The sequence below is a fragment of the Serratia sp. ASV30 genome (assembly GCF_016428815.1).
In the GTDB taxonomy this organism is placed as follows: domain Bacteria; phylum Pseudomonadota; class Gammaproteobacteria; order Enterobacterales; family Enterobacteriaceae; genus Chania; species Chania fonticola_C.
Genome location: NZ_JAELTL010000016.1, coordinates 1 through 100,803, shown reverse-complemented (window position 1 = coordinate 100,803; position 100,803 = coordinate 1). Strand labels below are relative to the sequence as shown.

Sequence of the window (100,803 nt, the reverse complement as noted above, 5' to 3'; positions counted from 1 at the left end):
CCCCCCCCCCCCCCCCCCCCCCCCCCCCCCCCCCCCCCCCCCCCCCCCCCCCTTTTTTAGATGTGTATAAGAGACAGGAGGGGGGACAGGTGGAAGCAACTGCGGTTCTGGCTCTGGCGGCTCATGTTCTTGGTAGTCGGCCAAAATTTACGTTTTAAATAAAATATGTCGGTTATACTCGTTTAGGCCAATTTCATGAAGAAACTTGTAAATATTCTTTCTATTTTGCTAGCCCTGTTTTTGTCAAATGCATTACTAAATGGGGCCGGAGTATGGCCATCATGGTGGTATGCTGCTCCATCAGATATTTCAAAAATTTTGGTTTCACTCGCGTGTACGTTTGTTGTGATCGAATTGGTATCTCGCCTAGTAAACCACTACTATCCAAAATAGTTGGCGGTAATATATTAACCGATTCACCATGCAAGGGCGCAGCATGCTGCGCCCGTTATTGGGTTCGTTAGGGACAGCGAGAATATTGCACGGCAAGTCTATCTTTTGCAAAGACTCCGTTATCTCAATAGGGTTCACTTCTGTGCTATACGGCGTTCGGCTGGTGTTTTCACCATTGAAATAACCTGGATTTGATATGCGATATCGAATGCGCGATATATGGCTGCTGATGCTATCTCCATCTTTTTAAGGAAGAAAACGGTGTTTCGCCAGGAAGCGATTGATAATCATAAAATAAAATGGTGCGGCCGGGCATTGCTGTTGCCCGGTATTTCCTTTTGGCTCATGTTGGGAATGTGCCTATTTTTTCTCATTGCGTTTCTCTCATTCATTATCGCCGGCACCTATATCCGGCGGGTCAATGTGACCGGCGAGATCAGCACCTATCCGCGCGCCGCCAACGTCTATTCCACCGTCCAGGGAGTGGTGGTCAAACAATTCGTCACAGAGGGACAGGTGATCACCGCTGGTGCGCCCATTTACCAGATCGATGTCAGCAAGAGTACCCACAGCGGTGTGGTCAGCGACAACCAGCGCCGGGATATCGATGGCCAGTTGGCGCGTATTGCGCAAATTGTCAGCCGACTGGAAAGCAGCAAGCAGGTCACACTCGCAATGCTGGAAAAACAAAAGACGCAGTATATCACCGCGTTCGCGCGCTCTACGGAGATACTCCGACTGGCTCAGGAAGGGATTCGCATCATGAAAGATAACATGGAGAACTACCGGCACTATCAGACCAAAGGATTGATTAACAAGGATCAACTTACCAACCAGGTGGCGCTGTATTATCAGCATCAGAACAACCTGCTGGGCTTGTCCGGCCAAAACGAGCAAAACGCCTTGCAGATCACCGCGCTGGAAAGTCAGAGCTACACCCAGGCCGCCGAATTCGACAACAAGATTTACCAGATGCAACTGCAGCGTTACGAGCTGCAAAAGGAACGGCTAAACATCGATGCTGGCGGGGCAATCATCGTCCGTGCCTTGGCCGAAGGTCGCATCGACTCGCTAAGCGTCACGGTCGGCCAAATGGTTAACGTCGGTGACAGTCTGCTGCAGGTGGTCCCGCACGAAATCGATCACTATGTTCTGGTGCTTTGGGTGCCCAACGACGCCATTCCCTATATTGACGCCGGTGATCAGGTCAATCTGCGCTATGACGCCTTTCCTGCGGAGAAATTTGGCCAGTTCGCAGGCACTGTGTCCGTCATCTCTAAAGCCCCGGCTTCGCCGCAGGAAATGCTGACTTACCAGGGTGCTCCAAAAGCCGCGTTGACCGCCTCCGAGCCGTATTACAAGGTTATCGTCAGACCGGAGAAACAGGCCATTGACTATGACGGCAAGCATCTTAGCCTGGAAAACGGCATGAAAGCACAAAGCACCCTATTTCTCGAGAAAAGGAAAATTTATCAATGGATGTTGTCACCGTTCTACGACATGACACACAGCGCGACGGGGCCGGTCAATGAGTAAGCTTGCTTTCAAACAGCTAGTCAGCCAGTTGGACCTGCGGTGGCGTCATCGGGTTCCGATGGTTCACCAAACAGAGTCCTCGGAGTGCGGACTCGCCAGCCTGGCGATGATTTGTGGCCATTACGGCAAAAACATCGACCTGATAGCGCTGCGCCGGGAGTTCAACCTATCGAGTCGTGGCGCCACGCTGGCCGGGCTGACCAGTATCGCCGAACAGTTGGGGCTGGCCACCCGCCCCCTGTCACTGGATCTGAACGAGCTTGGCGCCCTAAAAATACCCTGCATATTGCATTGGGAATTCAACCACTTCGTGGTGCTGGTTAGCGTCAAACGCAACCATGTGGTGCTGCATGATCCAGCGCGCGGCCACCGGACCGTCAGTCTTACGGAGCTGTCGCACAGTTTCACTGGCGTGGCGCTCGAAGCGTGGCCCGGCAGCGAATTCATCGCAGACAGTGTCAGCCACCGAATTCGCCTCCGCACACTGATTGGCAGCGTGCATGGCCTCAATAGGACGCTTGGCAAGATCTTTTGTTTGTCTCTAGTGTTCGAAACTATCAATCTGGTGATGCCGGTCGGCACACAACTGGTTATGGATCACGCCATTCCCGCCGGGGATCGCGGATTGTTGGCACTCATTTGCGTCGGACTGATGATATTCATTCTGTTGCGGGCTGCCATCGGTATGGTACGCGCCTGGTCCGGACTGGTGATGGCGACGCTCATCCATGTGCAGTGGCTGTCTGGCCTGTTTACGCATCTATTGCACTTGCCTCTGGGCTACTTTGAGCGGCGTAAGTTGGGTGATATTCAGTCACGCTTCGGCTCACTGGATGAGCTGCGCAGCACCTTCACCAGCAGTATTGTCGGCGCCATCATGGATTCCATCATGGTCATTGGCGTTCTGGTGATGATAGTGCTGTATGGCGGCTGGCTAACTTGGGTAGTGATCGCTTTCACCGCATTCTACGTACTGATGCGCATGCTGACCTACGGGTATTACCGACAACTGTCCGAGGAGGTTCTGGTGAGAAATGCCCGGGCCGGTTCGTATTTTATGGAGACGCTCTACGGCATCGCCACCGTCAAGATGCAGGGCATGGCGAAACGCCGCATTGCCCACTGGCTCAACCTCGAAATCGACACTATCAATACGGGTATCCGGGTTACCAAAATGGACATGCTGTTTGGCGGCATCAAAACTCTGGTTGCCGCCTGTGATCAGGTTGCCGTCCTGTGGCTGGGAACCAGCCTTGTGATCGATAACCAGATGACCATCGGGATGTTCGTAGCGTTCGGTGCCTTCCGGGGGCAGTTCTCTGACCGCATTGGATCGCTGACGGAGTTTTTACTGCAGTTGCGCATGATGAGCCTGCATAACGAACGCATTGCCGATATTGCTCTGCATCCGCGAGAAAATCGCAAACCCGATCTCCCTTACGAGCCGGGACTACAATCGGTGAGCTTGACAACCCATGATCTGAGCTATCGCTACGACAGCCAGTCACCGGTCATCTTTGATGCCCTAGAGATGACTGTTGCGCCGGGCGAGAGTGTGGCCATCGTAGGCCCATCTGGATCAGGCAAAACCACGTTGATGAAAGTGCTGTGCGGGCTGTTCCCCTCTGATTCTGGTCGTGTTGAGGTGAACGGTATCGATATTCAGCAGCTTGGTATCAACAACTACCATAAGATGATCGCCTGCGTGATGCAGGACGACAAGTTGTTCTCTGGTTCGATCCGGGAAAATATCTGTGGGTTTGCGGACGAGGTGGATGATGCGTGGATGCAGGAGTGTGCCCGTGCCAGCTATCTACATGACGTGATCATGCGCATGCCTATGGGATACGAAACCCTGATAGGGGAACTGGGTGAAGGATTGTCCGGCGGGCAAAAGCAACGGCTGTTTATTGCCCGTGCAATCTACAAGAAACCGGCAATTTTGTTCCTGGATGAGGCCACTAGTGCTCTGGACAAGGACAGTGAAGCGGTGGTAAATCAGGCAATAAAGGCGCTCAGCATTACGCGGGTGATCATTGCCCACCGTGAAACCACAATAGCGTCGGTCGATCGGGTCATTGAACTGACAAACAAAGTTGAGTAATGATCACACTAAGTCTCAAGTTCACTATTGCTTGGTGTATTTCAATCATGAAGGTAATGCGACGATAAAAATAAATTATTAATTATCAATGAGTTTTGATGGTGTCTGTTTTACATTCAGGTTGTACTGAGCTTTTTGGCTAATTGTTTGATTTTCTGACATTTAAATCGTGCTCGTTCTCATTTGGGTGCGCTACGGCGGTATGACACTTTTAGCGGGCAAGTTTAGCATTCTCTGGGAGGATTTGGTCATTATTCGTTTGAGCTGTGGTAATGTCAGTTCAAGGTTCATAGCCATTCAAGGACAGATTGTGGTTGGCAACTCAACAGATTTAAAGGATCTCCTTGCAAAGACGCGTCCTGATTTTACCATTCAAAACTTACGTGACTTCACTGACTGGGCTGAACAGAGGGTATTAGCTGGAGAATACTCTGATAATCTGCTGATATTGGCTTCACTAGGGCTAGACAAAGATTTAGTCAGGGAAGAGGTGCAAACTTACTTTGCAGCATATCTCAAAGATATCGGTAAGCCCTATCCGGATAGTTTGGAGGCCACGGTCTACTATTTTCGACGGTGCTTTAAGATTTTGGCCTGGTCTGAGGATGAAAACGTCGTTTGGGGCACGTTAATCGACACGTTCGATCGCTGGTATGAATTTGACAGTCCAATGTTAAGTCGAGTTGTTAACTATTGGAATGGGGTCCGAAGCGATTTCGTTGATTGCTTTGATGAGGAGTATGGTTATTTACATGTTATGTTCCCAAGACACTTCGACATTCCACGTCAAAAACAGTGTGATTACATAAGGGAAACCGCAAAGCGCTTTTTCTGGCTCTTAGAGTGCGAATACACTTGCTCGCTGATATTAAAAAACAGCTCGTAAGTGTTCAGGTGGCCACGATCATTTGGATGGGCGCAGCCTCAACATAGTGAACCAGAGCAAAAAAGGGCGCGAAACCGCGCCCTCAACATACCTACTCCGAACCTGCCTTCTCAGACTTTCCAGCCAGCAAGCTAAGGAAATCGTATTTATCCTTCAGTTCTTTTTCTGCTGCTTCATACAACGCAGCGGCAACCTCAGGCTGCTGCGTATTGAGGCGGCGGAAACGCTGTTCCTTGTTCAAGGTCGCCGTCAGCTCACTGTTCGGTGGCCGGGAGTCCAGCGCCAACGCAGCTTTGCCTTCCGCAGTACGACGTGGATCGAAGCGATACAGCGGCCAGAAGCCGGTCGCGGTTAGCTGCCGCATCTGGTCGTGGCTCAGTGCCAGATCGTAACCGTGTTCCTCGCAAGGGCTGTAGGCGATGATCAGGGAAGGGCCAGGGTAGGCTTCTGCCTCCTGAATCGCTTTCACCGTCTGGTTAAGCTGCGCACCCAATGAGATCTGCGCAACATACACATGGCCGTACATCATCATGCTGACGCCAAGATCCTTACGGGCCTTGCGCTTGCCGAGCTCACCAAACTTGGTCACGGCCCCCAGCGGAGTGGCCTTGGATTGCTGCCCGCCGGTATTGGAGTAGCACTGCGTATCCAGCACCAGCACGTTGACGTTTTCCGTCAGGCTCAGCACATGATCCAGACCGCCAAAGCCGATATCGTAAGCCCAGCCGTCACCGCCAATCAGCCAGATAGACTTATCCACCAGATAATCGGCATCGGTGGCTAGTTGACGAGCGTCGTTGCCTGTCACGTTAGCCAACAGGCTACGTAATTCGGCGATCTGCTGGCGGCGCGGGCCGGTGGCAATCTCGTCTGCTTGCAGTGAGGCCACCAACTGAGCGGGTAATTGCGGTGCCAACGTGTCGAGCAGGCGCAATACGCGGCGGCGGTGCTGATCCACTGTCAGGCGGAAGCCCAGACCAAATTCGGCATTATCCTCAAACAGCGAGTTTGCCCAGGCTGGGCCACGGCCGTCGGCGTTGGTGGTGTAAGGTGTGGTGGGCAGGTTACCGCCATAGATAGAAGAACAACCGGTGGCGTTGGCAATCAGCAACCGGTCGCCATACAGCTGAGTCAGCAGCTTGATATATGGTGTTTCGCCACAGCCGGAACAGGCACCCGAATATTCAAACAGCGGAGAAATCAGCTGCGAGGTGCGGATATCGATACGTTCCAACTGCGATGCGTCGATCTCTGGCAGTTGCAGGAAGAAGTCATAATGAGCCTTTTCCTCTGCCAGGTGATCGAGGCGAGATGCCATATTGATCGCCTTGATTTCCGGATTCTGGCGATCTTTCGCCGGGCAAACCTCTACGCACAGGTTACAGCCGGTGCAATCTTCAGGGGCGACCTGCAATACATATTTCTGACCGCGCATATCACGGGATTTTACATCCAGCGATTGCAGCGTGGCAGGGGCGTACTCCATGGCTTCTGGCGGAACCACCTTGGCACGAATGGCTGAATGCGGACAGGCCGCGACGCAGTGGTTGCACTGGGTACACAGGTCCGGCTGCCAGATCGGCACTTCTTCGGCGATATTGCGTTTTTCCCACTGCGTGGTGCCCACAGGCCAGGTGCCGTCTGGGGGGAAAGCCGAAACCGGCAGGGTATCGCCCAGCCCGGCCAGCATCACGGCGGTAACGGTTTTGACAAAATACGGTGCGGCGTCGGAAACCACCGGTGGACGTATTGGACTGTTGCTGTCGAGTGGGCGCAGTGGGATTTCCGTCAGCTCACTCAGCGTGGCACCCAAGGCTTGCCAGTTACGTTCGACCACCTCTTGGCCCTTGTTGCTGTAGCTGCGGGCAATCGCTCCCTGTAGTTCCTGCAACGCCACTTCACCCGGCAGGATCTTTGTCAGATGGAAGAAGGCCATCTGCATCACGGTATTGATGCGGGCACCCAAATGACATTCGCGCGCCAGCTTGGCCGCGTTGATGATATACAGTTTTGCCTGGCGCTGATGCAGGATCGCCTGGACCTCTTGCGGCAGGCGCGACCAGACTTCATCCGCGCTATAAGGGGTATTGAGCAGGAAAATGCCGCCAGGTTTTAGCCGCTCCACCATTTGATACTTGTCGATAAACTGCCACTGGTGGCAACCGACAAAGTCGGCGCGGTCGATAAGGTACGCCGAATTGATTGGCTTATCGCTAACCCGCAGGTGTGACACGGTCAGGCCGCCGGCCTTTTTCGAGTCGTAGACAAAGTAGCCTTGGGCAAACATCGGCGTGCTGTTGCCGATGATTTTGATGTTGTTCTTGGTGGCAGAGACCGAACCATCGCTACCCAAACCGTAGAACAGGGCTTCCAGTGAGGCCCGCTGAGGGAGAGTTTCTTCGTGAAGCGGTAGTGAAAGACCGGTAATATCGTCGAAAATGCCCACGGTAAAGCGTGGGCGAGGCTTATCCAGCATCAGCTCACGGAAAATGGCCAACGCGCAGTCTGGGCCAAACTCCTTGGAAGACAACCCATAGCGCCCGCCAATCACCCTCGGCATGCTGGCGCGTTCGCCATGGCTAAAGGCTTCTGCCAGCGCAGTCATCACATCCAGGTATAAAGGCTCGGCTAGAGCACCCGGCTCTTTGGTACGGTCAAGCACCGCAATTTTTTGTGCGCTTTCCGGCAGAACGGAGAGCAGATGTTTGGCGGAGAAGGGACGATAAAGCCGGACTTTAAGAACGCCCACTTTTTCACCGCGCGTCAGCAGGTGGTCGATAGCTTCTTCACAGGTGCCGATGGCGGACCCCATCAGGATCACCACGCGTTCGGCCTGCGGGTGGCCGTAATACTCAAACGGCTGATAGCTGCGGCCGGTGATGGCAGCAAACTTGTCCATCGCCTGCTGCACATGTTGGTAGGTATTGTCGTACCACGGATTGGTCGCTTCCCGCGATTGGAAATAGGTATCCGGGTTGGCTGACGTACCGCGTATGACGGGATGATCCGGTGAGAGAGCCCGGCTACGGTGGGCGTCGATGGCGTCCTGCGGCATCATCTGCTGTAGCGTTTCGTCGCTCAGCGGGGCGATCTTGTTGATTTCATGCGAGGTGCGGAATCCATCGAAGAAATGGATGAACGGCAAGCGGCTGTTTAGCGTGGCCGTCTGGGCGATCAGCGCAAAATCCTGCGCTTCCTGCACGTTGCTGGCGCACAGCATGGCACAACCGGTCTGGCGTACGGCCATCACGTCGGAGTGATCGCCAAAGATGGATAATGCATGAGTTGCGACGGTGCGAGCGGCAACGTGGAGGACAAATGGCGTCAGTTCCCCGGCCAGCTTATACAGCGAAGGGATCATCAACAGCAATCCCTGGGACGAGGTGAAGGAGGTGGAAAGCGCGCCGGTTTGCAACGCGCCGTGCACGGTAGCAATGGCTCCGCCTTCGGACTGCATCTCCACCACGTGGGGCACGTCGCCCCAAATGTTCTTCCTGCCGTCACTGGACCAGGCAGCGGTTTGTTCCGCCATGGTCGAACTTGGGGTGATTGGGTAAATGGCAATCACTTCACTGGTGCGATAAGCCACGGAAGCGACAGCGTTATTACCATCTGTAGTTATCATCTGCAGTACCTTTCTGTGCTCACAAAGCTGCAAAAGTCAGCTTCTTATAATCATCAGCAAAGTCTAACAGAGGGGGTTATTTGTGCTTTATCGCATTTGTGTGGCGCACAAAATCTGGATGTAAGGTGATATTTCGTTAAAAAATAATTACTATTTACAGCGTAATGGTAAAGCGTTGCGGCGATGTAACGCTAATTTAATCTCCGCGTATCATATTGATGTAACGCGAAACAGAAAGAAGAAGTTGAAAATGACCGCATTTATCTATTTAGCTATGGCGATTATCGCCGAAGTGATAGCCACCACCTTGTTGAAAGCCTCTGAAGGGTTTACCCGCTTGTGGCCATCGGTGTTTGTAGTGTTGGGTTACGCGGTAGCATTTTGGGGGCTTTCGATGGTGGTAAAAACCATGCCGCTGGGGATTGTCTATGCCATCTGGTCCGGGTTGGGGATCGTGCTGGTGTCGATTGCCGCGGTGTTTATTTACCAGCAGAAGCTGGATTTGCCTGCGGTGGTTGGTATGGGGCTGATTATTGCCGGGGTGTTGGTAATTAATCTGCTGTCCAAGTCGGCAGGGCACTGATCGGGAGCAAAATGCTTTCAGGTCAAAAAAAAGCCAAATTAATGGCTAATCATATTTCTATTATTAAGCTAACAAGCTAGATTACTAAAGTTGTCTTTCCGGTTGCCGCTTGTTGAAGAAATGAATAGGCGGCAACTTGAAGCTCAACGGGTGGACATCAAAGATAACCAAACGGGCCCATCGTTCCAGTGGCTCGGGTTATCAGCAATGGCAAAATTACACAGCATCGTTTCGGTTCAGGGGTACGAATAATGATCACAGCAAAATGGCTGCTTGCCGGCGCCATACTCTCTTTGGCTGCCTGCAGCAGCAATAACAACCAAGAACCACAGCAGATCGCCACCAGTGCCAATATTGGTGCGATACCTACCAGCGAAAGCTGTGCCAGCGTGGGCGGAGTAACCACCATTGCCCATTCGCTCAACGGCGATACGCTCAGAATGTGCCAGATGCCGAACGGCAAACAGTGCGAAGAGTCAGCGCTGGGCCGTGGAGCCTGTGCCCGTTGAGTCTGTACCGGGCTAATGGCTAGCCCGGTAATGCCAACTTAATTGACCCAGTCTTTCAGGGTATACACCAGTTGGTGATCGCTGCCGCTCAGGGTCAGCTGTTGGCCATTGAGCGAGACTTTTGCACCGTTAGCCAACAGCGTGCCGATGGTTTGATCCCATTGGTTACGTTGTGGATCTGCGCACATCATGCGGGTCGTGGCGAGGTTTTTCACCGTCAGCACGCCGTTCTCTAACTGGCCCTGGCCGAAGAAACGGTTGCACATCGATCCGGAAATATTCATTTTCTCGCCGAACTCGATGCTCGGGCCGCTGCCTTGTTTTGCCTCAACCGCCACACCATCCACGCTTTGCAACACAAAGTTATGATGCAGCAGATCGCTTTCTACTACGGTGTGTTGTTTGGTTTGAGCGGAACCACAGCCAGCCAATAGCGCACAAGCCATGGCTAAAGGGATCAGTTTTTTCATTATTACGAACCTGTTTAGGTTTTGTCGGAAGAATTAGGGGCGCTAAGCGCGCCCCAAAGTATCAGGCATTAAGCTGATTAGGGCAGGCTTCACCCCGCGCAAGCTGTTCAATATTTTTCAACGTAGTTTGCGAAATACTGGTCAACGCCTCTTCCGTCAGGAACGCCTGATGGCCGGTAAACAGCACGTTATGGCAGGCGGACAGGCGGCGGAAAACGTCATCCTGGATCACATCGTTGGATTTGTCTTCAAAGAACAGGTCGCGTTCGTTCTCGTATACGTCCATCCCCAGCGCACCAATCTTTTGCTGTTTGAGGGCATCGATAGCGGCGGAAGAGTCGATCAAGGCACCGCGACTGGTGTTAATCACCATCACGCCGTCCTTCATCATGGAGAACGCGTCCGCATTCAGCAGGTGATGGTTTTCCGGCGTTAACGGGCAGTGCAGGGTGATCACATCCGCCTGGGCATACAGCGTTTTAAGATCGACATATTCGGCACCCAGCTCTAACGCTTGCGCGCTTGGGTAGGGGTCGTAGGCCAAGAGCTTCATGCCAAAGCCTTTCAGAATACGCATGGTAGCTACGCCGATCTTACCGGTGCCAATCACCCCGGCAGTGCGGTTATGCATATTGAAGCCGATCAGCCCTTCCAGCGAGAAGTTGGCATCACGGGTGCGTTGATAGGCCCGATGAATGCGGCGGTTCAGGCACATCATCATACCCACGGCGTGTTCGGCTACGGCTTCAGGTGAATAAGCCGGAACGCGCACCACCTTGATACCCAGCTCTTTCGCCGCATCCAGATCGACGTTATTGAACCCGGCACAACGCAGGGCGAGGATTTCAACCCCAAGCGCTGCCAACTCTTCCAGCACTTCCCGGCTGCCGTCGTCATTGACGAAGATGCATACGGCCTTACAGCCGATAGCCGTTTTGGCGGTTTTCTTGCTTAGCAGAAAGTCGAAAAACTCCAGCTCATAACCAAACTGCTGATTTACCAATTCAAGATACTTACGGTCATACTGTTTGGTGCTGTAAATCGCCATTTTCATCGTGGTTTCTCCCGCGTGATTATGTGATCAAATTAACATATTTTGCCAAATACGACAATGGTTTAGCGTCCTATGGCGGCAGCGCTCATTTAGGGTTTTATGCTGATAATCAGTGTATTAGCCGCTTACCGTATTCACCGGATAAATATCAAAAATGAGAAACCTGCTCTATAAATGATGAGATGGGTTCACCTTCACCTGCCAGGGGATCCGTGTCATCATTGCACCTGGCTAATCGATGTTAATCAGGAACTAAACCTGCGCTTAATGACAAAGAGATTAAAAGTATTCGTAGCGATCGTGGCGGGCATCATCCTGTTGATCATCGCGCTGTGGCAAACCCTGCCTCGTTGGTTGCCGCGTGTGATAGCCCCTTGGTTACCGCAGGGTAGCCAGTTGGTCTTGCAAGGGCCCTTGCGTTGGCAGCAGGGGGCGTTGCATCTTGATGGGCTGAAGTTCAGCGCCCAAGGCTGCGCCATCGCCAATGTCAGTGAACTGCAACTCGCCTACCAAATGGGCAGTTGGCATTTAAAGGGTGAACGAGCGGACGTAGATACCGCCTGCCTGTCAAAATTGCCCGCCTCCGAGGGGGACAGCGCGCCGTTAGCGCTAGACCAACTGCAAGCGATGCTGCCGCCATTTGATCTGAACATCAATCTTCTCACGCTCACCCCATGGCAAGCTTATGCCGGTAAATTGCAGCTGTCATCTGTGGCCACTGGCCAACGGTTGCATTATCAAGGCAAGAACGTCATCGCTGAGGCGCAACTGGATGAACATCAACAACTGACGATAAACAAGCTCAGCATTACGCCACCCAACAGCACGGCTCCGGTACAACTGACGGGCAAAGTCACCGTACCGCTGGATATGGACAGTTTGCCAACCCAGGGGGCGTTGCAAGGTGAGATACAAACCGCCTATCTGGAAAAACCCTTGCTGCTGGATTTAAATTGGCAACAGCAGCAGGGGGTGTTGACCCTGACGGAAAAGGGCAGCGACCAACCGTTGGCTACGCTCCCTTGGGCACTAACGCCAAAACAGATCAGCATCGAAAAAGGGGAATGGCGTTGGCCTTACCTGGAGCAACCGCTCAGAGGTGGTTTAAATGTGGCGTTGCATGATTGGAGCCAGGGGTTTGACGAAACCCAAATTACCGCGCGTTTGAACGTGATCACCGCAGGGCACAACGGCAAGGGCAACGCGGTGCTGACGTTGGGGCCAGGTAGCCTGAGCCTGACCAACAGCGATCTGGGATTCCAGCTTACCGGGCAGGCAAACCTGGCCAATCTCTCGTTTACGGCGTCAATCCCCGGCATTATCAGCGGCTCGATCCTTAACCCAACGCTGGTGCTACAGCCGGGATCTTTACTGCGCGCCTGGGGTAGCCCGGCACCGGACATGAAGCTGGAAGAGGCTCGGCTGCCGCTGGCTGGAGTAAAAGTCACCGCGCTTGGGATCACAGGCCGTTTGCAGGCAATTATCAGCGCCAGCGAAAGTTACTGGGGGCGCTTCAAGGTGCATCTGGACGGCCAGGCACAAGATTTCTGGCCAGACCATGGTCAGTGGCAATGGCGCTCTTGGGGGAACGGCAAGTTGCCACCGCTGCAGGCCGCCTGGGATGTTGCAGGTAGTGGGCGTTGGCAGGACACCAGCATCACCCTGGATCGTCTTTCCACCGGTTTTGATCGGTTAAAATACGGCATGGTCACGGTTGCGACGCCACGTATGACGCTCAGCCAACCGATCCAGTGGCAGCGGGATGTCAAAGCGCCGAGCCTTACCGGCGGCGTGCAACTGGTGGCTGACAAAACCAGTTTTGGTGCAGGCAGTTATTTACCGCCTTCGGTGCTGGATTTACAGTTGCAAGGTACGGGGCCAGACAGTTTTCAATGGCAAGGCGCGTTGCAGGCCGAGCAGATTGGACCAATCAAGTTGCGTGGCCGCTGGGATGGTGAGCGTCTGCGTGGTGAAGGCTGGTGGCCAAAACAGTCATTAACGGTATTCCAACCGCTGATTTCACCCGATCTGAACATCAAACTGCGCGCAGGTGAGTTCTATGCACAATCGGCATTCTCGGCGGCGCGAGTGCAGGGATTTGAAGCTGGTGGCCACTGGGTGGTGCGCAATGGCGGCATGTGGCTGCAAGATGGCGAATTGAGCGGGCTGGACTTTGTCTTGCCCTATCGGTTTAACAACCACCTGTGGCAGCTTGGTGCCAAAAGGCCGATCATGCTGCGCATCAAATCCATCAAGACGCTGTTTGAGATGCAGAATATTACCGCCGATCTGCAAGGTACCTATCCCTACAGCGAGGCGTATCCGTTGACGTTGAGCAATATCGGCGTGGATATGCTGAACGGTCATATCAGCCTGTCGGCATTACGTATGCCGCAGCATGATGCGGCGGTGCTCAAACTGGAGAAAATCGACCTCAGTGCACTGTTTACCGCGCTCAAACCGAAGCAGTTCGCCATGTCTGGCCGCATCAACGGAGAGCTACCGCTCTTCCTGAACCACCCAAAATGGCTGGTACAAAACGGCTGGATCGCCAATGCGGGAGTCATGACGCTGCGGCTGGATAAAGATATGGCAGATGCCATTGGCAGCAATAACTTAGCCACCGGTGCTGCTATCGACTGGCTACGCTACATGGAAATCAACCGTTCAAAGGCGCGGGTCGATCTTGATAACCTCGGCGAGCTGACGCTAAAGGCACATATCGATGGCGTAAATCCGCAGAAAAGTGCCAAGCGTGAGGTTATCCTTAACTATAGCCATCAGGAAAACGTGTTTCAGCTGTGGCGCAGCCTGCGCTTTGGCGACAATTTACAAGAGTGGCTGGAGCAGGCGCTCTCTAAACCCGAGGAACAACGATGAAGAACGCGACCATACCATTGCTGGTAGCCGTGTTGGGCGCATCCTTGCTGAGCGGTTGTGTACCGCGCATTGAGGTGGCGACACCTAAAGATCCCATCACCATCAATATGAACGTCAAAATTGAGCATGAGATCCATATCAAAGTAGATAAGGACGTTGAGAACCTGTTGAAAGACCAAAGTGGTCTGTTCTAGGAGCCCGCATGAAAAAACATTATCTGTGGTTGATTGCCGTCGGTTGGTTATTCAGCGGGATGGTTCAGGCGTTGACGCTGGATGAAGCCAAGCAGCAGGGGCGGGTGGGCGAAACGCTCAGTGGATATATCGCTCCGGTGAAGCAGGACGCAGAGACCCAGGCGTTGGTGAAAAAAATCAATGCCGGGCGCGCCGAGAAATACCAACAGGTGGCTGCAAGCAATCATATCGCTATCGATGAAGTCGCGCGAATGGCCGGGCAGAAGCTGGTGACACGAGCGCCTGCGGGGGAGTATGTCCGCGGGATTAACGGCCAGTGGTTGCAGAAATAAAAAAAGCGCGCCCTAGGGCGCGCAACGGAATTTAAACGGCTTATTGTCATGAGGGTAAAACGGATTTTGCAGGTGTGTGACTTACCAGGGCGCAATCTCTACGCCCTGGCATCGCTATTTAAGCGGCGATCACTTCGGCCAGTAACGCTTTGGCATCGGCCTGGGCTTTGGTCGCAACGTCTGGGCCGTAGGCAATCCCTTCGGCAAAGACAAACTCAATGTCGGTAATGCCGATAAAGCCCAGGAACAGACGCAGGTAAGGTTCTACCAGGTCGGTCGGGGTGCCTTTATGGATGCCGCCACGGCTGGTCAGAATGATGGCGCGTTTGTTCTTAACCAGGCCTTCCGGGCCGTTCTCGGTGTAACGGAAGGTGACGCCGGCACGGGCAATCAGGTCAAAATAATTCTTCAACTGAGTTGGGATGTTGAAGTTGTACATCGGAGCGGCGATAACGATAGTATCGTTGGCTTGCAGCTCGGCAATCAGTTCGTCTGACAGGGCCAGCGCTTCTTTCTGGCGTGGAGTCAGTGGGGCATCTGAAGGACGCATCGCGCCAACCAGCTCGCCATCCAGCACCGGGATTGGCTGTGCAGCCAGGTCACGCACGGTGATGGTATCGTTGCTGTGAGCATTGGCCCACTGCTCAACGAAGAAATCAGCCAATTGGTTAGACTGAGAATAAGTTGCCAGGATGCTGGATTTTAGAACCAATACTTTGCTCATCGCTAATTCCTTTCGTGTTGACTGTGACATCAGGGCTGGTTGCCCGTTGCATGAGGTACACTCTATTCATATTGTTCCAACAGGGATAGCGGAATATTTCGAGATCTACGTTCGATTTTATTGAACAAGAAAATCCAGGCTAAGCGGATGGATTATGGGGAGAAATACCATTGTGGTATCCTATGCAGCTAAGTCAAAAATCGATAAACCTAATTTAAAAAACGCAGTTATTGGCACCTACACGTCAGCTATAACATCAAACCCTAGTCCCTGACGTTAACTAGTAGCCGCGAAGAAACAAGGAACACCGAACGTGAAATCTACGCTCGCGGCATTGTCATCCCAACTGGGTGATTTGATGCTCCGTGATCAGCAGCGCCTGCAACGCCGGTTGCAAGGTGCGCGCAAAGTCAAAAGCCCCGAAGCTCAACAGGCGGTTGCCGCAGAAATAGCGGGTGATATTGAGCAAGCCTTGCAGAAGGTGCGCTCCCGTGCGGCCTCGTGCCCGAAAATCACTTACCCGGAAAGCCTGCCCGTCAGCCAGAAGAAGCAGGACATTCTGGCCGCCATCCGCGATCATCAAGTGGTGATCGTGGCGGGTGAAACCGGCTCAGGCAAGACCACTCAGCTACCGAAAATCTGCCTGGAGTTAGGGCGCGGCGTCAAAGGCCTGATTGGCCACACGCAACCGCGCCGCCTGGCTGCACGCACCGTTGCCAACCGCATTGCCGATGAGCTGGAAACCCCGCTGGGTGGCAGCGTAGGCTATAAGGTGCGCTTCAACGATCAGGTGGGTGAAAATACCCTGGTCAAACTGATGACCGACGGGATCTTGCTGGCCGAAATCCAGCAGGATCGCCTGCTGATGCAGTACGACACCTTGATCATCGATGAGGCGCACGAGCGCAGTCTGAACATCGATTTCATCCTGGGTTACCTGCGCGAACTGTTGCCAAAACGCCCGGACCTGAAGGTGATCATCACCTCGGCCACCATTGATCCGCAGCGCTTTTCTCGCCACTTCAACAATGCGCCGATCATTGAGGTTTCTGGCCGGACTTATCCAGTGGAGGTGCGTTATCGGCCGGTGGTAGACGACGCCGACGATACCGAACGCGATCAGCTTCAGGCCATCTTCGATGCGGTGGATGAACTTGGGCGTGAAGGGCCTGGCGATATTCTGATCTTTATGAGCGGTGAACGTGAAATCCGTGACACCGCTGATGCGTTGACCAAGCTCAATCTGCCTCACACCGAGGTGCTGCCGCTGTATGCCCGCCTGTCCAACAGTGAACAGAATCGGGTGTTCCAGTCGCACCACGGCCGCCGCATCGTGTTGGCGACCAACGTCGCGGAAACCTCGCTGACCGTGCCGGGCATTAAATACGTTATCGACCCAGGTACGGCGCGCATCAGCCGCTACAGCTTCCGTACCAAAGTGCAGCGTTTGCCGATCGAGCCGATTTCGCAGGCTTCGGCCAACCAGCGTAAGGGCCGCTGTGGGCGTGTTTCGGACGGTATCTGCATCCGTCTGTTCTCGGAGCAGGATTTCCTGTCGCGCCCGGCGTTTACCGATCCGGAAATTCTGCGAACCAATCTGGCCTCGGTCATTTTGCAGATGACCTCGCTGGGGTTGGGCGATATTGCCGCGTTCCCGTTTGTCGAAGCGCCGGATAATCGCAATATTCAAGACGGCGTGCGCCTGTTGGAAGAGTTGGGGGCGATCAAAACCGCGGAAAACGGTCACTATCAGCTGACACCGCAGGGCCGTCAGTTAGCGCAGTTGCCAATCGACCCACGTTTGGCACGGATGGTGCTGGAGGCCCAGAAGAGTGGTAGCGTACGCGAGATGATGATCATCACCTCGGCGTTGTCGATCCAGGATCCGCGTGAGCGGCCAATGGATAAGCAACAGGCCTCCGATGAAAAACACCGCCGCTTCGCCGACAAAGACTCCGATTTTATGGCGTTCGTCAACCTGTGGGATTACCTGAAAGAGCAGCAGAAGGAAAACTCTTCCAGCCAGTTCCGCCGCCTGTGCCGCAACGATTTCCTCAACTATCTACGGGTGCGTGAATGGCAGGATATCTACACCCAACTGCGCCAGGTGGTGAAAGAGTTGGGCCTGCCGGTCAACAGCGTGCCTTCGGACTACCGCAGCGTACACACCGCGCTACTGAGCGGCCTGCTTTCGCACATTGGCCAGAAGGATGCGGATAAGCAAGAGTTTACCGGTGCGCGCAACGCCCGTTTCTCCATCTTCCCGGGCTCCGGGTTGTTCAAGAAGCCGCCGAAATGGACGATGGTGGCAGAACTGGTGGAAACCAGCCGCCTGTGGGGCCGTATAGCCGCACGGATCGAACCAGAATGGATCGAGCCGATGGCTCAGCACCTGGTCAAACATCATTACAGCGAACCGCACTGGTCCAAATCCCAGGGGGCAGTGATGGCCAGCGAAAAGGTCACGCTGTTTGGGTTGCCGATCGTCGCAGCTCGCCCGGTGAATTACAGCACTATCGATCCGCTGCTGTGCCGTGAACTGTTTATCCGCCATGCGCTGGTAGAAGGTGACTGGCAAACGCGGCACCCGTTCTTCGCTGCCAACCTGAAGCTGCGTGCCGAAGTGGAAGAGCTGGAACACAAATCGCGCCGCCGCGACATTCTGGTGGATGACGAGACCCTGTTCAGTTTCTACGATCAGCGTATTCCCAGCGACGTGGTGTCCGGGCGTCATTTTGACCAATGGTGGAAAACCGCCGGTAAGCAGAATCCTGAGCTGCTCAACTTCGAAAAAGAGATGTTGATCAAGGACGGGGCCAACAAGGTCAGCGCACTGGATTATCCCAACTACTGGTATCAGGGCAACCTCAAGCTGCGCCTGACCTACCAGTTTGAGCCGGGTACCGACGCCGATGGCGTGACTGTGCACATCCCATTGCCGATCCTCAACCAGGTGGAAGAGGCCGGTTTTGAGTGGCAGATCCCCGGTATCCGCCGTGAACTGGTGATCGCGCTGATCAAATCGTTACCTAAGCCGATGCGCCGCAATTTTGTGCCAGCACCGAACTACGCTGAAGCTTTCCTTGCCCGGGCTACGCCGTTGGAAATGCCACTGCTGGATTCGCTGGAGCGTGAGCTACGCCGCATGACGGGTGTGACAGTGTCACGTGAAGATTGGCAGTGGGATCAGGTGCCCGATCATCTGAAAATGACCTTCCGCGTGGTGGGCGAGAAACACAAAACCCTGCGTGAAGGTAAAGATCTGGCCGCGCTGAGGGTCCAGCTCAAAGACAAGGTGCAAGAGACGCTGTCGGCCGTGGCTGATGATGGCCTGGAACAGAGCAATCTGCATATCTGGAGCTTTGGCAAACTGCCCGAATTTTATGAGCAGAAGCGTGGCGGTTACTCGGTCAAGGCTTACCCTGCATTGGTGGACGAAAAAGATAGCGTAGCCATCCGCCTGTTTGACAGCGAGCAGGAGCAGCAACAGGCCATGTGGCAAGGTACGCGCCGTTTGTTGCTGTTAAACATTCCGTCGCCGATCAAATATCTGCATGAGAAGTTGCCGAACAAGGCCAAGCTTGGGCTGTATTTCAACCCGTATGGCAAGGTACTGGATCTGATCGACGACTGTATCTCCTGCGGCATCGACAAGCTGATTGCTGAGCATGGCGGGCCGGTGTGGGCGGAAGAGAACTTTGCCCGGCTGCAAGAGTTGGTACGGGCCGAGCTGAACGAAACCGTGGTGGGCGTGGCCAAGCAGGTGGAACAGATCCTGACGACGGTCTTCAACATCAACAAACGCCTGAAAGGGCGTGTTGATATCTCGTTGGCGCTGGCACTGTCCGATATCAAGGCCCAGCTTAACGGCCTGGTTTACCGTGGCTTTGTCACCAATAATGGTTGGAGCCGCCTGCCGGACACCTTGCGTTATCTGCAAGCGATTGAGCGCCGTCTGGAGAAGCTGGCGATCGATCCGCACCGCGATCGCGCTCAGATGATCCGGGTGGAGCAGGTTCAACAAGCGTGGCAGCAGTGGCTGAACAAGCTGCCGCCAAAACGCCAGCAGGATGAAGAGGTGAAGGCAGTACGCTGGATGATCGAGGAGCTGCGCGTCAGCCTGTTCGCTCAGCAACTGGGCACGCCTTACCCGATTTCTGAGAAGCGTATCTTGCAGACCATCGATCAGCTTTCTGCGTAACCTTTAAGCCTTGCAGAACAGGCGAGGCTTAACAGGCTGCATCCCAACAGCGTTAACGGCAGGTGCTGGCCCATGGCGGCCAGTGCCAGGCCGCCAGCGATCAGCAGATAATAGAGTAACCCCAATACCGCTCCGGCAGCACCCAGCCGGTTGCGGTAATGCTTCAGCGCCTGGCTGAGAATATTGGGAATGGCCAAGCCAAAGGCCACGGTCACCGCCATACAGGGCAGCAAGATCATTAGACTTGCCTGCCAATACCATGCAGCAACAGCGGCCAACAGGGCTAGCAGACTGGCCATTTGGATCTGCCGGTAAGCGCATAATCCTTTTTGCAGAAGGTAACGGTTTGCCGCTGCGCCGCACAGGCTGCCAAAGGCTAAAACAATCCCCGAATAGCCAAACTGCTCGCTGGTCAGCCCCAAGTTCTCAAAAATAAACGGGGCCAGACTGAAGTAGCTGAACGCCATGATGTTAAAGCTCGCAACCAGCAACGCCGAGCACCAGATTTGCTTATCGCGCAGCATCTCCTGCAAACAGGGGAGTAAAGCGATACCGCTGGTGTGTTGGCGGGTTTCTGGCAGCGCTCGCCAACACCAGATCAGCAGCAACAGCGCCAATCCTGCTTGCGCAGAGAAAATGGCCATACGGCCGCCCCAAAACACCAGTATTCCGCCGCTAAACATACCCAACACCGGGCTTATCGACAATGCCATGCCAATTATCGCAAACATCTTTCCTAACGCTTGCCCCTGATAGACATCGCGCAGCATGGTCTGCGTCACCACAGAACCAACGGCGGCACCAAAGGCAATAACGGCGCGCGAGACGATGAGCAACGGGAAAGAAGCGCTCAGCAAAGCCAGCAAGGCCCCGGCCGTATACAACACCAATCCGGCGAGCATGGCGGTTCTACGGCCATATTTGTCGCTGATCGTTCCCCAAAACGCCACGCCAAAAGCGAAGGCGAAAAAATAGACCGATAGCGTGTGGCTGGCCTGCGTGGCATCGATCTGATAATCAAAGCGGATAGCGGTTAACGCCGGGCTATAGAGCGTTTCCAGGATTTGTGGTGCCATGATCATCATGATGATCAGCGGCAGAGGCAGATTTTTGACGGACATAACGTTCTCCCAAATAAGTGTCGCCAGTATAGGGAGATAGCGATTGTTCGATTACAATCATCAGGACAAAAAACAATGAAAATGGGACTGTGGCATGGCGTTGATTTTACAAAATCAGCTTTTTGATCCGGATAGTTACTCCGCTCCGGTGGTGGGGATTAGTGCCGAACTGGCGGATCATGATTCTGGCGAACATCAGCATCAACGAGCCCAGATCCTCTATGCTCCACGTGGTTGTATGACGGTGACGTTAGCCGAACGCTGGCTGATCCTGCCGCCTACGCGCATTATCTGGATACCGAGCGGCGTGAAGCATCGCGTGCAACTGCGCGGGCAGGTGGCTTACCGCTCGCTCTATTTTGCGGATATAACGATGTTGGCAATGCCGCACAGTGCGGTGTTGGCCGCCAACCCGTTACTGGCAGCGGTGATAGAACGCATCGCACATTGGCCGTTTGACTACGCGCAGCGGCACCCCCAGGCGGAAGATCTGTTGCGAGTCTTGCGCAACGAATTGAGCGTGGCGGAGCAGGAAAATACCAGCTTGATGCTGCCGAGCGATCCTCGTATAGCGGCTTGGATTGACGGCTTAAACGGCGTTGACCAGCTACCCGGGCTGGTGGTATTGGCCAAGGCGATCAATCTCCATCCTAAAACATTAACGCGAATTTTCCTGCGGGAAACCGGGTTGAGCTATCAGCAGTGGTGCCAGCAATGGCGTTTGATGCACGCCATTGAGCTACTGGCGCAAATGCCTTCCGTAAGCGCGGTTGCGCAGCGGCTGGCCTTCTCTAGCGACAGCGCGTTTATCGCCTTTTTCCGTCAGTATACCGGCACCACGCCCAAGCGGTTTATGGCGGGAGGGGAACGAGGTATTTAAATACGTCTCTGCATTTAAGGTTGGTTGGACACGCAGTTTTAGAAACGAAAATTTAAACACTAATGAAAAACATGCAGAAATAATAATTTTCAAAAGTAATTATTTCAAAATCACAGTTTATTGCATGGATTTAGGAACTTTTATGAGATAACTCACGATTATTATAATCAATTGAACGTAATATCAGGCCAGGTAGATAACAAAAAAACACAAAAATATGAATTGAAGGTTTTCTCAAGGCAATGGAGTTGTGAAATTGGAAAAGAGAATAAGGAAAATGCAGCATTCTGAATGGGTTATCAGAAATGCCTTGTATTGGGTAACAACCCACTCACGATGGAAAATCGATGAAGGAGAATTTGATTGGGTTATCACGTTCGATACCTTTACTGATGAGTGCCAATTTGAATTCGCACGACTGCTGAACGACTATCAACTTCGTGAAATACTGTATAAACAAACTGGCCACGTCAGAGCTTCTATCATCGATAGGGTATTGATCAACATTGACGCGAGGCTTGCTGAATGAAGCTTATGCCGTTTAACTTTGACAGGTTAAGTAATGGCGATGTTTTCATCAGTAACCTGGCTGGTTTTCACCATATCATCGCTGAAAAAGACTTTCCAGCGTTGATAAAAAGTTCTATTACCGACGATAAATTTGCTAATGAGGTTTTAGAAAGCCAATTATTCCTCACTGAAGAGGATAATCATTCCCTTACGGCCTCCGCCCTGAGTTCTGGCTTTGCTAAACGGCTGATGAGCGACCTGGCCGTAAACCCGATCTTTATGATTGTTCCAACATTAAGATGCGATCACACCTGCAAGTATTGTCAGGTCAGTCGTACTGCGGTAGGGGCTAAAGGGTATGATCTTGACGCAAACTTGATTCCGCTGATCGTCAAACAAATAAAAAGGCTGGCTTCACCCCCTTACAAAATTGAAATACAGGGTGGGGAGCCGTTTCTTCGTTTTGATCTCATACAGTTAATCTATGAGCAGTGTGAACAGACCTTGGGAGACGAAGCTTTTGAAATAGTCATTGCCACGAGCTTGTCTCTACTGGATGCATCGATTATCTCATGGGCTAAGCAGCGCAATATCTCGTTTTCGGTTTCTCTCGATGGTGAGGAAGGTGTTCATAACAAAAGCCGCATTCTTGCCGGAAATGTTTCATATACAAAAGCGTCAGATGGAATTCTCAGAATTAAAACCGAGTTAGGAAAGGAGCGAGTATCTACAGTCACTACCGTGACAAAGGAGTTGATCAAAAATCCTTCGTCAATCATCGATGCTCACTTGTCACTAGATTTGACCGATATTTTTGTAAGACCAGTGAGTCCATATGGATTTGCACATCATGACAACTTTTCGTTTTCAATGAGTGAATATTATACGTTCTACAAGACACTCATCGATCAGATTGTCGAGCATAACAAAAAGGGCATTCCGCTTGTTGAACATTCAGCTGCAATACATCTAAAACGGATTTTTAATCCAGGATTCAGCGGTTATGCCGATCTGAAGTCACCCTGTGGTGTGGTTCTGAATTGCATACTGTTTAACTATGATGGACGTGTCTATGGAAGCGATGAGAGTCGCATGCTGCAGAAAGTTAATCAGGCTGTTGATTTCAGCGCAGGGCGAGTCGCGGACATGTCATTTTCGAAAAGTGATTACTACCGCGCGGTATTAGCATCGTCATTCAACTTTGCACAACCCGGTTGTGACACCTGCGCCTACCAACCTTTTTGTGGTGCGGACCCATGCCAGAACATCAGTGTACAGGGGGAACCCAATGGCGATCGAAGCAGGTCCACGTTTTGTCATTATCATAAAGGCATGTTCCGTTTTTTGATGAACGCCCTAGCGGAAAATGGGGATATCGCACACGTATTGAAGGGATGGGTGTATGCCTGAAGTTATCAGGAACGATATTTTTAGCTATCAAAGTGAAGGGATGGTGACGCCAGGCTTCTACCGATTATGCAAGGCCAAGCCAGAAAACCCTCAATTTTACCTACCTAACTTGTTGGTAACTGCCGAGAGCCTGACAGGCCAACATGAGCCTTTTTACTCAGCTTGTATTACCAGCAAAAACCTTTTTCAATCAATTGAAAACGGTGATATTGCGATCGTTAACAACGGCAATATGCTGCGTGTCATTTTATCGCGAAAAGCCAATCACAATACGGTTTTGGTTACTGAGCGCTGCAATAACCAGTGTTTATTTTGTTCACAGCCCCCTAAGCGGGTAAACGATGACTGGTTACTGACTCAATCTGCATTGGCTATTGCCGCTTTCAATCATGATGGTGTAATCGGGGTCAGTGGAGGGGAGCCTTTATTATATGGTGATCAATTCTTGGCTTTCCTCGATTTTCTTATCGAGAACGTCCCTGAAACGTCATTGCATGTGTTAACTAACGGTCGGAGGCTTTCCGATAGCCACTTCGCCAAACAGATTAAGCAAAGATGTGAAAGTTTAAATATCACTTTTGGTATCCCTTTATATTCATCTCGCCAAAGCGTTCATGATCATCTGGTTGGTAGCAGCGGAGCCTTTGATGAAACCGTTCGCGGATTAATTAATGCTGGGAATTTGGGTGTAAATATCGAATTGCGATTTATACCCACCAAAGCGAATTATCGTGATTTACCTCATCTCGTTGAATATGTTGGACGTGTATTTTCAAATGTCAATCAGTTCTCAATTATGGGGCTGGAGCCAGTGGGATGGGCAAGAAGTAATTGGAATGGATTGTTTACGTCACCTGAGGTTTATTCAAGCTATCTGAAGGAGTCTGTTGAGACGGCATCTCGATCAGGGCTCAATGTAGTGGTTTTTAACTATCCTTTATGTCATTTACCCAGTGAGTTATGGTGTTACGCTGTCCAGTCAATTTCTGATTGGAAAAATTTTTATCCACAAGAGTGCGAGTCATGCAGCAAAAAGTCACTTTGTGCTGGTTATTTTAGCTCGTCAAAAGGGCGTTTCCATCAATTACCGAGACCTATATAATGAAAAAAATCAACTTTGCAGCATTGCTTCCAGGTTTTTTGGCATTAAATAATTCTGTATGGGCAAATGATTCAGCGACTGAGATCGGGAATATTTCAAATATGTCTCTCAGCGAGCATGATTTGATTCTGGCTCCATTGAATACGGGTGTTCCGTTTTATATCGCGGGCCATCGTAGCCATAGTAGTTCGCACCGTTCTTCTTCTGGTGGCGGTTACAGTACGCCTTACTATCCGAAAGCGGTGATCACGCCCGCACCAAGCACGAGTTCGGGTACAAGTTCATCTGTGCGTTCATTCAGTTCCAATAATGAAGCGTCTACAACGAGGTCTGCTACGGTGACCGGCTCAAATTCTGGAATGGGGGCATTAACGGCGGATAAAGAAAAAAGGCGAAGATTGATCATGAGGGTCCAGTTCGCCTTATTTGATAAAGGTTACTACGATGGTGTCATCGACGGTGTTATGGGGCCTTCAACGCGAAGCGCCTTGAGTTCATACCGTATCGATTATCATCTTCCAGCATCCGAGACCTTGGATAGTCAATTACTTAACTCTCTCGGCATTTTAGCGCGTTAGTCTTGATTGAGTTCATCGCAGGCGGCTCGCCTGCGAGATACCAAGATCGTGGCAAGTTGATGGGATCGATCTTGAGGGCTTATAACAATGGACTTGCGTGAGCTCTGTTGCTGGGCACGAAGCCTGGCTGATGGGAATGCGGTATGGTGTGAAATGAGCAGCGATTTGCAATGCCATTAATGTGATTTATATCACGAAATATATATTATTATTAAATAATTTAAATGCAATAACGATCACATTTATTCTATTGACAATGCCATATTTTTAAAATAATCATCATTTTTTTGTGAGCCAGATCTTCAATTGCAATGTATTTCACATTAAAAGTGATTTCAATCACGAAATGGTATCGGATTGCGTTTCCCGTTATTACTCCATAAGCTGCAAAGCAATTCCCAATCCTCTTGGAATAACGATAGGAAAAAACATGAATGGATTGATAGATTACTTCCCGGAAAATGCATTTACCGTTCACCAGCAAGACTGCGACTGGCAGCAGGCTATTGATTTATCGATGCGCTGTCTGCTTGAAAATAATATCGTTGAGCCGCGTTATGTGGCGGCAATAAAACACAGCACGCAAAATAATGGCGCATATTATATTCTTACTCCGGAAGTGGCCATACCCCATGCACGTCCGGAAGAAGGGGCTTTGGGCACGGCATTAACCCTAACGGTATTGCCGCAGGGGGTATATTTCAATGATGACAATCCGCAAGTAAAAGTGTTAATCGGCCTGGCGGCGAAAGATGCTGACAGCCATATCAATGCTATCCAGCTATTGAGTGAAATGTTCTGTGATGACCAGGCAATTAAACAGCTTACTCAGGCAGTTAAGGTATCAGAAATAAAAGAAATCATTCAGCGCTTCTGATTTTACACATTCAAGGATCAATATAATGGCCAATAAAACAATGCGAGCCAGAGTGCAAGCTTTTGGCGGGTTCCTGACGGCTATGGTAATCCCTAATATCGGCGCATTTATTGCGTGGGGATTTATTACGGCACTGTTTATTCCCACCGGCTGGATGCCTAACGCCCACTTTGGGCAACTGGTCGGGCCGATGATCACCTATTTGCTACCGCTGATGATCGGTTCCACCGGTGGCTACCTGATCGCGGAAAAACGTGGCGCGGTGATGGGGGGAATTGGCACCATCGGCGTGATTGTGGGGGCCGATATTCCCATGTTCATCGGCGCGATGGTGATGGGGCCGCTGGGCGGGGTGATCATCAAATATATCGACACCAAGCTGGATAAGCGTATCCCCGCTGGCTTTGAGATGGTGGTTAATAACTTCTCACTGGGGATTATCGGCATGTTCTTGTGCCTGTTTGCCTACGAGGTGATTGGCCCAGCGGTACAGCAGGCTAACCATTTGGTCCGTGCTGGCATTGAATCTCTGGTAGCCACTGGATACCTGCCGCTGCTATCGATTATCAACGAACCGGCGAAGGTGCTATTCCTGAATAACGCCATCGATCAGGGGGTGTATTACCCGCTGGGCATGCAGGATACGGCGGTGAACGGCCGCTCGGTGTTCTTTATGGTGGCCTCTAACCCTGGCCCAGGGCTTGGTATCCTGCTGGCGTTTTCGCTGTTTGGCCAGGGTATGAGCAAAAAGTCGGCACCGGGCGCGATGATTATCCATTTCCTCGGGGGGATTCACGAACTCTACTTCCCGTATGTGCTGATGAAGCCGCTGATGATCATTGCCATGATTGCTGGCGGGATGGCGGGGATCTACGTGTTTGATCTGATGGGTGCCGGTTTGGTTGCCGGGCCCAGCCCGGGTTCAATCTTTGCCTATCTGGCTCTGACGCCGCGGGGTGGCTTTGCTGGCACTTTGGCGGGCGTCGCCGCCGGGACACTGGTTTCGTTCCTGATTGCCGCACTGATCCTGAAAACCGAGAAAAAGCAGGCGACCGAAGACAGTTTTGATGACTCACAGCGGCAGGTGAAAGCCTTGAAAGCTGCGGGCAAGGGGCAGCCACAGCCGATCCGCCACATCGCGTTTGTTTGTGATGCAGGTATGGGCTCTAGCGCGATGGGGGCAACTACCTTCCGTAAACGTTTGGAGAAAGCCGGGGTGCCGATCAGTGTGAAGCACTACGCCATTGAAAATATTCCGCCGGAAGCCGACCTGATCGTGACGCACTCTAGCCTGGAAGGGAGAGCCGACCGGGTGAGCGATAAGCCCAAAGTATTGATCAGCAATTATCTCGGTGACAGCAATCTCGATCGTTTGTTGGAACAACTGGTTGCCACACACTCAGAAAAGGAAGCCGTATGAAAACCCAAGCCGCCGCTATTTATGGCCAAAACGACGTTCGCCTGCGTGAGTTTGAATTACCGCCGCTAGGTGATGATGAACTGTTGGTTAAGGTCATTTCCGACAGTGTGTGCCTGTCTACCTGGAAGGCTGCCAAATTGGGGGCTAACCACAAGCGGGTGCCTGATAATGTTGCCGAACACCCGGCGATCACCGGCCATGAATGTGCCGGGATCATTGAGCAGGTGGGCAAAAATCTGCAGCAACGCTACCGGGCTGGGCAACGTTTTGTGCTGCAACCGGCGATGGGATTGCCGAGTGGTTATTCGGCGGGTTACAGCTACGAGTATTTCGGCGGCAATGCCACCTATATGATTATTCCACAGCAGGCTGTGGAGCTAGGCTGTGTATTACCGTATGAAGGCAGCTATTTTGCGGCGGCCTCTTTGGCAGAACCGATGTGCTGCATCATAGGTGCCTATCATGCCAATTACCATACGACGCAATATGTCTATGAGCACCGCATGGGGATCAAACCCGGCGGCAACGTGGCGTTATTGGCCAGTGCCGGGCCGATGGGCATTGGTGCGATCGATTATGCCATCAACGGCAACATCCGCCCTGCGCGGGTAGTGGTTGTGGATATCGACGAGGCACGTTTGGCGCGGGCCAGATTGCTATTGCCGGAAAGCGTAGCGCGTGAAAAAGGCGTTGAACTGGTGTATTTCAACAGCAGCAAGGCTGCCGACCCGGTAGCTGCCTTACGGGATCTGACACAGGGCCACGGCTTTGACGATGTCTTCGTTTATGCTGCGGTGGCCGATGTGCTGGTGTTGGGGGATGACCTGCTGGCTGAAGACGGTTGCCTGAATTTCTTTGCGGGCCCAACCGACAGTGAATTCAAAGTGCCGTTTAACTTTTACAACGTGCATTACGCATCCACACATGTTGTGGGCACTTCGGGTGGATCGACGGGGGATATGTTGGAGGCGCTGCAACTGACCGCTGAAGGCCGCATTAATCCTTCGGTGATGATCACCCATATTGGTGGGCTGGATGCCGTGCCGGAAACCATCATCAACCTGCCTTCGATCCCCGGCGGGAAAAAGCTGATCTATAACTTTGCTACCATGCCGTTAACTGCAATTACCGACTTCCCAGAGCTCGGGAAAACAGACCCATTCTATGCCCGCCTGGCGGAACTGGTGGCTGAAAGCCACGGCGTGTGGAACGAACAGGCCGAGCGTTTCCTGCTGCAACATTTTGGCGTGGAAACAGGGGTATAACTGCCGATGAAATCGCTGGCTTATGACATTGTACGCACCACTCAACAGGCTGCATTGGCTGCCTGGCCGCTACTGGGCTGTGGTGATAAAAATCAAATTGATGGGGTGGCCGTCGCGGCCATGCGTCAGCAACTGAGCGGCATGGCCATGCAGGGGCAGATTGTGATCGGTGAAGGCGAAATCGATCAGGCCCCCATGCTGTATATCGGTGAACGGCTGGGGAGCGGGCATGGTCCGGCTGTGGACATTGCTGTTGATCCTATCGAAGGCACGCGGATGGTGGCCATGGGCCAATATAATGCGCTGGCCGTGATCGCCTTTGCCCCACACAATGCCTTGTTGCATGCCCCAGACATGTATATGCGCAAGATGGTGGTGGGGCCAGGCGCTAAAGGGGCTATCGATTTACGGTTGCCTCTGGAGCAAAATCTGCGGCAAGTAGCGCAGGCGTTGGGTAAGCCATTGCATCAACTGCGCATGATCACGCTGGATAAACCACGTCATGAACTGATTCGCCAACAGGCGCAGGCGCTGGGGGTGAAGATTTTTGCCATTCCTGATGGTGATGTTGCCGCTAGCCTGATGACCTGCCTACCAGGTGGTGAAGCTGACATCATGTATACCTTGGGGGGCGCGCCAGAAGGGGTCATATCGGCCTGTGCGGTGCGTTTGCTGGGCGGAGATATGCAAGCCGAGCTGATCGATTTCTGCCAGGCGAAAGGTGATACACCAGAGCACAGAATACTGGCGCAGGAAGAACGGCGACGCTGCAGCAACATGGGAATTGAGATTAACACCATTTTGCCGCTCCATGCTCTGATCGCCAGCGATGAGGTGATTTTTTCGGCAACCGGGATAACCAAAGGTGACATTATCGGCGGAATAAAACAAAAAGAGGGGTACTTGAGCACAGAAACCCTTATGATTAATGGTACCGACGGATCGTGTAATAAAATTCATACATTACACTTGCATTGATGGTATCGCAGGACGAATGAAAACGCTGACAGAAGATGAAATAATTGAACAACTGGACGAGCAGGAACAGTTGCTCAATTGGTTACAGAAGGCAAATGAGATTTTATTTTCTGCTGTCAAAACCTATTTGCCACAGGTGTTTGTCAATAACGATCCCGATATACTCGAATATGCGGTAAAGCCATTGCTGGCAAAATCTGGCCCTTTGGACAATATGGATGTCTCCCTGCGCTTATTGTACGCGTTGGGGAAAATCAAAAAAACCGTTTATGCCGATATCATCTGTCTTTCACAATTTAGCCAGCATGTGCAGGCGGAAAATAGCTCACTGAGCTTTCATGATGAAATGACCTTTGATTTTATTGCCAACCTTAATGCCATTACGGAAAACGAACAGCTTTTCAGTGCGATAAGAAAGATGAAGTTTTCCAGCTTTGAGGTTTTTAATACCGAGCGCTACGGCAACATGATTAAAACCGGATTAACGCTGGCGGTGACTTCGCTGTTAAAGGAACTGACCAATGAAAATAGCGCTAACTGTTAATGGGCTGACGATCGATGCCTTTTTTACCGATGAGGAGGTCGAGCAGGTACATTTACCTTTACTGCGCCTGTTGGCCCAAAAGCAGCAGCAAAAGGGGGCGCGCCTGGTGGTATTTCTGGCGGCACCTCCCGGCAGTGGTAAATCGACGCTGACGGCCTTCTGGCAGCATTTATCTGCACAGTGTGATGAATTACCGGCATTGCAAACTCTGCCGATGGACGGCTTTCACCGTCCTAACTCCTGGCTTGATGCGCAAGGGGTGCGCAGCAAGAAGGGAATGCCAGAAACCTTTGATCGTCAGCAGCTCGAGTTGGCGTTGGCTTCACTCGATCAACCACGTCCATTCTGGCCTAACTACGATCGCGTGTTGCACGATCCGGTGCCCAACGCTATTGAGGTGACTGCGTCGGTAACGATCGTAGAAGGTAACTGGTTATTGCTTGATGAACCAGGTTGGCGCGATCTGGCACGCCACAGCGACTTAACGTTATTTATTCAGGCACCAGCACAGCAACTGCGGGCACGGCTGATCGAGCGTAAAATGCGTGGTGGTTCAACACTGGAGCAGGCCAGCACTTTTTACCAGCAAACCGATGGGCCAAACGTTGATAGGGTATTGCAGCACAGTTTGCCTGCCACCATTACCCTCCTGTGGGATAACGGTGGCCTGCGCTGTCCGGAGGGGTTATTTACCGGCGGCTAACAGATCTAAAGCATCGCGAATGCCGGTAACTGACAGCGCGCGGTTATCGGCACGGTAGCGGTCTTGTGCGGCGGGTGCAGAACTCTGGATAGCGATAAGTCGCCAACCTTCGGCGGTCTTCAATATCAATGGAGAACCACTGTCACCGGGTAAGGTATCGCACTGGTGTGATAGCACGCCCTGTTGCGCCCAACCGGTGACTTTACAATTTTGATGGCTGTACAAATCGTCCAGATGATCTTCCGGATAACCGGCCTGGGTGACCAGGCGCTTTGCCAGCTTTAAGGTTTGCGTTAACGCTTTTCCGTCACCTTGCCATAATGGCAACGGTTTAATCGCCAGCGGCTTGTTATCTTTTAACCTGATCAACGCAAAATCATACGCTGCCGCCGCCGGTGGCACGATCCAGCCGTCGCCATCCGCCTTCAGCTTCTTGCCTAATGACTTATCAACCAGCGTTTCGATATTTTCCGTCTGGTATTGCCAACCTTTACTGCCAGAAACAAAGCGCAGCGCAACGGCCTTATCAAGATTGCCGGGAGGGGCCAGTACGCAGTGGCCTGCGGTGAGCGCCAGATGGGGAGAGATCAGCGTAGCGGTACACAGATTACCACTGGCGGTTTCTACCTGACCAATGGCCTGCCACGGCCAACCGCTGGTTTCGGTCACTTTAATACGGTCGTCTTTGCCAAAAAACAGACGGGTTTGATCGGCCGCGGACGCCTCGGAAGGGCTATCAGCATGCGCAGAATGGGATAAAACCAAAGGAAATGAGCACAACAACATTAAAACAGGGATGCGCATAGGTTTGCCTGACAAATTCGGATCATCCATAGTCACACTGAATGCTAACTATAGACTGATTTAGCCGCTGTGTAGATGGTCGGCGATTGATTTTCCGATAATTTCCTGAGAAAAATCGGAGATTACAGATAAAAAAAGCTGGCGATGAGCCCGCAAACGATCAGGGTGCCAAGGATGATTTCGAACCGATAGCGACGCAGCATAGACAACCCCCGATGAAAAAACACCCGGCGAACCGGGTGTCGGACAAATCTTACCAGAACAGGTGAGGGGTGCCTCACACCGGTTGACTATCAGGCAGCTGGGGTTGCTGCTTTCTTGCTGGATTTTTTGTGATGCTTTTTAGCTGCCTGAGCTTTCTGGGCCGGGGCTTTTTTGCCGCTGGCTTTGTGGTGCTTTTTGGCTGCTTGAGCTTTTTGCTCGGTGGTTTTCTTCGCGTGATGTTTTTTCACGTGAGTGGTTTTGGCCGGCGCAGTCTGAGTAGTGGCGGCTGGTGCAGCAGCAGGAGCGGCAGCTTCAGCGGCGAACGCGATAGATGACAAGCCCATTGCAGCGGCAACAACCAGAGCTAATACTTTTTTCATCGGTAGATCCTCAAATGTCTGTTGGTTTGTAACCCCACTGCGAGGCCGTTGAAATAATCTTATGCAAACCGAGGATTACTTTCCGTGAGTGATTGGTTTCGGCGTGTAACCTAATGTACGAGTGCCTGGGGGAGGGAGCGTTGCTGCTTTGCAGGCCGTGATAGCTAGCATATTTGTGCTGCTGTCACGGATGATGCTGAACACCGCCACGCAGTGCGTGTATCAAAATAAACTAAATTAGTTACAACATACATTGACAGTTGTGCAAACTTCTCTCCTGTGGCACCAGTGCTGTAGGAGAGAACGTACACTATGCAACATCCGCAGGCTTAGTAGGTAGAAATAGGGCAGGATACTATTACGGCAGGCATGCCGGGGCGCAATGCCCCGGAAGATTTACGCTAACGTAATCCTATCCCCCGTCGCCGGGCTAATCGTATTAGGCAACCACAATTGCCCCCAAGAACCGGTGCAATGGCAGCCCATTACTTTCTCGGGTTTGATTTGCTTGAGAAAACGCTGTACCTGCAATAAGCGTAGCGGAGAGGCATATCTCAGGTGAAAGCCGCCAATCAGCGCGTGGATCTTATCGATACCGGTGATCTTCTGGCAGTGCCGCACAATATTGATTATTCCCCGGTGGCCGCAGCCAGTGATGATAATCAGACCGCGGTCTGATTTATAAATCAGCACTCCTTCATCAGCGACGTAATCAGGGGACTGTTGGGCATTTTCAATAATGCCGTAGGCTTTGGGGGCAGGCACCTCGATTTCACCGGACCAGAAGAACCGCTCACTGATTTGCACCGGGGTTCGGGTCAGCTCCATGGCGTGGCGCGAATAATCCACTTTCGGCGATAAACGTTTGATTTTCTTTACGCGGCCCAGAAGATTAACGGCGGCATAGCGCACCTCTTGCACGCCGGGGTGGCAAATTATTCTGCTGTTATCGGGCAACCAGGGTACGCCACCGCTGTGATCGTAATGGCCATGAGAGAGCACGGTAGCGGTCAGGTTGTCGAGGTTTATCCCCATTTGGGCAGCATTCTGTAAAAAACTGCCGTCCGGCCCGGTATCAAAAAGCACGCTGTCTGATTCATCCTGAACTAACAGGCTCAACCCGGCTTTGGCGATTAACGCTTTATCCGCCCCGGCAGCTCGACGGTTTTCAAGTAACACATTGATGGTTAAGGCCATGTGGACTCTGTTTTGCAAAACCGTACGTTAAGCTATACCAGCAACGCCTTAACGTACGGAGGGTTCGGAGATTACAGGTAACGGCTTTCCAGATGCCGGCGGAAATAGCTTGGGTCTAACGTCTTACCCGTGGCGTTAGTGATCAACGTATCGGTAGGGTAACGGCTGGCGTGACGCCAGATATTTTGCTGTAACCAATGGAATAGCGCGGTTAAATTACCGGCAGCAATATCTTCGCTCAGCTTGGGCATTGCGCTGCGAGCACTGTCGAACAGTTGGGCCGCATACATGGCACCCAAGGTGTAAGTTGGGAAGTAACCAAAGGCACCGTCCGTCCAGTGGATGTCCTGCATACAGCCGTTGCGATAATCGCCCACGGTATCCAGGCCGAGGTAGCTGTGCATCTTCTCATTCCACAGTGCCGGAATATCTTCTACCTCGATCTCGCCCTCAATCAACGCACGCTCGATTTCATAGCGCAATATCACATGGGCAGGGTAGCTGACCTCGTCGGCATCGACGCGGATCAGGCCAGGTTTCACCCGCTGATTAAGGCGAATAAAGTTGCTCTCTTCCAGGGCCGGTTGTTCTCCAAACTGATTGACGATTAGCGGCCGCAGGACTTTCAGGAAGTCACTACCGCGAGCCAGCTGCATTTCAAAGAACAGGCTTTGTGATTCGTGGATCGCCGTCGACCGAGCTTGTGCCACGGGCTGGCCCAGCCACTCACGTGGCAGGTTCTGTTCGTAGCGGGCGTGGCCGGTTTCATGCACGATGCCAAGCAGCGCGGTAAGGAACTCTTTCTCGTTGTAGCGTGTAGTGATACGCACGTCTTCCGGCACGCCGCCGCAGAACGGATGAGCACTAACGTCAACCCGGCCACCATCAAAGTCAAAGCCGAGCAGCTTCATCACGCTCAGGCTCAGCTTACGCTGGGTGTCGACATCGAACGGACCTTGCGGGATCAGGCAAGGTTCTTGCTGCTGTTTGGCGACCACCTTTTGCAATAAATCGGGCAGCCAGGTTTTCAAATCGCCAAAGATACGGTCGAGATCGCTGCTGCGCATTCCTGGTTCATACAGATTGAGCAACGCATCATAACGGCTGACGCCTGCCGCCTGTGCGCGGATCTGCGCTTCCTCACGGCTCAGTGTAACCACCCGGCGCAGATTATCGCTAAAGCCTTCCCAGTCGTTGGCCGGGCGTTGTACTCGCCAGGCATGTTCGCAGCGCGCACCTGCAAGGGATTTGGCTTCGACCAGCGCTTCTGGCACCAGCACGGCATTATCGTACTGGCGGCGCATTTCGAGCAGGTTGGCACGGTCAAATTCATCTAGCGCTTCTTGTTGCGCGCGGTCGAGCAGTTCACCCGTTTTCTGTGCCGTCAGGATTTGATGCTTCAACACGCTCAACTCCGCCAAGGCTTCGGAACGCGCCTTATTGCCACCCGGTGGCATCATGGTTTGCATATCCCAACCGCTGATGGCCGATAGGTGATCAAAACGTGAAAGGCGGGTGAATAGGGCGCGAAGTTGGCCGTAGGCCGTAGAGGATGATGCAGATGTCATTTGTTCAACTCCATAGTGGATCCGTTGAGCCAACGGGGCCGGATCGTTATGCCGGCTCTATTTTGGTATCAAAAAGGGGTTTAATCGGCCAGCAGAAGCGGAAACTGGCGCCGCCCAGCGAACTGGCCTCCACAAAGACCTGGCCTTGATAGGCCACGGCGATGGAATGCACGATCGCCAATCCAAGCCCGCAGCCGCCGGTAGCACGATCGCGGCTGGGGTCGAGGCGGACGAAGGGTTCGAACACCCGTTCGCGTTCTTCTGGGGGAATGCCTGGGCCGTCGTCTTCCACCTGCAGGCATGCAGCATCGCCGTCAAACCACAGGCCGACGCGCAAACGCCGTTCGCAATAGCGCAGGCCATTGTTGACCAGGTTGTCTAACACGCGCTCCATCAGCCGCAGATCGACACCGCCAAAGTCACCGACATGCGGGATATTTAGCTCAATCTCGCGCTCTGGGTGGATCAACTGGATATCGGCCACCTTATCCTGTAGCCAACTGGGCAAATCGATTGGCTCAATATTCAAGGCTACCTGTGGTCGATCCAGACGCGCATAGGTTAATAGCTCGTCGATCAGGGATTCTAGCTGGCCGATATCCCGATTTAACGCCTGCTGTTCGCCTTCGGTCAGGTTATCGCTCATGGCCAACCGGTAGCGCAGACGTACCAGCGGAGTCCGCAGCTCATGGGCAATACCGTCAATCAGCTGTTTTTTACTGACGATCAGCGTGTTGACGTTATCGGCCATCTGATTAAAGGCGACGCCAAGCCGGTAAAGGCTTGAGGTGGGGACAAAGTGTGTACGTTCATCGAGATGCCCGGCCCCCAGACGTTGGGCGGCATTTTCCAGTTTCAGTAAGTCTTGCCAATGCGGGCGCATCCACAGGAATACCGGTAGGGCCAGCGACATGCCGATAAAAATCAGCAGCACCAAATCCAGGATGCGCATCTGGTGCAGATAAAAAAGATAAGGGATGGGGCCAACGACCAGCACGTAATGGCTGCGTGGGATGCGCTGCATGAAGGTATAGCGATCGTCCAGTGCGATGATCTCTCCAAGGCGCAGCCGCTTGGTGAGGTCCTCACTCAGGTTCTGCTTGCCGAGCGGCTCGATATGCAGTTTGAACGACAGGTTTAAATCCAGGGTGGCGATGGTTTTGTTCCAGTCTTTTAGCGGGATCTCCCGCAGCTCGCTGCGCATCAGATACAACGAACTCTTCATCAGGTCGTCCATCGATTGGCGCCCGGCACGTTCGGCGGTGACTTTGTATACCAGGCCAACCAGCATCGCCATCACCAGAAAGCAGACGAACAGCAGTAAAAAGAACTGCACGAACAGTTTTCTCATTGTTGCACCGATGCCCAGGCGTTAGGAGCAAAAAGATAGCCCTTGTTGCGCACGGTCTTGATGCGAAACGGTTCCAGAGCATTGTCATACAGCTTGCGGCGCAGGCGTGAGATGGCCACATCGATGCTGCGATCCATACCGTCGTAGCTGACGCCGCGCAGGTTTTGCAGCAACGCTTCACGGGCCATGATTTGCCCTGCATGGGTCGCCAGTTCCCATAGCAGATCGAAATCTGAGGTGGAAAGGGTGATGATCTCTTCCCCCAACGTCACCTGGCGGTTGACCGGGTCGATGCACAGCAAGCCAAAATGCACGGCATTATGCTGGGTGATGTTCTGTGTTTGCTCTTCTTTTGGCTGGTTGCCACCGTGTTGGCGCAGGTGTAAACGCAGGCGAGCCAGCAGCACCGCAGGTGGTGTAGTTTTCAGGATGTAGTCATGCGCACCCATTTCCAATGACAGGATGTGATTCATATCGCTGTCCAGTGAGGTAAGCAACACGATCGGGCCGGGATAAACCGGGCGCAGATCGCGGCATAGCGTCATGCCGTCCTTGCCGGGTAGCATGATATCCAGCAGCACCAGGTCTGGCTGTTCCCGCTCAATACAGGCCTGTGCCGTATCGCCGCGGGGTTCGATGATGACGTCGATGTCATGTTTACCTAAATAGGCGGCAATCAGTTTGCCTACTTCAGGATCGTCTTCTACAAACACAATTTTAGTCATAATAGGGTGGTTTTATAGGAAAAACGGCATTCAGCATAGCGCGCTGCTCGGTGTTGCGCCATGCCCATTATTTAACGCAGTGGTCGCCCACCATCTACTCCGTGAGTGCGTCCGGTAACGTAGCGGCTGCCCATCAGATAATCCACCAGGTTGACTACCTCACTTTCCCCTGGGGCGATCTGCATCAGGGATTTGGTCAATGCCTGTTGGCGATAGGCTTCATCGTCACCGGTGTTGAACATAATTAATGCCGGTGCGATAGCATTCACTTTGACGTCGGGGGCCAATTTGCGGGCAAAGGATCGGGTCATATTATCCAGCGCGGCCTTGCTGGCGGCATAGGCAATGTGCTTGTCGCTGCCTTTTTCTACTACATAATCCGTCAGATGGATGATATCGGCACCGGCTTGCCCCTGGCCAAGCAGGCAGGGTTCCAGCAGTTGGTTCAACAGGTAGGGAGTGTAGACGTGGATCTGGAGCATTGAAGCCATCACCTGTTCCGGTGGCGTTTCCGTCGATTCTGCCAACCAGGCGCTTGCATTATGGATCACGGCGCGCAGCTTTGGGGCAACCTGTTTTACCTGATCGGCAAAACGATAGATCCCTTCATGGGCAGAGAAATCGCCCTGCAGGCAGATCGCGCCAAGGTCTTGGAGTTCGGCTAATGCAGGGTATTCACTGCGATAGGCAATAATGACTGGAACGCCACGCTGTAAGAACGACTTGGCCAGAGCCAGCCCAATTCTGCGGGCACCGCCGGTGATCAACACAGGGGCCGAGTTGTGAGAGACCATCGAGTAAAGCTCCTGAGCAAACTGGCAAACATTAAAGGAATTATGCCATTATACGTCAGAAAGCGGATAACGCTTGCCATCGATGACATTTCAGCACTGGCCACCAGAAGGGTAACGAAGATGAACAACGATCATCTTGCATTCGTCGCGCGCAGTGAGAGAGTCTGTTTTGACTATACCCATTTTTTATCGGCCTCCTGCAAGAAGCAGTGGCGCTTTATCGATGCAATTTATGGGGTGATGCCCATCTTTGGCATGGTAGTGAAATCGCGCGTGACAGACTCACGCTCGCGCCAGGATCAGTTGAAAGAGTTGGCGTTACAGGTGGTTTCGACGCAGGTCAGCGATGAGGTCAACATTATTCGCCTGATCGATCTGGCCCGGCAACAGCAGTTGGTGGTGTTTGATATTCAACTGCCGTATCCGCTGGCGGCGGAGCAGTTGGCTGCCATTGAGAAAGAGTGTGGTGAATCGATAGTGGTGATGCAGGTCGGTGAGCGGATCACCATTAACGCCCAACCGATGGGGGGAAATTAACCGGGTGAATCACCCGGTTAATTAGGTCTATCAATGCAACATAAACCATCCGGCAGGGAGGGTTGCGGCCAGCAGTAGCATAACGGTGCTTTTCTCTAGCCGGTTGAGCAATTTCACGTCCTGATGCCCACTGCGGGCATACATAAACACCAGCAAGCCAGGCGCATACAGCAGTACCGACATCAACAGGTGCATCAGGCCTGAAGCATAGAGTAGCCACAGCCCATAAAGGCAGGCACCGCTGGCAGCGAAAATCAGACGCTTGTCCTGCCGCTGACGGGCTACCTTGAACAGGAAGGCCCCCACCAGGAAATACGGCACCAGGATCATCTCGGAAGCTATGGTCAGCAACGAGTTGTAGTTGCTGCCGGTCAGCCAGATAATCACCAGCGCAATTTGCACTGCACCGTTGGTTAACCACAAAGAGGCGGACGGGGCATGGTTGCGGTTTTGCTTGCGGAAAATTTTGGGGAATGCGCCGTGTTGAGCGGCCAGCAAAGGCACTTCAGCCGCCATGATGGTCCAGCTTAGGTAAGCTCCGCAAACCGAAACGATCAGACCGGTGGCGATGATCACATCACCCCAAGGGCCGATCAGATCAACCATCAGCACCGCCATTGACGGGTTACGCATTTCCGCCAGCTCACTACGCGGCACCACGCCGAGCGACAGCAGGGTGATCACCAGATACACCGCCAAAGCGGAAATCACGGCCAACATGGTGGCGCGGCCAACGTCCTTTTTCTGCCGGGCACGGGCGGAAACCACCACAGCACCTTCAACACCGATAAACACCCACAGGGTGATCAGCATGGTGTCTTTAACCTGCTGCCAGACTGGCGTACCAAGGGCAACGCCGTGGAAGTCCAACGTGAAGGTATCCATGCGGAACGCGATAGCGGCCAGCACGGCAAACAGGCCGAGCGGCAGCAACTTGGCGAGGGTGGCCACCAGATTGATGCTGGCCGCCGTTTGCACGCCGCGCAATACCAAGGCATGAACGATCCACAGCAACAAGGATTCGGCGATCAGCGCTTGCCAGGTATTGCCATCGCCCAGGATCACCGTGCCGCTGCGGTCTGTAAACAGGCTCAGTGCAGCAAACACGATCACCAGATAAGAAACGTTGGCGATCACCGCACACAGCCAGTAACCCCACGCAGAGCAGAAGCCCACCAGTTCGCCAAAGCCTTCTTTGGCGTAGGTGAAGATGCCACCATCCAGGTCGGGGCGCAGGCGAGTCAGTAACAACATGGCAAACGCCAAGAACAGAATGCCGACGCCGGTGATGGCCCAACCAATCAGCAAGGCCGCCGGGCTGGCAACCTCGGCCATATTCTGCGGCAGGCTAAAGACGCCTGCGCCCAGCATTGAGCTGAGCACCAAGGCGGTTAACGCGGTAAGACCAAGTTTTCTTTCCAATGATGGATCCCGAGACAGAATAAACAACTATGCGTTCCGTGCAGGCCAGCCATAACATCATGGCAATTACCGCAAGGGCAGGCAATGGAGCTAAAAATTGGCGCAAATTCTAAGGGGAGATGCTTGCGGATGCAATGATTGGTTATGCGCGATGAGTAAAAACTTATTCAGCAGCGGTATAAAAAAGGGCTGCACAGTGGCAGCCCTTCGATCGAGGTGACAGCAGGGATTATTTGAACAGATCGGCGCTGACGGTCAGGTTGCCGCCGCTCTTGTTCTGCCACTGGCGCGTCACATGGTAATACTTGGCGCCTTTCTCAGCGGCACGCTTCGCCACTTCGGTGGAAACGTCGGTCATGCTGTTGAAGTGGCCGGTAAAGGTCACGGAATCAAACGGCACCATCTGCGCGGCGGTGACGTTATTCACTTCCTGGATCTTGGTCCCGTTAGGCAAGGTTACAGTGTAACGCTGACCGGTAGACGTCTGAGTTTCGAAGAAGCGGCCAACGTCGCGGGCTGGCGAGCCGGAAGAGGCGACGCCTGGGATCTCGACCTTGGCGGCTTCTGCACCACCAGCAGCCAGCATGGCTTTACCGGCTTCAGAATCGGCAGGCACGGCATCCGGGCTCTGCACCACACGTTTCGGCGCATCGGCTTTATAGATGAAAGCGGTGATGAACTGGTTGCCGCCCTGGTTGGCATCTACCTGACGCACGATAAAGAACGAGGCAGCGCCTTTCTTCTGTGCGGCTTTGGTGATGGCATCGTTGATGTCTGGCTGACTGCGGTAGAAGCCGCTGACGGTCACGGTATCGTAAGGTTCAAGCAGGAAGGCTTCGTCTTTTGGCAGCTCTTTCACGCCGTTAATCACGCGGTACTTGGTCTCTTTGCTGACTTCTGGCGCATCTTTATGATAAACGTCTGCGGTGACGCGCCAGTTGCCGCCGTTATTACCGTTGTTGATATCCTGGATATAGAAGGCGTCGGCCCCCATTTTATCTGCACGGCGGGATACGGCATCGGCAGCTTCGTTGATAGCGTTGAAACGGCCGGTAATGGTGATGCGATCAAACGGCTTGATGGCCGCTGCTTTCTCAGGAGTTAACTCTTGCGCGGCATGCACAGACAGCGCAGTAAGTGATAACAAGGCTGATGCGATGATCGTGGTCTTCAGCTTCATAAAAAATCCTTTCGCCAAGCGCAGTAACGTTTATAACGTGCTGAACAGTTTAGGTGTAATTCAGCCGCAGATTATGCCATGTAACCTTGGCAGGTGTCTCAGCATTTTATGTGATGCGATGCGACAAAGCTGAGCCGCACTAGGTGAACCACATTGGGCCAACAGGTTATAAGTTTCAATAATAAAGCGTTTAATCTCATTAATGTTAATTATTCACAATTTTATAACTTTTATGCTCGCTGTCCCCGGCTGACAGGAAATGGCCTAGGCCAGGTTCTGCACAATAGTGCGCTGAAAAGGGGCTTCAGGGCAGTTTTTGCATCCAGATTTGAGATTTGTCATGGCCTTAGCTGCATTTTTATGTAAAAACTGACGGGTAAACGTAAGCAATTATGGATCATCGATCACATTTTCAGTAGGTTATAGGTGGCACCTTAATTTGCAGACAGGCAAGGCTGATAAAAAACTTGCCAGCCGGTGCTATCGCTATGGGTAAGACGATAATAAACATCATCAGAACAGGTGAGAAGGGAACATTATGCGTATTGGTGTACCAAGAGAACGGTTGGCCAATGAAGCCCGAGTTGCAGCAACGCCGAAAACGGTAGAACAACTGCTGAAACTGGGCTTTACCGTCGCGATCGAAAGCGCGGCGGGAAAACTGGCAAGCTTTGAAGATGCAGCTTATCAAGCCGCAGGGGCGACAATTACCGATACAGCCGATGTGTGGCAATCGGATCTGATCCTGAAGGTTAACGCACCTCTTGAGGAAGAAATTGCGTTAATGCGTGAAGGCAGTACGTTAGTCAGCTTTATCTGGCCTGCACAAAATCCAGAATTGATGGCGAAGCTGGCGGCCCGTAACGTGACCGCTATGGCCATGGATTCCGTGCCACGTATTTCACGTGCGCAGTCCCTGGATGCACTGAGCTCAATGGCCAATATCGCTGGCTATCGCGCTATCGTTGAGGCAGCGCATGAGTTCGGGCGTTTCTTCACCGGCCAGATCACCGCAGCCGGTAAAGTTCCCCCGGCCAAAGTGATGATCATTGGTGCTGGGGTTGCTGGCTTGGCCGCTATCGGTGCGGCTGGTAGCCTGGGGGCGATCGTTCGCGCCTTCGACACCCGCCCGGAAGTGAAAGAGCAAGTGCAGAGTATGGGCGCAGAATTCCTCGAGCTGGACTTTGAGGAAGAAGCAGGCAGCGGTGATGGCTATGCCAAAGTGATGTCTGAAGCCTTTATCAAAGCGGAAATGGCGCTGTTCGCCGCCCAGGCAGAGGAAGTGGACATTATCGTGACCACGGCGCTGATCCCTGGCCGCCCGGCACCAAAGCTTATTACCAAAGAGATGGTGGCTTCCATGAAGCCGGGCAGCGTGATTGTCGATCTGGCCGCGCAAACCGGTGGTAACTGTGAGCTGACCGTGGCCGACCAGGTGACCATCACCGAAAACGGCGTGAAGATTATCGGCTATACCGATCTGCCGAGCCGCTTGCCGACCCAGTCCTCACAGCTTTACGGCACCAACCTGGTGAACCTGCTGAAGCTGTTGTCGAAAGAGAAAAACGGCGAAATCGATATCGATTTCGAAGACACCGTGATCCGCGGTGTCACCGTGGTGCGCGATGGCGAAGTTACCTGGCCAGCACCGCCGATCCAGGTATCCGCGCAGCCGAAGCAGGCTGCCGCTGCACCAATCGAGAAAGTTGAAAAGAAACCAACCTCACCGATGGTGAAATACGGCCTGATCGCGCTGGCGATCATCCTGTTCGGCTGGTTTGCCAATTCGGCACCGAAAGAGTTCCTGTCTCACTTTACCGTGTTTGCGCTGGCCTGCGTGGTGGGTTACTACGTGGTCTGGAACGTCAGCCATGCATTGCATACCCCGTTGATGTCGGTCACTAACGCGATCTCAGGGATTATCGTGGTCGGTGCGTTGTTGCAGATTGGTCATGGCGGCTGGGTGAGTTTCCTCTCCTTTGTCGCGGTACTGATCGCCAGCATCAACATTTTTGGTGGATTCACCGTCACTCAGCGCATGCTGAAGATGTTCCGCAAAAACTAAGGGGTAGCAAAAATGTCTGGTGGATTAGTTACAGCTGCATACATTGTTGCCGCTATTCTGTTTATTTTCAGCCTGGCCGGCCTTTCGCGCCATGAGACGTCCAAGCAGGGCAACCTGTTCGGCGTGGCCGGGATGGCGATCGCGCTGATCGCCACCATCCTCGGGCCGGACTCCGGTAACGTGGGCTGGATCATTATCGCGATGATCATCGGTGGTTCCATCGGCGTGTATCTGGCCAAGAAGGTCGAAATGACCGAAATGCCGGAACTGGTGGCGGTACTGCACAGCTTCGTGGGTTTGGCTGCGGTGCTGGTCGGCTTCAACAGCTACCTGGATCACGGTACGGTGGCCATGGAACCGGTGATGGAAAATATCCATCTTACCGAAGTGTTCCTCGGCATCTTTATCGGTGCGGTGACCTTTACCGGTTCTATCGTGGCCTTTGGCAAACTGCGCGGCATCATCTCTTCCAAGCCGCTGATGTTGCCTAACCGTCACAAGCTGAACCTGGCTGCCCTGGTGGTTTCCTTCCTGCTGATGGTGCTGTTCGTACGTACCAACAGTGTTGGTTGGGAAGTGTTCGCACTGTTGATCATGACCGTGATTGCTCTTGGCTTCGGCTGGCATCTGGTTGCGTCAATCGGTGGGGCAGACATGCCGGTGGTGGTATCAATGCTGAACTCCTACTCCGGGTGGGCAGCGGCGGCGGCAGGCTTTATGCTGAGCAACGACCTGCTGATCGTGACCGGTGCGCTGGTCGGTTCTTCCGGTGCGATCCTGTCGTACATCATGTGTAAGGCAATGAACCGTTCGTTTATCAGCGTGATTGCCGGTGGTTTTGGTACCGATGGTTCCTCAACCGGCGACGCAGAAGAAATGGGCGAATACCGCGAAACCACGGCGGAAGAAGTGGCTGAACAGCTGCGTAACTCCACCTCGGTGATCATCACCCCAGGCTACGGCATGGCGGTGGCGCAGGCGCAGTATCCGGTAGCGGAAATCACCGAGAAGCTGCGTGCGCGTGGCATCAAGGTGCGCTTTGGTATTCACCCGGTGGCGGGTCGTTTACCGGGCCACATGAACGTGCTGCTGGCGGAAGCCCGTGTGCCGTACGATGTGGTGCTGGAAATGGACGAAATCAACGATGACTTCCCGGACACCGATACCGTCCTGGTCATTGGCGCCAACGACACGGTGAACCCGGCGGCGTTGGAAGATCCACGCAGCCCTATCGCCGGCATGCCGGTGCTGGAAGTGTGGAAAGCGCAAAACGTTATCGCGTTCAAACGCTCGATGAATACCGGCTATGCCGGGGTGCAGAACCCGCTGTTCTTTAAAGAGAACACCCAGATGCTGTTTGGCGATGCCAAGGCCAGCGTGGAAGCGATCCTGCGCGCGCTGTAATATCACTGTTGGAAAAGCACAATGCCAGCCACTGAGAAGTGGCTGGCATTTTTTGTATTGAACCCTTTCTCAGAGCGAGGACCGATCGAGTTTGCTGAGATGACCTCTTTACTTCCAAAAGCGCAGAGGCTAACAGCTCTCTCCCAGTAGGAGAGGATTGGGATGAGGGGGCTATTGCCCGTAATAGGCGTTCTTGCCGTGCTTACGCAGGTAATGCTTATCCAACAGCACCTGCTGCATGTTGCCAATCCCCGGCGTCAACTGCCGTGAAAAAATCCCCATATAAGCAATTTCTTCCAGTACGACCGCATTGTGAACCGCGTCATGCGCATCCTTGCCCCAGGCAAACGGCCCGTGGGCGTTGACCAGCACCGCCGGGATGGCGCTTGGGCTGATGCCGCGCTGGCGGAAGGTTTCAATAATCACCTTGCCGGTATCCAGTTCATAATCATGCTCGATTTCATCTGCGGTCATCAACCGGGTGCAAGGGATCGCACCGTAGAAATAGTCGGCATGCGTGGTGCCCCAGGCAGGGATATCCAGCCCGGCCTGCGCCCAGATGGTGGCATGGCGTGAATGGGTATGCACGATGCCGCCGATATCGGCAAACTCGCGGTACAGCGCCAGATGGGTAGCGGTATCCGAAGAGGGCTTCTTGCTGCCCTCAACACGTTGTCCATCGGCCAGGTTGACTACCACCATATCCTCCACCTGCATATGCGCATATTCCACGCCGGAAGGCTTGATCACCACCAACCCACGTTCACGGTCAACGGCGCTGACGTTACCCCAGGTAAAGGTCACCAACTTGTGGCGTGGGAGGTCGAGGTTGGCCTCCAATACCTGCTGTTTTAGCTGTGACAAAGTTAGCATGTCATTCCTCCTTGCTGCATTTGCTGTTCAATCCAACGGCGGGCTTGCACGATCTCGGCAACCGGTTCGTCAGCCTTTTCGGTCCACATCTCAATCAGGAAAGCGCCGCGATAGTTGAGCTGCTTCAACGTGTGAAACAGGGCGACAAAATCCACACAGCCTTCACCGAATGGCACATCGCGGAACTGGCCGGGTGACGTCTCAGTGACCGGGAAGGTGTCTTTGAGGTGAATGGCCGCGATGCGGTCAATACCGAGCTGCAATTCTTGCGCTACATCGTTACCCCAGGCGCTGAGGTTGCCAACGTCCGGATATACCGTGAACCATGGGGAAGCCAGCAGGGAGTCCCAAATCTTCCACTTGCTGATGGAACTCATGAATTCGGTATCCATAATTTCGACCGCCAGCATCACCTGCGCGGCAGCGGCACGTTCCACCGCCCATTGCATCCCCTCGGTAAAGCGGGTGAGAGTTCCTTCATCCTGCGGCTCGTAATACACGTCATAACCCGCCAACTGAATGGTGCGGATGCCAACGTCTTTGGCCAACTGGATTGCCTGTTCCATGATCAGATAAGCCTGTTGCCGCGTAGCCTCGTCATGGCTGCCGAACGGGAAGCGGCGGTGGCCGGAAAGGCACATCGAGGGGATGCTGATGCCGGTTTCCAACATGGCGCTGACCAGCGAAAGACGCTGCTCTTTGCTCCAGCTCAGACGTGATAAACGCTCATCACTTTCATCGACCGACATCTCGACAAAATCAAAACCGCAGGCTTTGGCCAATGCCAGCCGCTCCGGCCAACTCAGGTGTTTCGGCAGCGCTTTTTCGTAAATTCCCAACGGATGCTGGCGCATATCAAGATCTCCAAATGTCATCAATGGCGGTACGGAACTGACGTGCAGCCACCACCGGATCGGCAGCCTCGGCCAGCGCACGCCCGGCGATAAACGCCGTCACGGCAATGTCTTTAAACAGCGGCAAATCGGCCGGGACGATCCCGCCGGTCACCGAAAGCTCAATCCCCAGATCGGACAGCGCCTTCATGGTATCCAGATCCGGTTGGCCCCAGGTTTGTCCGCTGGCTTGTGCATCGCGGCCACGGTGGTAAATCGCCTGTTTTATGCCCAGATCGCGCCATGCCTTGGCATCTTCCAGCGTCCAGCGGCCAAACAGCTCAATCTGGATTTCACCCCGGTAGCGCTCGGCCACCTCCAGCGCACTAGCCATGGTGGCCAGGGGGGCTGCGCATATCACGGTCATCCAGTTGGCCCCCTGCGAAAAAGCCTGTTCGGCCAGGGTAGCTCCGGCATCGGCCACCTTCAGATCGGCGACCAGCGTATGTTGCGGGCAACGTTCACGCAGGGCTTTCACTGCCTGGATCCCGGCGCTGATGCATAAAATGGTGCCCGCCTCGATGATGTCGACGTACGGATGCAGACGGTCGACCGTTTGCAGAGCGGCATCCAGCCGGGTGTGATCGAGCGCCAGTTGCAGGCGCGGTTTGATGGTCATAAAGCCTCCTGAAAGTCGCCGTGTTGCAGCGTTTGTAGCGTGGCAACCAGTGCCTGATAACGTTGGTATTTACGGTGGTAAGCATCCTGAGCGGCGGGATCCGGCAGAACGGTTTCGATGCGTGGAGCCAATGCCCGCTGTGCGGCGGCAAAGTCGCCGAAAGCGCCGGTGCCCACCATGGCAGCCATTGCTGCACCTAAACAGCCGGTTTCCTCCACCTGCGGGAGCTCGACCGGTAAGCCGCTGACGTCGGCAAACATTTGCATCCAGGGGGCCGATTTAGCCGGCCCGCCGGTGACGCGCAGTGCCTTGGTCTGGGGGAAACGTTGCCGCATACGGTTCAGGTGGGTCATATGGCAGAACACCACGCCCTCGAAAATCGCCTGTACCAGATGTTCGCGCTGATGGAAGGCCTGCATACCGTAGAAGCTGGCACTTAATCCCAGCCCGGCGTTGGAACCATAAAGGAAGGGGGCAAACAGCAACTGGCTGCCAGCCTTGGGTAGGTCAGCCACCCAGCGGTTGAGCTGCGCGTAATCGTGCAGGCCCCATTGCTGGCAAAACCACTCCAGATTCGCAGCGGAAGTGGGGCTGGCTTCGTGGACGATGTATTTGCCTTGCTCGGCATGGCGGCCATAAACGAATGGATAGCTGGAGTCGGAAGCGATCGTTGCGGTGATCCCGCTGGTGACAGACCAGGTGCCCATTACCGCGTTGAGTCGGGTTTCATCCTGCAATCCGGCACAGAGTGCGGTGGATACCACGTCAAACAAACCGCCCACCACCGGGGTGCCGACTTGCAAGCCAGTCAGCGCCGCTGCTTCCGCACTAACGCGCCCGGCGATCTCGGCAGAACCGACAATCGGCGGCAGGGCTGGCACGATCTCGCCGATGCCAAGCAATTGTGCCAGCGCCGGGTCATAACAGCCGCGCTCCATCTGATACAGATTGGATTCGGAGATATTGGTTTCTTCACCGGCCAGTTCGCCCGTCAGGCAGTACCGCAGGTAGTCATGCGCCATCAGCACGCTGCCGATCTGGGCATAGCGCTCGGGTTGATGCTGCTTGATCCAGCGCAGCAGTGAAACCGGATGGCCGGTCCATAGAGTTTGGCGAGTTTGCTCGTACAGGGCTTGCGGCATGCCCGCTTGTTGCCAGGCCATCACCTGGGTCAATGCCCGCTGATCGGAGGACAGAATGGCGTTACCCAGCGGTTGCCCCTGTTTATCCAACAGGAACACGCCTTTGCCCTGGGCCGAAATCCCCAGCCCCTGAACGGCAGACGCGGCGATACCGTTGTGTTCCAACACCTCACGGATCACGCTGGCGGCAGTTTGCCATAGTGTGGGCATATCCCGCTCCGCCCAGCCAGGTTGCGGGGCAACGATTGCCAGATTACGGCGGGCGATGGCCAGTTCTTTACCCTCGGCGTTATACAAACCGGCCTTGATAAAGGTGCCGCCGCAATCGAGCCCTAGCCAGTATTTCATTGCTCGCTCCCGGCGACCTGGTCGCATTTATTTGGCAACATCAGCGCCAGCAGTGCGGCGATCGCCAGTGAGGCAGCCAGGCTATAGACGCCAACGTCCTTGTTGAACACCGTGATCAGCACGCCGACCATATAGGGGCCGCAGAAGCCACCGAGGTTGCCTAAGGCATTGATCACACCACGTGCACCACCGGCCACTTCGGCGTTGAATAATTTGGGGGGAATAGTCCAGAACACGCCTGCGGCCGCCTGAATAAATACGCCGCAGCCGACTAACGCGGCATAAGACCACCAGATGTGATCTTTCAGCAGGACGGAAAGCGCCATGCAAATAGCAAAGCAGGCCAGCGGCAGGGCAACGAACACTTTGCGTTTACCGGTGCGGTCGGACAGCGTGGAAACGATCAGCATGCCGAAAATGGCACCAATGTAGGGCAGTACGGCAAGCCAGCCCACCTGTTCCATATTGCCGTTGGTCAGGCCTTTCAGAATGGTGGGCAGCCACAGGGTGTAGCCGTAGATCCCGGTTTGGTAGAAGAAGTTAACCAGGATCAGTTGCCACATGATCCGGTCGCCCAGCACGCGCCGCAGTGAAGCATTGCGTACCGTTTTGCCTTTGATCAGCAGTTGTTCATCATGCAGGGTTTTGATCAGGTAGTCTTTTTCGGCCTGCGAGATCCACTTGGCTTCCTGCGGGCGGTTGCTGATGGTGAAGCACCACAACGTCATCACCACCAGTGACAAGCCACCTTCCACCAGGAACAGCATGCGCCAGTCCCAGGCGGTGATGATCCAGCCGGCTAGCGGGGCGGTGAGGATACCGGCGATCGGTACGAACATGATCACGATGGCGTTGGCACGGCCACGCTCCTTGTCCGGGAACCAGTTGCTGATCATGGTCAGCACCACCGGCAGCATACCGCCTTCTGAAACGCCGAGGGCAAAGCGCAGAAACAGCAGTTGGTATTGATTGGTCACCAAACCGGTCAGCACCGAGATCACCGCCCAGGCCAGCAGCGACCAGCCAATAAACTTCTTGCCGTTACCGTTAACCGCCAGCTTACCGCCGGGCACTTGCAGGAACAGATAACCGATAAAGAAGATGCCGCCCGCCAATCCGGCCATTGAGGCGGTGATCCCCAATTCGGCATCCATGCCGCCAGGCATGGCGAAGGCGATATTAACGCGGTCCATATAAGAAATAATGCAGGTGATCAGAATTGGCGGCACAATTCTCAGCCAGCGTAATTTGGGTATGGCCTGACTTTGGCTAACAGCAACAGAAGCAGTATTCATGTTATTGATACCTTCGCATAAATAGGGGGCTCGGAATAAATCCGTATTATTTTTTACCGTTTTATAGGTATTATTTGATGTTCTATCTTTTGGACGTCATGATATTAGGCCACTGCTTAACGCCAGGGCATTGATACCATCCTTGATAATAGCGATCCGTTGCTCGACGCTCTCTTGTGCCGAGGTGGACAGTAATTTGATACCGGCATAGTTTAATTCTGCCAGCGGAGCCTGATTAAATAATTGCCGCGCACTGTCCAGCGTCATTAATGATTCATGACAAACATAATGACTGCCATCGAATGGGGCAAAGGGCGCATGTGTATCCTCCCATTCGCCATAAGCTCCGTGGCTGGCGGTGCCGGAGAACATCAGGGCGCTTAATAACCCTGCCTGTTGACACTGTTTCACCTGTTGCAAAGGCAAATGGTCATTATGCCCCTCAATAGCAGAACGGCCCCAGTTGATGGCCAGGGTTAGCGTATCGCCAAAGTGGTGGTTAATCGCCTGCGCCGCGATGATCTCATCTTCCAGCGTTAGGAAACCCTTGCGTGGCATGGGCCCGGTCAGCGCATCGCAGTGCTCAATCACCAAATCGCATTCCCAGTGCCAACCGGCAATGTCTTCCAACGAGGCGATGAAAGCCTGCCGCGCCGCCGCACTGTCTTTTTCCTGCAGGTTGGGGGCGGATTGCAGCTCCAGGGCTACCACCTGTTGGCGACCGGCGCGATCGTTGGTGCGCTTAACTTTGTCATGTATTGAACGGATATAATCCACCGCAGCCTGGCGCTCCTCTTCATTACGGGCGGCGAGGCCAAAATCCCGCCCGCAACCGCGTCGTTGCATAGTCCCCATCACCGCGGTAAGCACCAGTTGCCAGTGGTTGGGGATCAGCTTAAGCAAGAAATCGTCACCATAAGGATGCAAGTCGTCCAGACAAGGTTGCTCCAGCCCACGGATCAGAGGCAGTTCAGCCAGCCGATCCCAGAATTGAACTTCCTTTTCACGTTCGAGTTGATGAAATGAAGGGGCGCAAGGATAAGCACCAATAATAAAGCCCGGCGTTGTGTTTTCCATATTTTTCACCTGATATTATCGCAATCAATGAAACGGCTAAATTCACGTTATGAGACAGTCTTTATTTCATCGTGCTGGAAAGTAATGTTATCGGTATTTTCACCACCACCTTTCTGATGTCGCAGGGCGTTTGATTAATACAGGCAGGGCGATGGACATCCTGCGGATAAAATACCGCAAAATTGCCGGGCTGCATGGTTAACCAGGATTCGTCTTCCACATCCTGATAGAAAATAATGTCGCGTTGTGCTAATAACTCCTGATGAATAACGTTATTTCCTCTGTCCGCCGCAACGCCTATTAACTCAGTGCCGCTTACCAGGAACTGCACGTCGATATTTTTACGGTGCACTTCAGGGCGCAACTCATCTTTATGTTGTGTGTGCAGATCCAGTACCTGCACCACATAACCGGTTGCCGGATCCTCATAACGCCCGGCAGACAGGGGGGTAAAATCGGTGTTCTGCAAATAGGCCACGGCTTTGGCAATCGCCGGGGGATAGTGTTCTGCTGCCGTATGGGCAATATGGCCGAAGATCATAAATTGCTCCTTAAAGTGCCTGAATGCGGGCCCAGACGCGATCGTCTACCGGGATGCCATCGCGTTGATTTTCGGCGCGGACGTGCGGGAAGCGGTGGCCCGGCAAGCGAATGGCGACCTCTGGGTTATCACGCTCGGCGCTGGTCACGTAATCCATAATGCGCTGCAGCTTTTCATCACGGGTTTTGCCGTCGATCAGGCGGTCGATCTCAATGGCGATAAACACCTGCGAAATGCCGTATTCATCGTGGTTATCTTCGGTAACTTCAGCGACCGATGAACCGCCAGAGAGCAGGGTAGCGATCATATCCAGCACTATCGACAGCGCAGACCCCTTCCAATAGCCCATCGGCAAGATACGCCGATTTTCTTCGATGGTAGCCGGATCGCGCGTCAGGTTACCGTCGTTATCGAAACCGCCGTCTACCGCCAGTTTTTTGCCCGCAAGGCGATTCATTTCCAACGCGCCGTAGGAGAACATCGACATCGACATATCTACCATGGTGATCGGGTTACTCGGCACGGCGACGATCAGCGGGTTAGTGCCGATACGGCACTCTTTAGCCCCCCAAGGTGGCATGACGGCGATCGAGTTGGTCCAGCAAATGCCGATATAGCCTTGCTCTGCCGCTTGCCAGCCGTAACCTCCGCCACGCATCCAGTGGTTGGCATTACGCAATGCTACCAGGCCAATCCCGTGTTGATCCGCTAACTGCATGGCGCGATCCATCATCTTGCGGGCGGTCAGGTTGCCAATGCCCTGATGGGCATCCCACTGTTCGATTGCGCCTAACGAAAGCAGCTTGCTCGGTTCGGCGTCAGGCACGATATCACCTGCGTCCAACTGCTGAATAAAGCGTGGGAAGCGGTTGACCCCGTGGGAATAGACGCCGCTTTCGGTGGTATCGGCAAACAGAGTGGCACACTCATCCGCCGTCGGTTCCGCCACTCCCCGTGCCAGCAACACGCGTTTGAATTGCTGTTTTAACTCGGTATAGCTCACTCTCATACTACTGCTCCCCTATGGCGAATCGAATGTTTTGCGTTCTTTTAATTTCAATATACGAAATTGCATTTCAAATAAATGCTATACCCCTGTTGGGACGAAGTCAAAGCTGGAGTGTGGGAAATTATCTCGTAAAAACAGATGGTTAAATTAACCTGACGATTATGTGATCGGCAACACAGTTTGAGGGGGTTGGCGTGCTACAGACGTGACGAAGCAGGGAGAGGTAAACTCCCCCTGCGTGATGATCAGCCCGTGATTACCCGTGGGTATTCAGGACAATGCGGTACAACGATGTGGTGGCAGTAATGTAGAGCTCATTGCCTTCTGGCCCGCCGAAGGTGCAGTTGGAAACGCACTCCGGCACCGGAATTTTGCCAATTTGCTCCCCACGCGGATTAAAGATAATCACGCCGTCGGCACAGCTGCAAAACAGATTACCGGCGCTATCCAGGCAGAAGCCATCTGGGATCCCCGGCGCGACCTGAGCAAAATGCCTGCCAGCCTTCAACTTCCGCCCTTCAACCTGATACACCCGCAGCTCGCGACGCCCAAGGGTAGGGAAGTCAATAATCGACATATCCGCCACGTACAGCAGGCTTTCATCCGGCGAGAAAGCCAGGCCGTTGGGCCGTTGCAGATCGCTGGCGGCAATGTTCAGCGAGCCATCACGGGGATCGTAGCAATACAGATAACAGCCGATCACCTGGCTTTCAGACTTGTAGCCCTCTTCATCGCCGATGATGCCGTACGGCGGATCGGTAAACCATAATGTTCCGTCGGAACGCACCACGATGTCGTTCGGTGAGTTGAAACGCTTGCCGTCCACCCGGTCGACCAGCAGTTGGACACTGCCGTCGTGTTCGGTGCGGCTGATACCCCGCCGCCCATGTTCACAGCTGATGACACGCCCCTCGGCATCGCGGGCATTACCGTTGGCATAGTTGGATGCAGCACGCCATACGCTGAGCTCGCCATTGCGTTCCCAACGGAACATGCGGTTGCCTTTTACATCGCTGAATACCACTGCATCCTGTTGCGGCAGCCATACCGGGCCTTCAGCCCAGACGGCGGGGGAACACAAACGTTCCAGTTGTTGTTCGATCATCTCAACCTCCCGATCACTTCACGCCCCAAATGGTTTTGTAATGTCCCTGATAGTCATTTTGAGGGTCATACATATTATTCGGGCCACCGTCATTGGCGATGTTCTCGCGGGTGACCAGATGGGCCGGAGTCACGTAGCCGGAAGGCGCCTGCTTGGCGAAGGCACGGTTAAACTCATCCAGCAACTGCCAGCCGTGCAGCTTCAGCGGCTCGGGCACAGTGGCTGACTGGCTGTCACCGGAACGAATACGTTGATAGGCAGAAATGGAGCCGTCACCGGCCGAGATATTGAACGGCGCATTGCTGCCGCCTTTACCGGCTGTTTTCAGCGCTGGGGCCATAAAATCGAAATACAGATCGTTGATCGCCAGTGCGTACTGGAACTTGTCACCGTATTTCTGCAACAGGCTGAAGGTCATGGCTGGCATACGGCTGGCGGTGTCTGCCAGCGGGGTGTCGATAAACTCTACCAGTTTACAGCCGCTGCATTTAGCCACTTCCTCTTTCATCACGTTGGCTTTGTCCAGAGCGATTTGGTACAGCGAATCGGTAAAGATCAGCACGTTGGCCTGCCCATCGGACTTCACTACCGCATATTGTGCGGCGATGCGCGCTACCTCATTGGAATCGGAAGTGACGTTATAGAACACATCGTATTTGGCGATGGGGCCAGGCTCTGGCACAGCATGCCAGGCTGTCAGAACGATCCCCTGAGCCACCGCCTTTTTCAGCGGGATTTTAGCCACGTTAGGGTTCCAGCCGCCGATCACGATCCCGTCTGGCTTTTGGGCAATGGCCTGATTCAGCGACGACAGTTGGTCTTTAACCGAGCCGCCACCGTCCAGCGTTTCCAACTGCCAGCCTGCCACCTTGGCCGCTTCGCTCAGCCCTTGCTGCACTCCCTGCACGCCGCCGTTCTTCATGTCGGAGGCAATAAAGATGATTTTCTTGTTCGCCTGCAGTTGCGGCCCGCTGGTAGGGCCATCCCATTGGGTACTGCTGGCCGTAGCTTTGGCTACCGCCGCCGTAGCCTGATCGAGATAGGCATCTGCCCAGGCCGGTGAGGTGGCCAACAGCAGAGTGGTGATCCCGGGCAAAATCCAACAATGTTTCATGGCTGTGCTCCTGATTAAGGATTGATCGCTTTTTGGTTGTTGTTGTCGGCAGATGCCGCCTGACTGCGTTGTATTGCTTTCTGATTGAGTAACCGACGGCGTTGGGCATAGCCCGCCAGCGTGATGGACAGCAGCAGCGTGGCGCCGTTGAATAACGGTTCGACCCAGAACTCCCCACCAAACTGCTGGATCCCCGCGATGCCGATCGCCAGAATGGCAATGCCGACCACGGTGCCCCAGACGTTCACCCGCCCTGGGCGAATAGTGGTACTACCGAGGAATGCGCCCACCAAGGCGGGTAACAGATAATCCATCCCAACGCTGGCCTGGCCTACGCCCTGTTCGGCAGCGATCAGCACGCCGCTAAAACCGGTGAGCACGCTCGAGGCGATAAAGGCGCCAATGGTATAGCGATTGACCGAAATACCGTTGAGCCGCGCCGCAGCCGGATTGCCGCCTACCGCATACATGCAGCGGCCCAGCGGGGTGTGTTCGGTGATCAGCCACAGGATGACGGCGACGATCAGCACGTAAAAGGCCACAATCGGGATCCCGGCAATTTCGGTGTGATGCAAGGCGATAAAGGCGTCAGGCAAGTCGCCGACAATCTGCCGCCCGCCGGAGTGCCACAGCGCCACCGCATACAGCACGGTGCCTGAACCCAGGGTGGCCACGAAGCTGTCGATATCCGCCAGCGCCACCAGGATGCCGTTAAGCAGGCCGTATAGCGCGGAAATGACCAGCACGGTCAGCACCGCCATCTGCCAGGAGAAGCCATATTCCACCTGCAAGGTGATCGCCAGGATGTGCCACAGCACGATACCGAAACCGACGTTCAGGTCGATCTTGCCGACGATCATCGGAATGGTAGCCGCCAGCGCCAGCAGGGCGATCTTGGCCTTGCTGGAGAGGATCGCCTGTACCGTCAGCATCGAGGCGAACGACGGCGTGGTGAGTGAGAAGACGATCACCAGCGCAATACACAGCAGCAGCAGGCCGTAGCGGGTGATGATTTGCATCAGCCATGGGCCAAGGCCGTCCTGCCCCAGGCTGACACGCTGTTCCAGCGCCGTTGATTTGACGGACGTTTTATTCGACATGGTATTCCTCCACAACGGCTTCCCCGGCGCTGGCAGAGGCCAGCTCTAATAAATTGGCGAACGAGACCTGCTGGTTCTTCAACTCGCCCACCACTTTCCCTCGGTTAAACACCAGGGCGCGGTTACAGATATGCGCGATCTCTTCAAAATCGTTGGAGATCACCAATACCGCCACGCCGGCTGCCAGGGATTTATTTAACAGATGATAGATTTCGGCGCGGGCGCCCACGTCGACCCCGGCGGTGGGGTCTTCCAGGATCAGCAACGGTGCCGCAAGATGCATCCAGCGGGCCATCACCACTTTTTGCTGATTGCCGCCGGACAGGGCGCTGATATCGATATTGACGTCCTTTGGCCGCACGTCGAACAGTTGTACCTTCCACCAACTGGCCCCGATTTCGGCGCGGCGACTATAGCGCGAGAACAGCTTATGGCCGCTGGCACAGGGGTTGATAAACAGGTTTTCCCGTACGCTCATCGACATCACCAGGCTTTCGCCGGTGCGATCGCCTGCAACCAGAGACACGCCACATGCCATTGCCTGCTGTGGGGTGCTGGCGGTGTAAGGTTTATCGCGGAACTCGATTTCGCCGCTGTCTCGCTGGCGCAGGCCGAACAGCAGGCGGCCAATCTCTTCCTGACCAGCACCGCGCAGCCCGGCAAGAGCGAGCATTTCACCCGGCTGCAATTCGAAGCTGACCGGGCCGATATCCCCGACGCTGACGTTATGCAGTTGCAACACCGGTGGCTGGTGCTGCGGCAGCGGTTCACGCTGATCTTCCGCCATCGCTTCACCCACGATCATCTGCACCAGATCGCGCAGGGAATAATCGGCGGTGTTGCCCCCGGCAACGTAGCGGCCATCACGCATGACGCAAACCCGATCGGCAATTTCAATCACTTCATCCAGGCGATGGGTGACGTAAATCATGCCGACCTTTTTGGCGCGTAGACGGTTGATCACCGCAAACAGATGACGTACGTCGTTGGCGGGTAGGGAAGCGGTGGGCTCATCAAGCACCAGCAGTTCAGCATTCACCGCCACCGCTCTGGCAATGGCCAGCAACGATTTCTCCGTGCGGGAAAGCTCAAATACGCGTGCGTCTGGGTCCAGGGCAATCCCAACGTCCTGCAAGGCTTCCAGCGCACGGCGGCGAATGGCACGCCAGTCGATCAGCCCGAAACGGCGGGGAAATCCCATTACCAGCGCCATGTTCTCCGCTACCGTCATCCATTCAATCAGGCCCAGATCCTGATGGATAAAGGCAATCGGCTGGCGGCTATCACTTTTAATCGCCGCGGCCGAGGCAATGCTGTTACCTTGAAAGTGGATGTCACCGCCATCGCGCGGATACACTCCGGCCAGGACTTTGATCAACGTAGATTTACCTGCGCCGTTTTCTCCTAGCAGCGCCAGCACTTCGCCGGGCATCACCTGCAGGCTGACGTCGTTAACTGCGATGTTGCCGCCAAAACGCTTGACGATATGGCTGAGCGTAAGAATGGGTTGATCCGCATTGCCTTGAGTCATTGTGATGCGCCCCTGTGTCGGTTCGCGCAATTAGCGCGATGCCAAAAAGTAAACCGCTGCTGTTTAAAACAACCCTAAATTTCATTATGCGAAATCAGATTTCAAAAATGATATGCCTAACGTCGTGCTAAAGCAAAGCCGGGACGGTTTTAATTCTCTTTAATAAACAATGGATTATTTTTAATTTTGTCAATTTGTGACGCATAACTCACTTATAAGGTTACCGGAATGTTGCGGGTTTTAACCCCGTTACTGAAAATGATACGGCGTTCCAACTTCACCTGATGCGACCCATGGAGTAACATTCTCCTCAGTAGGTCCGCTTCTTACGCCGTGGCAACGGCTGGCGGCTCAACAATGGAGAGACTTCGCTATGAGCCTGAAAGCTGTTGACGAAAAAGATGACAAAAAAGACAAACCCCTTGGCAGTCAAAGCCTGTTTCGTGGTTTGCAGCTGATTGAAATATTGAGCAATTTCCCTAATGGCTGCCCGCTGGCGCACCTGTCCGAGCTGGCAGAGATGAACAAAAGCACCGTGCATCGCCTGTTACAAGGGCTGCATACCAGCGGTTATGTTACGCAGGCGCCTTCCCCAGGCAGTTACCGCCTGACCACCAAATTCATTTCTATTGGTCAAAAGGCGCTTTCTTCACTGAATATCATCCATGTCGCTGCGCCGCATTTGGAGCAGTTGAACCTGGAAGTGGGGGAAACGGTCAACTTCTCCAGCCGGGAAGACGATCACGTGATCTTGATCTACAAGCTGGAACCGACCACCGGCATGATGCGTACCCGCGCCTATATCGGCCAACATATGCCGCTGTATTGTTCGGCGATGGGTAAAATTTTCATGGCCTATGGCAAGAGCGACTATCCGGATCACTATTGGCAAACCCACCAGCAGGAGATCCAGGTGCTAACGCGTAACACCATTACCGAATTGCCGAAGATGTATGAGGAGTTGGCGGATATCCGCAAGCAGGGCGTGGCGATGGATCGCGAAGAAAACGAGCTGGGCGTGTCCTGTATTGCTGCCCCGGTGTTCGATATTCAGCAGCGGGTGCCTTATTCCGTTTCGGTTTCGCTGCCTACGGCCAAGCTGCAACAGGTTGGCGTGCAGTCGTTGATGAAACCGCTGCTGGAGACAACGCGGCGCATCTCTCAGGAGTTGGGGTTTGTGACGCAGGGGTGATTATGCTTAACAAGACAGATCCCAGACGGAATTTGTGCTTAATTTAACAAGATTTGCGCAACATTTGTGCAATCCAACACATCAGATCACAAAAAAGGGACACAATGAGTTATCTTATGTCCCGATTTCATCCCTTTAACGGATCCTAGACCCATATGATTATCAAACCTAAGGTTCGCGGCTTTATCTGCACCACCACTCATCCGGTCGGTTGTGAAGCCAATGTTCGTCGTCAGATTGCCTACACCAAGGCGCAGGGCAAGATTGCCAATGGCCCTAAACGTGTGCTGGTGATCGGTGCATCTACCGGTTATGGTCTGGCTTCCCGTATTGCTACCGCCTTTGGCAGCGACGCCGCCACCATCGGCGTATTCTTCGAGAAAGCGGGCAGCGAAAGCAAAACCGCCACCGCTGGCTGGTACAACTCGGCCGCTTTTGACAAAGCCGCTAAAGAAGCTGGCCTGTACGCGAAAAGCGTCAATGGTGATGCTTTCTCCAACGAATGCCGCGCCAAGGTAATTGAGCTGATCAAAGCCGACCTGGGCCAGATCGATTTGGTGGTTTACTCGCTGGCTTCGCCGGTGCGTAAAATGCCAGATACTGGCGAAGTAGTGCGTTCCGCGCTGAAGCCAATCGGTGAGGTTTACACCACCACCGCTATCGACACCAACAAAGACCAAATCATCACCGCCACTGTTGAACCGGCGAGTGAAGAAGAAATCCAGAACACCATCACCGTGATGGGCGGCCAGGATTGGGAACTGTGGATGTCGGCGCTGGAAGAAGCGGGCGTGCTGGCCGAAGGGGCCAAGTCTGTTGCCTACTCTTATATCGGTACCGATCTGACCTGGCCAATCTACTGGCACGGTACTTTGGGCCGCGCCAAAGAAGATTTGGATCGTGCAGCAACCGCTATCCGTGGTGATCTGGCTGCCAAGGGCGGCACCGCACACGTTGCCGTGCTGAAATCCGTGGTCACCCAGGCCTCTTCAGCCATTCCGGTAATGCCGCTGTATATCTCCATGGCTTTCAAGATCATGAAAGAGAAGGGCATCCACGAAGGCTGCATGGAACAGGTTTCCCGTTTGATGCACACCCGTCTGTACGGCGAAGAGATGCCGCTGGACGATCATGCCCGTATCCGTATGGATGACTGGGAACTGCGTGATGATGTGCAGCAGGCCTGCCGCGATCTGTGGCCGTCAATCACTTCGGAAAACCTGAGTGAACTGACCGACTACACCGGCTACAAGCAGGAGTTCCTGCGCCTGTTCGGTTTTGGTCTGGAAGAAGTGGACTATGACGCGGACGTTAATCCAGACGTGCGTTTCGATGTGGTAGAGCTTTAATTTCTACCCCTAGAATGTAAAACAGGGCCCGATTGGGCCCTGTTTGTTTTTATAACGTACCGAAATCAATCCTCATCGTCGTGCTCGTCGTCTTCATCCATTACGATCGGGCAGTCGAAGTCATCCGGTTTGAGCACCAGCAGGTCACATTTCAGATGGTCGATCACCTGTTCCGCGGTATTGCCGATAAACGCGGCAGAAATACCGGTGCGCCCCAAGCTACCTAACACCACTACGCCCGCTTGCAAATGCTCGGCCAAATCCGGGATCACTTCCTCCGGCAGGCCTTTCTCCACGTGGGTGAATTCTTCGTTGATGTGGAATTTCTGCCTTAACGCCTTCATAGCGATCAGATGCTGTCCGCGGATCGCGTCGTTATAGATGCTGGGGTCAAAATCGGGCAGTTCGATGGCGATGTTGATTGGGGTGACTGGGTAGGCACCCACCAGGTGCACTTCGGTTTGATTAACGTTTTGCGCCAGCTCGAGCGTTTCCTTCACCAGCCGGATATTGAGTGGGTCATGATAAGGTTCTTCGCTGGATAGATTAACCGCCACCAACGCTTTACCTCCTTCTGGCCAAGGTTGGTCTTTCACCATCCACACCGGGCAAGGACATTTGCGCAGCAGATGCCAGTCTGTCGGGGTGAAAATTACCGATTCCAGTCTGTCGTGCTGATGGGCCATTTTCAGCAGTAAATCATGGTTGCCGCTCAGCACTTCCTGAATGATCGCCTCATAGGGCCGATTGTGCCATACCACTTTGATTTCAATGGGGACACCGTCTTCAAGATAGAAGCGGCATTGCTCTTTAATCCACGCCGCCCGTTGGCTGATCACCCCTTGCCGCATTGCCGTTCTTTCGTCAGGGGAAAGCAGGGTGGTCATTTCGTAAGAGAAATCATAGATAGGAAGGAAGGCCTTAATCCGCCCACCGTTCCGCTTGATCAGGTAAACAGCCCGGCGCAGTGCCGGTTGATCGTCCTGATTGGGGTCAATAGCCACCAGTAGATTCTGATACTTCGCCATAGGGCCTCCTTACAGCTGTAGATCAACAGTCTGTTCACATACAGAGTAACCCAACATTGAAAAACAGAACAGCGGCAGAGGGGAGCTAGGCCAACAATTTCAGCGAATTATTGGCCCAGTAGGGGTCAGGCGCTTACGGAGACGTTGATGCGTGCGGCACCCGCCAGTTGTGACAGGGCGTCTGCGTTTTCGATGGTGATGTATTTGCCTTTCACGCTGAGGATTTCGCTTTTCTGGAAACGCCCCAACAGGCGGCTGATGGTTTCCACCGTCAGGCCCAGATAGTTGCCGATATCACCACGGGTCATGGTCAAACGGAACTCACGCGGTGAGAAGCCACGTTCGGCAAAGCGGTGCGACAGGTTATACACGAAAGCGGCCAGGCGCTCTTCGGCGTTCTTCTTCGACAGCAGCAGGATCATATCCTGGTCACCTTTGATCTCACCGCTCATCAAACGCATGATTTGCTGGCGCAGATTAGGCATTTTGCCCGAAAGGTCGTCCAGCGTTTCAAACGGGATTTCACAGACCATGGACGTTTCCAGCGCCTGAGCGAAGCTTGGGTGCTTCAGGCCACCGATGGCGTCAAAGCCTACCAGATCACCCGCCAGGTGGAAGCCAGTAATTTGTTCGTCACCCTGTTCGGTGATGGTGTAGCTTTTGATGGTCCCGGAGCGGATGGCATACAGTGATTTCAGTTCGTCACCGGCTTTAAACAGCGTTTGGCCTTTCTGGATCGGCTTTTTCCTCTCGATGATGTTGTCGAGTTGGTCCAGCTCATGCGTATTCAGCGTAAAAGGAATACACAATTGGCTGATGCTACAGTCTTGGCAATGGATCGCACAACCACCAGACTGGATACGACGAATCACGCGTTTTTCCGGGATCATAGATTAAGCTCACGCAATAATTGATATGAGTCAATTTTAACATCTTTTGCGGCAGGTGATAAGTACAGCAAGAACAACAATGGCGACATTTTGTGTCTTTTTTAAACAGGTCTCTTGCTCATCATTCCGTAGCATACTGATGTTTAGTGATTTATTGACTTCGGAAAAGCCTGGCTGATATTGACTAAAACCATATGAAAAACGAATAAATCTCGCATTATCATCGGCTTTCTGCGATTAGTCTTATCGATTGTGTGGGTATTAATGGGCGGATAGCTTTCATCCGTGATGGTCACGTAGGTTAACGAGTAAATATTTCTACACAAAGCTGTGCGGTGAATGAGCCCGCCAGTTGTGACGGAACTGTGCAGGAGCGAACGGGCGCAGCATGCTGCGCCCAGCTTTAAAATCAGGCACTATTTTTAGCCAAAGCATCATTAGCCGGAACATAGCGCGGGACGTTGTTATGTCCTGGCTGGTCGACTTTGACGATCAGCGTCAACACCGCCGCCACCAGATACAAACCGGTATATACCCACACCACGCCTTCGATATCAAAGAAGGGCAGCACTATAGAGGCGATGGCCGGGGCAGCGAAGTTGCTCAGGCCAGCGGAAAGGTTATAGATCGAGATGGCTGCGCCTTTATGGTTGGGTTCCAGCACCGGGAATACTGCGGTCATGGGGACGAAGGCCGCAACGGTGATCCCAAGCATGACTGCTGGCACCAGCGCGATCCAGAAGTTATGGCCAAAATGTACCGGCAGGTAGTAAAACGCCAGGCTGGAGATGGCGCAACCGATGCAGCCAAACCAGCGCACCTGGCGCAGCCAACCGATTTTCTCCCCCAGAATGCCCCACATAATGTTGGTGAAGATGGTGACAAAGAAGAACACCGCCCAAATTTGCAGCCACTCTGACATGCTAAAGCCCAGCCGGCCTACATACAGCATCGGCATAATCACCGCAAAGCCAAACAGCGACAGCGTGTTGATGATACGGATCAGGCAGGAGAGGAAGATATTGCGGTTGGTGAACAGGATCGTCACCGCGCGGGAAAGCTCTTTGAGTTTCTCCTGCGGTGACAGATCGGCCTTGGGGCTGGCCTCACCCACGTTGCGCAGCAGGAACATCGCCATCAAGCCACCGGCCGCCACCCATGCAATGGCAAACCACAGGGTGCCGGTTTCGCCCATCAACGGAATGGTAAAGCTGGGCAGATAGCTGCCGACACAGCCGATGCCGATCGAATACATTGCCCAGAACCAGCCCATCGCGGAAGAGAGTTGCTGCTTAGGGACGTTCTGTACCACCAACATCACAAACGAATAGATAAACAGCGGATAGGCCAGGCCACGAATACCGTAAAACAGCAACATCAGCGGATAGTTACGCATCCCAAGGCCAAACAGCATAAACAGCACGTGCATCACCAGCCACAGGATAAAGCCGATGCGCATTGCCTTTTGTGGCGTGATGATTTCGGCCACCACGCCGGAGCTCCAGGCCGCCAGCGCCGCTGCCAGTCCATACACGGTAAACACCAGCGCCGACTGTGCCGGAGTGAACCCCATATCGGTGATGTGTTTAGACAGAAAAGCCATCTCAAAGCCGTCGCCGCTCATGAAAATGGCGATGGCGATGTAGCCCCAGAACAGGTTCATCGGCAGGCCGAACCAGTGTTTATGTGTTTGTGGCATAACAAACTCCAGGATAGGTGTAAGGGTACAGTCTTATTATTTTTTACCGCGCCGGGATCATGCCCGGCGCAGGTTCAATTGTTGTTGATAGAGCTGACGGTAGGTGGCAAGACGTTCCGCGAGCAGAGGTTGGCGTTCACCGTCGGGCAAGTAGCGCCAATCGATGGCGGGTTTGTGGCAAACCTGATCCACCGTTCCACCCGCTGCCAGCCATCCCAACCGCGCCGCGCCTAAAGCACCACCGGCTTCTCCGCCAAGATGGGTGACCACCGGCAGATCGAGCACGTCAGCCATCAGTTGCGCCCAATGCTCGCTACGAGCGCCGCCGCCAATCAGTGAGCATTGATCCAGCCGGGTTCCGGCTTGCGAAAGTACGTCCAGGCCGTCCGCCATGCCGAATGCCACGCCTTCCAGCACCGCATAGCCCATTGCCGCACGCTGATGGCTGTGGGTCAGGCCGTGGAACGCACCGGTCGCCAGCGGATCGTTGTGCGGCGTCCGTTCACCGGACAGGTAGGGCAGAAAGACCGGGGCCAGGCGCTGTTCCGCCAGGTTCATCTGGGCGATTTCGGCCAACAGCGTGGGTTCATTGCTGCCCACCAGTTGGCAGAACCAGCGCAGGGCACTGGCGGCGGTAAGCATCACGCTCATCTGATGCCAACGTTCAGGCAGGGCATGGCAAAACGCATGGACGGCGGATTGTGGATTGGGGCGGAAGCGATCGTTAACGGCGAACAGCACGCCGGACGTCCCCAGCGAGATAAACGCATCGCCTGGATTAACCGCGCCAATGCCCACCGCGCTGGCTGCGTTATCTCCACCGCCACCGGCGATAATAATATTGTCAGCAAGGCCCCAGGAGCGGGCAATATCGCCTTTCAACTGGCCGGAGATTTCGCTGCCCTCTACCAGACGTGGCATTTGATCGCGGTTGAGGCCACAGGCGGCAAGCAAGGAATCTGACCAGTCCCGCTTGCCGACGTCGAGCCACAGCGTACCCGCCGCGTCCGACATATCCGAAACCTTGTCGCCACTCATCATCCAGCGTAGGAAGTCCTTGGGCAGCAGCACGGTGGCGATTTGCGCGAAGATATCTGGTTCATGCTTGGCAACCCATAACAGCTTGGGTGCGGTGAAACCCGGCATCGCCAGGTTACCGGCAACGTCATGCAACTCTGGTGCGTTCTGCGTCAACTGTTTGCATTGTTCTGCGCTGCGAGTGTCATTCCATAAAATCGCCGGGCGCAAAACCTGATTATCACGGTTGAGCAGAACCGCACCGTGCATCTGGCCGGAAAGCCCTAGCGAGCGGATCTGCGGCCATTGTTGTGGAATTTTGGCGCGTAAACGGCTCACCACTGCCTGCGTTGCTCGCCACCAATCGGCCGGATCCTGCTCTGCCCAGTGAGGATGCGGGCGTTGTACTTCCAGCGGTTCACCGGCGCTGGCGATCAGTGTGCCGTGGTCATCAATCACCACGGCTTTGATTTCTGAGGTGCCTAAATCCAGTCCTAGATACATGGTTCGCTCCCTTTATTGCGCCAGCCAGTGGTTAACCCGATCGATGGATTGGCGCAGCAGTTGGCTAAAGGCACTGCTGTGAGCCAAGGTGCTGAACAATTTCTCATCTGAGGCAAATACTGCCACCGGATCGGCCGCTTCGAACATCTGGTGGACTGCGGCGGCGTCCAGAATGCCGTCCTGATATTCATAAGGCAGTTGGTCTTGGTGCCAGCGCTGCATAAAGACAAAGAACAGAGCAGGCAGCATGGCCGTGGCTTTCGGCTCCTGACCGCGCTGATAACACTCTTGCAGCGTTGGGGTAATGAAACCGGGGATTTTGGAAAAACCGTCGGCGGCGACGCGCTGGTTGGTATCGCGAATATAGGGGTTGCTAAAGCGTTCCAGAACCACGTCACGGTAGGCGGCCAAGTCGAGCGGGCTAGGCGTCAGGGAAGGGATCACGTCCTGGGTCACATAGTCATAAGCCAACTGGTGGATGCCCGGGGTGCCGGTGCTTTCATGAATAAAGCTTTGGCCAATCAGCGTACCGGCCCAGGCAATACAGCTATGGCTGGCGTTGAGGATGCGGATCTTGGCTTCTTCATAGGGCAGCACTGATTCAACCATTTCGACGCCGACGTTCTCCAATGCTGGCCGTCCGTTGATGAAATCATCTTCGATCACCCATTGGATAAAGGCTTCGCCCATCACTGGCGCACGATCCTGGAAGCCGGTGGCTTCGGCAACGCGCTCGGCAACTTCCGGCGCTGGCCGTGGCGTGATGCGGTCAACCATGGTATTGGGGCAGCGGGTGTGGCTATCGATCCAGGCGATCAGCTCTGGCTCTTTGCGCAGTTGCAGGAACTGCATCAGGCCGTGACGGAAGCGTTCACCGTTATGGCGCAGGTTATCGCAGTTCAATAACGTGACAGTGTCACCATTGAGCTGCTTTCTGCGCGCCAACAGCTGTGCCATGGTGCCGTAAATGGTGCGGCAGGCGCCCAGCAGATCGGCCTGAATATCAGCGTTAGCACGATCCAGGTTGAACTGGTTATCCAGATAATAGCCACCTTCGGTGACGGTGAAGGAAATGACGCGGGTTTCTGGTTTGGCCCCCTGTTCGGTCAACGCGGCCAGTTCGTTATCCCAGGGAATGACCTTACTGATGGAGGTAATGGTTTCATACTGGCGTACGCCCTGTGGAGTGACGGTCTCCAGCACGTATTGGCCTTGTTGCTCAGCCAGCGTATCCAGTAACGGCGTGGCGTCATCGCGAATGTTGGCAAGCGCAATTGACCAGCGGCTATCGCCCGCTGCAATCAGCCGGTGTAGATACCACGCCTGATGAGCTCGATGGAAAGATCCGGCGCCGATATGCAGCCAAATGGCCTGAGAAGAGTTCACGGGGTTGCTCATAAGGTTCTCCACTAAAGGTTATTTTAGGGCATTAGCCCTTTCGTAGGGCATTTGCTCCGTTAATGGCGATAGAGTAAATAAACTTTTGCCCTTTAAATGGGCTTTAGCTCACAAATGTGCAAATCGACCTCTGCGAGCAGCAGGAATGCCAGTAAAATGGGGCCATCAGGGGTAGCGGGTGAAATAACATGGTCAAACACGATAAGAAGCTGGATCAGGCGGCACGAGCCGCCTGGATGTATTACGTGGCCGGACAGACTCAGAATGAAATTGCCGAGGCGTTGGGCGTATCGCGCCAGGTTGCGCAGCGGCTGGTGGCATTGGCGATCGACAGCGGTCTGATCAGCGTCAATATTTCCCACCCGGTAGGGCGCTGCATGGAGTTATCGGCCCGTCTTAGCGCACGCTATGGCTTAACGCTTTGCCAGGTGGTGCCTAGCCAAGGAATGGAGAGTGCCGGGATAAACCGTGCGGTGGCGGTGGCCGGGGCTGAAGTGATGGCGCAGTTTTTGCGCAGTGAACAGCCATTGAACATTGGGGTTGGTTCAGGCCGCAGCCTGAAGGCGGCGATCGATGAGCTGCCGGAATTGGAGCGGCCACAGCATAGCTGCGTCTCGCTGATTGGTGCGATCGCGGCTGATGGCTCCTGTACCCGTTATGACGTACCGCTATGGATGGCAGAGAAAACCCAGGGACGCTACTTTATCCTGCCCGCACCGCTGTTTGCCGATAGCGAACAGGATCGCGCCCTGTGGTGCAACCACCGCATTTACCGCACGGTGAACGACAAGGCCAGCCAGGCCGATGTGACCTTTATCGGTATTGGCACCATCGAATATCACTGCCCGCTGCACAAGGATGGGTTTATCACCGCAGAAGATGTCGATCGCCTGTGCGAATCTAACGCGGTGGCAGAAATGCTGGGTCATTTTATCGATCCGCAAGGCCAGCGGGTGGCCAGCGAACTCGATCGGCGGCTGACCAGCGTCAATCTGCGCCAGCGGCCGGAAAAGCCGGTGATTGCGCTAGCCGGTGGCGCGGAAAAGCATCATGCCATTCGTGCCGCCTTGCTGGGCCGCTGGATCAACGGCCTGGTGACGGATGAGGAGAGCGCGTTGGCGCTGCTGGCCGATTAAATCAGATCCTGGGGCAGGAAACCTTCATGTTTCAGCAGCCATTGCTTGCGCTGCACCCCTCCGGCGTAACCGGTCAGCGCTCCCTGTGAACCGATCACTCGGTGGCAGGGCACCACGATACTGATTGGGTTAGTGCCGTTTGCCATGCCAACTGCGCGTGATGCGGTTGGCCTGCCAATGCGCTTGGCCAATTCACCGTAGGTGATGATCTCCCCACAGGGAATTTGCCGCAGTTGCTGCCAGACGGTGCGCTGGAACTCGGTGCCCGCAGTCATCACTGGCACAGTGTCGATGGCTGCCAACTCGCCAGCAAAATAGCGCTGCATCACTTCCGTCAGGCCGCCCGGGTTGGCTCGCTCCTGTATCACGAAGGGTGAGGCTCGATAGTGGCTGTTGAGCAGCTTCATCAGGCGAGCCTCGTGATCGGTCCAGTCCAGCGCGCGCATCCGTCCTTGCTCATCTCCGATCAACACCAGTTCACCGACCGGCGTCGGCATACGATCAATAAAAAAGGTCAGCATGTTGTTCACTCCTTGCGTTTGATAGGGCGATTATTACATGAAAGAGCCGGATGTGATGGCGGATTTCGGACATGCTGATGGGGCGGGGCTATAGGAAAAAACAGGGTACACCCAAATAGGTATACCCCTGAGATGAAACGCCAAAATGTTTATAAAATCACAAAGTCATTTTCAATGGCTAATTGTATGACATAATTACGTCGATTAGGATTAATTGTAAATTAACGTAATTCGTTGTAGAGAAGGGTCATTAAACACCGATTCACGAATAGGTTTGCCCATTAATTCCGAACCCATATTATCCAATGGCATTTGGATAAATTCATTGGTATTGAAGGCGGTTTCACGATAGCAACTGGATATATACTGACCATTATTGCGCGAAATCTCGCAGGTTGGGGCGCTGATTTTGCCGGAAAACTGGATGCTCCCTGAGATGGCGTTGTGGCTAACATCTTGTTTTGAATGGGCAGAAAGTGGTAAAGCTGCCAGTATGGCCAAAGCAGTAATAATAGATTTCATAAGCTATTCCTATTAGCATAAAGTAAAACCATCCATTAACAAAAAAGTCGATTATTGTCTAAAAAATAAACTTCCATTGCCTGATGATTTAATTTCCAACGTTACTATAATGTATTGAGTAAATAATAATAACAGCAATCGTTCGTTAATTGAATTTAATAGTAGAGATGGGCAGGCAGTAAAACCATGATTTAGATCATAGTGGGGGGGAATTTAGGGGTTAATGTGAGAATTATTACTTTTGATACTGCTTATAATAACGGGTGTGACTTTAAATGGCGATATTAATGTTAAGGCCGCATATTCATGGTTATTCTGCGGCCCTTAATCCTACTCTTTAGAGTTACAGCATACCTGCGCTGCCACAGATACGGATCTTTTCTGCTACTACTTCTTTCATCGCCAATTTACCCGGGACGATGTATTTACGCGGATCGTTGGCCTCCGGATGCTGCGAGAAATAGCTCTTCACCGCATCGGCAAAGGCGATTTTGAGTTCGGTCGCCACGTTCACTTTACACACCCCCAGCGAGATGGCTCGCTTGACCATCGCTTCCGGGATACCGGAGGCACCGTGCAACACCAACGGGATCTCCAACTGTTCGCGGATCAGCGCCAGACGGTCAAAATCCAGCTTGGGCTCCCCGTGGTACAGCCCATGAGCCGAACCAATGGCGACGGCGAGGGAGTCGATCCCGGTCGCCGCGACAAACTCGCGGGCGGCTTTTGGATCGGTATAAAAGCCGTCTGCCGCATCGACAATCAGATCGTCTTCCTGGCCACCCAGGCGGCCCAGCTCCGCTTCTACGCTAGCCCCGTAGCGATGGCATAACGCGACGGCCTGGGCAACCAACGCGATGTTCTGCTCAAAAGGCAGGTGCGAGCCATCGATCATTACCGAACGGATCCCGGCTCTGACCTTGGTGGCGATATCCTCGAGCTCTTCGTGATGGTCCAGATGCAGTGCCAGCGGCAGGTCATGGCGCTGGGCTGCCGAACGGCAAATTCCCACCAGATAGTCGGTACCCGCATAGCTGAAGGTGCCTGGTGTTCCGGCCATGATCACCGGGGATTGCAGTTCGGCGGCGGTTTCTGCCACTACCTGCACCGTTTCAAGATTGTGGACGTTGAACGCCGGTACGGCATAGCCCTGCCTTTGTGCTTTCAACAGCATTTCACGGTTGGATATCAGGTACATAACGGCTCCTTACAGCTCGGTAGCAGAGTAGGGATAAATGGTCACGCCTTTTACCACTCGGTTGACCTCTCCGGTTGGACAAGGGTTATCCGGCGTCAGGCCGCGCGCCAGCGAGGTTTCAAACGCCAGCATTTGGGCGAACAGCAGATAGGGGAATAACAGCCAGATATCGTCGTCGGCATGATGCAAATCGGACTGGCCCGTTTTCTCTGTTGGCGAATTACCAAGGCCAACCATTTGCTTGGCCAAACCGTCGCGCTGGAGTTCGTCCCACAGATCCTGCTCATAACGCTCGGTATAGCGGTTGCTGGAGAGCATCAGTAGCACCAACGTCTGTGGATCGACCATAAATTTAGGGCCGTGACGCAGGCCCAGTGGCGAGTCGTAGCGGGTGACGATCTGCCCGGCGGTCAGTTCCAGCATTTTCAGCGAGGCTTCCTCCGCCAGGCCGGTGAAACAGCTACTGCCGAGCACGATGTAACGGCTAAAGCCGCTGCTGGCCAGGGTTTTTACTTGGGATTGCAGCGTTTCACGCAGTTCTCTACAGCGCTCGATCATTTGCACCAGTGGTTGCTTGGCGGCGTCCAGGGAATAGGGGCCTAACAGCAGCGCGGTGCTGAGCATCATGCAGCTGAAGCTGGAGGTCATGGCAAAGCTCTGGTCGTTTGAGCCCTGTGGCATCACCAGGGCACAGACGTTCTTACGGCCGTGCGCGTAGTTGGCCAACTGGCTGTCCGGGTTGCACACCAGCATCAGGTGATAGCACTGGGGAAGCAGTTGATCTGCCAGCGCCACCGAGGCGACGCTTTCCGGGCTGTTGCCGGAACGGGCGAAAGAGACCAGCAGCGTCGGGCGTGATGGATCGAGAAACTGCTGCGGATTGGCGACGATATCGGTGGTGCCATAGGCCGCAACATCTCGGCCGGTTTTTTCCCTTAGCCATGGGGCCAAGGCCCGACCGGCAAAGGCTGAACTGCCAGCACCGCACAGCACAATCTGCAGGCGTGGGTTTTGCAGCAGCGGCGTCAGGAAAGCGGAACATTGCTCCTGTTGGGCGACCAACTGCTGGTGCAAGGCAGCCCAAAGGTCCGGCTGCTGCCAAATCTCACGGGCGGTATGCAGCGCATGATGTTGCTCCAGCCAGTCCGCATCGTAAGAAAAATAACCTGTCATGATGGTAACTCCTTAAAAATAAAACGGTTAATACGCTATAAATACCTGTGGATGCGGATGATCCGGTGCTGTTGCTAGCCCTCACCCTAACCCTCTCCCACAGGGAGAGGGGATCGAACCGTGCCACCAGCCAACTCCTGCGCTCGCCACTAATTAGCTTCTGTATCTGGCTATTACTCTGTACCCACTCCTTTTATTCCAGAGTCGCTCAGCATCTGACGGCTGCTCCGTTTCAGCTCCCTCTCCCTTGAGGGAGAGGGTTGGGGTGAGGGGGCGAACAGGGATGCCTAATACTCCTGAACCTGACCACCGTTCATGCCGTATAAATGCCTGCTTTCGAAGTAGCCTCAGTACCTGATGGCTGCTCCGTACCAGCTCCCTCTCCCTGCGGGAGAGGGTTGGGGTGAGGGGCGATTCATTGATCGGCGATAATCACCTGGACCCCCAGATTTTGCAGCGCATGCAGGTAATTGGCTGGAATGCGGCTGTCGGTAACCAATCGGTGGATCTGGCCGATCTCGCGGATCATGCAGAAGCTGCTGCGGCCAAACTTGCTGGCGTCAACCACCGCAATCACTTCGCGAGCCACTTCACACATGGCGCGGTTGAGCTGTGCCTCACCGGGATCTGGCGTGGTGATGCCGCCCACCAAATCAAAGCCGTCAACGCCGAGGAAGAACTTATCAAAGCGATATTGGCGAATATGTTGCTCGGCAGCGGGGCCATACAGCGACCAAGACTTGCGCCGTACGCTGCCACCGACCACCATCAAATCCACCTGTTCGTTACTGGCCAATTCGAAGGCGATATTCAAGGCGTTGGTCATCACCACCAGGTCTTTCTTGCCTGCCAACTGGGTAGCCATCTGGCTAGTGGTGGAACCCGAGTCGAGAATGATCGCATCACCGTCGTTCACTAACGCGGCGGCGGCACAGGCAATGGCGAATTTCACATCGCGGTTGATGCGCCCCTTGTCCTGTAGCGGGCGATCGAAGGCGAACTGTTTATTGAGCATCGCGCCGCCGTAGGCCCGTACCGCACAGCCACTTTTTTCCAGATGGCGCAGATCGCTGCGAATAGTGACGGTAGAGACGGCAAACTGGCTGCTCAACTGTTCCACGCGCACCGTGCCCTCACGGCACAGCTGGTCGATAATTAATTCCCGCCGTTTTACGGTATTGATCATGAATAGCTGACTCCTGATTTACCCGTAGCAAACCCCTGGCCGTGGCAGAGGCCACAGCAACCGTTACAGGCGTATTTTCAGTCTTTCGTTGCAAATTACAGCAAACGAAACCGCGCAACGCAATCGAAAAATTTAAATATAATCTTATATTTCAATTGGTTATTGCCATGATATCTTTCGGTTGGTCATCAACTGAAAGCAGCATGAAAATAAACTGAAAACCGGTAATGCCTTATTTATTCGGCTAATATCTCCGTGGCGGCGCCAATTAATTCCGCCGTGGATGAAAGCTACCCACGGTGAATAATGCGGGTGAGCTTTCCTTAAATTTTTTATTGCCAGCTTTGGCGCAACAGTGCCGCACCGCGTACGCCGCTGCTGTCGCCATATACTGGGGGATAAACCATCGCGGGTTCCGTCCCTGGCAGTAGCCAGCGGCACATGGCGGCGGGCAACTGTGTATAGAGTTCACTCACGTTAGAAAGCCCGCCCCCTAGCACGAAAGCGTCCACATCCAGTAGCAGTTGCAGGCTGGCCAACGCGCTGGCCAGGATATCGATGTAAATCCCCATCAGGTGTTGCGCTAACGCATCGCCCTGACGGTAACTGGCGATCAGTGCCGGGACGTTGGCTGCGCTATGGCCAAAGTGTTGGCTCAGGGCCAGCAGACCGCTACCGGAGACATAACGCTCAAAGCAACCGGTCAGGCCGCAGTTGCAGACGAACAGCGGCAAATCGTAACGCTGTGCCAACTGAGCTGAGATAGGCGTATGCCCCCATTCGCCAGCCAGTCCATTACGACCCTTGTGCAGCCGTTTGTTCATCACCAGCCCACCGCCAGCACCGGTACCGATGATGGCACCAAACACCACCTCCAACCGTTCGGTCTGGGGCGTGCTGGCCTCCGAAAGCGCAAAACAGCGGCAATCGTTTTCAATCTCTACCGGTCGCGATAGCTCTTGGGTCAGATCGTCCGCCAGACAGTGGCCGGTCAGGCAAGGCACGTTTACCGCCAACTGTCTGCGGCTGCGTGGGTCGGTGATCCCCGGCAGGCCAATGCCGATGGTGCCTTGAGTATGCAAGCTGCGATCGGCCTGGCTGACCAGTTGTGCGATGCAGGCGAGAAACTCGCGGTAGTTGCCGGTGGGCGTACTGACGCGCTGGCACAGCACCTGATTCAACTGGGCGTCATAGGCGGCCATTTCGATTTTGGTGCCGCCAATATCAAAACCGTAACGCATAGCATGAGTAGCCACGGTTTTACTCCTCGCCCAAGGTGATAACAGCGTTTTCCCGGCGAGCGCGTTCGGCGGCGAAGACCATCAAGTGGCTCTGCAAAGTTTCCTGCGGGCCAGACAACACTTGCGAAGGATCGTTGGCGCGCACGGCGGCGATAAAATGCTGCATCAGATAATAGTCACCGCCGCCGTGACCAGACATGGTGTGCAAGTCTTCGGCCTCGTCCACGTCATACAGCGTTTCGCTGTCGTCAAGGAAGGAGGTGATGCGGATATAGCGGCCATCGCCCTCCAGACAACCCTGGCTGCCGAAAATGCGCGTTTTGCGATCTTCCATTTTGGTAAAGGCAGTCATGGTAAAGGCGGCGGTGCGGCCACCGCTAAACTGCATATTCACCACCTGATGATCCACCACGTTGTTATCACAGCGGTAGACACAGCGGCCATACGGGCCGTTGCGCAGCGCAGCGACCAGATGCTCCTGATCGACTTCCGGCGTCAGCACCCGTAGGAAACCCGGCGTTGCCTTGTGATTCTCACCGAGGTAGATACGTTTGGCGGAATAGGGGCATTCAGCCTCAACGTTGCAGTCCAGGCAGTTATCCGCTGCGCCTTGAGGCTGGTTTTCCTGGCGGAAGTGGCGTAACCCACCAAATGAGCTGACCTGCTCGCAAGGGGTATCCATCACGTAACGGATCCAGTCGATATCGTGACAGGATTTTTGCAACAGCATAAAGGCCGCTTGCTGGTCGTTACGCCAGTTGCCGCGTACGAAAGAGTGAGCCTGATGCCAATAGCCCACCGGCTCCAGATGCTGGAGGCTAACGATGTCGCCAATGACCTTATCGCGCAGCAGTTGCTTGAGTTTCTGGGTATAGCGGGTATAGCGCAACACATGTCCAACGGAGAAGATGATCCCCTGGCGCTCCACTTCTTCAACGATGGTGCGGCACTCACTCGCGTCCGGCGACAGCGGTTTTTCCAACAGCATGTGGTAACCCTGTTTGGCGAAGGCCAGGGCCGGTGCCAGATGCAGAGTGTCCTGGGTACAAATCATCACCGCATCGGCCAGTTTGCCCGCCTCTACGGCCTGCTGCCAGTCGGTAAACACGTTTTCGGGCGAGATGTCGTGCTGGGCCACAAACTGCTGGCGATAGGTATCACGCGGCTCTGCGACCGCCACCACTTGCATCAATTCTGGGTGAGCCAATGCATAGCGAGAGTAAATCTCCCCACGAGCACCGGCACCAATCACCAACACGCGTACCGGACGGCCAGTAAAGTCATTAGACATTGCAAAGTACTCCCAAATTATCCCAGTGACTGGGTAGAGTTATTATTCAGGTTGTCACCGCTGGCCTGATCGAACAGGTGGGCGCGGGCCAAATCAAACGTCAAATGGATCTGTTCGCCGATGCTCGGTTCCCAGTCTGGCTGAGACGCAATCCGCAGCACGAAGCGTAATCCGGCCAGTTCACAGTGCAGCAACTCTTCGTTACCCATGCGTTCGATGGTGGCGATACGGGCCGGGAAACAGTTTTGGGTACCGGCAGCGCACAGGCGCAGGGCTTCAGGGCGAATACCCAGGCAAACGCGCTGGTGTGGATAGCCTTCCAACTGCTTTTCCAGCGCAGGCGGCAGGGTTAGTAGATAGTGATCATCGATACGCAACTGTGTTCCCTGAGCATTACGTAGCAAGTCCAGATCGTGCAGGTTCATCGACGGGCTGCCGATAAACTCGGCGACAAAGCGGTTGGCGGGGTGGTGATACAGGTTGATCGGCTTGTCTACCTGCATGATGGTGCCCCGATTCATCACGCAGATGCGGTCGCCCATGGTCATCGCCTCGACCTGATCGTGCGTCACATACACCATGGTGGCGGCGGCGCCTTCTTGTTTCAGTCGGTTATGCAGTTCGATGAGCTGCACACGCATGGAAACGCGCAGTTTGGCATCCAGGTTGGAGAGCGGCTCGTCGAACAAGAACACCTTGGGTTTACGTACGATGGCACGCCCAACCGCCACGCGCTGGCACTGGCCACCGGAGAGCTGGCCGGGTTTGCGGTGTAGCAGGTTGGTGATTTCCAGCTTCTCGGCGGCATCCTGCACCCGCCGGTCGATCTCAGCCTTGCTCTCTTTACCAATCAGACCAAAGGCCATGTTCTTGTAGACGGTCATATGCGGATAGAGCGCATAGTTCTGAAACACCATCGCGATGCCGCGATCTTTGGGCATGGTGTCGTTAACGCAGCGGTCGTGGATCATGATTTGGCCTTCACTGACGCTTTCCAGCCCGGCGATCATGCGCAGCAGGGTGGATTTGGCACAGCCGGAAGGCCCGACAAACACCATAAACTCACCGTCCTTGATATCCAGATCCACGCCATGTAACGCCCGGAAACCGTTGGGATAGACCTTTTTCACACTGTTTAATTGAATACCGGCCATGTCTGTTTACCTTATTGTTCGCGGTTAGCCTTTAACGCCAGCGCTGGCGATGCCCTGGATGAAATAACGTTGGAAAAGAATGAACAGCATCAGCATCGGGATCACCGCCATCAAGGCACCGGCCATCAGCAACGGATATTCCACTCCGGCACGGCTGGACAGCGAAGCCAGCCCTACCGGCAGCGTCAATTTCTCGGTGGTGGTGTTGACGATCAGCGGCCACATCAGGTTATTCCAGCTCCACAAACCGTTAATGATGATGCAGGCGATGATGCCGGGACGGATCAGCGGCAGCATGATGCGCCAGAAGATGGCGAAGTAGCTGTAGCCGTCGATCAGCGCCGCTTCTTCCATCTCCTTAGGTACCGCCAGGAAGAACTGCCGCAGCAGGAAAGTGGCATAAATGCTGAAGATCCCCGGCAGCACCAGGCCGGTAATGCTGTTGACCAGCCCCATTTTCTGCACCACCAGGAACTGCGGGATCAGAAATGCCTGGCCGGGCACCATCAGGATCGAGATGCACACCAGGAATACCGCGTCACGGCCACGAAAGTGCAGGCGGGAGAAGCCATACGCGGCCATGGTGGCGATCACCATTTGCAGAGTCACGGTGGAGAAGGTGGCCAGCAGCGAGTTGATATAAAAATCCGCAAAAGGGATCTCACGCATGATCTTGCCGTAGGCCTGCAAGCTGGGGTTTTCCGGCAGCAGGGTCAGCGGGATCTGAATGCTTTCGGCCTGGGTTTTCAGCGAGGTCACCAGCATCCAGATAAAGGGCACCACCGAGGCCAGCGCCGCTAGCGTCATAAACAGATAGACCAGGGCTTGTTTGCTTATCGTCATCAATGGCTCCTCAGCTCACTCTCAGGCGTTTGCCGATCGCCATCTGCACCAGCGTGATCACCAGCGTCACGGCGAACAGCACCACGGTAATGGCAGAGGCATAACCTTTCTCTTGCAGATAGAAGGCGTATTTGTAGAACAGGTTGGTGATGGTCATCACGTCACCCTCCACCAGGGCGCGGTCGAACATCAGGAACACCACGTCAAAAATTTGCAGGATCTCGATAAAGCTCATCACCGACACAAAGAACAGCGTCGGTACCATCATCGGCAGCGTGATAAAGAAGAAGCGGCGCAGGGTGCTGATACCGTCGATATCGGCGGCTTCATACAGCTGGCGGGGGATGCTTTGCAAACCGGCCAGCAGGATGATGATTTTCAGCGCCAGCGACGACCAGATAATGATGATGGACACGCTGATGCGTACCACGTCCGGATCGGACAGCCAGGCGACCGGCGCAATGTGCAGCAGGTTTAGCCCTTGGTTAATCAGACCAAAATCCTTGTTGAACAACCACTGCCACACCATTGCCACGGCGGCGGGCATGGTCACCGCCGGTAGGAACAGTAGGGTGCGTAACAGCGCTTTGCCACGAATATTCTGGTTCAGCCCAATCGCCAGCAGCAACGACAGCAGCAAGATCACCGGCACGCACACCACCACATAAAACAGGGTGTTGAAGGCGGCGGTATAGAAGTCATCGTCCTCAAACAGGTTGATGTAATTGTCAACGCTGATGGTCGTCCAGCTCATAAACTGGTTGAGGTCGGTAAAGCTGTAAAAAATGTTCTGTAAAAACGGGATGAAGTAAAACACCGTCAGGCCAATCACCAGCGGCAGGATCATCACCCAGCCCCAGAAGCGTTCGGCTCGCTCCAGGCGGCTTAATGCGGCACGAGGTTTGCTCTTTGCCTGTTTTATGTTGGCCGTAGCCGTTTCTGCCAGCGACATGTCGCCATTCCTCACCTTTGACTGCTCAGTGTTTCCGCTACGGCCAGCCTTCGGGCAGGTAGGCCGTAGCGGGGGGAATTACTGCTCCATGATGCGTTCGATCTTCTTGACCGATTTATCCATTTCCGTACGGGCATCCGCGCCCATAAAGATTTTCTTCAGGCTGCCGATCCACATGTTTTGCCACTTCGGCGTGTTGGTGCCTGCGGTTGGATAGGCCTCGGTCACTTCCAGCGTTTGGATGTACGGAGTGACGTCAACCTTTTTGACTTCCTCCGCCCAGGCTTTAGCCGCGACCTTGTTGGCCGGGATCACCACCTTCGCCAGGGTGGCCTGTGAGGCTTCGCTGCTCATAAACTCGATGTACTTCCAGGCTTCCTGCTTGTGGTCGCTCTTGGCGGACATGGCATAGGCCAGGCTGTGGGCCACGCCAGACTGGCGCTCGATTTTCGGCATCATCACCACGCCGATGTGCTCATTGATCAGCGGATTGTTGGCGAACGGAGCGGCCAACCAGGAACCGGCATATACCATGGCGGCGCGGTTGGACTGGAAGATGTTCTCGGTCTTCACTTCGCTCATCTGCTGGGCGGTCGGCATCAGGCCGTCTTTCATCATCCCTTGTAACTGCTGGTAGACCCAGATGGCGTTGTCGTTGGCGATATCAGTGGGTTGGCCATTTTTTGGCACGATATGATTGCCTTTCTGGAACAGCAGGTTCATATAGCTGTCCTGGCCGTCGATGCTGAGATCCATCACCAGCGGGAAGGCGCTGCCCTTCAGGCCGGTTTGCAATTCGGCAGCCTTTTTCTTCATGTCATCCCAGGTCCAGTCGCTGGTGGGATAGCTTACGCCAGCCTGATCGAACAGTTTTTTGTTGTACCACACGGCGATGGAGTCAACATCGCGCGGGATGGCCATCTGCTGGCCGTCGTATTGATAAGCCTTAACGGAGCTGGCAACGATATTATCCAGATTGACCGTGCCGTCTTTTAAATAATTACCCAGCGGTTGCATAATGCCATTTTTGGCATATTGCACAAAATAGGGCATATTAATCCAGAATATATCCGGTGCGACACCACCGGCGGCGGCGGAGTCTAATTTAACAAAGTATTGTGCAGCGGGGGTTAATTCTATTTCCACTTTAATATTCGGGTTAGCCTGCTCAAATCGCTTGGCAATTTCCTGTTCGGCAGGTAATTGGTTTCGATCCCAAACCGCATAACGTAACGTTATCTGGTCGGCGGCATATAACATGGTCGGCAACAATAAAGCGGCTGCAACAGCGGAATGCAACAGAAAACGTCCGGCGTTTTTTCTAGGTGACATTGCTTTACCCTCGGTGTCGGCGAATACATTTTTTGGTGAACGTGATTTCTTTCTATCCCTTAACTTTCAATGTGTCAATGCGGCCATTTTGCCCAAAAATGGGGCGTGTATCTTTCACTGTTGTTAACAACGAAAGGTTAAAGCCAACAACCGAAAGCCTTTTTTGTTGATGAATTGTTAATGTCGAAGGGCGAAAATCCGTTGTCGGGCGGCAGTTATGGCTTGCTGGGGTCATAGGATTAACTGATAACCCTTGCACCATAATGGGGATTAAAAACGTTTTTATTGTGCAGGCCGCGGCATCTTTCATTTTTGTGATGCAAATAAACAAAAAAATTATTTTTTTGCCGGGTGAGAGGGCGTTTGCTGGCTTTTTTTGTTGGCCTATATTGCCTGTGGCGAAAAAACGCGCTAGCCTGAAATTAATTCAATCCCACCGTAAAATAAAACAGGGCAGCTATTATGCGTCTCACGCTACTATTTACCCATTGCCTGGAGAAGATATTCCATCGCCAAGCCGCACCGCAGGTAGAACAGCAAAACCAATTCAGTTGTCTGAATAATGAAAGCCTCTCATGGCAAGGCGTGTATTGTCTGTACCGCGAGGATAATGAAACCCGTCGGGAATTACGTTATCAACTTGAGGGGGAATTGGCTGATGATATCAGCGTGCGTCATGTGCAGTCGGTGCCCAGCCATTTTCCCTGCTATGCCGAGGCTGATGAGAACTATCTGACGACCGAGCCAGGCCTATTTCCCGACCCGCTAATGCCCATTCAGGATCGGCGTTTTTTTGCCGCCTGCCGTTATTACGCCAGCCTGTGGCTGACTTTTACGCCGCCAGCGCAGGGTATTGCCGGTGGTGACTATCCGCTAACGCTGCGGCTGTTCGATCAAGAGACGGGGGAAGAGTTGGCCGCAGCCAGCATGACGCTGCATGTGGTACCTGCCGCGTTGCCAAAACAGAGGCTTCTCCATACCGAATGGTTACATACCGACTGTCTGGCGGACTATTATCAGATTGCGGTGTTCAGCCCGCAGTACTGGCAGGCGGTGCGCAACCTGGTGCGTAACGCGGTGGCAAACGGCGTGAATATGCTGCTAACGCCAATCTTTACGCCGCCGCTGGATACTGCTATCGGCGGCGAACGCACCACCGTGCAGTTGGTTGGGGTAAAACGCACCGCTGCAGGTTACCAATTTGATTTTGAACGGTTGGCGCAGTGGGTAGCATTGGCGCAGGAGGAGGGGATCGAACACTTCGAAATTGCCCACCTGTTTACCCAATGGGGCGCGGCGCATGCGCCCAAAATTATGGTTGAGGTTGCGGGGGAAACCCAACTGCTGTTTGGTTGGCATACCGATGCCCACGGCAGCGAATATCAGCAGTTTCTGCAGGCATTGATGCCAGCATTAACCGGCTGGTTCCGGGGGCGGGATCTGCAACAGCAGGTGTGGTTTCACATTTCGGATGAACCTAAACTGGAAAATATCGCCGCCTACCAACGTGCTAGCGATTCACTGCGGCCCTTGCTGGACGGGTTCCGCACTTTCGATGCGCTCTCCGATTTTGACTTCTATCAGCGTGGGCTGGTAGAAACTCCGGTAGTCGCCACCGATCATATCGAGCCGTTCCTCGAGCATCAAACCCCGCAGCTCTGGGCTTATTACTGCTGCGTGCAAAGAACCGAGGTGGCCAATCGCTTCTTTGCTCAGCCTTCGGCACGCAACCGCATTCTGGGTATCCAGCTTTACCTCTATAACATCAGCGGCTTCCTCCACTGGGGCTACAACTTCTATAACAGCAGTCATTCCCGGGAGAAACTGAATCCCTATGCGGTCACCGACAGCGGCAACGCCTTCCCCTCTGGCGATCCTTTTGTGGTTTATCCGGGGCCGAATTTCATGCCGATAGAATCGCTGCGTTTGCGGGTGTTCCATCAGGGGTTACAGGATCTGCGGGCATTGCAGCTGCTGGAGAGCCTGACCGATCGTGCCACGGTGGAGCAGTTGATCGATCAGGAACTGGGGATGCGCATCACTTTCAAACGTTACCCTCACCAGGCTTCTGCCATACTGCGGCTGCGGGAACAGGTCAACGCCTGTATTGAAGCAGCTCTGTAAACTAGAGGGTAGAGGGGCGAGCATGTTCGCCCCTGGCACCTGATTTCATCTTTTCGTCATCAAACGGTCATGTTCAGGTCATCACGCTGGCTTAAGTTTGCAGCGACTAGGCCAGGAGATGACCCGATGTTTACTTTGGATAGCCTGCTGCAAGATGTCTTCCCACAGCGTTCTCCCTCAGCCTGGCAGCGTAGCCTGCTAAGAACCTTACTGCGTGAAAAAGAATTCAAACAGTTTGCCGCCGACTATCCGCACCTGAAAGGGTTGGATCTGATCGAGCAGGTGGTGGATTACTTTAATTTGAGCTGTGAACTGGTGGATGGGGATCTGGAAAACATCCCCAGCCAAGGCCCGGTGGTGTTGGTTGCCAACCATCCCATTGGTTCGCTGGACGGTTTGGTACTGCTGCGGACGGTGGCGGCGGTTCGGCCAGACGTCAAGGTAGTGGCTAACCAGTTGCTGAGCTGTATCGAACCCTTACGCAATCTGTTTGTGCCGGTTGATAACCTGGGTAACCGTACCAACCGCCAGCAGATTGCAGCCATGCAAGCTCAGTTGGATAATCAGGGTGTGTTGATCCTGTTCCCGGCAGGGGAAGTATCCCGCATGAGTCCCAAAGGGATACGCGATGGTCACTGGCATACCGGATTTCTGCGGCTGGCCGCCAAGGCGCGGGCGCCGATCGTTCCCATCCATATCAGCGCCCGAAACAGCGGCCTGTTCTATTTGACCTCGCTGATTTATCGCCCGTTATCCACCTTGCTGCTGGTGCGTGAGATGTTCAAACAGCGGGGCGGACGGATCAAAATCCGCATCGGCGGGCGCATTCCATTTGCCCATTGGCACGATGGCCATACTCAAGCACGCGATCTTGCCGAACGTTTCCGCCGCCATGTTTATCGGCTTGGTCAGGGGAAGCCGGGGCTGTTTACCAGCGAATCGGCCATCGCTTTGGCGGAAGATCGCCTCGAGTTGAAAAAAGCGTTGGCTGCCTGCGAGCGTCTGGGTGTTACGCCGGATGGAAAAACCATTTTCCTTTATCGCCGCCAGGGGGAGGCCAGAGCACCGATCCTGCGGGAGCTTGGTCGCCTGCGGGAGATCGCTTTCCGTGCCGTGGGGGAAGGTTCGGGGCGGCGGCGTGATTTAGACAGCTATGACGACGATTATTATCATCTGGTGCTGTGGGATGAGGAGGAACTGGAGATTGTCGGTGCCTATCGCTTTATTCCTACGGCACCGCAGTTGGCCAGCAAGGGACTGGAAGGCATCTACAGCAACAGCCTGTTCCATTACGATCGCGATATGACACCGATCCTTGAACAAGGGATTGAGTTGGGCCGCAGCTTTATTCAACCGGCCTATTGGGGGAAGCGCGGTCTGGATTACCTGTGGCTCGGCATCGGTGCCTATCTGGCCAAATATCCGCAGTATCGTTACCTGTTTGGCCCGGTGTCGATTTCAGGTGGTATGCCGGTTGCCGCTCGCGATTTGCTGATTGCTTTCTATCGCCTCTATTTCTCTCCAGACCATGCTATGGCTCAGTCACGACAGCCTTATCCGGCCTCTTTGCCGCAGGTATTGGCCCAGTTCGTCGGGGATGATTATCAGCAAGATTTACTGCGCCTGAAAAGCCTGTTGAGTAACCTCGGCTGTTCGATCCCGACCTTGTACAAGCAATACACCGAGCTGTGTGAGCCCGGTGGTGTGCAGTTTATCGACTTCGGTACCGATCCGGCGTTTAACCACTGTATCGATGGTTTAGTGTTGGTCGATCTGACGCGGCTGAAGCCTACCCGCTATCAACGCTATATTGCCGCTCATCTTTAGATCGGCGGCTCATTCATAAAATCAATGGGCCATGACACAACGGCTCCGTTTTGACGGATCGTGCGGCCGCGCCAAATCCTCCCATGGGAAATTGGTAGCCGGTGAAAGGATCGCCTAGAATTAGCGGTTTCTTTCGCCGGAGTGTCCTATGTATCACCCCTATACACCAACCTTGCTGTCTGCGGATGAGCCTGCGGCCGTCAGCGTTGAGCTACCACAGGCGACTTCTCCTTTCTTGCTGCTGTGCGATCATGCGGGGCAGGCCATCCCAAAACGTCTTGGCGATCTTGGCCTGGCCAGCGGCGATATCGATCGGCATATCGGTTGGGATATCGGTGCGCTGGCGGTTTCCCGCCTGCTGGCCCAACAGTTGGATGCGACATTAATCCATCAGCACTACTCGCGTTTGGTGATCGACTGTAACCGTACGCCGGGTATTGCCAGTTCGATCCCACCGTTATCGGAAGTTACGCCAATACCTGGCAACCAAGGGATCAGCGCGGCCGAAGCGGGCGCCCGTGAACAGGAAATTTTTCAGCCTTATCACCAGGCCATCAATCATACGCTGGCAGCTCGCCGTGCCAGTAATCAACCCTGCGCGGTGATCGCCATGCACAGCTTTACACCGGTGTTTAAAGGCGATTCAAGGCCGTGGCAGGTTGGGCTGCTGTTTAACCGCCATCCACAATTTGCCCTGTTGTTGGCGGAGTTGCTGCGTGCAGAAGGGGACTTACAGGTCGGTATCAATGAGCCATATGCGATGACCGATGCAACCGACTACACGCTGCCGGTACATGCGGAACGCCATGAATTACCTTATGTTGGCATCGAAATTCGCCAGGATTTAATCGGGGATCGTGCAGGGCAGGCAGCATGGGCAGCCCGTTTTTCCCGACTACTGCCATTATTATGGCAACGCTGGGAAATTTGACTTTAGTATTGATGACGGTGATGATTGTGTAAGGAAAGCGTTAGCGTCGATGGACAATGCTGGGAGTGACGGGTGGAACATATTGATAACGGACTGTTTATCAAGCAGGAGCGTTTTGAGGTGCTGGCAATTTTGCGCGACATCTATAAGCAAAGAACGCCACTGCGTGTCGCTAATGAACAGCATGAATTCAACGGCCAATTATTAAGCGTTGGCGCTGATAACATTGTTTTTAATTGCGATGCCACAGAGCAGATCCCCGAAGGGATATTCAATATTGTGATTGAAAGCCACGATGCAAAAATTGAATTCTCTGTCGAACAGGTGCAACTGACCGAGCATAACGATACGCCGGTTTATGAGGCCCGTCTGCCGAAGCAGCTGGTTTATATCCAACGCCGCCGCCAGTTACGCATTACCACGCCTTATTGGCGTGAATTTTTCTGTAACGGGGAACACAGCGATGGCACCCCGTATCAACTGCGTATTCACGATCTTTCGCCGGGCGGTGTTGGCCTGCGTATCGACGGCCCGGTGCCTGGCTATATGCAGCCGGGGCTGGTGTTCAATAAGGCGCAGCTGGATTTAGGGGATTACGGCAAGTTTAAGGTCAATATGGAACTGATTGCCGTGAATGAAGATCATGTTATTGATGAAGACGAAAAGCATCATTTCTCGCGTCTGTCCTGTCGTTTTCTCAAGATGGGGATGTTGACCGAGCGCAAAATTCAAAGCGCGGTATTTGCTTTTGAATTGGATTTCAACAAGAAGAAAAAACGTTGACTCCCTCATCCCAATCCTCTCCCACAGGGAGAGGGAGCTGATAGCCCCTGCTAATTTGGAAGTAAAGAGGTAATTTCAGCAACCATGCTCACCCTTGCAACCCAGTTGAGCCAGTCGGTGTTCAAGGTGAATAACTCTACTTTCAGCTTTACTCGATCGGTCCCCTCTCCCTGTGGGAGAGGGTTAGGGTGAGGGGCATCACATCACTTCAGTGCCCGCAGGTGGCCGATCTCCTGCCAGCCGTGACGCGCCGCATCTTCCAATACCGCACATACCTCATGGATCGCAGTCGGCACTGCCTTGCTGAAAGATTCCCCCTGCAGCAAATGGGCAATTAACAGCGCAGTGAACATGTCACCCGTCCCTTTCACCGGCGAATCGATTTTGGCATGGGTGAAGCTTTGCGCCGCTTCAGCGGTGACCAGCAACAAGCCAACTTCCTGATCGCCGTTTGCCACGCCAGGTGCGCTGGTGACCAGTACCCACTCCGTATTGCCTTTGAGCAGCGCCCGTGCAGCCTGCTCGGTTTGCTCGCGCGTGCTTAACGCCATGCCGCAAAGCTGCTCCAGCTCGAAACCGTTCGGCGTAAGGCCATGGGCCAGATTGAGGTATGGCGAGCGATAACGTTCAACCAGACGTTTATCGACGTAAACCCCTTCGCCGTAGTCTCCCATCACCGGATCGATATAGATCTTGATGCCCGGATTGAGGGCAATCACCCGCGGCAGCCAGTCTGCCAGAATATGGCACTGCGCCACGTCACCCAGATAACCGATAATGATGGCCCGCGCGCGGCACACGACTTCACGGGCAATCAGATCTTCCAGAAAACCGCTGAACCATTCGCTGGAGATCGCTCCCCCGTGCGGCGCGCCGTAATAGGGCGGGCAACCAAACAACACGCTCGGTACCTGCAACACCTCCAGGTTCTTCTTCAACAACGTGCGGTAGGCAATGCCATTCCCCACGCTACCGTAGACCACCTGCGACTGAATGGTGATCACATCAATGGGTGGTGGCCGCAGTTTAGAGCCTTGTTGCATGTGGACTTCCTTGGTTCATTGTTATTCAAGCGCAACGGTCGGCAGAGGTAACTCGCCGAGGTAGAGAAGTTTAACCTATTGAAGGGCATGGCTACAGTAGGTCGCGGGTGAGTTTGATGATTTTTCGTCGGATCGCTTGCGATTTTTCCTGCGACTAATCGTGATGCGAATCACAAAGCTTACCGTTGCCGGTTGCCTGGAGATCGCGTCCGCGGTATTACTTGCGCCGTAGCGTAATAAGCTACTCAATCATTTTTATGATGGCGTGTTACTGCGCAAGCAGGCAAGACCAAAATAGAAATGCACTTCTTCTGCCGAAGGGGAGCATTTTCATTTTGGTCTTTTTTTTTGCTTTTTTTGCCGGGGAAAACCTATGGATTATAACAAGTTGGGCTTGGACATATTGGCACTGGTCGGGGGAAAGGCTAACGTCAGCAAGCTGACGCACTGCGCTACCCGTCTACGGATGGAGTTTAACGACGATAGTCGGGTAGATGCGAAAGCGATAGAAGCTTTGCCCGGCGTGATCAGCGTGGTCGAGCGCGGTGGCCAGTTCCAGATTGTGGTGGGCAACAACGTGCAGCAGACTTTCCGCGCGTTGCAAAAAGCGATTGGCCAACCGCTGGGCAAACCGGGCGGGCAGCCGAAGAACAAGGCCAAGGGCGGTGTCTTTACGCAGATTATCAGCGTGATTTCGACCACCTTTACGCCGGTGATCCCGGCTATTACCGGTGCGGGGATGATCAAGGCGCTGCTGGCGATCCTCAAGTTAACTGGGGCGATCAGCGCGGCCAGCCCAACTTACCATCTGCTGGATACCATCGCCGATGCTGCCTTCTTTTTCCTGCCAGTGCTGCTGGCCTATGGGGCATCGATCAAGTTTGAGTGTAACCCTATTCTGGCCATGACCATCGCGGGAGCCTTGTTGCATCCCAATCTTGCCCAGATGCTGGCCGCCGGTTCACCAATCGATTTTATTGGCATCCCGGTGCGGTTGGCCGATTATGCCGGCTCGGTGCTGCCGATCATCTTCACGGTGTGGCTGATGTCTTATATCGAGCGCTTTGCTGAGAAAGTCTCGCCGACCATGATTAAATTCTTCACCAAACCGATGATCATCCTGCTGGTTACCACGCCGCTAGCCTTGGTGGCGGTAGGGCCGTTCGGTATTTTCCTCAACGATCTGGTGGCCAGCGGCGCGGCGATTATCGATGGCAAGGCCAGTTGGCTGATCCCGATGCTAATGGGCGGGCTGCAACCATTCCTGGTGATCACCGGCACCGCGTGGGCGATGACGCCTATCGCTACCGGCCAGTTGAGTAAAAACGGCTTTGAAATGATTAATGGCCCCGGCATGTTGGCTTCCAACATCGCCCAGGGCGCGGCAACCCTGTGTGTCGCGTTCCGCACCAAGAATAAAAATCTGCGTCAGTTAGCCTCATCCGCCGGTTTCACCGCGCTGCTGGGGATCACCGAGCCTTCACTATACGGCGTCACGCTGAAACTGCGTAAACCGTTGATCGCAGCCATGATCGGCGGCGGCTGTGCCGGTGTCTACGCGGGTGTAAGCGGTTTGGTGCGTTATGCCTTTGTTTCGCCAGGGTTGGCGGCCTTACCGGCCTTTATCGGCGAAAACCCGATGAATATCGTGCACGCCCTCATCACCTGCGTTATCGCCATTGTCGTGACCTTTGCCTTGACCTGGATCCTGGGCTTTGAGGATCCGGTTGATGAAGATGAAGAGGCGGCAGCAACAGATAGTGCTCCTTCCGAGAGCAATGCGATGCTGTTAAGCCCGTTGGCTGGTCAACTGGTGGCGCTGGAACAGGTGAATGACGACGTATTTTCGCAAGGGTTGTTGGGCAAGGGCGTGGCAATTGTACCTGAGCAAGGTGTGCTGCGTGCTCCAGTGGACGGGGAAATCGTGACCTTCCTGCCTTCGAAGCATGCCGTGGGCATTAAGGCCGATAACGGCATGGAAGTGCTGATGCATATCGGCATCGATACCGTCAATCTCAACGGTGAGCATTTCAGCTCTCAACTGCAGGTGGGCGATCGGGTGAAAAACGGTGATGAGCTGGTGCGCTTTGATATTGCCGCCATTACCGCGCTGGGTTACGACATTATCACCCCGGTGCTGGTGGTCAACAGCGAGCAGTATCCGCACCTGAGCTGCCGACAGCCTGGCCCGGTGAACTTTGGTGAGCAAATTGTCGCGCTGAATACCAAGGAAAAAAATGTATGATTTACCACCAGCTGAACGATTTTCCGCCTGGCTTCCTGTGGGGGGCCTCAACCTCGGCTTATCAGGTTGAGGGGGCATGGGACGAAGACGGCAAAAGTCCTTCCATTGTCGATATGCTCGATCATCCCGCCGAGACGGCAGATTTTAAGGTGGCCAGCGATCATTACCACCGCTTCCGTGAAGACGTTAAGCTGTTCGCCGAATTAGGGCTGAAGGCGTACCGTTTCTCCGTTGCCTGGACGCGCATTTTGCCCAACGGTACGGGCGAGGTGAATCAGCCTGGTCTGGCGTTTTATCGTGACCTGATCGATGAACTGCTCAAGCACGGCATTGAACCTGTGGTCACGCTCTACCATTTCGATCTGCCCTATGTGCTGGAACAACAGGGCGGTTGGAGCAATCGGCAGACCATCGATGCCTTTGTCGAGTATGCGGACGTGCTGTTCACTGCCTTTGGCGATAAGGTCAAATATTGGCTGACCATCAACGAACAGAACACCATGATCCTGCACCCTGGTGCCATCGGGGTACCAAAGGGCGGCGAACTGCCTACCAAGCCGGTACTTTATCAACAGAGCCACCATATGCTGGTGGCGCAGGCGCGGGTCATGGCTTTGTGCCATCAGCGCTGTCCCAGGGGGAAAATCGGCCCGGCGATCAATACCACGTCGATGTATCAGGAAACCTGCCATCCGTTGGATGCCATCGCCGCCCACAACTGGGAAACGCTGCGCTGCTGGAGCTTTCTGGATGTTGCGGTACATGGCCGATACAATGCGTTGGCCTGGCGATATTTGCAGGATCGCGGCCTTGCCCCAGTGATTGAAGACGGAGACGCGGAGTTACTGCTGCAAGGAAAGCCGGATTATGTAGCGATTAACTACTATTCCACCGCCACCATCGCCGCCAGCCGTGGGGATGCCTCGGATATCACTGCTCGTGCGGGGGACCAGCAAATCATGCTGGGTGAGCCGGGCGTGTATCGGGCAGCGGAAAACCCGTATGTCGACAAAACGCGCTATGGTTGGGTGATCGACCCCGTGGGCCTGCGGCTGACGCTGCGCAAGGTTTATGAACGCTATCATCTGCCGATTTTAATTACTGAGAATGGCATCGGCGCGCCGGACCAGCTATTGTCTGGGGATATCATCAATGATGATTACCGCATCGATTTCATGCGTGCGCATATCGAACAAATGCAGTTGGCGATTAATGATGGTGTCGATCTGCTGGGTTACTGCCCGTGGGCGGCGATCGATCTGGTCAGCACGCATCAGGGCTACGCCAAGCGCTACGGTTTTATCTATGTCAACCGCGGTGAACAGGATCTGCACGATCTGCGGCGTATCAAGAAGAACAGTTTCGCCTGGTATCAGCGCCTGATTGCCTCGAACGGCCAACAACGTGGATAACACAGTTTAATGATGAAAGTCGTCAAGGTGCTCAATAACAGCCTGGTGCTGTCTACCGACAGCGATAACCGCGAAGTTATCGTGATGGGCAAGGGCATCGGGTTTAACAGCAAAGTAGGGGATGTGCTGGCCTCGGCCAGCATAGAAAAAGTCTATGTGGTGCAGAACGGTCAAACCGGCCACGACCATCTACGCCTGATAGAGGCCACGCCGGAACAGCACATTGAGCTGGTGCAAATGATCCTCAGGCTGGCCAACAGCCAGCTTGGTGGCCGGGTCAACGAACAGATCTTTTTCACCTTGGTGGATCATCTCAGCTTTGCAATTGAGCGCTGCCGTAAAGGCATCATCATTCAGAACCGACTGTTGCATGAGGTAAAACGCTTTTATCCGCAGGAGTTTGCCGTGGCATTACAGGCGCTGGCGCAGATCAACCAGCGTTTGAATATCCTGTTGCCGGAGGCGGAAGCGGGGAACATTGCCTTTCACCTGGTCAATGGCCAGACCGACGTACAGAGTATGGAGCACACGCTGCTGGCGGTGAAGATGCTGAAGGATATCTTCAACATCATCAAATACCATTTTCGCATCGATATCGCCACGGATTCACTCAACTACTCACGTTTCCTGCTGCATATGCAGTTTTTCATTCAACGAATGATCGATAACAAACAGGTGAAGTCGAAAGACGATTTCCTGTTCTTGCAGGCGACGAAAGAGTATCCCGATGCCTATCGTTGCGCACTGGTGATCCGTGACTATGTGAAAAATCTGTTGGAAATGGAGATGTCCAACGACGAGCTGCTGTACTTGGTCATCCACCTGACGCGGATTGTCGATCGGGACGATTAAGCTCGGTCTGCAGCGCGTTCACCGTAGCGATAATGGCTCTGAAATGCATTAGACATCATGGCTTGGCCGCGTGCATTATGCCAGATAACAACTGAGATAATGTGGGAAACGCTATGTCGGATTCTAATGCGCTACAGGGCCATGAAGTTGCAAAACCACCAAGCAATACTCAACTGTTTACCGGTTTTCTGATGCTTGGCCTGATCGGCTTTGGCGGGGTACTCCCGCTGGCGCGCAGCATGTTGGTAGAACAACGCCGCTGGTTAACCGCTGAACAGTTCACCGAACTGCTGGGATTGTGCCAGTTCCTGCCGGGTGGCAACGTCATTAACCTTTCCGTAGCGGTGGGGATGGAGTTTCGCGGATTGCGTGGTGCGCTATGTGCCTTGCTCGGGTTGATCTGCGCCCCAACGGCGATTGTGGTCGGCCTGGGCGTGATTTATGCTCGCTACCAAAACGATGTCCATGTGCAACATGTGTTCGCTGGGTTAGCCGCAGCGGCGGCAGGTTTGCTGCTCTCTACCGCATTGAAAATGCTGTTGCCACTGTGGGGGAAATGGTTGCCATTAGCGATTGTTGCCATTGCTTTGGTGGCGATTGCCTGGCTGCGTCTGCCATTGCTGCCAACCATGCTGTTGTTGGCCCCGCTCAGTATTCTGCTTGCCTGGAGGAAACCTTCATGATGGCGGTGTTAATCTCATTGGCGATCATTTTTACCGAGCTTTCGCTGATGGCGTTCGGTGGCGGCTTTACCATTCTGCCGGAAATGCAGCGCCAGGTGGTGGAGGTGCATCAATGGATGAGCGCCCAGGAATTCAGCGCATTGTTTGCCATGGCGCAGGCGGCTCCGGGGCCGAATATGATGATCGTGCCGCTGATTGGTTGGCATGTCGCGGGTTGGGCCGGGCTGTTGGTTTCTTCCGTAGCCAAGTTTGGACCGTCGTCCATTGTCACCATTCTGGTGATGGGCGCATGGCGGCGTTTTAAAGATAAACCCTGGAGGCGTATCGTTCAGGTTGGGCTGGTGCCGGTGACGGTCGGGCTGGTTGCCGCCAGCGGCGTGCTGATTGCCCAGGCTTCAGCCACCAATTGGCGGTTAGCAATATTAATTGTGTTAGCGACATTACTCAGTATGAGTAAGCGCATCCATCCGTTATGGATCTTGGCGGGCGGTGCGGTGCTGGGATTATTGATTGGCTAATCGATTAATTCTCTAAAGGGCGCTGCAAATGTGCACCCGCTGTCATTAATCCCCAGCCACCTGTCTTGGCTGATCAGGGTAGCTGACGGTAATCCTCGTCGGATACCGGTTCCAACCACTCATTGGAGGAGCCCTCGGCCGGGACCGCCACGGCAATATGCGCAAACCAGCTATCCTGGGCTGCACCGTGCCAGTGTTTGGTTCCTGCCGGGATATTGACCACGTCCCCGGCGGTAAGTTGGCGAGCCGGTTCATTCCACTCCTGATACCAGCCGCGCCCGCCGGTCACCAGTAGGATCTGGCCGCCCTGATGGTGGATATGCCAGTTATTCCGACAGCCTGGTTCAAACACCACATTGCCAATGGCTACCCCTTCGGTGGTCAACATGTTCAGGTAGCTGGTGCCGGTGAAATATTGCGCATAGGCGTCATTTCTTGGCCCTTTGGGGAAAATACCGTTACCGTCAAATTTCTCGCTCATTTCGTCTCCGCCGTCAAATTACGCCTGCTTTCAGGAAGCAATCAAAAAGGGTGGCCGATGTGCTTATGGCCGACAGGAGGAAGTGTATTACAGGGCCGATTCAATGATAAGGTAGCTAAATATGCATACACCTATGCAAATAATTCATTAGTCATGACAATGTCCTGCAAGTATGCGGCCTTAGCTGGCAGTGCTCTTGAGGGTAAATATGGGTGGAAAGAACCATGAAGCAAGCGTTTAAAAATGGCGTATTGGCGCTACTGTTGTCCAGCGTGGCAGGGGCCGCCTGGAGTGAGCAAACCCTGGTTTTCGTTCGCCACGGCGAGAAGCCAGACAACAACAGTGGTCAGCTGACCTGCAAAGGCTTTAACCGCGCCTTGGCACTGCCAGAGGTCTTAATCTCCCGCTTTGGTAAACCCGAAGCCATTTATGCTGCAGGCCCCAAGAAAAATAAGCTGGGTAGCTCCCTGCGAGCATTGACCACCATCACCCCCACGGCCATTCGGCTTTCGCTGCCAGTGAATATCCAGTATCACGCCGATGACATTACTGATTTGCAGACGGCTCTGCTGGACGATCGTTTCCGCAATGCCGTGGTGTATGTCTCTTGGGAACATCACAACTTGGTGCAGGTGGTAAAAAACATTATCACCGCAGAAGGGGGCGATCCCCAACAGGCGGCCAAATGGCCGGGCAGTGATTTTGACAGTATCTATGTTCTGACGATTGACCATGATGCGCCCGCCAACAAGACTCGCTTCGAACATCAAACCGAAGGGCTTAACAATGTCGCGGATACTTGTCCAACCGGAATGAAGTGACAATATCAGTGCAGAAATACAGTCGTCGGAGTCACTAGGGGCGTGGTACGGCGCCCCTATCCATTCAGAAACATTACCCCTTTGATTTTTCGCTATTTCTCAAGGTATAGGCTGGGCGGCACGCCAAGTACACGGCGGAATAGTGCAGTGAAGGCACTTGAACTCCCATAGCCAAGGTCCAGCGCAACGCGAGTAACCGATTCCCCATTGTTAAGGCGGGTGATAGCCGCCAGCAGACAGGCTTGTTGGCGCCACTCAGTAAAGCTCACGCCAGTTTGCGTTCGGAACACTCTGGTGAAAGTGCGCCGACTCATGCCTGCCTCCGCAGCCATTGTGTTGATATCGATAGAAAGAGAGGGGTTTTCAATCAGTTGACGGCACAGTCTGGCTAAACGAGGCTCGTCCGGCAACGGAGTATTTAGCAACAGAGATGGCATAGCGGCAATTTCATCAAGCAACAGAGACATAATCTTGCCTTCTCTATTATTCAGGTCATAGAGCGCTGGCAAATCCACTGCCTGTACTAACAGGTTCTGTAGCAAGGGTGACACTCCAACCACCCGACATCCATCGGGTAGTCCTGCGGCGCGGGCAGCGTCCGGGGTGAAAAATGCGTTCAACATGGTGACAGGGCCACGCATATGCATCTCATGGTCGATGCCAGCGGGTACCCAGCATGCCCGCTGTGGTGGAACAACCAGGTTTTCGCGTGCCGTGAACACGCTGATCGTCCCGGAGGCGGCATAGGCAAACTGGCTGCGACGATGTGTATGGGAGGGAAAAGTCGAAGACGCCGGATAGTCATTTGCTGTGACTACGGCAATTCGTGGAATGTCTTCGTAGGGGTCGAGTAACGTATTACGCATGGCCCAAACTCTACAATAATTGACTCAATACTGAAAGCGAGCTGGTGCTGCGGATCCTACAATGGCCACGGTAACGAAATCATCTGGCACATTCAGTTTATTAGGAGTCGATATGTCCAACACGTTTCACCGAGTAGGTAATGGTCCGCATTCTGTCATTGTTCTTCACGGGTGGTTTGGTGATTGCCATGCTTTTGCGCCAATGGAGGATGCCCTCAGCCGCGAAGAATTTACTTATATCTTTATGAACTACCGTGGATACGGGAGCATGAGTTCCGCAACTGGCACTTATAGCATGGATGAAATTGCGATCGATACCTTATCCCTTGCAGATGAGCTTGGATTCGACACGTTTAGCTTGATAGGCCACTCGATGGGGGGAATGGCAATTGAACGTGTAGCGACCCTGGCCCCTGAACGCGTGCGTATGTTAGTTCCTGTTGCACCGGTTCCTTGCTGCGGTGTAGCCTTCGATCCTGTAGGGCAAGCATTGTTTACTGGTGCAGCTGATAGCATCGAGAATAGAAGGAACATCATCAATCGTAGTACTGGACAGCGCCTTTCACGAGCGTGGATCGACTGGAAAGCTGAGTATTCAATGGCGCATTCGTCCAGAGCCGCTTTTGCCGCTTACTTGAATGCATGGAGCAACACCGATTTCAGCGCGCAGGTACAGGGTTTACCACACAGGGTTAAGGTGCTGATCGGGGAGCATGATCCGACATTCAACACAGATCTGATGCGTTCCACCTACCTTGCATGGTATCCAAGGGCTGAACTGGAAATACTTGAGAATGCCGGTCATTACCCAATGAATGAAGTACCGCTCGCCTTGGCAACGAGCATAGAGAACTTCCTACGGCAGGCCTAATTTTTGAGCGCAGCTAAAAAGCCTTCGTGGGTGACAAGGTTTTAGACCATGGCTATCGATTTATTTTCCGCTGCTTACTTTGATTGTTGCTAATAAAATTACCATATCGCCTTAACGGTTTTCATTATAGGAATGATTAATAGGTGTTTACTGTCGAATAAAAATAACTTGACCTTGATGAAATAATTTAGAATGATAGTCACTATCAACTTCTGGATGGTTATTCTGTGATGACATCATTTGAGAAATGAGTAGGTAGGTTATATCACAAACCTTAGCACCTTCAGGCATTTTTATAATGTCTGAACAATCTCTCTTATTTTTATGATTTATTGAAATCAATATTGTAATTTTAAAAACAAGTTCATTACTTACATTTCAGGGGGGGTGGTGAAAAATATTCTATTTATCTTTTTTTGTGTTTTTCTTGGCGTTACCATAGGTTCTATTGCGAGAAGTTTTAACGCGTCTCCGTTATTTCAGTCCTTGGCTATTTCTACTGGCATAGCAATCGTGATGTTTATTTATTATCAAGCAACAGGAGTTTTTAAATGAAAGTCTTAAGCTTTGATGAAATTAATATGGTTTCAGGTGCAGGAAATGTAAACTGGGAACAAGCAGGTAGAGAGGTTGCCGTTGGCGGAGCCACAATCGCTGGCACGGCATTCGGAAAGGGTTTGGCTGGCCCATTAGGGCCGGCAATTGGACTAGCCGCAGGGGTTGCGGTGGGAGCATTATATGATGCTGCAGGAAACCAAAACGCCAGTGGGCCAGCCTGGAATGGAATTTGTCGACCTAATAAGCCATTAATATGCATGAGTAAACAAGGTCAATACGAATCCTACTGCAATGGGCTGTAATCTTTCGTGATAGGGGGCAATCATTGAGGTGGTTTACATCACACCTCAATGATTTTTGTGTTAATTCATGGATTATCTTAAGTGGGCAACGGTATCTCGACGCTTATCTTTAATACCGTCACTGAACCCCACGTTTCCATCGATATAGATTGAACATCCCCGGCTTGGAGAACATCACCAGGTTACCCAGCAGGATCAGGCACAGGCCAATCACCGCATTCAGATGCCACTGGTAACCCTCATACAGAGTGGAGATCGTTAGCGCCACCAACGGGAACAGCAAGGTGCTATAGGCGGCGGCCCCTGAGCCGATGCGGCCTAGCAGGGTGAAATAGGCGGCAAAGGCGATCACCGTGCCAAAAATCGCCAGATAGAACAGCGATCCCAGATAGCGAGTGGTGAATTCGAGCTGCAATGAAGCGCCCTGTGCCAGTGCGATGGCAAACATCAGCAGTGTGCCGTAGCTCATGGCGTAGGTATTGGTGGAAAGCATATCCAGTCCACGGCGTTGGTGGCGCGTGCTGAGCATATTCCCCAACGAAAAACCGTAGGTACCCAGAGCGCTCAACCCGATCCCTTTAAGCAATTCTGGCGCCATCTGGGTCGCCATCAGATCCTGCCAAAACAGCGCCACGATGCCGGTCATGCCTAACAGTGCCGCAGGCAGCAGATTCGGGCTAGGGCGTTGGCGGAAGAAAATCATGCTGTTAACCGCGTTGAACAACACCGCCATTGAGAAAATCACCGATTCCAGCCCGCTGCTGATATAGGCCGCCGCCAGGTAGAAACAGTAAAAGTTAAAGCCAAACACACAGCAGCCCTGCAACATGCAGAACAGGTGGTCCCGCAGGCTAATGGCCCGCAGACGGCGTAGCGCCAGCATGGCTAGCCACATCACGGCGGCAGCAAGCAAGAAACGGTAACCGATCGACACGGGGATCGCCACCGTGCCTTGTTGCAGAGTAATCGCAATCCACGTGGTGCCCCAAATCAGCACTACGGCAAGATACAACAGCGTATTCATGAGTTCTCCTGTTAATGATGACGGGAGTATTCATCTTTTAGTGTCGTAACGCTTTCAGCCTTTTGCGGCCAATTGCATATTCTTGCGCTTTTTTTGTTAAAAGCGCCCCGTGACAACTGGCATCCCGCGCCGCCACTCTTTAAACTGGAACGGCTTGGATCACAGGAATAGGGCAGCTATGGCATACCTGGCATTTGAAACATTGCACCAACATAAAGCCCGGTTGCACAACAGCGTGCAGCTGGGATCTGGCGTGCAATTGGCGGCCTGGTCAAACTGCAATGACCGTATCACCCAGGAAAGTGCCGATCACCACACCCTCAGCCTGTACGTGGCGGATGGCTACGAGTGTTATCAGAAGGTACCAGGGGGCTGGCAGAACGGCGGCGGCCCGGATCGTTTTTGCATCATGCCGCGGCATTACGAATCCACCTGGGATGTCCGCAGCAATCTCTCCTTTGTTCATCTGTATTGTACCGACCAGCATTTACGCCATTTGGTGGAGCAGACCTGGGATCGCAGCCCGGCGTCCATCAACGTAGAGCCGCTGTCGTTTGCGGAAGACCCGCAAATCACGCTGCTGTATCGCCAGTTTTTGCTTAATCACAATTGGCAAGACAGCGCCAACCAGTTGGCACTGAGCAGCGCCTCCACGCTGTTGATGTCACATATGCTCCAGCGCTACACTCAGTTGCAATGGCGGCTGCCTAGCGTGCTTGGTGGGCTGGCTCCTGCCGTGTTGAAGCGAGTGCAGGAGTTTATCTATCACCATCTCGATCAGCCGTTGGTGCTGGCCGATCTGGCCGCTCAGGCGGAATTGAGCGAGTTTCATTTTGCCCGCATGTTCAAACACAGCACCGGACAGGCGCCGCATCAGTATGTGATGCAGGTGCGTTTGCAACAGGCGGAAAAATTACTGCGCAACACGCTGATGCCGCTAACCCAGATTGCGCTGGACTGCGGCTTTAGCTCGGCCAGCCATTTCAGCCATCGTTTCAAGGCATTCTATGGCCATACGCCGATACGTCTGCGGCAGCAAAGCCGTTAATCCATGAGGAAAAAGGATATGGAACAACCCTTTTGTGGTGTTGAGGTACTTTTTGTCGCGGGTTTTGGCCCGATCACCCAAAACACCAGCCAAAGTACCGCGTTTTATCAGCAAGCGCTGGGGTTGCCGCTCAAGCCAATGGAAGGGAATGAGGACTATCTGTTGACCGAGCACGATGCCTTGGCTGGCGTGAAGCACTTCGCGCTATGGCCTTTGGCGCAGGCTGCTCAATCCTGCTTTGGTCAGGATCAATGGCCACAAGATTTACCGGTGCCGCAGGCATGGATGGAGTTTGACGTGGCGGATATGGGTAAGGCCACTCAAACGCTGCTGGATCAGGGCTATCAACTGCTGGTAGCCAACCGTTTGGAGGCGTGGGGCCAGAGCGTCACCCGTCTGTTAAGCCCGGAAGGTTTGCTGGTTGGCGTGACTTTAACGCCCTGGATGCGGGCTAACCCATAACCCACTGGCTACCTATGGCGCAGCACCATCGGCGGATGGTGCCAGGAACGGTGGTTATGGCAGGGGGAAGGCGGTCGGGTTTTGGCTCATGACATCGATGAAGACGTCCTTGAATGATGCCCAGAAGTGCATAATGCCTGCCAGGTTGAAGGACATACCCATCAGCCCCATCACAAACCAGCAGCTAGTGAACAGCCCCAGGCTGCTGAACACAAACGCCATGCCGTTACGGCTGGCCTTGCGGCACACCACATTCAGTTGGCTGGCCAGAAACATCATCACTGCGCTCAGCAATTCCCAGCGCATCATAATAAAGCCAGTGGCTATGGTACTCATCGAAGGTGATCCTTTGCTACAAACGCCGCATCCATCTCCTGGTATCAGACCTTGGGGAAGAATGCGCATTGGATAGACGGTGGTTTAGGTTACTGGTGTGATCTGCGTCACATTGTAGCATCGGAATAATGGGTGTCTCAATAGTCGTCATGGCTTGTCTGACAAATCACAGCAACATTCCAATATGTTGAAACATTTATGCCAAATCATTAGCAACCTTTTAATGTGGCACCAGGGTTATTAACGCTATGCTGGCCGGCTTTTCGCACCCTTTTTAGCTATCAGTCTGGCAGGTAAGACTCCGCGCATGGCCCAATTAAAAGATCCTTTCCGTGACCATCCCGCCGAAGAAACGTTGTTCATTCGCCGTGCCTGCGTGGCGATGGTGTTAGTCGTCGCCTGTTTTGGCTTGCTGGTTTACAACCTTTATCAGTTGCAGATCAAACAGCATGCGTTTTACCAGACTCGCTCTAATCAGAACGATATCAAGATGCTGCCGATTGCCCCTCATCGAGGCCTGATCTTCGATCGCAACGGCATCCCGCTGGTGCGCAACATACAGCTGTATCAGATTGAAGTGACCCCCAGCAAGATTGCCGATATGGCAACGCTGTTGCAAAACCTGACGCCTATCGTCGATCTGACGCCGGATGACATCGCCTCCTTCCGTGACGATATGCACCACAATAGCCGCTACAAGCCCGTCACGCTGAAAACCGGGCTGAGTGAAACCGAGGTTGCCCGCTTTGCGGTAAACCAGTATCGCTTTGACGGTGTAACCATCGAGACCTACCAGCAGCGGCAATATCCTTACGGGGCACAGTTGGCGCACGTGGTGGGATATGTCTCGCGCATTAACGATAACGACGTTAAAAAGCTGGAGCAGCAGGGATTAGCGCAAAACTATGCGGCCGACCACAATATTGGCAAACAGGGGCTGGAAGCCTATTACGAGAAAGAGCTACACGGCACCACTGGCTATCAGGAAGTGGAGGTGGATAACCACGGGCGTATCGTTCGCCTGCTGAAGGAACAGCCGCCCCAGGCGGGCAAAGATATTTATCTCACGCTGGATCTGCACCTGCAACAGTACATCGAAGGCTTGCTCAAAGGGCAACGGGCGGCGGTAGTGGTCGCCGATCCGCGCGACGGAGGCATTCTGGCGATGGTCTCCAGCCCTAGCTACGACCCCAACCCGTTCGTCAAAGGTATTGGCTATCAGGCCTACAAGTCGCTGCTCAGCAACCCGGACTTACCACTGATTAACCGCGTGACGCAGGGGTTATACCCGCCAGCCTCAACGGTAAAACCTTATATGGCGGTATCGGCACTGTTTGCCGGTGTCATCACCCCAACCACCACTTTCTTTGGTGCACCCACCTGGACCCTGCCGGGAACGCAGCGGCACTATCGCGACTGGTTGAAAACCGGGCACGGCCTGCTGAACGTCACCAAGGCGATCGAGGAGTCGGCCGATACCTTCTTCTATCAGGTTGCCTATGAGATGGGGATCGACAGGATCCATCAGTGGCTCAGCCAGTTTGGCTATGGCAAGGCGACGGGAATCGATCTAAACGAGGAATATCGCGGCGTGCTGCCGAGTAGGGAATGGAAGCAGCGGGTACATAAAAAAGGCTGGTACCAAGGTGATACCGTCTCGGTGGGTATTGGTCAGGGGTATTGGGTCGCTACGCCGCTCCAGATGGTGAAAGCACTGACCACGCTGATCAACAGCGGCAGGGTAAAAACGCCGCATCTGCTGTATTCGATGAAGCAGGGCCGGGAAGTCGAACGCTATCAGCCACCAGAGCAGGCCGTGCAGATTGGCGATGCCAAATCGCCGTATTGGGGGATTGTGCGCAAAGGTATGTATGGCATGGCGAACCTGCCTAACGGAACCGGGTATAAACTGTTCCATACCGCGCCCTACCAGATAGCGGCCAAATCGGGCACTTCACAGGTTTTCAGCCTGAAAGAAAACCAGACTTACAATGCCAAAATGATCCCGGTACGCCTGCGTGACCATATCTTCTATACCCTGTTTGCGCCGTATAAAAACCCGCGGGTGGCAATGGCGCTAATTTTGGAAAATGGTGGTGGGGATGGCGTAGTTGCAGGGCCAACGGCCAGGGCAATCCTGGACCATATTTTCGACCCGGTCAATGCGCCTACGCCGGGGGATAACGACGGTAGCCTAACGCAGCTGGGAGACAGTGACGATGTGCAACATTAAACGCGTATTCCTCACTACAATAATAAAATCAATAAGTTATTGATTTTATAGCTTGACTGGAAGCATTACCGGGTGCTGATTAACCGGCTAGAACCTAATGATGCCCCAGATATTGACTGGCCGCCGGTGCCTGAAGCTTAAAAATTGCCCACTAATAAGTGGGCGTTCTTCTGGCTATATCTCATTAGCCAGCCTAATACTCGCTCTGTGACCCGCCTGGCAATCGAAATACCTTGCGTAAGGTATACTTATCAATTATATAAACCAAACGGTTTTGCGATAAACGATAGATTAAAGAGTGGTTTTATCATGGATAGATTGATGCAGGGAATGTATGACGAATTGGACGAGATTAAACGCGATCCGTATATCAATCGGGAGGACAGGGAGCGAGGAGAGCAAAAAGTCATTGGCGTTATTATCAGTTATAAGCAGAATGAGCTTATGCAGGTAATGAACAGCGTTGCCGGTAAGTATATGAAGTGGAGCTTGGCAAAGGATAAGTTTATTAGTGAGGTTGTTTCCTACTCCAATGATATTACATCCAAAGTCAATACGGGTGAAATCTGTCTCTTATACACATCTGACGCTGCCGACGAT

At 53.7% G+C, this 100,803-nt stretch carries 88 protein-coding genes and 2 pseudogenes; 43 read left to right on the top strand and 47 right to left on the bottom strand.

The annotated features are described in order from the left end of the window. Positions 1 to 654: 654 nt before the first annotated feature. From JHD74_RS09905 to JHD74_RS09895, 3 genes are all read left to right on the top strand, one after another. Positions 655 to 1,929, top strand: a complete 1,275-nt coding sequence (locus JHD74_RS09905) for an HlyD family secretion protein (RefSeq protein ID WP_199062626.1) — start codon at positions 655 to 657, stop codon at positions 1,927 to 1,929. Next, positions 1,922 to 4,033: a peptidase domain-containing ABC transporter gene (locus tag JHD74_RS09900; protein ID WP_199062624.1), complete on the top strand. Its 2,112-nt coding sequence runs from the start codon at positions 1,922 to 1,924 to the stop codon at positions 4,031 to 4,033. Before JHD74_RS09905 ends, JHD74_RS09900 begins: the two co-directional genes overlap by 8 nt. A gap of 202 nt (positions 4,034 to 4,235) precedes the next feature. Beyond that, positions 4,236 to 4,919 carry a hypothetical protein gene (locus tag JHD74_RS09895; RefSeq protein WP_199062622.1) on the top strand — a complete coding sequence of 228 codons (684 nt, stop codon included), beginning with the start codon at positions 4,236 to 4,238 and terminating at the stop codon, positions 4,917 to 4,919. Between the two features lie 91 nt (positions 4,920 to 5,010). Here the strand turns inward: JHD74_RS09895 and nifJ are convergent, their stop codons facing one another. After that, positions 5,011 to 8,544: a pyruvate:ferredoxin (flavodoxin) oxidoreductase gene (gene nifJ, locus JHD74_RS09890; RefSeq protein WP_199062620.1), complete on the bottom strand. Its 3,534-nt coding sequence runs from the start codon at positions 8,542 to 8,544 to the stop codon at positions 5,011 to 5,013. Positions 8,545 to 8,794: 250 nt separating this feature from the next. Here nifJ and JHD74_RS09885 point away from each other — a divergent pair, with 250 nt between their 5' ends. Together JHD74_RS09885 and JHD74_RS09880 are read left to right on the top strand one after the other, a co-directional pair. Then, positions 8,795 to 9,127 carry an SMR family transporter gene (locus JHD74_RS09885; protein WP_021806525.1) on the top strand — a complete coding sequence of 111 codons (333 nt, stop codon included), beginning with the start codon at positions 8,795 to 8,797 and terminating at the stop codon, positions 9,125 to 9,127. A 251-nt stretch (positions 9,128 to 9,378) separates the two neighbouring features. Beyond that, a complete protein-coding gene (locus tag JHD74_RS09880; protein ID WP_074029170.1) occupies positions 9,379 to 9,636 on the top strand; it encodes a DUF333 domain-containing protein in 258 nt (85 codons plus the stop codon). 38 nt (positions 9,637 to 9,674) lie between these two features. Here the strand turns inward: JHD74_RS09880 and hslJ are convergent, their stop codons facing one another. Together hslJ and JHD74_RS09870 are read right to left on the bottom strand one after the other, a co-directional pair. After that, positions 9,675 to 10,106 carry a heat shock protein HslJ gene (gene hslJ, locus JHD74_RS09875; protein ID WP_074029168.1) on the bottom strand — a complete coding sequence of 144 codons (432 nt, stop codon included), beginning with the start codon at positions 10,104 to 10,106 and terminating at the stop codon, positions 9,675 to 9,677. 61 nt (positions 10,107 to 10,167) lie between these two features. After that, a complete protein-coding gene (locus JHD74_RS09870) occupies positions 10,168 to 11,160 on the bottom strand; it encodes a 2-hydroxyacid dehydrogenase (protein ID WP_024486550.1) in 993 nt (330 codons plus the stop codon). 267 nt (positions 11,161 to 11,427) lie between these two features. On the opposite strand from JHD74_RS09870, the gene JHD74_RS09865 reads away from it, so the two are divergent. Genes JHD74_RS09865 through JHD74_RS09855 form a run of 3 tightly spaced genes read left to right on the top strand, consistent with a single transcriptional unit; the run spans position 11,428 to position 14,566 of the window. Further along, entirely contained in the window at positions 11,428 to 14,040 is a 2,613-nt protein-coding gene (locus tag JHD74_RS09865; RefSeq protein ID WP_199062618.1) for a YdbH family protein, read from the top strand. Beyond that, on the top strand, positions 14,037 to 14,234 hold the full coding sequence (locus JHD74_RS09860; protein ID WP_024531400.1) for a YnbE family lipoprotein: 198 nt from the start codon (positions 14,037 to 14,039) through the stop codon (positions 14,232 to 14,234). Before JHD74_RS09865 ends, JHD74_RS09860 begins: the two co-directional genes overlap by 4 nt. Positions 14,235 to 14,242: 8 nt before the next feature. Continuing rightward, positions 14,243 to 14,566, top strand: a complete 324-nt coding sequence (locus JHD74_RS09855; protein WP_199062616.1) for a YdbL family protein — start codon at positions 14,243 to 14,245, stop codon at positions 14,564 to 14,566. A 118-nt stretch (positions 14,567 to 14,684) separates the two neighbouring features. Here JHD74_RS09855 and azoR read toward each other — a convergent pair whose 3' ends face one another. Beyond that, on the bottom strand, positions 14,685 to 15,290 hold the full coding sequence (azoR, locus tag JHD74_RS09850) for an FMN-dependent NADH-azoreductase (RefSeq protein ID WP_024530177.1): 606 nt from the start codon (positions 15,288 to 15,290) through the stop codon (positions 14,685 to 14,687). Positions 15,291 to 15,603: 313 nt separating this feature from the next. Here azoR and hrpA point away from each other — a divergent pair, with 313 nt between their 5' ends. Next, the gene (gene hrpA, locus JHD74_RS09845; protein WP_199062614.1) at positions 15,604 to 19,491 is read left to right on the top strand and encodes an ATP-dependent RNA helicase HrpA; all 3,888 of its coding nucleotides are present in this window, start codon (positions 15,604 to 15,606) and stop codon (positions 19,489 to 19,491) included. Here the strand turns inward: hrpA and JHD74_RS09840 are convergent. Continuing rightward, complete coding sequence (locus JHD74_RS09840; protein ID WP_199062612.1) at positions 19,476 to 20,612, bottom strand: MFS transporter; 1,137 nt, start codon at positions 20,610 to 20,612, stop codon at positions 19,476 to 19,478. The genes hrpA and JHD74_RS09840 overlap by 16 nt on opposite strands. A gap of 94 nt (positions 20,613 to 20,706) precedes the next feature. Between JHD74_RS09840 and JHD74_RS09835 the strand changes: the two genes are divergently transcribed. The 11 genes from JHD74_RS09835 (at position 20,707) to JHD74_RS09785 (ending at position 30,879) form a co-directional block, all read left to right on the top strand. Beyond that, a complete protein-coding gene (locus JHD74_RS09835; RefSeq protein WP_199062610.1) occupies positions 20,707 to 21,492 on the top strand; it encodes a helix-turn-helix transcriptional regulator in 786 nt (261 codons plus the stop codon). Positions 21,493 to 21,769: 277 nt separating this feature from the next. Beyond that, complete coding sequence (gene hxsD, locus JHD74_RS09830; RefSeq protein WP_199062608.1) at positions 21,770 to 22,021, top strand: His-Xaa-Ser system protein HxsD; 252 nt, start codon at positions 21,770 to 21,772, stop codon at positions 22,019 to 22,021. Further along, a complete protein-coding gene (hxsB, locus tag JHD74_RS09825) occupies positions 22,018 to 23,412 on the top strand; it encodes a His-Xaa-Ser system radical SAM maturase HxsB (protein WP_199062606.1) in 1,395 nt (464 codons plus the stop codon). The genes hxsD and hxsB overlap by 4 nt, the downstream gene beginning before the upstream one ends. Continuing rightward, the gene (gene hxsC / locus JHD74_RS09820) at positions 23,405 to 24,514 is read left to right on the top strand and encodes a His-Xaa-Ser system radical SAM maturase HxsC (protein WP_199062604.1); all 1,110 of its coding nucleotides are present in this window, start codon (positions 23,405 to 23,407) and stop codon (positions 24,512 to 24,514) included. Before hxsB ends, hxsC begins: the two co-directional genes overlap by 8 nt. Then, positions 24,514 to 25,092 carry a His-Xaa-Ser repeat protein HxsA gene (hxsA, locus tag JHD74_RS09815; RefSeq protein ID WP_199062602.1) on the top strand — a complete coding sequence of 193 codons (579 nt, stop codon included), beginning with the start codon at positions 24,514 to 24,516 and terminating at the stop codon, positions 25,090 to 25,092. The genes hxsC and hxsA overlap by 1 nt, the downstream gene beginning before the upstream one ends. 430 nt (positions 25,093 to 25,522) lie before the next feature. After that, positions 25,523 to 25,969 carry a PTS sugar transporter subunit IIA gene (locus tag JHD74_RS09810; protein ID WP_199062600.1) on the top strand — a complete coding sequence of 149 codons (447 nt, stop codon included), beginning with the start codon at positions 25,523 to 25,525 and terminating at the stop codon, positions 25,967 to 25,969. 25 nt (positions 25,970 to 25,994) lie between these two features. Further along, the gene (locus tag JHD74_RS09805) at positions 25,995 to 27,389 is read left to right on the top strand and encodes a PTS mannitol transporter subunit IICB (RefSeq protein WP_199062598.1); all 1,395 of its coding nucleotides are present in this window, start codon (positions 25,995 to 25,997) and stop codon (positions 27,387 to 27,389) included. Then, positions 27,386 to 28,654 (top strand): zinc-binding dehydrogenase, encoded by a 1,269-nt coding sequence (locus tag JHD74_RS09800; protein WP_199062596.1) that lies wholly within the window; start codon positions 27,386 to 27,388, stop codon positions 28,652 to 28,654. The genes JHD74_RS09805 and JHD74_RS09800 overlap by 4 nt, the downstream gene beginning before the upstream one ends. A 6-nt stretch (positions 28,655 to 28,660) precedes the next feature. Further along, positions 28,661 to 29,632 carry a class II fructose-bisphosphatase gene (gene glpX, locus JHD74_RS09795; protein ID WP_161711881.1) on the top strand — a complete coding sequence of 324 codons (972 nt, stop codon included), beginning with the start codon at positions 28,661 to 28,663 and terminating at the stop codon, positions 29,630 to 29,632. Continuing rightward, positions 29,583 to 30,176: an MltR family transcriptional regulator gene (locus tag JHD74_RS09790; RefSeq protein WP_306110033.1), complete on the top strand. Its 594-nt coding sequence runs from the start codon at positions 29,583 to 29,585 to the stop codon at positions 30,174 to 30,176. Before glpX ends, JHD74_RS09790 begins: the two co-directional genes overlap by 50 nt. Then, a complete protein-coding gene (locus JHD74_RS09785) occupies positions 30,154 to 30,879 on the top strand; it encodes a nucleoside/nucleotide kinase family protein (protein WP_199062594.1) in 726 nt (241 codons plus the stop codon). The genes JHD74_RS09790 and JHD74_RS09785 overlap by 23 nt, the downstream gene beginning before the upstream one ends. Here JHD74_RS09785 and JHD74_RS09780 read toward each other — a convergent pair. The 7 genes from JHD74_RS09780 to folM all read right to left on the bottom strand — a co-directional run bounded on the left by JHD74_RS09780 (position 30,862) and on the right by folM (position 37,902). Beyond that, a complete protein-coding gene (locus tag JHD74_RS09780) occupies positions 30,862 to 31,683 on the bottom strand; it encodes a serine protease (protein ID WP_199062592.1) in 822 nt (273 codons plus the stop codon). The two genes, JHD74_RS09785 and JHD74_RS09780, sit on opposite strands and share 18 nt — an antisense overlap. Positions 31,684 to 31,976: 293 nt before the next feature. Then, positions 31,977 to 32,267: an acid resistance repetitive basic protein Asr gene (asr, locus tag JHD74_RS09775; protein ID WP_024530164.1), complete on the bottom strand. Its 291-nt coding sequence runs from the start codon at positions 32,265 to 32,267 to the stop codon at positions 31,977 to 31,979. A 396-nt stretch (positions 32,268 to 32,663) separates the two neighbouring features. Then, entirely contained in the window at positions 32,664 to 33,464 is an 801-nt protein-coding gene (locus JHD74_RS09770; protein ID WP_199062589.1) for an MBL fold metallo-hydrolase, read from the bottom strand. A 71-nt stretch (positions 33,465 to 33,535) separates the two neighbouring features. Beyond that, positions 33,536 to 35,032 carry a carboxypeptidase M32 gene (locus tag JHD74_RS09765; RefSeq protein WP_199062587.1) on the bottom strand — a complete coding sequence of 499 codons (1,497 nt, stop codon included), beginning with the start codon at positions 35,030 to 35,032 and terminating at the stop codon, positions 33,536 to 33,538. Between the two features lie 46 nt (positions 35,033 to 35,078). Then, on the bottom strand, positions 35,079 to 36,383 hold the full coding sequence (rstB, locus tag JHD74_RS09760; protein ID WP_024530161.1) for a two-component system sensor histidine kinase RstB: 1,305 nt from the start codon (positions 36,381 to 36,383) through the stop codon (positions 35,079 to 35,081). Then, the gene (gene rstA / locus JHD74_RS09755) at positions 36,380 to 37,108 is read right to left on the bottom strand and encodes a two-component system response regulator RstA (RefSeq protein WP_199062585.1); all 729 of its coding nucleotides are present in this window, start codon (positions 37,106 to 37,108) and stop codon (positions 36,380 to 36,382) included. The genes rstB and rstA overlap by 4 nt, the downstream gene beginning before the upstream one ends. Before the next feature lie 71 nt (positions 37,109 to 37,179). Continuing rightward, entirely contained in the window at positions 37,180 to 37,902 is a 723-nt protein-coding gene (folM, locus tag JHD74_RS09750) for a dihydromonapterin reductase (RefSeq protein ID WP_024530160.1), read from the bottom strand. Between the two features lie 120 nt (positions 37,903 to 38,022). Between folM and JHD74_RS09745 the strand changes: the two genes are divergently transcribed. Next, complete coding sequence (locus JHD74_RS09745; RefSeq protein ID WP_024530159.1) at positions 38,023 to 38,439, top strand: hypothetical protein; 417 nt, start codon at positions 38,023 to 38,025, stop codon at positions 38,437 to 38,439. Positions 38,440 to 38,469: 30 nt separating this feature from the next. Here the strand turns inward: JHD74_RS09745 and JHD74_RS09740 are convergent, their stop codons facing one another. Both JHD74_RS09740 and ydgH read right to left on the bottom strand, forming a co-directional pair. Next, positions 38,470 to 39,861 carry an amino acid permease gene (locus JHD74_RS09740; RefSeq protein ID WP_024530158.1) on the bottom strand — a complete coding sequence of 464 codons (1,392 nt, stop codon included), beginning with the start codon at positions 39,859 to 39,861 and terminating at the stop codon, positions 38,470 to 38,472. 229 nt (positions 39,862 to 40,090) lie between these two features. After that, a complete protein-coding gene (ydgH, locus tag JHD74_RS09735; RefSeq protein WP_024530157.1) occupies positions 40,091 to 41,041 on the bottom strand; it encodes a DUF1471 family protein YdgH in 951 nt (316 codons plus the stop codon). A gap of 538 nt (positions 41,042 to 41,579) precedes the next feature. Here ydgH and pntA point away from each other — a divergent pair. Together pntA and pntB are read left to right on the top strand one after the other, a co-directional pair. Continuing rightward, positions 41,580 to 43,106 carry a Re/Si-specific NAD(P)(+) transhydrogenase subunit alpha gene (gene pntA / locus JHD74_RS09730; RefSeq protein WP_024486776.1) on the top strand — a complete coding sequence of 509 codons (1,527 nt, stop codon included), beginning with the start codon at positions 41,580 to 41,582 and terminating at the stop codon, positions 43,104 to 43,106. Positions 43,107 to 43,118: 12 nt separating this feature from the next. Further along, complete coding sequence (gene pntB / locus JHD74_RS09725; protein ID WP_021177867.1) at positions 43,119 to 44,510, top strand: Re/Si-specific NAD(P)(+) transhydrogenase subunit beta; 1,392 nt, start codon at positions 43,119 to 43,121, stop codon at positions 44,508 to 44,510. Between the two features lie 171 nt (positions 44,511 to 44,681). Here the strand turns inward: pntB and araD are convergent, their stop codons facing one another. From araD to JHD74_RS09665, 12 genes are all read right to left on the bottom strand, one after another. Next, the gene (gene araD / locus JHD74_RS09720) at positions 44,682 to 45,383 is read right to left on the bottom strand and encodes an L-ribulose-5-phosphate 4-epimerase (protein WP_074029148.1); all 702 of its coding nucleotides are present in this window, start codon (positions 45,381 to 45,383) and stop codon (positions 44,682 to 44,684) included. Next, a complete protein-coding gene (locus JHD74_RS09715; protein WP_199062583.1) occupies positions 45,377 to 46,237 on the bottom strand; it encodes an L-ribulose-5-phosphate 3-epimerase in 861 nt (286 codons plus the stop codon). The genes araD and JHD74_RS09715 overlap by 7 nt, the downstream gene beginning before the upstream one ends. Before the next feature lies 1 nt (position 46,238). Beyond that, positions 46,239 to 46,895 carry a 3-keto-L-gulonate-6-phosphate decarboxylase UlaD gene (gene ulaD, locus JHD74_RS09710; RefSeq protein ID WP_074029137.1) on the bottom strand — a complete coding sequence of 219 codons (657 nt, stop codon included), beginning with the start codon at positions 46,893 to 46,895 and terminating at the stop codon, positions 46,239 to 46,241. After that, positions 46,892 to 48,385, bottom strand: a complete 1,494-nt coding sequence (locus JHD74_RS09705; RefSeq protein ID WP_199062580.1) for an FGGY-family carbohydrate kinase — start codon at positions 48,383 to 48,385, stop codon at positions 46,892 to 46,894. The genes ulaD and JHD74_RS09705 overlap by 4 nt, the downstream gene beginning before the upstream one ends. Further along, positions 48,382 to 49,680, bottom strand: a complete 1,299-nt coding sequence (locus JHD74_RS09700; protein ID WP_199062578.1) for an MFS transporter — start codon at positions 49,678 to 49,680, stop codon at positions 48,382 to 48,384. Before JHD74_RS09700 ends, JHD74_RS09705 begins: the two co-directional genes overlap by 4 nt. 96 nt (positions 49,681 to 49,776) lie before the next feature. Further along, positions 49,777 to 50,757 carry a DUF4862 family protein gene (locus JHD74_RS09695; RefSeq protein ID WP_199062576.1) on the bottom strand — a complete coding sequence of 327 codons (981 nt, stop codon included), beginning with the start codon at positions 50,755 to 50,757 and terminating at the stop codon, positions 49,777 to 49,779. A 61-nt stretch (positions 50,758 to 50,818) separates the two neighbouring features. Beyond that, complete coding sequence (locus JHD74_RS09690; protein ID WP_024530150.1) at positions 50,819 to 51,298, bottom strand: YhcH/YjgK/YiaL family protein; 480 nt, start codon at positions 51,296 to 51,298, stop codon at positions 50,819 to 50,821. A 10-nt stretch (positions 51,299 to 51,308) separates the two neighbouring features. Further along, positions 51,309 to 52,307, bottom strand: a complete 999-nt coding sequence (gene yiaK / locus JHD74_RS09685; protein WP_024530149.1) for a 3-dehydro-L-gulonate 2-dehydrogenase — start codon at positions 52,305 to 52,307, stop codon at positions 51,309 to 51,311. A gap of 256 nt (positions 52,308 to 52,563) precedes the next feature. Next, positions 52,564 to 53,412: an SMP-30/gluconolactonase/LRE family protein gene (locus tag JHD74_RS09680; protein ID WP_161712337.1), complete on the bottom strand. Its 849-nt coding sequence runs from the start codon at positions 53,410 to 53,412 to the stop codon at positions 52,564 to 52,566. Between the two features lie 13 nt (positions 53,413 to 53,425). Then, positions 53,426 to 54,526, bottom strand: coding sequence for a substrate-binding domain-containing protein (locus JHD74_RS09675; protein ID WP_024530148.1), 1,101 nt, complete (start codon positions 54,524 to 54,526; stop codon positions 53,426 to 53,428). 14 nt (positions 54,527 to 54,540) lie between these two features. Next, positions 54,541 to 55,626: an ABC transporter permease gene (locus JHD74_RS09670; RefSeq protein WP_199062574.1), complete on the bottom strand. Its 1,086-nt coding sequence runs from the start codon at positions 55,624 to 55,626 to the stop codon at positions 54,541 to 54,543. Beyond that, complete coding sequence (locus JHD74_RS09665) at positions 55,616 to 57,157, bottom strand: sugar ABC transporter ATP-binding protein (protein ID WP_199062572.1); 1,542 nt, start codon at positions 57,155 to 57,157, stop codon at positions 55,616 to 55,618. The genes JHD74_RS09670 and JHD74_RS09665 overlap by 11 nt, the downstream gene beginning before the upstream one ends. Before the next feature lie 373 nt (positions 57,158 to 57,530). On the opposite strand from JHD74_RS09665, the gene JHD74_RS09660 reads away from it, so the two are divergent. Both JHD74_RS09660 and fabV read left to right on the top strand, forming a co-directional pair. Next, entirely contained in the window at positions 57,531 to 58,349 is an 819-nt protein-coding gene (locus JHD74_RS09660) for an IclR family transcriptional regulator (protein WP_024530145.1), read from the top strand. A 155-nt stretch (positions 58,350 to 58,504) separates the two neighbouring features. Next, the gene (gene fabV, locus JHD74_RS09655; RefSeq protein ID WP_021177880.1) at positions 58,505 to 59,698 is read left to right on the top strand and encodes an enoyl-ACP reductase FabV; all 1,194 of its coding nucleotides are present in this window, start codon (positions 58,505 to 58,507) and stop codon (positions 59,696 to 59,698) included. Between the two features lie 65 nt (positions 59,699 to 59,763). Here the strand turns inward: fabV and uspE are convergent, their stop codons facing one another. The 5 genes from uspE to dalD form a co-directional block, all read right to left on the bottom strand. Continuing rightward, the gene (uspE, locus tag JHD74_RS09650; protein ID WP_024530144.1) at positions 59,764 to 60,726 is read right to left on the bottom strand and encodes a universal stress protein UspE; all 963 of its coding nucleotides are present in this window, start codon (positions 60,724 to 60,726) and stop codon (positions 59,764 to 59,766) included. Between the two features lie 125 nt (positions 60,727 to 60,851). Further along, positions 60,852 to 61,616, bottom strand: a complete 765-nt coding sequence (locus JHD74_RS09645; RefSeq protein WP_021177882.1) for an FNR family transcription factor — start codon at positions 61,614 to 61,616, stop codon at positions 60,852 to 60,854. A gap of 409 nt (positions 61,617 to 62,025) precedes the next feature. Beyond that, positions 62,026 to 63,315: an MFS transporter gene (locus JHD74_RS09640; protein ID WP_024486037.1), complete on the bottom strand. Its 1,290-nt coding sequence runs from the start codon at positions 63,313 to 63,315 to the stop codon at positions 62,026 to 62,028. A 57-nt stretch (positions 63,316 to 63,372) separates the two neighbouring features. After that, on the bottom strand, positions 63,373 to 64,836 hold the full coding sequence (gene xylB / locus JHD74_RS09635) for a xylulokinase (protein WP_199062570.1): 1,464 nt from the start codon (positions 64,834 to 64,836) through the stop codon (positions 63,373 to 63,375). A gap of 12 nt (positions 64,837 to 64,848) precedes the next feature. Next, positions 64,849 to 66,234 carry a D-arabinitol 4-dehydrogenase gene (gene dalD / locus JHD74_RS09630; protein ID WP_199062568.1) on the bottom strand — a complete coding sequence of 462 codons (1,386 nt, stop codon included), beginning with the start codon at positions 66,232 to 66,234 and terminating at the stop codon, positions 64,849 to 64,851. A 188-nt stretch (positions 66,235 to 66,422) separates the two neighbouring features. Between dalD and JHD74_RS09625 the strand changes: the two genes are divergently transcribed. Beyond that, positions 66,423 to 67,370, top strand: a complete 948-nt coding sequence (locus JHD74_RS09625; RefSeq protein WP_199062566.1) for a sugar-binding transcriptional regulator — start codon at positions 66,423 to 66,425, stop codon at positions 67,368 to 67,370. Here JHD74_RS09625 and ogt read toward each other — a convergent pair. The 11 genes from ogt to JHD74_RS09570 all read right to left on the bottom strand — a co-directional run bounded on the left by ogt (position 67,367) and on the right by JHD74_RS09570 (position 78,783). Continuing rightward, entirely contained in the window at positions 67,367 to 67,891 is a 525-nt protein-coding gene (gene ogt, locus JHD74_RS09620; protein ID WP_074029120.1) for a methylated-DNA--[protein]-cysteine S-methyltransferase, read from the bottom strand. The genes JHD74_RS09625 and ogt overlap by 4 nt on opposite strands. A 210-nt stretch (positions 67,892 to 68,101) precedes the next feature. Continuing rightward, on the bottom strand, positions 68,102 to 68,413 hold the full coding sequence (locus JHD74_RS09615) for a hypothetical protein (protein ID WP_024530139.1): 312 nt from the start codon (positions 68,411 to 68,413) through the stop codon (positions 68,102 to 68,104). Between the two features lie 343 nt (positions 68,414 to 68,756). Beyond that, positions 68,757 to 69,611 carry a tagatose bisphosphate family class II aldolase gene (locus tag JHD74_RS09610; RefSeq protein ID WP_024486999.1) on the bottom strand — a complete coding sequence of 285 codons (855 nt, stop codon included), beginning with the start codon at positions 69,609 to 69,611 and terminating at the stop codon, positions 68,757 to 68,759. A gap of 9 nt (positions 69,612 to 69,620) precedes the next feature. After that, positions 69,621 to 70,784: an SIS domain-containing protein gene (locus JHD74_RS09605; RefSeq protein WP_199062564.1), complete on the bottom strand. Its 1,164-nt coding sequence runs from the start codon at positions 70,782 to 70,784 to the stop codon at positions 69,621 to 69,623. 415 nt (positions 70,785 to 71,199) lie between these two features. Then, positions 71,200 to 71,970, bottom strand: a complete 771-nt coding sequence (gene agaR / locus JHD74_RS09600) for a transcriptional repressor AgaR (protein WP_024530976.1) — start codon at positions 71,968 to 71,970, stop codon at positions 71,200 to 71,202. A gap of 332 nt (positions 71,971 to 72,302) precedes the next feature. Next, complete coding sequence (locus tag JHD74_RS09595; protein WP_024530975.1) at positions 72,303 to 73,211, bottom strand: ROK family protein; 909 nt, start codon at positions 73,209 to 73,211, stop codon at positions 72,303 to 72,305. A 19-nt stretch (positions 73,212 to 73,230) separates the two neighbouring features. After that, on the bottom strand, positions 73,231 to 74,502 hold the full coding sequence (locus JHD74_RS09590) for a Gfo/Idh/MocA family protein (RefSeq protein ID WP_199062562.1): 1,272 nt from the start codon (positions 74,500 to 74,502) through the stop codon (positions 73,231 to 73,233). Between the two features lie 17 nt (positions 74,503 to 74,519). Further along, positions 74,520 to 75,656, bottom strand: a complete 1,137-nt coding sequence (locus tag JHD74_RS09585) for an ABC transporter ATP-binding protein (protein WP_024530973.1) — start codon at positions 75,654 to 75,656, stop codon at positions 74,520 to 74,522. A 24-nt stretch (positions 75,657 to 75,680) separates the two neighbouring features. After that, the gene (locus tag JHD74_RS09580; protein ID WP_021177895.1) at positions 75,681 to 76,499 is read right to left on the bottom strand and encodes a carbohydrate ABC transporter permease; all 819 of its coding nucleotides are present in this window, start codon (positions 76,497 to 76,499) and stop codon (positions 75,681 to 75,683) included. A gap of 10 nt (positions 76,500 to 76,509) precedes the next feature. Continuing rightward, positions 76,510 to 77,451: a carbohydrate ABC transporter permease gene (locus JHD74_RS09575; protein WP_074031041.1), complete on the bottom strand. Its 942-nt coding sequence runs from the start codon at positions 77,449 to 77,451 to the stop codon at positions 76,510 to 76,512. 78 nt (positions 77,452 to 77,529) lie between these two features. After that, entirely contained in the window at positions 77,530 to 78,783 is a 1,254-nt protein-coding gene (locus tag JHD74_RS09570; RefSeq protein WP_074031042.1) for a sugar ABC transporter substrate-binding protein, read from the bottom strand. Positions 78,784 to 79,245: 462 nt separating this feature from the next. On the opposite strand from JHD74_RS09570, the gene JHD74_RS09565 reads away from it, so the two are divergent. The 4 genes from JHD74_RS09565 (at position 79,246) to JHD74_RS09550 (ending at position 84,448) form a co-directional block, all read left to right on the top strand. Then, positions 79,246 to 80,907 carry a DUF4091 domain-containing protein gene (locus tag JHD74_RS09565; RefSeq protein ID WP_199062560.1) on the top strand — a complete coding sequence of 554 codons (1,662 nt, stop codon included), beginning with the start codon at positions 79,246 to 79,248 and terminating at the stop codon, positions 80,905 to 80,907. 126 nt (positions 80,908 to 81,033) lie between these two features. Then, positions 81,034 to 82,734: a lysophospholipid acyltransferase family protein gene (locus tag JHD74_RS09560; RefSeq protein ID WP_199062558.1), complete on the top strand. Its 1,701-nt coding sequence runs from the start codon at positions 81,034 to 81,036 to the stop codon at positions 82,732 to 82,734. Positions 82,735 to 82,882: 148 nt separating this feature from the next. Beyond that, entirely contained in the window at positions 82,883 to 83,665 is a 783-nt protein-coding gene (locus tag JHD74_RS09555) for an N-formylglutamate amidohydrolase (RefSeq protein ID WP_024530968.1), read from the top strand. 72 nt (positions 83,666 to 83,737) lie between these two features. Next, positions 83,738 to 84,448, top strand: a complete 711-nt coding sequence (locus JHD74_RS09550) for a flagellar brake protein (RefSeq protein ID WP_199062556.1) — start codon at positions 83,738 to 83,740, stop codon at positions 84,446 to 84,448. Positions 84,449 to 84,651: 203 nt separating this feature from the next. Here the strand turns inward: JHD74_RS09550 and JHD74_RS09545 are convergent, their stop codons facing one another. Next, positions 84,652 to 85,491, bottom strand: a complete 840-nt coding sequence (locus tag JHD74_RS09545; protein WP_024530966.1) for a PfkB family carbohydrate kinase — start codon at positions 85,489 to 85,491, stop codon at positions 84,652 to 84,654. A 373-nt stretch (positions 85,492 to 85,864) separates the two neighbouring features. Here JHD74_RS09545 and JHD74_RS09540 point away from each other — a divergent pair, with 373 nt between their 5' ends. The 5 genes from JHD74_RS09540 (at position 85,865) to JHD74_RS09520 (ending at position 91,201) form a co-directional block, all read left to right on the top strand. Next, on the top strand, positions 85,865 to 87,736 hold the full coding sequence (locus tag JHD74_RS09540) for a beta-glucoside-specific PTS transporter subunit IIABC (protein WP_074031048.1): 1,872 nt from the start codon (positions 85,865 to 85,867) through the stop codon (positions 87,734 to 87,736). After that, positions 87,733 to 89,148 (top strand): glycoside hydrolase family 1 protein, encoded by a 1,416-nt coding sequence (locus JHD74_RS09535; RefSeq protein WP_199062548.1) that lies wholly within the window; start codon positions 87,733 to 87,735, stop codon positions 89,146 to 89,148. Before JHD74_RS09540 ends, JHD74_RS09535 begins: the two co-directional genes overlap by 4 nt. A gap of 12 nt (positions 89,149 to 89,160) precedes the next feature. Then, a complete protein-coding gene (licT, locus tag JHD74_RS09530) occupies positions 89,161 to 90,000 on the top strand; it encodes a BglG family transcription antiterminator LicT (RefSeq protein WP_024530963.1) in 840 nt (279 codons plus the stop codon). 113 nt (positions 90,001 to 90,113) lie between these two features. Next, complete coding sequence (locus JHD74_RS09525) at positions 90,114 to 90,683, top strand: chromate transporter (RefSeq protein ID WP_074031052.1); 570 nt, start codon at positions 90,114 to 90,116, stop codon at positions 90,681 to 90,683. Beyond that, positions 90,680 to 91,201, top strand: a complete 522-nt coding sequence (locus JHD74_RS09520) for a chromate transporter (RefSeq protein ID WP_199062547.1) — start codon at positions 90,680 to 90,682, stop codon at positions 91,199 to 91,201. Before JHD74_RS09525 ends, JHD74_RS09520 begins: the two co-directional genes overlap by 4 nt. 73 nt (positions 91,202 to 91,274) lie before the next feature. Here JHD74_RS09520 and JHD74_RS09515 read toward each other — a convergent pair whose 3' ends face one another. Continuing rightward, a complete protein-coding gene (locus JHD74_RS09515; RefSeq protein ID WP_199062545.1) occupies positions 91,275 to 91,682 on the bottom strand; it encodes a cupin domain-containing protein in 408 nt (135 codons plus the stop codon). A 224-nt stretch (positions 91,683 to 91,906) separates the two neighbouring features. Between JHD74_RS09515 and JHD74_RS09510 the strand changes: the two genes are divergently transcribed. After that, positions 91,907 to 92,503, top strand: coding sequence for a histidine phosphatase family protein (locus JHD74_RS09510; RefSeq protein WP_024530959.1), 597 nt, complete (start codon positions 91,907 to 91,909; stop codon positions 92,501 to 92,503). 92 nt (positions 92,504 to 92,595) lie between these two features. Here the strand turns inward: JHD74_RS09510 and JHD74_RS09505 are convergent, their stop codons facing one another. After that, the gene (locus JHD74_RS09505; protein ID WP_024530958.1) at positions 92,596 to 93,369 is read right to left on the bottom strand and encodes a helix-turn-helix domain-containing protein; all 774 of its coding nucleotides are present in this window, start codon (positions 93,367 to 93,369) and stop codon (positions 92,596 to 92,598) included. Between the two features lie 112 nt (positions 93,370 to 93,481). Between JHD74_RS09505 and JHD74_RS09500 the strand changes: the two genes are divergently transcribed. Both JHD74_RS09500 and JHD74_RS09495 read left to right on the top strand, forming a co-directional pair. Continuing rightward, complete coding sequence (locus tag JHD74_RS09500) at positions 93,482 to 94,240, top strand: alpha/beta fold hydrolase (protein WP_199062543.1); 759 nt, start codon at positions 93,482 to 93,484, stop codon at positions 94,238 to 94,240. Between the two features lie 551 nt (positions 94,241 to 94,791). Further along, positions 94,792 to 95,100, top strand: coding sequence for a colicin V family bacteriocin (locus tag JHD74_RS09495; protein ID WP_199062541.1), 309 nt, complete (start codon positions 94,792 to 94,794; stop codon positions 95,098 to 95,100). Between the two features lie 118 nt (positions 95,101 to 95,218). On the opposite strand, the gene JHD74_RS09490 is transcribed toward JHD74_RS09495, so the two are convergent. Next, a complete protein-coding gene (locus JHD74_RS09490; RefSeq protein WP_024530956.1) occupies positions 95,219 to 96,124 on the bottom strand; it encodes a DMT family transporter in 906 nt (301 codons plus the stop codon). 178 nt (positions 96,125 to 96,302) lie between these two features. On the opposite strand from JHD74_RS09490, the gene JHD74_RS09485 reads away from it, so the two are divergent. Together JHD74_RS09485 and JHD74_RS09480 are read left to right on the top strand one after the other, a co-directional pair. Next, the gene (locus JHD74_RS09485) at positions 96,303 to 97,172 is read left to right on the top strand and encodes a helix-turn-helix domain-containing protein (RefSeq protein WP_199062539.1); all 870 of its coding nucleotides are present in this window, start codon (positions 96,303 to 96,305) and stop codon (positions 97,170 to 97,172) included. Positions 97,173 to 97,190: 18 nt separating this feature from the next. After that, entirely contained in the window at positions 97,191 to 97,634 is a 444-nt protein-coding gene (locus JHD74_RS09480) for a VOC family protein (RefSeq protein WP_074031057.1), read from the top strand. Positions 97,635 to 97,688: 54 nt separating this feature from the next. Here JHD74_RS09480 and JHD74_RS09475 read toward each other — a convergent pair whose 3' ends face one another. Continuing rightward, complete coding sequence (locus JHD74_RS09475; protein WP_024530953.1) at positions 97,689 to 97,970, bottom strand: YjcB family protein; 282 nt, start codon at positions 97,968 to 97,970, stop codon at positions 97,689 to 97,691. Positions 97,971 to 98,277: 307 nt separating this feature from the next. Here JHD74_RS09475 and mrdA point away from each other — a divergent pair, with 307 nt between their 5' ends. The 3 genes and pseudogenes from mrdA to JHD74_RS09460 all read left to right on the top strand — a co-directional run. Continuing rightward, positions 98,278 to 100,203: a penicillin-binding protein 2 gene (gene mrdA, locus JHD74_RS09470; protein ID WP_199062537.1), complete on the top strand. Its 1,926-nt coding sequence runs from the start codon at positions 98,278 to 98,280 to the stop codon at positions 100,201 to 100,203. 66 nt (positions 100,204 to 100,269) lie between these two features. Then, positions 100,270 to 100,344 (top strand): annotated as a pseudogene (locus JHD74_RS26600) (tail fiber assembly protein); the annotation flags it as partial. 168 nt (positions 100,345 to 100,512) lie between these two features. Beyond that, positions 100,513 to 100,803, top strand: a pseudogene (locus JHD74_RS09460) (hypothetical protein); the annotation flags it as partial.

Excerpts from the sequence above, each read along its gene's own strand:
- pntA (WP_024486776.1), top strand. The coding sequence starts at position 41,580 with ATGCGTATTGGTGTACCAAGAGAACGGTTGGCCAATGAAGCCCGAGTT.
- yiaK (WP_024530149.1), bottom strand. The coding sequence starts at position 52,307 with ATGAGAGTGAGCTATACCGAGTTAAAACAGCAATTCAAACGCGTGTTG.
- JHD74_RS09900 (WP_199062624.1), top strand. The coding sequence starts at position 1,922 with ATGAGTAAGCTTGCTTTCAAACAGCTAGTCAGCCAGTTGGACCTGCGG.
- JHD74_RS09645 (WP_021177882.1), bottom strand. The coding sequence starts at position 61,616 with ATGATCCCGGAAAAACGCGTGATTCGTCGTATCCAGTCTGGTGGTTGT.
- JHD74_RS09580 (WP_021177895.1), bottom strand. The coding sequence starts at position 76,499 with ATGACGATAAGCAAACAAGCCCTGGTCTATCTGTTTATGACGCTAGCG.
- asr (WP_024530164.1), bottom strand. The coding sequence starts at position 32,267 with ATGAAAAAAGTATTAGCTCTGGTTGTTGCCGCTGCAATGGGCTTGTCA.
- JHD74_RS09495 (WP_199062541.1), top strand. The coding sequence starts at position 94,792 with ATGAAAGTCTTAAGCTTTGATGAAATTAATATGGTTTCAGGTGCAGGA.
- JHD74_RS09805 (WP_199062598.1), top strand. The coding sequence starts at position 25,995 with ATGGCCAATAAAACAATGCGAGCCAGAGTGCAAGCTTTTGGCGGGTTC.
- JHD74_RS09560 (WP_199062558.1), top strand. The coding sequence starts at position 81,034 with ATGTTTACTTTGGATAGCCTGCTGCAAGATGTCTTCCCACAGCGTTCT.
- hxsD (WP_199062608.1), top strand. The coding sequence starts at position 21,770 with ATGCAGCATTCTGAATGGGTTATCAGAAATGCCTTGTATTGGGTAACA.
- glpX (WP_161711881.1), top strand. The coding sequence starts at position 28,661 with ATGAAATCGCTGGCTTATGACATTGTACGCACCACTCAACAGGCTGCA.
- JHD74_RS09785 (WP_199062594.1), top strand. The coding sequence starts at position 30,154 with ATGAAAATAGCGCTAACTGTTAATGGGCTGACGATCGATGCCTTTTTT.
- JHD74_RS09695 (WP_199062576.1), bottom strand. The coding sequence starts at position 50,757 with ATGGAAAACACAACGCCGGGCTTTATTATTGGTGCTTATCCTTGCGCC.
- JHD74_RS09480 (WP_074031057.1), top strand. The coding sequence starts at position 97,191 with ATGGAACAACCCTTTTGTGGTGTTGAGGTACTTTTTGTCGCGGGTTTT.
- JHD74_RS09885 (WP_021806525.1), top strand. The coding sequence starts at position 8,795 with ATGACCGCATTTATCTATTTAGCTATGGCGATTATCGCCGAAGTGATA.
- nifJ (WP_199062620.1), bottom strand. The coding sequence starts at position 8,544 with ATGATAACTACAGATGGTAATAACGCTGTCGCTTCCGTGGCTTATCGC.
- rstA (WP_199062585.1), bottom strand. The coding sequence starts at position 37,108 with ATGACTAAAATTGTGTTTGTAGAAGACGATCCTGAAGTAGGCAAACTG.
- JHD74_RS09705 (WP_199062580.1), bottom strand. The coding sequence starts at position 48,385 with ATGAAATACTGGCTAGGGCTCGATTGCGGCGGCACCTTTATCAAGGCC.
- JHD74_RS09565 (WP_199062560.1), top strand. The coding sequence starts at position 79,246 with ATGCGTCTCACGCTACTATTTACCCATTGCCTGGAGAAGATATTCCAT.
- JHD74_RS09490 (WP_024530956.1), bottom strand. The coding sequence starts at position 96,124 with ATGAATACGCTGTTGTATCTTGCCGTAGTGCTGATTTGGGGCACCACG.
- JHD74_RS09680 (WP_161712337.1), bottom strand. The coding sequence starts at position 53,412 with ATGATCGAACAACAACTGGAACGTTTGTGTTCCCCCGCCGTCTGGGCT.
- JHD74_RS09765 (WP_199062587.1), bottom strand. The coding sequence starts at position 35,032 with ATGACATCTGCATCATCCTCTACGGCCTACGGCCAACTTCGCGCCCTA.
- JHD74_RS09880 (WP_074029170.1), top strand. The coding sequence starts at position 9,379 with ATGATCACAGCAAAATGGCTGCTTGCCGGCGCCATACTCTCTTTGGCT.
- JHD74_RS09745 (WP_024530159.1), top strand. The coding sequence starts at position 38,023 with ATGAACAACGATCATCTTGCATTCGTCGCGCGCAGTGAGAGAGTCTGT.
- JHD74_RS09780 (WP_199062592.1), bottom strand. The coding sequence starts at position 31,683 with ATGCGCATCCCTGTTTTAATGTTGTTGTGCTCATTTCCTTTGGTTTTA.
- ydgH (WP_024530157.1), bottom strand. The coding sequence starts at position 41,041 with ATGAAGCTGAAGACCACGATCATCGCATCAGCCTTGTTATCACTTACT.
- agaR (WP_024530976.1), bottom strand. The coding sequence starts at position 71,970 with ATGATCAATACCGTAAAACGGCGGGAATTAATTATCGACCAGCTGTGC.
- JHD74_RS09690 (WP_024530150.1), bottom strand. The coding sequence starts at position 51,298 with ATGATCTTCGGCCATATTGCCCATACGGCAGCAGAACACTATCCCCCG.
- JHD74_RS09675 (WP_024530148.1), bottom strand. The coding sequence starts at position 54,526 with ATGAAACATTGTTGGATTTTGCCCGGGATCACCACTCTGCTGTTGGCC.
- JHD74_RS09505 (WP_024530958.1), bottom strand. The coding sequence starts at position 93,369 with ATGCGTAATACGTTACTCGACCCCTACGAAGACATTCCACGAATTGCC.
- JHD74_RS09605 (WP_199062564.1), bottom strand. The coding sequence starts at position 70,784 with ATGACAGGTTATTTTTCTTACGATGCGGACTGGCTGGAGCAACATCAT.
- fabV (WP_021177880.1), top strand. The coding sequence starts at position 58,505 with ATGATTATCAAACCTAAGGTTCGCGGCTTTATCTGCACCACCACTCAT.
- JHD74_RS09715 (WP_199062583.1), bottom strand. The coding sequence starts at position 46,237 with ATGCGCCAGCATCCGTTGGGAATTTACGAAAAAGCGCTGCCGAAACAC.
- JHD74_RS09595 (WP_024530975.1), bottom strand. The coding sequence starts at position 73,211 with ATGCGTTACGGTTTTGATATTGGCGGCACCAAAATCGAAATGGCCGCC.
- uspE (WP_024530144.1), bottom strand. The coding sequence starts at position 60,726 with ATGGCGAAGTATCAGAATCTACTGGTGGCTATTGACCCCAATCAGGAC.
- JHD74_RS09555 (WP_024530968.1), top strand. The coding sequence starts at position 82,883 with ATGTATCACCCCTATACACCAACCTTGCTGTCTGCGGATGAGCCTGCG.
- azoR (WP_024530177.1), bottom strand. The coding sequence starts at position 15,290 with ATGAGCAAAGTATTGGTTCTAAAATCCAGCATCCTGGCAACTTATTCT.
- JHD74_RS09615 (WP_024530139.1), bottom strand. The coding sequence starts at position 68,413 with ATGAAATCTATTATTACTGCTTTGGCCATACTGGCAGCTTTACCACTT.
- folM (WP_024530160.1), bottom strand. The coding sequence starts at position 37,902 with ATGGTCTCTCACAACTCGGCCCCTGTGTTGATCACCGGCGGTGCCCGC.
- JHD74_RS09855 (WP_199062616.1), top strand. The coding sequence starts at position 14,243 with ATGAAAAAACATTATCTGTGGTTGATTGCCGTCGGTTGGTTATTCAGC.
- ogt (WP_074029120.1), bottom strand. The coding sequence starts at position 67,891 with ATGCTGACCTTTTTTATTGATCGTATGCCGACGCCGGTCGGTGAACTG.
- xylB (WP_199062570.1), bottom strand. The coding sequence starts at position 64,836 with ATGTATCTAGGACTGGATTTAGGCACCTCAGAAATCAAAGCCGTGGTG.
- JHD74_RS09865 (WP_199062618.1), top strand. The coding sequence starts at position 11,428 with ATGACAAAGAGATTAAAAGTATTCGTAGCGATCGTGGCGGGCATCATC.
- JHD74_RS09625 (WP_199062566.1), top strand. The coding sequence starts at position 66,423 with ATGGTCAAACACGATAAGAAGCTGGATCAGGCGGCACGAGCCGCCTGG.
- JHD74_RS09770 (WP_199062589.1), bottom strand. The coding sequence starts at position 33,464 with ATGGCCTTAACCATCAATGTGTTACTTGAAAACCGTCGAGCTGCCGGG.
- JHD74_RS09515 (WP_199062545.1), bottom strand. The coding sequence starts at position 91,682 with ATGAGCGAGAAATTTGACGGTAACGGTATTTTCCCCAAAGGGCCAAGA.
- JHD74_RS09800 (WP_199062596.1), top strand. The coding sequence starts at position 27,386 with ATGAAAACCCAAGCCGCCGCTATTTATGGCCAAAACGACGTTCGCCTG.
- JHD74_RS09700 (WP_199062578.1), bottom strand. The coding sequence starts at position 49,680 with ATGAATACTGCTTCTGTTGCTGTTAGCCAAAGTCAGGCCATACCCAAA.
- hxsA (WP_199062602.1), top strand. The coding sequence starts at position 24,514 with ATGAAAAAAATCAACTTTGCAGCATTGCTTCCAGGTTTTTTGGCATTA.
- JHD74_RS09860 (WP_024531400.1), top strand. The coding sequence starts at position 14,037 with ATGAAGAACGCGACCATACCATTGCTGGTAGCCGTGTTGGGCGCATCC.
- JHD74_RS09590 (WP_199062562.1), bottom strand. The coding sequence starts at position 74,502 with ATGTCTAATGACTTTACTGGCCGTCCGGTACGCGTGTTGGTGATTGGT.
- JHD74_RS09535 (WP_199062548.1), top strand. The coding sequence starts at position 87,733 with ATGATTTACCACCAGCTGAACGATTTTCCGCCTGGCTTCCTGTGGGGG.
- JHD74_RS09540 (WP_074031048.1), top strand. The coding sequence starts at position 85,865 with ATGGATTATAACAAGTTGGGCTTGGACATATTGGCACTGGTCGGGGGA.
- JHD74_RS09610 (WP_024486999.1), bottom strand. The coding sequence starts at position 69,611 with ATGTACCTGATATCCAACCGTGAAATGCTGTTGAAAGCACAAAGGCAG.
- hxsC (WP_199062604.1), top strand. The coding sequence starts at position 23,405 with ATGCCTGAAGTTATCAGGAACGATATTTTTAGCTATCAAAGTGAAGGG.
- dalD (WP_199062568.1), bottom strand. The coding sequence starts at position 66,234 with ATGAGCAACCCCGTGAACTCTTCTCAGGCCATTTGGCTGCATATCGGC.
- JHD74_RS09520 (WP_199062547.1), top strand. The coding sequence starts at position 90,680 with ATGATGGCGGTGTTAATCTCATTGGCGATCATTTTTACCGAGCTTTCG.
- hxsB (WP_199062606.1), top strand. The coding sequence starts at position 22,018 with ATGAAGCTTATGCCGTTTAACTTTGACAGGTTAAGTAATGGCGATGTT.
- JHD74_RS09575 (WP_074031041.1), bottom strand. The coding sequence starts at position 77,451 with ATGTCGCTGGCAGAAACGGCTACGGCCAACATAAAACAGGCAAAGAGC.
- JHD74_RS09485 (WP_199062539.1), top strand. The coding sequence starts at position 96,303 with ATGGCATACCTGGCATTTGAAACATTGCACCAACATAAAGCCCGGTTG.
- JHD74_RS09640 (WP_024486037.1), bottom strand. The coding sequence starts at position 63,315 with ATGCCACAAACACATAAACACTGGTTCGGCCTGCCGATGAACCTGTTC.
- JHD74_RS09500 (WP_199062543.1), top strand. The coding sequence starts at position 93,482 with ATGTCCAACACGTTTCACCGAGTAGGTAATGGTCCGCATTCTGTCATT.
- JHD74_RS09510 (WP_024530959.1), top strand. The coding sequence starts at position 91,907 with ATGAAGCAAGCGTTTAAAAATGGCGTATTGGCGCTACTGTTGTCCAGC.
- JHD74_RS09525 (WP_074031052.1), top strand. The coding sequence starts at position 90,114 with ATGTCGGATTCTAATGCGCTACAGGGCCATGAAGTTGCAAAACCACCA.
- JHD74_RS09660 (WP_024530145.1), top strand. The coding sequence starts at position 57,531 with ATGAGCCTGAAAGCTGTTGACGAAAAAGATGACAAAAAAGACAAACCC.
- mrdA (WP_199062537.1), top strand. The coding sequence starts at position 98,278 with ATGGCCCAATTAAAAGATCCTTTCCGTGACCATCCCGCCGAAGAAACG.
- JHD74_RS09895 (WP_199062622.1), top strand. The coding sequence starts at position 4,236 with ATGACACTTTTAGCGGGCAAGTTTAGCATTCTCTGGGAGGATTTGGTC.
- JHD74_RS09810 (WP_199062600.1), top strand. The coding sequence starts at position 25,523 with ATGAATGGATTGATAGATTACTTCCCGGAAAATGCATTTACCGTTCAC.
- JHD74_RS09475 (WP_024530953.1), bottom strand. The coding sequence starts at position 97,970 with ATGAGTACCATAGCCACTGGCTTTATTATGATGCGCTGGGAATTGCTG.
- JHD74_RS09570 (WP_074031042.1), bottom strand. The coding sequence starts at position 78,783 with ATGTCACCTAGAAAAAACGCCGGACGTTTTCTGTTGCATTCCGCTGTT.
- JHD74_RS09835 (WP_199062610.1), top strand. The coding sequence starts at position 20,707 with ATGGCGTTGATTTTACAAAATCAGCTTTTTGATCCGGATAGTTACTCC.
- JHD74_RS09790 (WP_306110033.1), top strand. The coding sequence starts at position 29,583 with ATGGTACCGACGGATCGTGTAATAAAATTCATACATTACACTTGCATT.
- ulaD (WP_074029137.1), bottom strand. The coding sequence starts at position 46,895 with ATGACCATCAAACCGCGCCTGCAACTGGCGCTCGATCACACCCGGCTG.
- licT (WP_024530963.1), top strand. The coding sequence starts at position 89,161 with ATGAAAGTCGTCAAGGTGCTCAATAACAGCCTGGTGCTGTCTACCGAC.
- JHD74_RS09870 (WP_024486550.1), bottom strand. The coding sequence starts at position 11,160 with ATGAAAATGGCGATTTACAGCACCAAACAGTATGACCGTAAGTATCTT.
- JHD74_RS09665 (WP_199062572.1), bottom strand. The coding sequence starts at position 57,157 with ATGACTCAAGGCAATGCGGATCAACCCATTCTTACGCTCAGCCATATC.
- hslJ (WP_074029168.1), bottom strand. The coding sequence starts at position 10,106 with ATGAAAAAACTGATCCCTTTAGCCATGGCTTGTGCGCTATTGGCTGGC.
- JHD74_RS09670 (WP_199062574.1), bottom strand. The coding sequence starts at position 55,626 with ATGTCGAATAAAACGTCCGTCAAATCAACGGCGCTGGAACAGCGTGTC.
- JHD74_RS09585 (WP_024530973.1), bottom strand. The coding sequence starts at position 75,656 with ATGGCCGGTATTCAATTAAACAGTGTGAAAAAGGTCTATCCCAACGGT.
- rstB (WP_024530161.1), bottom strand. The coding sequence starts at position 36,383 with ATGAGAAAACTGTTCGTGCAGTTCTTTTTACTGCTGTTCGTCTGCTTT.
- JHD74_RS09840 (WP_199062612.1), bottom strand. The coding sequence starts at position 20,612 with ATGTCCGTCAAAAATCTGCCTCTGCCGCTGATCATCATGATGATCATG.
- pntB (WP_021177867.1), top strand. The coding sequence starts at position 43,119 with ATGTCTGGTGGATTAGTTACAGCTGCATACATTGTTGCCGCTATTCTG.
- araD (WP_074029148.1), bottom strand. The coding sequence starts at position 45,383 with ATGCTAACTTTGTCACAGCTAAAACAGCAGGTATTGGAGGCCAACCTC.
- JHD74_RS09545 (WP_024530966.1), bottom strand. The coding sequence starts at position 85,491 with ATGCAACAAGGCTCTAAACTGCGGCCACCACCCATTGATGTGATCACC.